General features: G+C 40.4%; 94 protein-coding genes, 11 tRNA genes, 4 rRNA genes, 1 pseudogene and 2 other annotated features (2 of these 112 only partly in view). Of the genes and pseudogenes, 13 read left to right on the top strand and 97 right to left on the bottom strand.

The window, feature by feature from the left end; translation table 11 throughout:
• The 4 genes from NSU02_RS01010 to NSU02_RS00995 form a co-directional block, all read right to left on the bottom strand.
• Nucleotides 1–873: ribosomal RNA gene (locus NSU02_RS01010) — 23S ribosomal RNA — on the bottom strand (it extends 2,060 nt beyond the left edge of the window).
• A gap of 177 nt (nucleotides 874–1,050) precedes the next feature.
• Nucleotides 1,051–1,126 (bottom strand) — tRNA-Ala (locus NSU02_RS01005).
• Between the two features lie 16 nt (nucleotides 1,127–1,142).
• A tRNA-Ile gene (locus tag NSU02_RS01000) sits at nucleotides 1,143–1,219 on the bottom strand.
• 136 nt (nucleotides 1,220–1,355) lie between these two features.
• Nucleotides 1,356–2,909, bottom strand: a 16S ribosomal RNA gene (locus tag NSU02_RS00995).
• The 16S and 23S rRNA genes sit together here with 2 tRNA genes alongside, the layout of an rRNA operon.
• 346 nt (nucleotides 2,910–3,255) lie before the next feature.
• Here NSU02_RS00995 and pdaB point away from each other — a divergent pair.
• A complete protein-coding gene (gene pdaB, locus NSU02_RS00990) occupies nucleotides 3,256–4,026 on the top strand; it encodes a polysaccharide deacetylase family sporulation protein PdaB (RefSeq protein ID WP_066247916.1) in 771 nt (256 codons plus the stop codon).
• An 87-nt stretch (nucleotides 4,027–4,113) separates the two neighbouring features.
• Here pdaB and NSU02_RS00985 read toward each other — a convergent pair whose 3' ends face one another.
• Complete coding sequence (locus NSU02_RS00985; RefSeq protein ID WP_063387198.1) at nucleotides 4,114–4,731, bottom strand: KinB-signaling pathway activation protein; 618 nt, start codon at nucleotides 4,729–4,731, stop codon at nucleotides 4,114–4,116.
• A gap of 148 nt (nucleotides 4,732–4,879) precedes the next feature.
• Here NSU02_RS00985 and gerD point away from each other — a divergent pair, with 148 nt between their 5' ends.
• Nucleotides 4,880–5,482 carry a spore germination lipoprotein GerD gene (gene gerD / locus NSU02_RS00980; protein ID WP_094244893.1) on the top strand — a complete coding sequence of 201 codons (603 nt, stop codon included), beginning with the start codon at nucleotides 4,880–4,882 and terminating at the stop codon, nucleotides 5,480–5,482.
• Between the two features lie 17 nt (nucleotides 5,483–5,499).
• On the opposite strand, the gene NSU02_RS00975 is transcribed toward gerD, so the two are convergent.
• The 74 genes and pseudogenes from NSU02_RS00975 to NSU02_RS00610 all read right to left on the bottom strand — a co-directional run bounded on the left by NSU02_RS00975 (nucleotide 5,500) and on the right by NSU02_RS00610 (nucleotide 66,883).
• A complete protein-coding gene (locus NSU02_RS00975) occupies nucleotides 5,500–6,543 on the bottom strand; it encodes an Mrp/NBP35 family ATP-binding protein (RefSeq protein WP_063387196.1) in 1,044 nt (347 codons plus the stop codon).
• A gap of 99 nt (nucleotides 6,544–6,642) precedes the next feature.
• On the bottom strand, nucleotides 6,643–7,356 hold the full coding sequence (gene cwlD / locus NSU02_RS00970; protein ID WP_063387195.1) for an N-acetylmuramoyl-L-alanine amidase CwlD: 714 nt from the start codon (nucleotides 7,354–7,356) through the stop codon (nucleotides 6,643–6,645).
• 461 nt (nucleotides 7,357–7,817) lie between these two features.
• A complete protein-coding gene (locus tag NSU02_RS00965; RefSeq protein ID WP_339193842.1) occupies nucleotides 7,818–10,163 on the bottom strand; it encodes an Ig-like domain-containing protein in 2,346 nt (781 codons plus the stop codon).
• A gap of 621 nt (nucleotides 10,164–10,784) precedes the next feature.
• Nucleotides 10,785–11,222, bottom strand: a complete 438-nt coding sequence (locus tag NSU02_RS00960; RefSeq protein ID WP_063387192.1) for a DUF2521 family protein — start codon at nucleotides 11,220–11,222, stop codon at nucleotides 10,785–10,787.
• 114 nt (nucleotides 11,223–11,336) lie between these two features.
• A complete protein-coding gene (gene rpsI, locus NSU02_RS00955; RefSeq protein WP_063387191.1) occupies nucleotides 11,337–11,729 on the bottom strand; it encodes a 30S ribosomal protein S9 in 393 nt (130 codons plus the stop codon).
• Nucleotides 11,730–11,750: 21 nt separating this feature from the next.
• A complete protein-coding gene (gene rplM / locus NSU02_RS00950; protein WP_063387190.1) occupies nucleotides 11,751–12,188 on the bottom strand; it encodes a 50S ribosomal protein L13 in 438 nt (145 codons plus the stop codon).
• A gap of 145 nt (nucleotides 12,189–12,333) precedes the next feature.
• The gene (gene truA, locus NSU02_RS00945; RefSeq protein ID WP_327857013.1) at nucleotides 12,334–13,074 is read right to left on the bottom strand and encodes a tRNA pseudouridine(38-40) synthase TruA; all 741 of its coding nucleotides are present in this window, start codon (nucleotides 13,072–13,074) and stop codon (nucleotides 12,334–12,336) included.
• A gap of 11 nt (nucleotides 13,075–13,085) precedes the next feature.
• Entirely contained in the window at nucleotides 13,086–13,883 is a 798-nt protein-coding gene (locus NSU02_RS00940; RefSeq protein ID WP_063387188.1) for an energy-coupling factor transporter transmembrane protein EcfT, read from the bottom strand.
• A complete protein-coding gene (locus tag NSU02_RS00935; RefSeq protein ID WP_117017135.1) occupies nucleotides 13,873–14,748 on the bottom strand; it encodes an energy-coupling factor ABC transporter ATP-binding protein in 876 nt (291 codons plus the stop codon). The genes NSU02_RS00940 and NSU02_RS00935 overlap by 11 nt, the downstream gene beginning before the upstream one ends.
• Nucleotides 14,724–15,566, bottom strand: a complete 843-nt coding sequence (locus NSU02_RS00930; RefSeq protein WP_094244885.1) for an energy-coupling factor ABC transporter ATP-binding protein — start codon at nucleotides 15,564–15,566, stop codon at nucleotides 14,724–14,726. The genes NSU02_RS00935 and NSU02_RS00930 overlap by 25 nt, the downstream gene beginning before the upstream one ends.
• A 183-nt stretch (nucleotides 15,567–15,749) precedes the next feature.
• On the bottom strand, nucleotides 15,750–16,145 hold the full coding sequence (gene rplQ, locus NSU02_RS00925) for a 50S ribosomal protein L17 (RefSeq protein ID WP_063387185.1): 396 nt from the start codon (nucleotides 16,143–16,145) through the stop codon (nucleotides 15,750–15,752).
• Between the two features lie 53 nt (nucleotides 16,146–16,198).
• Nucleotides 16,199–17,143, bottom strand: a complete 945-nt coding sequence (locus tag NSU02_RS00920) for a DNA-directed RNA polymerase subunit alpha (RefSeq protein ID WP_063387184.1) — start codon at nucleotides 17,141–17,143, stop codon at nucleotides 16,199–16,201.
• A gap of 183 nt (nucleotides 17,144–17,326) precedes the next feature.
• A complete protein-coding gene (gene rpsK, locus NSU02_RS00915; protein WP_063387183.1) occupies nucleotides 17,327–17,716 on the bottom strand; it encodes a 30S ribosomal protein S11 in 390 nt (129 codons plus the stop codon).
• A gap of 20 nt (nucleotides 17,717–17,736) precedes the next feature.
• Complete coding sequence (rpsM, locus tag NSU02_RS00910) at nucleotides 17,737–18,102, bottom strand: 30S ribosomal protein S13 (RefSeq protein ID WP_063387182.1); 366 nt, start codon at nucleotides 18,100–18,102, stop codon at nucleotides 17,737–17,739.
• A 23-nt stretch (nucleotides 18,103–18,125) separates the two neighbouring features.
• Complete coding sequence (gene rpmJ, locus NSU02_RS00905; RefSeq protein WP_003156543.1) at nucleotides 18,126–18,239, bottom strand: 50S ribosomal protein L36; 114 nt, start codon at nucleotides 18,237–18,239, stop codon at nucleotides 18,126–18,128.
• A 35-nt stretch (nucleotides 18,240–18,274) separates the two neighbouring features.
• Nucleotides 18,275–18,493 carry a translation initiation factor IF-1 gene (infA, locus tag NSU02_RS00900; protein WP_003178377.1) on the bottom strand — a complete coding sequence of 73 codons (219 nt, stop codon included), beginning with the start codon at nucleotides 18,491–18,493 and terminating at the stop codon, nucleotides 18,275–18,277.
• A pseudogene (locus NSU02_RS00895) lies at nucleotides 18,471–18,805 on the bottom strand (KOW domain-containing RNA-binding protein). Before NSU02_RS00895 ends, infA begins: the two are co-directional and overlap by 23 nt.
• 15 nt (nucleotides 18,806–18,820) lie before the next feature.
• Nucleotides 18,821–19,567 (bottom strand): type I methionyl aminopeptidase, encoded by a 747-nt coding sequence (map, locus tag NSU02_RS00890; protein ID WP_117017136.1) that lies wholly within the window; start codon nucleotides 19,565–19,567, stop codon nucleotides 18,821–18,823.
• Nucleotides 19,564–20,217: an adenylate kinase gene (locus tag NSU02_RS00885; RefSeq protein WP_117017137.1), complete on the bottom strand. Its 654-nt coding sequence runs from the start codon at nucleotides 20,215–20,217 to the stop codon at nucleotides 19,564–19,566. Before NSU02_RS00885 ends, map begins: the two co-directional genes overlap by 4 nt.
• A 58-nt stretch (nucleotides 20,218–20,275) precedes the next feature.
• Complete coding sequence (gene secY / locus NSU02_RS00880) at nucleotides 20,276–21,568, bottom strand: preprotein translocase subunit SecY (protein ID WP_063387178.1); 1,293 nt, start codon at nucleotides 21,566–21,568, stop codon at nucleotides 20,276–20,278.
• Nucleotides 21,568–22,008 (bottom strand): 50S ribosomal protein L15, encoded by a 441-nt coding sequence (rplO, locus tag NSU02_RS00875; protein ID WP_063387177.1) that lies wholly within the window; start codon nucleotides 22,006–22,008, stop codon nucleotides 21,568–21,570. The genes secY and rplO overlap by 1 nt, the downstream gene beginning before the upstream one ends.
• 23 nt (nucleotides 22,009–22,031) lie before the next feature.
• On the bottom strand, nucleotides 22,032–22,214 hold the full coding sequence (gene rpmD / locus NSU02_RS00870; RefSeq protein ID WP_063387176.1) for a 50S ribosomal protein L30: 183 nt from the start codon (nucleotides 22,212–22,214) through the stop codon (nucleotides 22,032–22,034).
• A 13-nt stretch (nucleotides 22,215–22,227) separates the two neighbouring features.
• Nucleotides 22,228–22,728, bottom strand: coding sequence for a 30S ribosomal protein S5 (gene rpsE / locus NSU02_RS00865; protein WP_063387175.1), 501 nt, complete (start codon nucleotides 22,726–22,728; stop codon nucleotides 22,228–22,230).
• Between the two features lie 21 nt (nucleotides 22,729–22,749).
• Nucleotides 22,750–23,112, bottom strand: coding sequence for a 50S ribosomal protein L18 (rplR, locus tag NSU02_RS00860; RefSeq protein ID WP_063387174.1), 363 nt, complete (start codon nucleotides 23,110–23,112; stop codon nucleotides 22,750–22,752).
• A 31-nt stretch (nucleotides 23,113–23,143) separates the two neighbouring features.
• Nucleotides 23,144–23,680, bottom strand: a complete 537-nt coding sequence (gene rplF / locus NSU02_RS00855; protein ID WP_063387173.1) for a 50S ribosomal protein L6 — start codon at nucleotides 23,678–23,680, stop codon at nucleotides 23,144–23,146.
• A gap of 29 nt (nucleotides 23,681–23,709) precedes the next feature.
• A complete protein-coding gene (gene rpsH, locus NSU02_RS00850) occupies nucleotides 23,710–24,108 on the bottom strand; it encodes a 30S ribosomal protein S8 (protein WP_063387172.1) in 399 nt (132 codons plus the stop codon).
• A gap of 30 nt (nucleotides 24,109–24,138) precedes the next feature.
• Nucleotides 24,139–24,324, bottom strand: coding sequence for a type Z 30S ribosomal protein S14 (locus tag NSU02_RS00845; protein ID WP_063387171.1), 186 nt, complete (start codon nucleotides 24,322–24,324; stop codon nucleotides 24,139–24,141).
• Nucleotides 24,325–24,344: 20 nt separating this feature from the next.
• On the bottom strand, nucleotides 24,345–24,890 hold the full coding sequence (gene rplE / locus NSU02_RS00840) for a 50S ribosomal protein L5 (protein WP_063387170.1): 546 nt from the start codon (nucleotides 24,888–24,890) through the stop codon (nucleotides 24,345–24,347).
• Nucleotides 24,891–24,910: 20 nt separating this feature from the next.
• Nucleotides 24,911–25,222, bottom strand: coding sequence for a 50S ribosomal protein L24 (rplX, locus tag NSU02_RS00835; RefSeq protein WP_339193834.1), 312 nt, complete (start codon nucleotides 25,220–25,222; stop codon nucleotides 24,911–24,913).
• Nucleotides 25,223–25,257: 35 nt separating this feature from the next.
• A complete protein-coding gene (rplN, locus tag NSU02_RS00830; RefSeq protein WP_063387168.1) occupies nucleotides 25,258–25,626 on the bottom strand; it encodes a 50S ribosomal protein L14 in 369 nt (122 codons plus the stop codon).
• Nucleotides 25,627–25,667: 41 nt separating this feature from the next.
• On the bottom strand, nucleotides 25,668–25,931 hold the full coding sequence (gene rpsQ / locus NSU02_RS00825) for a 30S ribosomal protein S17 (protein WP_063387167.1): 264 nt from the start codon (nucleotides 25,929–25,931) through the stop codon (nucleotides 25,668–25,670).
• Between the two features lie 21 nt (nucleotides 25,932–25,952).
• On the bottom strand, nucleotides 25,953–26,153 hold the full coding sequence (gene rpmC, locus NSU02_RS00820; RefSeq protein WP_063387166.1) for a 50S ribosomal protein L29: 201 nt from the start codon (nucleotides 26,151–26,153) through the stop codon (nucleotides 25,953–25,955).
• Nucleotides 26,143–26,577 carry a 50S ribosomal protein L16 gene (gene rplP, locus NSU02_RS00815; protein ID WP_063387165.1) on the bottom strand — a complete coding sequence of 145 codons (435 nt, stop codon included), beginning with the start codon at nucleotides 26,575–26,577 and terminating at the stop codon, nucleotides 26,143–26,145. Before rplP ends, rpmC begins: the two co-directional genes overlap by 11 nt.
• Before the next feature lie 2 nt (nucleotides 26,578–26,579).
• Complete coding sequence (rpsC, locus tag NSU02_RS00810) at nucleotides 26,580–27,236, bottom strand: 30S ribosomal protein S3 (protein WP_063387164.1); 657 nt, start codon at nucleotides 27,234–27,236, stop codon at nucleotides 26,580–26,582.
• Between the two features lie 3 nt (nucleotides 27,237–27,239).
• Complete coding sequence (gene rplV / locus NSU02_RS00805) at nucleotides 27,240–27,581, bottom strand: 50S ribosomal protein L22 (protein ID WP_063387163.1); 342 nt, start codon at nucleotides 27,579–27,581, stop codon at nucleotides 27,240–27,242.
• A 20-nt stretch (nucleotides 27,582–27,601) separates the two neighbouring features.
• Nucleotides 27,602–27,880 (bottom strand): 30S ribosomal protein S19, encoded by a 279-nt coding sequence (gene rpsS / locus NSU02_RS00800; RefSeq protein ID WP_063387162.1) that lies wholly within the window; start codon nucleotides 27,878–27,880, stop codon nucleotides 27,602–27,604.
• A gap of 57 nt (nucleotides 27,881–27,937) precedes the next feature.
• Nucleotides 27,938–28,768 (bottom strand): 50S ribosomal protein L2, encoded by an 831-nt coding sequence (gene rplB / locus NSU02_RS00795; RefSeq protein ID WP_063387161.1) that lies wholly within the window; start codon nucleotides 28,766–28,768, stop codon nucleotides 27,938–27,940.
• 27 nt (nucleotides 28,769–28,795) lie between these two features.
• The gene (gene rplW, locus NSU02_RS00790; RefSeq protein ID WP_063387160.1) at nucleotides 28,796–29,083 is read right to left on the bottom strand and encodes a 50S ribosomal protein L23; all 288 of its coding nucleotides are present in this window, start codon (nucleotides 29,081–29,083) and stop codon (nucleotides 28,796–28,798) included.
• Nucleotides 29,083–29,706 carry a 50S ribosomal protein L4 gene (gene rplD / locus NSU02_RS00785; protein WP_063387159.1) on the bottom strand — a complete coding sequence of 208 codons (624 nt, stop codon included), beginning with the start codon at nucleotides 29,704–29,706 and terminating at the stop codon, nucleotides 29,083–29,085. The genes rplW and rplD overlap by 1 nt, the downstream gene beginning before the upstream one ends.
• A gap of 28 nt (nucleotides 29,707–29,734) precedes the next feature.
• Nucleotides 29,735–30,364, bottom strand: coding sequence for a 50S ribosomal protein L3 (gene rplC, locus NSU02_RS00780; protein ID WP_063387158.1), 630 nt, complete (start codon nucleotides 30,362–30,364; stop codon nucleotides 29,735–29,737).
• Between the two features lie 39 nt (nucleotides 30,365–30,403).
• Complete coding sequence (gene rpsJ, locus NSU02_RS00775; RefSeq protein ID WP_063387157.1) at nucleotides 30,404–30,712, bottom strand: 30S ribosomal protein S10; 309 nt, start codon at nucleotides 30,710–30,712, stop codon at nucleotides 30,404–30,406.
• Nucleotides 30,713–30,984: 272 nt separating this feature from the next.
• On the bottom strand, nucleotides 30,985–32,172 hold the full coding sequence (gene tuf / locus NSU02_RS00770; protein WP_063387156.1) for an elongation factor Tu: 1,188 nt from the start codon (nucleotides 32,170–32,172) through the stop codon (nucleotides 30,985–30,987).
• A 131-nt stretch (nucleotides 32,173–32,303) separates the two neighbouring features.
• Nucleotides 32,304–34,382, bottom strand: a complete 2,079-nt coding sequence (gene fusA, locus NSU02_RS00765; RefSeq protein WP_063387155.1) for an elongation factor G — start codon at nucleotides 34,380–34,382, stop codon at nucleotides 32,304–32,306.
• A gap of 47 nt (nucleotides 34,383–34,429) precedes the next feature.
• Complete coding sequence (gene rpsG / locus NSU02_RS00760; protein WP_063387154.1) at nucleotides 34,430–34,900, bottom strand: 30S ribosomal protein S7; 471 nt, start codon at nucleotides 34,898–34,900, stop codon at nucleotides 34,430–34,432.
• Between the two features lie 42 nt (nucleotides 34,901–34,942).
• Nucleotides 34,943–35,356 carry a 30S ribosomal protein S12 gene (gene rpsL, locus NSU02_RS00755; protein ID WP_063387153.1) on the bottom strand — a complete coding sequence of 138 codons (414 nt, stop codon included), beginning with the start codon at nucleotides 35,354–35,356 and terminating at the stop codon, nucleotides 34,943–34,945.
• A gap of 101 nt (nucleotides 35,357–35,457) precedes the next feature.
• The gene (locus tag NSU02_RS00750; protein WP_063387152.1) at nucleotides 35,458–35,706 is read right to left on the bottom strand and encodes a 50S ribosomal protein L7ae-like protein; all 249 of its coding nucleotides are present in this window, start codon (nucleotides 35,704–35,706) and stop codon (nucleotides 35,458–35,460) included.
• A 111-nt stretch (nucleotides 35,707–35,817) separates the two neighbouring features.
• Complete coding sequence (rpoC, locus tag NSU02_RS00745) at nucleotides 35,818–39,420, bottom strand: DNA-directed RNA polymerase subunit beta' (RefSeq protein WP_117017138.1); 3,603 nt, start codon at nucleotides 39,418–39,420, stop codon at nucleotides 35,818–35,820.
• Between the two features lie 42 nt (nucleotides 39,421–39,462).
• Entirely contained in the window at nucleotides 39,463–43,041 is a 3,579-nt protein-coding gene (gene rpoB / locus NSU02_RS00740; protein WP_339193827.1) for a DNA-directed RNA polymerase subunit beta, read from the bottom strand.
• 254 nt (nucleotides 43,042–43,295) lie between these two features.
• Nucleotides 43,296–43,898: a class I SAM-dependent methyltransferase gene (locus NSU02_RS00735; RefSeq protein WP_063387149.1), complete on the bottom strand. Its 603-nt coding sequence runs from the start codon at nucleotides 43,896–43,898 to the stop codon at nucleotides 43,296–43,298.
• A gap of 104 nt (nucleotides 43,899–44,002) precedes the next feature.
• Nucleotides 44,003–44,368, bottom strand: coding sequence for a 50S ribosomal protein L7/L12 (gene rplL, locus NSU02_RS00730; RefSeq protein ID WP_063387148.1), 366 nt, complete (start codon nucleotides 44,366–44,368; stop codon nucleotides 44,003–44,005).
• A gap of 53 nt (nucleotides 44,369–44,421) precedes the next feature.
• Nucleotides 44,422–44,922 carry a 50S ribosomal protein L10 gene (rplJ, locus tag NSU02_RS00725; protein ID WP_063387147.1) on the bottom strand — a complete coding sequence of 167 codons (501 nt, stop codon included), beginning with the start codon at nucleotides 44,920–44,922 and terminating at the stop codon, nucleotides 44,422–44,424.
• 43 nt (nucleotides 44,923–44,965) lie between these two features.
• Nucleotides 44,966–45,108, bottom strand: a sequence feature (ribosomal protein L10 leader region).
• Between the two features lie 55 nt (nucleotides 45,109–45,163).
• On the bottom strand, nucleotides 45,164–45,862 hold the full coding sequence (gene rplA, locus NSU02_RS00720; RefSeq protein ID WP_063387146.1) for a 50S ribosomal protein L1: 699 nt from the start codon (nucleotides 45,860–45,862) through the stop codon (nucleotides 45,164–45,166).
• A 103-nt stretch (nucleotides 45,863–45,965) separates the two neighbouring features.
• Entirely contained in the window at nucleotides 45,966–46,391 is a 426-nt protein-coding gene (gene rplK / locus NSU02_RS00715) for a 50S ribosomal protein L11 (RefSeq protein WP_063387145.1), read from the bottom strand.
• A gap of 180 nt (nucleotides 46,392–46,571) precedes the next feature.
• Complete coding sequence (gene nusG, locus NSU02_RS00710) at nucleotides 46,572–47,105, bottom strand: transcription termination/antitermination protein NusG (RefSeq protein ID WP_063387144.1); 534 nt, start codon at nucleotides 47,103–47,105, stop codon at nucleotides 46,572–46,574.
• A gap of 116 nt (nucleotides 47,106–47,221) precedes the next feature.
• Nucleotides 47,222–47,404: a preprotein translocase subunit SecE gene (secE, locus tag NSU02_RS00705; protein WP_063387143.1), complete on the bottom strand. Its 183-nt coding sequence runs from the start codon at nucleotides 47,402–47,404 to the stop codon at nucleotides 47,222–47,224.
• A 34-nt stretch (nucleotides 47,405–47,438) separates the two neighbouring features.
• Complete coding sequence (rpmG, locus tag NSU02_RS00700) at nucleotides 47,439–47,582, bottom strand: 50S ribosomal protein L33 (protein WP_082829425.1); 144 nt, start codon at nucleotides 47,580–47,582, stop codon at nucleotides 47,439–47,441.
• A gap of 63 nt (nucleotides 47,583–47,645) precedes the next feature.
• Entirely contained in the window at nucleotides 47,646–48,299 is a 654-nt protein-coding gene (sigH, locus tag NSU02_RS00695) for an RNA polymerase sporulation sigma factor SigH (protein ID WP_063387142.1), read from the bottom strand.
• Between the two features lie 79 nt (nucleotides 48,300–48,378).
• A complete protein-coding gene (locus NSU02_RS00690; protein WP_063387141.1) occupies nucleotides 48,379–48,894 on the bottom strand; it encodes an NYN domain-containing protein in 516 nt (171 codons plus the stop codon).
• Nucleotides 48,895–48,897: 3 nt separating this feature from the next.
• Nucleotides 48,898–49,683, bottom strand: coding sequence for a 23S rRNA (guanosine(2251)-2'-O)-methyltransferase RlmB (rlmB, locus tag NSU02_RS00685; protein WP_063387140.1), 786 nt, complete (start codon nucleotides 49,681–49,683; stop codon nucleotides 48,898–48,900).
• Complete coding sequence (locus NSU02_RS00680) at nucleotides 49,631–50,059, bottom strand: Mini-ribonuclease 3 (protein ID WP_066247904.1); 429 nt, start codon at nucleotides 50,057–50,059, stop codon at nucleotides 49,631–49,633. The genes rlmB and NSU02_RS00680 overlap by 53 nt, the downstream gene beginning before the upstream one ends.
• Before the next feature lie 2 nt (nucleotides 50,060–50,061).
• A complete protein-coding gene (gene cysS / locus NSU02_RS00675) occupies nucleotides 50,062–51,459 on the bottom strand; it encodes a cysteine--tRNA ligase (protein ID WP_066247902.1) in 1,398 nt (465 codons plus the stop codon).
• On the bottom strand, nucleotides 51,440–52,105 hold the full coding sequence (gene cysE / locus NSU02_RS00670) for a serine O-acetyltransferase (RefSeq protein WP_339193820.1): 666 nt from the start codon (nucleotides 52,103–52,105) through the stop codon (nucleotides 51,440–51,442). Before cysE ends, cysS begins: the two co-directional genes overlap by 20 nt.
• Nucleotides 52,106–52,170: 65 nt before the next feature.
• Nucleotides 52,171–52,404, bottom strand: a binding site (T-box leader).
• A 42-nt stretch (nucleotides 52,405–52,446) separates the two neighbouring features.
• Nucleotides 52,447–53,907: a glutamate--tRNA ligase gene (gltX, locus tag NSU02_RS00665; protein WP_063387136.1), complete on the bottom strand. Its 1,461-nt coding sequence runs from the start codon at nucleotides 53,905–53,907 to the stop codon at nucleotides 52,447–52,449.
• A 71-nt stretch (nucleotides 53,908–53,978) separates the two neighbouring features.
• Nucleotides 53,979–54,458 (bottom strand): 2-C-methyl-D-erythritol 2,4-cyclodiphosphate synthase, encoded by a 480-nt coding sequence (ispF, locus tag NSU02_RS00660; RefSeq protein WP_339193817.1) that lies wholly within the window; start codon nucleotides 54,456–54,458, stop codon nucleotides 53,979–53,981.
• Nucleotides 54,455–55,147, bottom strand: coding sequence for a 2-C-methyl-D-erythritol 4-phosphate cytidylyltransferase (gene ispD, locus NSU02_RS00655; protein ID WP_063387134.1), 693 nt, complete (start codon nucleotides 55,145–55,147; stop codon nucleotides 54,455–54,457). Before ispD ends, ispF begins: the two co-directional genes overlap by 4 nt.
• Before the next feature lie 15 nt (nucleotides 55,148–55,162).
• The gene (locus tag NSU02_RS00650; RefSeq protein WP_063387133.1) at nucleotides 55,163–56,257 is read right to left on the bottom strand and encodes a PIN/TRAM domain-containing protein; all 1,095 of its coding nucleotides are present in this window, start codon (nucleotides 56,255–56,257) and stop codon (nucleotides 55,163–55,165) included.
• A gap of 99 nt (nucleotides 56,258–56,356) precedes the next feature.
• Nucleotides 56,357–57,418, bottom strand: a complete 1,062-nt coding sequence (gene disA, locus NSU02_RS00645; protein ID WP_339193814.1) for a DNA integrity scanning diadenylate cyclase DisA — start codon at nucleotides 57,416–57,418, stop codon at nucleotides 56,357–56,359.
• Nucleotides 57,419–57,421: 3 nt separating this feature from the next.
• Nucleotides 57,422–58,798 carry a DNA repair protein RadA gene (radA, locus tag NSU02_RS00640; RefSeq protein ID WP_339193812.1) on the bottom strand — a complete coding sequence of 459 codons (1,377 nt, stop codon included), beginning with the start codon at nucleotides 58,796–58,798 and terminating at the stop codon, nucleotides 57,422–57,424.
• A gap of 83 nt (nucleotides 58,799–58,881) precedes the next feature.
• Nucleotides 58,882–61,317 (bottom strand): ATP-dependent protease ATP-binding subunit ClpC, encoded by a 2,436-nt coding sequence (clpC, locus tag NSU02_RS00635; protein WP_063387130.1) that lies wholly within the window; start codon nucleotides 61,315–61,317, stop codon nucleotides 58,882–58,884.
• Nucleotides 61,314–62,402 carry a protein arginine kinase gene (locus NSU02_RS00630; RefSeq protein ID WP_339193809.1) on the bottom strand — a complete coding sequence of 363 codons (1,089 nt, stop codon included), beginning with the start codon at nucleotides 62,400–62,402 and terminating at the stop codon, nucleotides 61,314–61,316. The genes clpC and NSU02_RS00630 overlap by 4 nt, the downstream gene beginning before the upstream one ends.
• A gap of 1 nt (nucleotide 62,403) precedes the next feature.
• Nucleotides 62,404–62,952 (bottom strand): UvrB/UvrC motif-containing protein, encoded by a 549-nt coding sequence (locus NSU02_RS00625; protein WP_063387128.1) that lies wholly within the window; start codon nucleotides 62,950–62,952, stop codon nucleotides 62,404–62,406.
• 14 nt (nucleotides 62,953–62,966) lie between these two features.
• Nucleotides 62,967–63,428, bottom strand: coding sequence for a CtsR family transcriptional regulator (locus NSU02_RS00620; RefSeq protein ID WP_339193807.1), 462 nt, complete (start codon nucleotides 63,426–63,428; stop codon nucleotides 62,967–62,969).
• 241 nt (nucleotides 63,429–63,669) lie between these two features.
• The gene (locus tag NSU02_RS00615; protein ID WP_242513753.1) at nucleotides 63,670–64,344 is read right to left on the bottom strand and encodes an MgtC/SapB family protein; all 675 of its coding nucleotides are present in this window, start codon (nucleotides 64,342–64,344) and stop codon (nucleotides 63,670–63,672) included.
• 781 nt (nucleotides 64,345–65,125) lie between these two features.
• Nucleotides 65,126–66,883, bottom strand: coding sequence for a hypothetical protein (locus NSU02_RS00610; protein WP_339193804.1), 1,758 nt, complete (start codon nucleotides 66,881–66,883; stop codon nucleotides 65,126–65,128).
• Between the two features lie 433 nt (nucleotides 66,884–67,316).
• On the opposite strand from NSU02_RS00610, the gene NSU02_RS00605 reads away from it, so the two are divergent.
• Complete coding sequence (locus NSU02_RS00605) at nucleotides 67,317–68,546, top strand: IS110 family transposase (protein WP_027725928.1); 1,230 nt, start codon at nucleotides 67,317–67,319, stop codon at nucleotides 68,544–68,546.
• Nucleotides 68,547–68,686: 140 nt separating this feature from the next.
• Here the strand turns inward: NSU02_RS00605 and NSU02_RS00600 are convergent, their stop codons facing one another.
• Both NSU02_RS00600 and NSU02_RS00595 read right to left on the bottom strand, forming a co-directional pair.
• Nucleotides 68,687–69,190, bottom strand: coding sequence for a hypothetical protein (locus NSU02_RS00600; protein ID WP_339193802.1), 504 nt, complete (start codon nucleotides 69,188–69,190; stop codon nucleotides 68,687–68,689).
• A complete protein-coding gene (locus NSU02_RS00595; protein WP_339193800.1) occupies nucleotides 69,183–69,650 on the bottom strand; it encodes a prepilin-type N-terminal cleavage/methylation domain-containing protein in 468 nt (155 codons plus the stop codon). The genes NSU02_RS00600 and NSU02_RS00595 overlap by 8 nt, the downstream gene beginning before the upstream one ends.
• 675 nt (nucleotides 69,651–70,325) lie before the next feature.
• Between NSU02_RS00595 and NSU02_RS00590 the strand changes: the two genes are divergently transcribed.
• The 10 genes from NSU02_RS00590 (at nucleotide 70,326) to NSU02_RS00545 (ending at nucleotide 81,418) form a co-directional block, all read left to right on the top strand.
• Complete coding sequence (locus NSU02_RS00590; protein WP_339193798.1) at nucleotides 70,326–71,717, top strand: G5 domain-containing protein; 1,392 nt, start codon at nucleotides 70,326–70,328, stop codon at nucleotides 71,715–71,717.
• Nucleotides 71,718–71,789: 72 nt separating this feature from the next.
• A complete protein-coding gene (locus NSU02_RS00585; protein WP_339193797.1) occupies nucleotides 71,790–73,445 on the top strand; it encodes a GspE/PulE family protein in 1,656 nt (551 codons plus the stop codon).
• A 12-nt stretch (nucleotides 73,446–73,457) separates the two neighbouring features.
• On the top strand, nucleotides 73,458–74,510 hold the full coding sequence (locus NSU02_RS00580) for a type IV pilus twitching motility protein PilT (protein WP_063387121.1): 1,053 nt from the start codon (nucleotides 73,458–73,460) through the stop codon (nucleotides 74,508–74,510).
• Nucleotides 74,497–75,702: a type II secretion system F family protein gene (locus tag NSU02_RS00575; protein ID WP_327873329.1), complete on the top strand. Its 1,206-nt coding sequence runs from the start codon at nucleotides 74,497–74,499 to the stop codon at nucleotides 75,700–75,702. The genes NSU02_RS00580 and NSU02_RS00575 overlap by 14 nt, the downstream gene beginning before the upstream one ends.
• Nucleotides 75,703–75,917: 215 nt before the next feature.
• A complete protein-coding gene (locus NSU02_RS00570) occupies nucleotides 75,918–76,331 on the top strand; it encodes a prepilin-type N-terminal cleavage/methylation domain-containing protein (protein ID WP_339193796.1) in 414 nt (137 codons plus the stop codon).
• Nucleotides 76,332–76,447: 116 nt separating this feature from the next.
• Nucleotides 76,448–77,443, top strand: a complete 996-nt coding sequence (gene pilM, locus NSU02_RS00565; protein WP_339193795.1) for a pilus assembly protein PilM — start codon at nucleotides 76,448–76,450, stop codon at nucleotides 77,441–77,443.
• A complete protein-coding gene (locus NSU02_RS00560) occupies nucleotides 77,444–78,046 on the top strand; it encodes a PilN domain-containing protein (protein WP_339193794.1) in 603 nt (200 codons plus the stop codon).
• Nucleotides 78,039–78,962 carry a hypothetical protein gene (locus NSU02_RS00555; RefSeq protein WP_339193792.1) on the top strand — a complete coding sequence of 308 codons (924 nt, stop codon included), beginning with the start codon at nucleotides 78,039–78,041 and terminating at the stop codon, nucleotides 78,960–78,962. The genes NSU02_RS00560 and NSU02_RS00555 overlap by 8 nt, the downstream gene beginning before the upstream one ends.
• A 219-nt stretch (nucleotides 78,963–79,181) precedes the next feature.
• Nucleotides 79,182–80,411 (top strand): IS110 family transposase, encoded by a 1,230-nt coding sequence (locus NSU02_RS00550; protein WP_027725928.1) that lies wholly within the window; start codon nucleotides 79,182–79,184, stop codon nucleotides 80,409–80,411.
• Nucleotides 80,412–80,665: 254 nt separating this feature from the next.
• Nucleotides 80,666–81,418: a prepilin peptidase gene (locus NSU02_RS00545; RefSeq protein WP_339193789.1), complete on the top strand. Its 753-nt coding sequence runs from the start codon at nucleotides 80,666–80,668 to the stop codon at nucleotides 81,416–81,418.
• A 434-nt stretch (nucleotides 81,419–81,852) separates the two neighbouring features.
• On the opposite strand, the gene NSU02_RS00540 is transcribed toward NSU02_RS00545, so the two are convergent.
• The 16 genes from NSU02_RS00540 to NSU02_RS00465 form a co-directional block, all read right to left on the bottom strand.
• Nucleotides 81,853–82,305 (bottom strand): hypothetical protein, encoded by a 453-nt coding sequence (locus tag NSU02_RS00540; RefSeq protein ID WP_339193787.1) that lies wholly within the window; start codon nucleotides 82,303–82,305, stop codon nucleotides 81,853–81,855.
• 64 nt (nucleotides 82,306–82,369) lie between these two features.
• The gene (locus NSU02_RS00535) at nucleotides 82,370–82,897 is read right to left on the bottom strand and encodes a hypothetical protein (protein WP_063387112.1); all 528 of its coding nucleotides are present in this window, start codon (nucleotides 82,895–82,897) and stop codon (nucleotides 82,370–82,372) included.
• Nucleotides 82,885–83,367 (bottom strand): stage II sporulation protein M, encoded by a 483-nt coding sequence (locus NSU02_RS00530; protein ID WP_339193784.1) that lies wholly within the window; start codon nucleotides 83,365–83,367, stop codon nucleotides 82,885–82,887. The genes NSU02_RS00535 and NSU02_RS00530 overlap by 13 nt, the downstream gene beginning before the upstream one ends.
• A 32-nt stretch (nucleotides 83,368–83,399) precedes the next feature.
• Entirely contained in the window at nucleotides 83,400–84,083 is a 684-nt protein-coding gene (locus NSU02_RS00525; RefSeq protein ID WP_339193782.1) for an ABC transporter ATP-binding protein, read from the bottom strand.
• Between the two features lie 12 nt (nucleotides 84,084–84,095).
• Nucleotides 84,096–85,451 (bottom strand): hypothetical protein, encoded by a 1,356-nt coding sequence (locus NSU02_RS00520; protein WP_339193780.1) that lies wholly within the window; start codon nucleotides 85,449–85,451, stop codon nucleotides 84,096–84,098.
• 490 nt (nucleotides 85,452–85,941) lie between these two features.
• Nucleotides 85,942–86,014 (bottom strand) — tRNA-Ala (locus tag NSU02_RS00515).
• Between the two features lie 10 nt (nucleotides 86,015–86,024).
• Nucleotides 86,025–86,101: transfer RNA gene (locus NSU02_RS00510), tRNA-Pro, on the bottom strand.
• A 3-nt stretch (nucleotides 86,102–86,104) separates the two neighbouring features.
• A tRNA-Arg gene (locus NSU02_RS00505) sits at nucleotides 86,105–86,181 on the bottom strand.
• 5 nt (nucleotides 86,182–86,186) lie between these two features.
• Nucleotides 86,187–86,275 (bottom strand) — tRNA-Leu (locus NSU02_RS00500).
• 7 nt (nucleotides 86,276–86,282) lie between these two features.
• Nucleotides 86,283–86,354 (bottom strand) — tRNA-Gly (locus NSU02_RS00495).
• Nucleotides 86,355–86,360: 6 nt separating this feature from the next.
• A tRNA-Leu gene (locus NSU02_RS00490) sits at nucleotides 86,361–86,443 on the bottom strand.
• 7 nt (nucleotides 86,444–86,450) lie between these two features.
• Nucleotides 86,451–86,526, bottom strand: a tRNA-Lys gene (locus NSU02_RS00485).
• 156 nt (nucleotides 86,527–86,682) lie between these two features.
• Nucleotides 86,683–86,755 (bottom strand) — tRNA-Thr (locus tag NSU02_RS00480).
• 154 nt (nucleotides 86,756–86,909) lie between these two features.
• Nucleotides 86,910–86,985: transfer RNA gene (locus NSU02_RS00475), tRNA-Val, on the bottom strand.
• 22 nt (nucleotides 86,986–87,007) lie between these two features.
• Nucleotides 87,008–87,123: ribosomal RNA gene (gene rrf, locus NSU02_RS00470) — 5S ribosomal RNA — on the bottom strand.
• A gap of 95 nt (nucleotides 87,124–87,218) precedes the next feature.
• Nucleotides 87,219–87,500 (bottom strand): 23S ribosomal RNA (locus NSU02_RS00465); it runs 2,651 nt beyond the window's last position.

Here is an 87,500-nt window from a genome sequence, read left to right as displayed (position 1 = left end):
AAAGCTATTTCGGAGAGAACCAGCTATCTCCAAGTTCGATTGGCATTTCACCCCTACCCACACCTCATCCCCGCACTTTTCAACGTGCGTGGGTTCGGGCCTCCAGCAAGTGTTACCTTGCCTTCACCCTGGACATGGGTAGATCACCTGGTTTCGGGTCTGCGACCTCGTACTATTTCGCCCTCTTCAGACTCGCTTTCGCTGCGGCTCCGCCTTTCGGCTTAACCTTGCACGAAATCGCAACTCGCCGGTTCATTCTACAAAAGGCACGCCATCACCCGTTAACGGGCTCTGACTACTTGTAGGCACACGGTTTCAGGTTCTCTTTCACTCCCCTCCCGGGGTGCTTTTCACCTTTCCCTCACGGTACTGGTTCACTATCGGTCACTAGGGAGTATTTAGCCTTGGGAGATGGTCCTCCCTGCTTCCGACGGGATTTCACGTGTCCCGCCGTACTCAGGATCCACTCGGGAGGGAACGGAGTTTCGACTACAGGGTTGTTACCTTCTCTGACGGGCCTTTCCAGACCTCTTCGTCTACCCCGTTCCTTTGTCACTCCTTAATCGAGTGTCCTACAACCCCAAGAGGCACGCCTCTTGGTTTGGGCTGTTCCCGTTTCGCTCGCCGCTACTCAGGGAATCGCTGTTGCTTTCTCTTCCTCCGGGTACTTAGATGTTTCAGTTCCCCGGGTTGCCCTCCATACCCTATGGATTCAGGTATGGATACTGCCCCATTACGGACAGTGGGTTCCCCCATTCGGACATCTCCGGATCGACGCTTACTTACAGCTCCCCGAAGCATTTCGGTGTTTGTCCCGTCCTTCATCGGCTCCTAGTGCCAAGGCATCCACCGTGCGCCCTTTCTAACTTAACCGTTTCTTCCTAACATGAGCGATCTATTCGTGAATGTCTTTCCGTTATCCAGTTTTCAAAGAACAATGCTTTTTCTTTCAATGAGCTCCCTTGCTGCTTGAGTTGCTTCGAGCCGAACATCCGATCCTTCGAATGGGCTCTCGCATAGGAGCAATGCTTCCAATATTCATCAAACTTATGGTGGAGCCTAGCGGGATCGAACCGCTGACCTCCTGCGTGCAAAGCAGGCGCTCTCCCAGCTGAGCTAAGGCCCCAGGATGGTCTTATTTATGGTGGGCCTGAGTGGACTTGAACCACCGACCTCACGCTTATCAGGCGTGCGCTCTAACCGGCTGAGCTACAGGCCCATCCTGTATTTTTTTATTCAGCTTCTATTCGCTGGGAAATCGACTTTGCGAATTCACCAGCAAACGGGGAAGGATGTGATCCTTCAAAACTAAACAAAACGGAAAAGCGTACCTTTTTCAATGTATATATCCTTAGAAAGGAGGTGATCCAGCCGCACCTTCCGATACGGCTACCTTGTTACGACTTCACCCCAATCATTTGTCCCACCTTCGGCGGCTGGCTCCCGTAAGGGTTACCCCACCGACTTCGGGTGTTACAAACTCTCGTGGTGTGACGGGCGGTGTGTACAAGACCCGGGAACGTATTCACCGCGGCATGCTGATCCGCGATTACTAGCGATTCCGGCTTCATGCAGGCGAGTTGCAGCCTGCAATCCGAACTGAGAGTGGTTTTTTGGGATTCGCTCCACCTCGCGGTTTCGCTGCCCTTTGTACCACCCATTGTAGCACGTGTGTAGCCCAGGTCATAAGGGGCATGATGATTTGACGTCATCCCCACCTTCCTCCGACTTTTAGCCGGCAGTCACCTTAGAGTGCCCAACTGAATGCTGGCAACTAAGGTCAAGGGTTGCGCTCGTTGCGGGACTTAACCCAACATCTCACGACACGAGCTGACGACAACCATGCACCACCTGTCACCCTGTCCCCGAAAGGGGAACGCCCTATCTCTAGGGTTGTCAGGGGATGTCAAGACCTGGTAAGGTTCTTCGCGTTGCTTCGAATTAAACCACATGCTCCACCGCTTGTGCGGGTCCCCGTCAATTCCTTTGAGTTTCAGCCTTGCGGCCGTACTCCCCAGGCGGAGTGCTTAATGCGTTTGCTGCAGCACTAAAGGGTGGATACCCTCTAACACTTAGCACTCATCGTTTACGGCGTGGACTACCAGGGTATCTAATCCTGTTCGCTCCCCACGCTTTCGCGCCTCAGCGTCAGTTACAGGCCAGAGAGCCGCCTTCGCCACTGGTGTTCCTCCACATCTCTACGCATTTCACCGCTACACGTGGAATTCCGCTCCCCTCTCCTGCACTCAAGTTCCCCAGTTTCCAATGGCCGCTCGCGGTTGAGCCGCGAGATTTCACATCAGACTTAAGGAACCGCCTGCGCGCGCTTTACGCCCAATAATTCCGGACAACGCTTGCCACCTACGTATTACCGCGGCTGCTGGCACGTAGTTAGCCGTGGCTTCCTCGTCAGGTACCGTCAAGGTACCGCCCTGTTCGAACGGTACTTGTTCTTCCCTGACAACAGAGCTTTACGATCCGAAGACCTTCTTCGCTCACGCGGCGTTGCTCCGTCAGACTTTCGTCCATTGCGGAAGATTCCCTACTGCTGCCTCCCGTAGGAGTCTGGGCCGTGTCTCAGTCCCAGTGTGGCCGGTCACCCTCTCAGGTCGGCTACGCATCGTCGCCTTGGTGAGCCGTTACCTCACCAACTAGCTAATGCGCCGCGGGCCCATCCTGCAGTGACAGCTAAAAGCCGCCTTTCAACCGAAAACCATGCGGTTTTCGGTGTTATCCGGTATTAGCTCCGGTTTCCCGAAGTTATCCCAGTCTGCAGGGCAGGTTGCCCACGTGTTACTCACCCGTCCGCCGCTAACCTAAAGGAGCAAGCTCCCTTCGGTCCGCTCGACTTGCATGTATTAGGCACGCCGCCAGCGTTCGTCCTGAGCCAGGATCAAACTCTCCAAAAAAAGTTTGTCACCAAATGCTCTTGTCAGAATCAACAGGCACGCTTTTCGTTTTGTTCAGTTTTCAAGGATCATATAACTACTTCGACGAAATAACATTATAACAAAACAATTATGTCCAGTCAATGCTTTTTATTTTTTCACAATGACTTTCATAATATATCATGGCGTCAAAATGTTTGTCAATACATTTTTTAAAACACTTAACAAACAGCGACGATTAATAATATATCAACTTTAAACTATTTCGTCAACACCTTTTTAAAATTATTTTTAATTCTCCATCCTTATTCATAATTAAAAGTTCAATTCATACAATTTTACAAGATAAGGACAAGGAGGAGCATCAATGAACCGTTTTTACATCATCCATATTAAAAAAATCAAACAATTACTTTTTTTAATCATAATCGCTTTTTTTACTGCTGTCTTTATGTACTTTCAAACAATACCAAATATCCCGGTTTTCACTACAAAGAACGGGCCGAAAGCAATTTATAAAGGAGACGGAAGCGGTAAGAAAATTGCCTTGACATTTGATATTAGCTGGGGAGATGAAAAAGCAATTCCAATTTTAAATACTTTGAAAAAATATGGACTAACCAATGCAACATTTTTTGTATCCGCCTCATGGGCCGAACGCCATCCTGAAGTAGTCAAAAGAATTATCGATGACGGTCATCAGCTCGGCAGCAAAGGATATGCTTATAAAAACTATACTGAGTTGGACACTAACGAAATTAAGCGTGATTTATCTTTAGCCCAGCATACATTTCAAAAGCTTGGTATCAAGGATATAAAATTGCTGCGGCCCCCAACCTGCCAATTCGATCAAAACGTTTTAAATATTGCTGAACAATATGGATTAACTGTCGTCCATTACAGTGTAAATTCAAATGACTGGCAAAACCCGGGAGTCAACAAGATTATCCAAAATGTTACGAAACACTTAAAACCAGGTGATATTATCCTGCTTCACGCATCAGATTCAGTTAAACAAACTAACCAAGCGTTGCCGGCGATTATTCAACATTTGAAACAAAACGGCCTTAAAAATGTAACCGTACAAGAATTAATTGAAAACAGCAATGCAAGAACGAAAGAACTATCATTCAAATGAAAAGAACTTTGGAAGTAAATTCAAACCAATCGTTTTCAATATTTTGGAAATCAATAAGCATTTTAAAGAGCTATAAGGAAAACTCCTTCAGCTCTTTTTTGCTTTTGGCGAGTCATTTGTCATTTTCGGCAAAATCAACAATTGGTAAGCATTGCAAATTAAAATTGGAAACAGCATTAAATACAGCCAATCTCTATCATTGACACGAAGGGCCGGCATCCACTCAATCACTGAAACAACAACCATAAAAAACAATGCAGGGACAAACGCATCTTTATTCGTCTGTTTTTGCTTAAAATAAGCAATTACAGCAGAAAACAACAAAATGACAACAGCTACTAAAATATACGGGACAATGGAATCTCCAGTTTGCGCAAAAAATTGATATCGAAAATAAACTAAATCAAACAACACAAAAATGATTAACAAGATTTGAACAGAGTTCCATAACGAAACTGAGCGAAAAATGCCTAGGCCAAACCTGTGCACAGTCAAATAAGCGAAAAAGCCCATTTGGCTGATGATGCTGAAAATAAAACCTACTCCGATCAACCAAAACAATACTGCAACAATTTCAACAATATTAAAAGACAAAAACAACTTTTCATACTCGCTCCATCTTAAGATAAAACCAACAATACTTGTCGCAACTCCACCTACAATGAGAGTAGAAAGGAAAAATCGTACCCAATTTCGGCTTTTCACTGCCAACCCCTCCATATTTCGTAAAATATCATATGATTTTATCAATCCAACTTGTATATTACCATATGGCAAAACTTTTTTCGCATAAAAAACAGTTGGTTTCTCAACATAATGGTAGAAGTTATTATTGAAAGGAGCTAAATGAAATATGAGAGGTAGAAATTGTTCGCTCCTCATCATGATGCTTATATGGATGATCGTTGCAGGATGTGCGGATCGGCAGCAAAGTGAACCAATGAATTATGATGAAACAAAAAAAATGGTTGTAGACATATTAAAATCTGACGAAGGAAAAAAAGCCGTTCAAGAAATTATGAAAGATGAAGAAGTTCAACGAAACCTCATTTTAGATCAAAAAACCGTCAATAATACGATTGAAAAAGCGTTAACATCAGAAAAAGGGAAGGAATTTTGGAAAAATACATTTGAAGATACAAAATTTGCGGAAGGATTTGCGAAAACATTGCAAACAGAACATGAAAAAGTGATCAAACGTTTAATGAAAGATCCGGAATATCAAGGAATGCTTATGGATGTGCTGAAAAATCCTCAAATGGAAGAAGAACTATTGAAGGTTTTAAAAAGCAAAGAATACCGCCAATATTTACAGCAGCAAATTACAGATGTTCTATCAAGTCCGCTCTTTCAACCGAAAATTGAGGAGGCGCTATTGAAGGCTGCTCAGCAAGCTCAAAGTAAACAACAAGGCGGGGGCAGCTCCGGAAACGAAGGCGGGGGCGGAGGCCAATAGACCTCCTCTCCCTTCCTTTACTTTTCTGTTATCTCAATCACTTTTCTTGCTATATCTAAATAAATTTTCCCTATTGGATGGTTTTCATTATAAACAGACGGAGCAAAGTCCTCTTCATCCCAGTCCGGCTGCTCAAGCGGAATTTGCCCTAATAGAGGGACCTGCAAATCCTCTGCAAGCTTCTGACCTCCGCCTTTCCCAAATACATACTCTTTTTGGCCTGTTAATTTACTTTCAAAATAGGACATATTTTCAATAACTCCTAAAATTTCGTGCTCCGTTTTAATGGCCATTGCACCAGCCCTTGCAGCAACAAATGCAGCTGTTGGATGAGGCGTAGTTACAATGATTTCTTTACTAGTTGGAAGCAATGTATGCACATCTAATGCAACATCACCTGTACCAGGAGGCAAATCAAGGAGTAAGTAGTCCAACGATCCCCACTCAACTTCTTGGAAAAAGTTATTCAGCATTTTTCCGAGCATCGGACCTCTCCAAACAACAGGCGCATTATCTTCAACAAAAAAAGCCATTGATATGACTTGCACACCAAACCGCTCAACTGGAATAATTTTATCCCCGCGAACGATCGGCCGGTTCATGATCCCCATCATATCAGGAACGCTAAAGCCGTAAATATCTGCATCAATAAGACCAACTTTTTTTCCTAGACGAGCAAGGGACACAGCCAAGTTGACAGATACGGTTGATTTGCCGACCCCGCCTTTTCCGCTTGCTATTGCAATAAAGGTTGTTTTTTCATTCGATAAAATGGAAGGGCTTGTACTATCAGAATAATACTTTTGGACAATTTCCTTTGGAAGCTCCGAAAAACGCAGCCCAACAGTCTCGGCACCCGCTTGTTTAAGCTTTGCAACAATTTGCTGCTGGAGTGTTAACTGCTCGCTTGTTCCCGTTTTGGCAATTGCTATTTTTAAACTAATATGTTTTTTTTCGGGCTTGATTTTTATTTCTTCAATCGCATTCAATTCTTTTAAAGATTTATGTAAAAATGGATCTTCCAACTGTTCGACAATGGACCTTACATCTTCTTCCCGCATCGTATCCACAACCACCTTTTTTCCATAAGACTTTTAATAGTATATAGTATAACACATTTCCAACAGTCCATTGAAAATAGATGCCTGAGAAGAATCCATTTATTCCGGTATTTGCTGTTCATTGGAAAAATAACGCAAAACCCCGTTGTAAATGGCGGCTGCCACTTTTTTCTGATATTCTTCAGAAGCAAGAAGCTCTTCCTCAGAAGGATTGGATAAAAATCCTACCTCCACAAGCGCACCCGGTTTTTTTGCATGCTTTAGTAAATAGACACCGCTTATTGGCTTTGCTTTTCGATCTGTATTTCTTAAATTTTTCCTTAATTCATCTTGGATAAATTTCGCAATAGCTTCATTCTCCTGATATTTTCCGTCATAAAATGTTTGCGCTCCCCTCCATTTTGGAGATGGAATAGCATTTAAATGGATGCTCAAAAACAAATCGGCGTCTGATTCATCAATTAGGCGAACGCGCTTTCGAATATCTTCTGATTTTCTCCGGCTATATCCGTGTGTATCGTCCGAAGCCAAATCTTCATCTTTTTCTCTTGTCAATAACACTAACGCTCCCTGCTCTTGTAAATAATCTCGAGCAATATTGGCAATTTTTAAAGTTATATCTTTTTCCAGCAGTTTTTTTCCTACTGCTCCTCCATCGGGACCTCCGTGACCGGGGTCTAAGTAAATGATTTTTCCTGATAACGGAAGATTCCATGATTTCCATGAATTGAAAAGGGAGAATTGATATTGAATGATAAATACGAGAATCAGAAACCCAGCAATAAACAGCGCCCATTTCAGCTTTTTTTTCACTCCGCATCCCTCCTGCTCGTCCCTTCAATTCAATATATGGAAAAGCATAAGGATTTATGATTACTGCAATTTTAATTTATATCTCTTTTTTCCAGCCAATTCCCACCAGAAAATTGGCGCATTCAAAATTTAACTAATCTGCTCAAACTCGTCATTCTCCCCAACAGATAATATAGCTGTAGAAGCCGTCAACTTTCTGTCATACAGCTGTTTGTGCTTTAATGATAATCGCCTTACACTTTTCGGTCCTAGATATGAAGTTTAAATTGGGGGCAATTGGGGATAATGGAATGCTTCACTTGAAAATAAAATTGTATTTCTGATTCAGTTTTTATACAGCGCTTTTTTTCAAAAAGAAACATTTTAAGAGTCATAAAAAAAGCTCCCGCAAATATGGGAGCTAAGATGAATGTTGCGTTTCAGTTATAACGAGACCGATCAGGCTGGCACGGTCAATTTTATTATTTGTATTTGACGGTAACTTTCGTGCTTTTTCCTACATTTCCAACCTTATCTTTTGCATACACTAGGAGAACTGTTCCGGCTTTTTGTTTTTTGATTGAAACGGAGAAATTTCCGTTTTTATTCGCTTTGCCCGAACCGATTACTTTCTTTCCTGCTTTGACATACACCGTTGAATACGCCTCTGCTTTTCCTGTCACCGAGGAAGATTTTCTTGTCACTTTGTTCACTTTAGGAGCACCCGGCGGTATTTTATCGAGTACCGTCACTTTTCGCGCCGGGCTCACATTCCCCGCTTTATCCGTCGCTGTTACGTAAAGAATTGTTCCGGCTTTTTGAGCCGTTTTTAACGAAATTGCGAATTTCCCATTTTTATCTGTCGTGCCGGTGCTCAATACTTTGCTGCCGGCCTTTATTGTTATTTTTGATCCTGCCTCCGCTGTCCCTCTGACCGTTTTATCTTTATTGCTGACCGAATTTACACTCGGAGTACGCGGCGGTGTTTTATCAATTACCGTCACTTTTCGCGCCGGGCTCACATTCCCCGCTTTATCCGTCGCTGTTACGTAAAGAACTGTTCCAGCTTTTTGAGCTGTTTTTAACGAAATCGTGAATTTCCCATTTTTATCTGTCGTGCCGGTGCTCAATACTTTGCTGCCGGCCTTTATTGTTATTTTTGATCCTGCCTCCGCTGTCCCTCTGACCGTTTTATCTTTATCGCTGACCAGGTTTACGCTTGGAATGCTAGGAGGCGTTTTATCAAGCACCGTTATTTGAACCGACTCGCTTTTATTTCCTTCCTGACTCTTGGCGTATACGCTTAAGACAGTTCCAGCTTTTTGTTTACTGATGGAAATGCGGAAGGATCCATTACGATCAGCTGCTGCAGAGTTCAATATCTTTGAACCAAGCTGGACATAAACAGTAGTTCCTGGATCAGACAGCCCATTTATAAATGTATCCCTATCACTTACCGGGTTTACTATCGGTTTGCTTGGAGGAGTGGAAGGCTTATTTTCCTCTACATCAAAAAAAGTATAAGTGATGTCATCTCCTTTAGATGCAGGAACAGTTTCATTACCAACAGCCCGTTTTACTATGGCTCCGCCGCCCCGCAAGCTGGCGGATTCTCCCGAAAATATTTTTGGAATTAATGAATCAAAGCCCTCTTCACCATTAAAACCATATATTCCCGTATTTTTCTTCAGTAAAAGGGCGGCGCGGAAGTTCGTCATCAATTTTCCAAATGTAAGGGTAGGGTCGATATAATTTTTCGCTACATTCTCTACTGCTTTATAATCATTATGAGTATCTGTTAAAATCTCTTTGAAAATCTTGTTTCCTTGATTCGCTTGAATTCTGACATATTGTCCAAAAAGATAGGACAAGGAATAGTTAGACAAAGTGTCGCCATTATCATCCCAATACAATAATGAATGACCATTTGTAATGGAGGTAGAAATATTGTAGTAATAAATGTAATTCGTTAAAGGTTTTCCCGTATATATATGTTCAGCTGCCATTGACAAAGCTTCATCTAGCCATGTATCCATTTGGGAGCCATTTTCTATAAATACATTTTGGTTAAAATTCACCATATGTTGAAATTCATGTGCCAATGTTTCGTATGCAGCACTTACATCCTTTTCCGTCCCTGTTCCCATTAAAGGATACGTATCAATATAAAAAATCTCTGATTTGTTGGAGTATGGAATATCATGCAAATCTCCTCCATAAAAGTAACCAGCAATATACCCCCCGAATCCTGCAAAACCATCTTGTATATCATAACAAAGAATGTGAATTTTCCCGTTTCCGTCCACATCGGATTCGCTGGCAAAATTTTGTGTGATGAGCCGATAAATTTCTTGATCAAATTCTTGCCCTAGCTTTTGCGCATCAGCTTCTGTAATTTGATTATCATAAACCCATACGTTCGTTTTTGTACCTGAATACAGCAGCTTGGCGCTAATTTGTTTATCTTCATTGGTCGTAAAATCATGCACCCAAAATGTCTTAGTATCGCCAACTTTATTGAGAAACTTTTTGGAGAGAGATTTTTGTTGAAGTTTCTTGTCTTCATGTTTCTCCGTATCAAACGGTCTAATTACATCCAGTTTATAAGCATTCAATCCTATTTTTTTGTTTATCGTATATTGATCATTATTAATCTTGAACGCTCCAGTGTCTTGAGTATTATTCACGTCTACGGACTCGTTGCTGATTAATATGTATTTATTTCCTCCAGATGCTGTGTCTGAACTTCTTTCCTGTGCAAAACCGCTAGCTGGCACCAATAATAAAAAAATAAGAACAAGGCATAACGACTTTTTCAACCAACCCATTTCTCCACCTCTTTATTTATAAAAAATTGATAGAAATATTATAATGGATGATTTTGTATAAGGCACTAAAATTTTTTGAACAGTCACAAAAGTTTTAAGCCTATTCGCCTAAATGAAAAGTGCTAATAAAATCTTTGTGGTAAAGAGAAAAGAAACGTGTGTCAAAGCTCAGCAAAAAAAGCCAAATAAAAAATAAAAGCCGATTTCCTCACCTGCGTTACACAATTGGAGGTTTGCTCGGCAAATGATAAAAGCTTTTTCTATCTTCGAAAATCTGGAATCGTTGAAAAGACATTCATATCGAGATGAACATTTTGAAAACCGCAATTTTTTGTTTTTTAAAAGTTTTCATAACATAGCCACAGTGCATGGATGTCGCCCAAATTGTCCTTACGAGTAATATTTCACACAGGAAATAAAAAACCATTTTGCTTCATTCTTCCTTGCAAAAAATAAGCAGCACTGTCAATAACTCCTGAACTTTTCCTTTTTGAAATAAAAAAGCCAATCAAAAGGCGAATTCAGCAATGGCCCCCGTCAAATCATTTTTTCACAAGCCGTTTTTAGGCATAAAAAAAGCCCGTTCCAACGAAGTTGAAATGAGCCATGCATGAACTGCTTTTAAAGCTTTAGTTTGTATCTCTTTTTTCCAGCTAAAAACCCTTCTTCCCACCAATAATGAATAAAGTGCTGGCATGTCAAATAGATGGATTCCATAACAAAATCATCATTTGATTCCCTTGCCAAATAAAGAATATTGTCAAATAAATTGTTAATAAGCTCTTGTTCTTCCTGTATACAACGTGTATTGGCCTGCTCCATCGATTCCCCGTAATATCCGAACCGGCTGTAGGCCGCTCCCAGCAAAAAAGATTCAATGGCCGAGTGGACACACTCTTCTTCCATTGCAGTTTTATGGAAGCGTTTTTGAAAAAAAGGATTAAACCATTCATCAATCATATTTTTCAATTTGCGAATTGGGAGATCTTTTAACATTTTTCGCTCAGTGAGAAGCTTTTTTTCCTGCCGTCTTTCATTAAAGTCTGTAATTACATTCATCAAAATCTCCTCCTTGTTTTTATTTTTTTCAGTTCACGCTGTTCCATTCAACCACTCCTTTCCAATTGCAAATAAAAAACCACAACAATTTGTTGTGGTTTAAGGTTCGAATCATTAACGTTTTGAAAATTGCGGTGCACGGCGTGCTCCTTTAAGACCGTATTTCTTACGCTCTTTTACGCGAGCATCTCGAGTTAATAAGCCTGCACGCTTTAACGTTCCGCGATATTCTGGATCAGCTTGTAAAAGTGCACGAGCAATTCCGTGGCGAATAGCGCCTGCTTGACCAGTGAAACCGCCGCCTCTAACATTTACTAGTACATCATAATTGCCAACTGTCTCTGTTAAAACAAGCGGTTGTTTAATATCTTCAATCAAAGCTTTTGTTGGAATGTAATCTTCAATGTTCCGTTTATTAATTACGATACGGCCTTCACCAGGAACTAACCGAACACGGGCAACAGAGCTTTTGCGACGACCGGTACCGTAGTATTGAACCTGTGCCAAAATGATAACCTCCTTATTAAATTATCCGCGAAGTTCATAAACTTCTGGTTTCTGTGCTTGATGAGGATGTTCGCTTCCTCTGTAAACATGCAATTTTTTAAACATTTGGCGTCCAAGGGAACCTTTTGGAAGCATTCCGCGAATAGCAAGTTCCAGCATTTTTTCAGGATAGTTGTTTCGCATTTCTAATGCAGTTCTTGATTTTAAACCACCAGGATGCTGGCTGTGGCGATAATAAATTTTGTCTGTTAATTTTTTTCCAGTTAATTCGATTTTTTCAGCATTAATAATAATTACGTGGTCACCTGTATCTACATGCGGTGTAAACGTTGGTTTGTGTTTTCCGCGTAAGATAGATGCAACTTCGCTTGCTAGACGTCCTAAAGTTTTGCCAGCTGCATCAACAACATACCATTTGCGCTCAACTTCATGCGGCTTTGCCATAAACGTTGTACGCATTGTTTTCCCTCCTTAATCGTTCATGTCGAAAAGTCTATTTCAAAAACACGATTATTTTCCGGGGCTAATCGTGGGGCTTGAAATACATACCATATGTTATCTTATCTTTTTAAGATATGAATGTCAAGAAAATGTTACACCTGGATTAGTTGTCATAATAAACTTTCCAAAGATATAGACCGCATCCAGAAACTGTTTTCCCGGCTCTTGATCTATCTTTGGCTGCGATAATTTGTTTTATTTCTTCCGGCTTGCGCTTCCCTTCTCCTACTTCAATCAATGTTCCGACTAAAATGCGAACCATATTGTAAAGGAAGCCGCTTCCGACAAAACGGAACGTAATTTCATCTCCTTCTTCCCATATATCCGCTTCATAAATAGTTCTCACTTTATTTTCCGTTTCTGTTTTAGAAGAGCAAAAGCTTGTAAAATCATGTGTTCCAATAATGAAACGGGAGGCAGTTCGAATCGTTTCAATATTTAACGGATTTGGAAAATGGTATGCATAATGACGCCGGAACACATCTCGTTGAAAACTGCGATACAAACGGTAGCGGTATTCTTTCTTCTTTGCAGAAAATCTAGCATGAAAATCTTGATCGGCAAGCTCTGCATTTTGAATGGAAATATCTTGAGGAAGCAGCGTATTCAAAGCAATCGGCCATTTTTCCATCGGAATTTTGAGGCTTGTATCAAAATGAAATACTTGGCCAACAGCATGCACGCCGACGTCTGTTCTGCCGGAAGCAGTAATTTTTATCCGCTCCCCTTTGTGGATTTTCATTAATGCTTCCTCAATCTCTCCTTGTACTGTCCGGTGGCCGGGCTGGCGCTGATAACCGCTAAATCCTGATCCATCATACGAAACTGTGCATTTAATCCTCATTTTTAAAACTCCTAGGCACGCAATAGTAATAAAATAATTGATAACAGCAGGATAGAGGCCATCATAATGGAATCAATCGCTCCCCATTTCAGCTGCCTGATTTTCGTACGTCCTTCACTTCCGCGATACCCCCTGGCTTCCATAGCGGTAGCAAGCTCTTCCGCCCGCTTAAAAGCGCTTATGAAAAGTGGTACAAGCAAAGGAACGATTGCTTTTATTCGCTCTTTTACAGGCCCTGATGTAAAATCTACCCCTCTTGCCATTTGCGCCTTTAAAATTTTTTCTGTTTCCTCCAGCAGAGTCGGTATAAAGCGAAGAGAAATAGACATCATTAATGCTAGTTCATGGACAGGAAGTTTAAATTTTTTAAAAGGCTTTAACAGACTTTCCATTCCATCCGTTATTTCGATAGGCGTTGTTGTTAAGGTCAATGTCGTTGTCATAAAAATTAAGAAAATGAACCGAAGAGAGATAAAAAACCCTTGCCGCAAGCCTTCTTCATAAATGGAAAAAAAGCCGAAGCGGAACAGCATGTCCCCTTCTTTTGTTACTAAAATGTGCAGCAAAAATGTAAACCCAACGATCCATATAACAGGTTTTAAACCGTTCCATAAGAAAGAGAACGGAAGCTTCGTCAGCAAAATAATGATGAACGTAAATAATCCTAATAAAAAGTAAGTGATTCCGTTATTGGCAAAAAAGACGATAAAAACATATAAAAAAATCGTTAGCAGTTTTGCACGGGGATCCATTCGATGAATGACTGTGCTACCAGGAACATATTTTCCGATGATGATATTATCGATCATATACGACACCTTCTTTTAAAAGGGCTTCAATGAAATCGGCCGTTTCCTCTAAAGTCAATGGCTTGTCTTCAACCGTTAAAGAAAATTTTTCTTCAAGCTTCATGACAAATTTAATTGATTCCGGCAAATCGAGCCCAAGCTGCTCCAGTTCCCCAGTCAACCGGAATATTTCCTTTGGCGACCCTTTCATCTTTAATTCCCCTTGGTGCAAAACGGCAATTTCATCAGCGTACTTTGCTGCGTCTTCCATGCTATGCGTTACTAATATTGTTGTTAATTTTTTTTCTTTATGGAGACGATAAAAAAGCTCCATGATCTCATTTCGGCCTTTTGGATCCAATCCTGCAGTCGGTTCATCTAAAACGAGCACCTCCGGCTCCATCGCTAAAACACCTGCAATCGCCACTCTTCGCATTTGCCCCCCGCTTAGCTCAAACGGGGATTGATGAAGGATTTCTTCTCCTAGACCGACAAGCGGCAGCACTTCTTTTACCTTTTTTTTCGCTTCTTCAAACGATGCGCCAAAATTCATTGGACCGAATGCTATATCTTTTTCGACGGTTTCTTCGAATAATTGATGCTCTGGGAATTGAAAGACAATTCCGACCTTTTTTCGGATAGATTTCAAGTTTTTCTGTTTTTCTCCTGCCTTAATCAGCCGGTCTCCAAGTTGAATAGAGCCTTTCGTTGGCAAAAGCAGGCCGTTTAAATGCTGCAAAATCGTTGATTTTCCCGACCCGGTATGCCCAATCACGGCCAAATATGTTCCTTCATGGATATCCATATTGATATCACACAAAGCGAGCCGTTCAAAAGGAGTGTTCATTTGGTAACGATGTTCTAATTGTCGGATTTTAATGTCCATAATTCGTCCACCAGGCTTTCTACATTAAGGTGTCGCGTCGCTAAAGGCACTCCTTTTTCAAGAAGCCGTTTGCTCAGCTTGTAAGAAAACGGAAGATCTAAACCGATGCTTACCAGCTCCTCTTCCAAGCGAAACACTTCTTTCGGAGTTCCCTCCACAAATTTTTTGCCTCCATTCATTACAATCATCCGATCTGCTTTGGCCGCCTCTTCCAAATCATGGGTGATGGAAATGACCGTCACAAGCCCTTTTTCTTTCAATGACCAAATGGTTTCAATTACTTCCCGGCGTCCAATTGGATCAAGCATTGAAGTCGCTTCATCTAAAACAATAATGCTTGGTTGAACAGCCAAAACGCCTGCAATCGCGACCCGCTGCTTTTGTCCGCCGGAAAGATGATGAGGCTCCCGTTCTAAAAATTCATTCATTTTTACAATTTTCGTCGCCCATTCGATTCGTTTTACCATCTCTTCTCTCGGTATACCTATGTTTTCCATACCAAAAGCGACATCGTCTCGTACAGTGGCGCCGACAAATTGATTATCTGGATTTTGAAACACCATTCCAATCCGTTTTCGAATATCCCAAATGGTTTTTTCTGATAATGTGATTCCTGATACAGTAACGGTTCCTTCGTCAGGCAGCAGCAGACCGTTTAGCATCCGGGCCAATGTTGATTTCCCTGATCCATTGTGTCCGACGATGGCCAGCCATTCCCCTTCATACACATCAAAGGAAACATCCGTTAGTGCAGGCTTTTCACTTTCTTTATTATAGCGGTATGTTACATGTTGAACTTGAATGATCGACCGTTCCACAGATGCCCTCCTCCTGCCTCAAGTACAGATGAAGTAAACGCGAATATCATGTCTATAAATATGAGATGCAGAGGCTGCCAAAAGAAAATCAATCCGCTTTGTAAAGTACTTGAAGATAAATAAAAAAGGGCATAGATGCAGTCATTACAACTGTCCCGCCCTTGAAGTTCATTTATATCTAAATTACACGAATTCAATGATAACCATTGGTGCTCCGTCACCACGGCGAGGACCCATTTTCAAAATTCGTGTGTAGCCGCCTTGACGATCTTGGTAACGTGGTGCCACTTCATCAAATAATTTTTGCAATGCATAGAAAGGTTTTTCTTTTTCCTTTCCGTCTTGGCCTGAAACTGTCACAGTTTTCGCAACCTCATTGCGAATAAACTGTGCTGCTTGGCGACGAGCATGCAAATCACCACGTTTACCTAAAGTAACCAGCTTCTCTACAACAGCACGAAGCTCCTTTGCACGGGCTTCAGTCGTTTCAATTCGTTCGTTAATAATTAAGTCCGTTGCTAAGTCACGGAGCATTGCTTTACGCTGCGCACTAGTACGTCCTAATTTTCTATAAGACATGTGATGTTCCCTCCTTTGTTGGAAGTTGATCTATATAGACTTTGAAAAATCAGTTAATCGTCTTTTCGTAAACTCAAACCAAGGTCTTCTAATTTTTGTTTTACTTCTTCTAGCGATTTGCGTCCTAAATTACGCACCTTCATCATGTCCTCTTCTGTTTTGTTTGCAAGTTCTTGAACTGTGTTAATACCTGCACGTTTCAAACAGTTATAAGAACGAACAGAGAGGTCAAGTTCCTCAATCGTCATTTCAAGCACTTTTTCTTTTTGGTCCTCTTCTTTTTCAACCATGATTTCAACATTTTGCGCTTCATCTGTTAAGCTAACGAAAATGTTTAAGTGCTCCATCAAAATTTTAGAGCCAAGTGCGATAGCTTCCTTTGGACCGATGCTTCCATCTGTCCAGACATCAATTGTCAGCTTATCATAATCTGTCACTTGACCAACCCGTGTATTTTCCACTTGATAAGAAACTCTAGAAACGGGTGTGTAAATCGAATCGATTGGGATGACACCTATTGGTTGATCTTCCCGTTTATTTTCTTCAGCCGGGCTGTATCCTCTCCCGCGCTTCGCCGTCATTCTCAGCCGCAAATGAGCATCTTTCGCAAGAGTTGCAATATGAAGATCAGGATTTAATATTTCAACATCGCTATCGTGAGTTATATCTGCTGCCGTAATGGGCCCTTCACCTTGTACGTCAATTTCTAGCGTCTTCTCTTCTTCTGAATAAATTTTCAGAGCAAGCTTTTTTAAATTTAAAATAATCGTTGTAACATCTTCGACGACACCATCAATTGTAGAAAATTCATGGAGGACGCCGTCAATTTGAACAGATGTTACAGCGGCACCAGGGAGTGAGGATAATAGGATACGACGTAAGGAGTTACCCAAAGTTGTACCATATCCACGCTCAAGTGGCTCGACAACGAATTTCCCATATTTCGCGTCATCACTGATTTCAACCGTTTCGATTTTTGGTTTTTCAATTTCAATCATTCTAAATAAAACCCTCCTTCAAAACGTCGAAACCCCGGCTAGACAAAGAAGAGAAAACGCGTCTAACCGAAATTCCCCAATCATAAAGTCCCGAATGTGCACAAACAACATCTTATAAATGCTAGAATCTATAACTGTATCATAACCCATTATTGACAGGGTTACAAAATATATACAGATAAATTACACACGACGACGTTTTGGCGGACGGCATCCATTATGTGGAACAGGTGTGACGTCTTTAATAGATGTCACTTCAAGACCTGCTGCTTGAAGAGCACGAATCGCAGCTTCGCGGCCTGCGCCAGGTCCTTTTACAGAAACCTCTAATGATTTCATTCCGTGCTCCATAGAAGCTTTAGCAGCTGCTTCAGCTGCCATCTGTGCAGCAAACGGAGTTGACTTACGAGAACCTTTAAATCCTAATGCACCGGCACTTGACCAAGCAATTGCATTGCCGTGCACATCTGTAATAGTGACAATCGTGTTGTTAAAGGTTGATCGAATATGTGCGATGCCTGTCTCAATATTCTTTTTTACGCGGCGTTTGCGAGTATTTGTTTTACGAGCCATTTACAGTTAACCTCCTTTACTTATTTTTTCTTGTTAGCAACCGTACGGCGCGGTCCTTTACGAGTACGTGCGTTGTTTTTCGTATTTTGGCCTCGAACAGGCAAACCACGGCGATGGCGGATACCACGGTAGCAGCCAATTTCAATGAGACGCTTAATGTTTAGAGAAACTTCCCGTCGAAGATCTCCTTCCACTTTATAAGTGTCGACAATGTCACGGATTCTTCCTAATTCTTCTTCTGTTAAATCACGAACACGAGTATCTTCGGAAACTCCAGCTTCAGCTAATATTTTTTGAGCTGTTGAACGACCGATTCCGTAAATATAAGTTAAAGAAATGACAATGCGTTTATCGCGTGGAATATCTACACCAGCAATACGCGCCATAATATGAGCACCTCCTTCAAAAATTAACCTTGTTTTTGTTTATGTTTTGGATTTTCGCAAATAACCATAACTTTTCCTTTTCTGCGAATGACTTTACATTTTTCGCATATAGGTTTCACTGATGGTCTTACTTTCATGTTTATCCAACCTCCTTAATAATCCGGAGTGCAAATTATTTATATCGATACGTAATTCTTCCGCGGGTTAAATCATATGGTGATAATTCAACCGTTACTTTATCACCCGGCAAAATACGAATAAAATGCATTCTAATTTTTCCAGAAACATGAGCCAGCACGGTATGACCATTTTCCAACTCTACTTTAAACATCGCGTTAGGCAACGTCTCAACAACGGTACCCTCTACTTCAATGACATCGTCTTTCGCCATTCAATTGTCTCCCTTCCTCAAATCAGTAACTTGTTCATTGACAAATCGGCTTATTGCATATCGAAGTTTGCCATTTGTCACACGGCCAGTTTCCAATATACTGTTCTGAACTTCCGGAGATACGCAATCAAAAAATTCAAGATGATGGATGTTTTTTTTCTTTGGAGAATGAAACTTTCGCTTTTCTCCATCGGCAATCAATACGAATCGATCATCGAGAATTTTCACGACAATCGCATATTTGCCAGCTTCTCTCCCTTTCGTAATCAAGACAAACTGACCTATTTGCGGACTCGACTCAGGATCACTCACGCACATCACCTTCACTTAGGGTGTTGTTAAAATTTCATAACCTGTATCAGTAATAGCAATTGTATGTTCAAAATGAGCACACATTTTGCCATCTACAGTCACGACAGTCCAATTATCAGCTAACGTTCTGACATAACGGCTTCCCGCATTGACCATAGGCTCAATCGCTAAAACCATACCGGGCTTCAGCCTTGGCCCTTTGTTCGGTGGACCATAATGCGGAATTTGAGGATCCTCATGCAAGTCTTGCCCTACGCCATGACCTACGTATTCACGAACAATGGAAAAACCGTGAGATTCGACGTAAACTTGAATGGCATGAGAAATGTTCGAAAGTCTTCCCCCTGGTTTTGCTTCTTCTAATCCTTTATATAAAGATTCTTTTGTAACATCAAGCAATTTCTGTGTTTCTTCGGAAATTGTACCGACAGGATAAGTCCATGCAGAGTCCCCGTGATAGCCGTTGTATTTCGCACCAATGTCAATACTAATAATATCTCCATCACGCAATACACGGTCTCCAGGTATTCCGTGAACAAGCTCTTCATTCACGGAAGTGCAAATACTGCCGCGAAAACCATTATACCCTTTAAATGAGGGGATTGCATCATGTTCACGTATAAACTTTTCAGCAATACTGTCCAGTTCTTTTGTTGTAATACCAGGCTGAATATATTTCTGGAGTTCTTGGTGAGTTAAAGCAACAATCCGTCCAGCCTCGCGCATAATTTCAATTTCGCGCTTTGTTTTGCAAATAATCATTCACCCAAGCCTCCAAGCAAGTTGCAAATATCTTCAAATACTTTGTTAATCTCTTGCTGACCGTCAATATTTTTCAAATAGCCTTTAGATTTATAGAAATCAAGCAGCGGTTTCGACTGCTTCAAATTCACTTCCAAACGGTTTCCAACGGTTTCAGCGTTATCATCAGCTCGTTGATATAAATTTCCTCCGCACTTATCACAAATTCCTTCTTCTTTTGGCGGATTGAATACAAGATGGTACGTTGCACCGCAATTTTTGCAAATTCTTCGTCCTGTTAGCCGTTCCATTAAAATTTCTTGGTCAACATGAATGTTGATAACATAATCAATTTCTTTATTAAGCTCTTTTAAAATTTGCTCCAAAGCCTCCGCTTGAGCAACGGTGCGCGGAAAACCATCCAATAAAAAGCCTTTATCAGTATCATTCTTGCCTAATCTTTCCCGAACAATACCAATCGTAACTTCATCCGGCACTAATTCGCCTTTATCCATATAAGACTTCGCTTGTAACCCTAACTCGGTTCCATCTTTTATAGCTGCTCTGAACATATCTCCTGTTGATATATGCGGGATGTTGTATTTTTCAACAATTTTTTCAGCCTGTGTTCCTTTTCCTGCCCCAGGCAGCCCCATTAATACTAAATTCATGGACTCTCCCCCTCAAACGCTTTTCGAGGGAATGGGACATTCATCGCCCCACAACCTCTTATTTCATAAAACCTTTGTAATGACGTTTGACAAGCTGGCTCTCAAGCTGCTTCATAGTTTCCAAAGCGACACCGACAACGATCAAGAGACTTGTTCCACCTATTTGTGCTGAAGAAGGCAAGTCAGCAAATTTTATAAAAAAGACAGGAAGTATTGAGACAACTGCTAGAAAAATAGAACCGACAAATGTTAAACGGTATAAAATTTTCGTTACGTACTCTTGTGTACTTTTTCCTGGTCTTATACCCGGTATATAGCCGCCTTGCTTCTGCAAATTTTCAGCCATTTGCTCCGGGTTCACTTGAACAAATGTATAGAAATAAGCGAAAGCGATAATTAATGCAACGTAGATGATCATCCCGATAGGTTGCGTGTAATCAAATGTTTTTTGAATCCATCTTGTTACATCATTTGGTCCAAAGAACGATGCAATCGTAGTGGGGGTAACAATAAACGATACTGCAAAAATGACTGGAATGACTCCAGCAGAGTTAACCTTCAATGGGAGATGCGTTGAATGTCCCCCAACCGGACTTCTACCTGCAAGCCGCTTTGCATACTGAATCGGAATTTTTCGAAATGCTTGTTGAACGAAAATAACAGCTACAACAACTAATAAAACGGCAAGAACAAGCAAAACGACAGTTACAATTCTTAAAAATAGCTGATCGCCAACATCCGCAAATTGTTGAGCATAAATTTGGTTTACTGCCGTTGGAATGCCGGCAGCAATCCCAGCAAAGATAATAATAGAAATACCGTTCCCAACGCCTTTTGCGGTAATTTGCTCACCAAGCCACATTAAAAAGGCTGTTCCCGCAGTTAAAACAAGTGCGATCAACAAATAGTTTCCAATGCCAGGGTTTATGATTAACAGACCGCCGGCCATATTATTAAAGCCATATGACATTGCCAGCGCTTGAATAAATCCTAAAATAATTGTTAAATAACGCGTGAATTGGGCAAGCTTTCTGCGGCCTACTTCACCCTGCTTCGACCACTCTGTAAATTTCGGTACAACGTCCATTTGCAGAAGCTGAACAATGATTGAAGCAGTAATGTAAGGCATAATCCCCATTGCTAAAATGGAGAAGTTTTGCAATGCCCCGCCTCCAAAAATGTTCAAAACGCCAAATACGTTCAATTGGTCTTGTGCTTTTAGTACGTCTGCGTTCACACCCGGGACAGGGATAAAAGTGCCGATCCGGAAAATTACCAGCATAAGAAGGGTGAACAAGATTCGATTGCGAATGTCACCCACGCGCATAAAATTGGAGATTGCCTTGAACATTAAATCACCTCAGCAGAACCGCCGGCGGCTTCAATTGCCTCTTTTGCTGAAGCAGAAAATTTGTGTGCTTTAACCGTTAATTTTTTCTCTAATTTACCGTCTCCAAGCACTTTAATACCTGCTTTCAGTTTGCTTACAACACCTGTTTCCAAAAGAAGCTCTGGAGTAATTTCCGTACCGTCTTCAAAACGATTCAATTTGTCCAAGTTCACAACTTGATATTCTTTGCGGTTAATGTTTGTAAACCCACGTTTTGGCAAACGACGGAATAGAGGAGTTTGACCGCCTTCAAATCCAGGGCGAACTCCACCGCCAGATCGGGCATTTTGTCCTTTTTGACCACGTCCAGCAGTTTTTCCATTACCTGAACCAATACCGCGACCAACACGATTCCGCTCTTTACGAGAACCTTCTGCCGGTTTTAATTCATGAAGCTTCATAACCTTGGCACCTCCTTATTTGATTATTGTTCTTCCACTTTCACGAGATGTGACACTTTATTGATCATTCCGCGAATTGCCGGATTGTCATTATGAACAACTGTTTGATGCAATTTCCGCAAGCCTAATGTTTTAACGGTTATTCTTTGGTCTTCAGGACGACCAATTACACTCTTTTTGAGGGTAATCGCCAATTTTTTTGCCATTGTCTTTCCCTCCTTATCCTAACAGTTCTTCAACCGTTTTTCCACGAAGTTTAGCAACATCTTCTACACGCTTCAGCTGCTTTAACCCGTCAACTGTTGCCCGAACCATATTAATCGGTGTATTGGAGCCTAAAGATTTAGATAAGATATCGTGAACACCTGCTAATTCAAGTACTGCACGGACAGGTCCTCCAGCGATAACCCCCGTACCTTCAACAGCAGGTTTCAAGAGAATCTTTCCTGCACCGAATTTACCGATTACTTCGTGTGGAATGGACGTACCTACAATTGGTACTTCAATTAAGTTTTTCTTTGCATCTTCAATTGCTTTGCGGATAGCATCAGGAACTTCTTGCGCTTTACCAGTTCCGAAACCTACATGACCGTTTTTGTCCCCGACAACAACAAGGGCAGCAAAACGGAAACGACGGCCACCTTTTACTACTTTTGCAACACGGTTTACGGTAACAACACGTTCTTCAAGTTCAAGTTTGCTTGGATCAATACGACGCATCACTTTTCCCTCCTTTGTCGATTAAAATTCAAGGCCAACTTCGCGAGCTGCATCAGCTAAAGCCTTCACACGTCCATGATATAAATATCCACCACGGTCAAACACAACAGATTTAATACCTTTTTCAAGCGCACGTTTTGCAACAAGTTCGCCGACCTTTTGAGCAGCTTCTACATTCCCAGTTGATTCCAAGTTAAGCTCTTTATCCAAAGTAGAAGCACTCACAAGCGTTTGGTGATTTGTATCATCAATCACTTGAGCATAAATGTGCTTGTTGGAGCGGTATACGTTTAAACGCGGGCGAGCGGCTGTACCGGAAACCTTTGAACGCACGCGTGCATGTCTAGTTTTGCGAACCGCATTTTTACTAGGTTTTGTAATCATCTACGTCACTCCTTTCTTTCTTTATGCGGCATTACTTAGCAGTCTTACCTTCTTTGCGGCGCACATATTCTCCTTCATAGCGGATGCCTTTTCCTTTATATGGTTCAGGCGGACGAACCGCACGAATGTTTGCAGCGACTGCGCCAACACGCTCTTTATCTGTACCTTTAACGACGATTTTTGTTTGAGAAGGAACGTCGATTTCAATGCCTTGTTCAGGTTCATATTCGACTGGATGAGAGTATCCGACATTCAATACTAGTTTCTTTCCTGATTTTGATGCACGGTATCCGACCCCGATCAGTTCTAAACTTTTTTCAAAGCCTTTGGAAACACCTTCAACCATATTGGCAAGAAGGCTGCGAGTCGTCCCGTGAAGAGCACGGTGCTCTTTATTGTCAGATGGACGAGTAACAGTTAATACTTGATCTTCAACTTTTATATCCATATCTGGATGAAATGTACGGGTTAATTCTCCTTTTGGTCCTTTTACTGTTACTGTATTTCCATTAATCGTAACAGTGACACCTGAAGGAATTTCAAGCGGTTTTTTCCCTACACGTGACATGAATGACACCTCCATTTCGTGTTAAAAAATTACCAAACGTATGCGAGCACTTCTCCGCCTGTTTGCTTCGCGCGCGCTTCTTTATCAGTTAAAACGCCTTGAGAAGTCGAAACGATTGCTATTCCTAATCCATTCAACACACGTGGCACTTCATTAGCTTTTGCATAAACGCGCAAGCCTGGTTTGCTGATTCGTTTAAGGCCAGTTATAACACGTTCGTTGTTAGGCCCGTACTTTAAGAAAATGCGCAAAATACCTTGTTTATTATCTTCAATATATTCATAATCGCGAATAAACCCTTCACGCTTTAAAATTTCAGCAATTTCCCGTTTAATTTTGGAAGCAGGAACTTCCAGTTTTTCATGACGAACCATGTTCGCATTGCGAATGCGAGTAAGCATATCTGCAATAGGATCTGTCATCACCATTATAAATAACCTCCTTCCCATTTATCGATACTACCAACTAGCTTTTTTCACGCCAGGGATCTGACCTTTGTAAGCAAGTTCACGGAAACAAATACGGCAAAGCTTAAATTTGCGGATGACTGCATGCGGACGGCCGCAGCGTTCACAGCGTGTGTATTCACGCACTTTAAATTTTTGCTTGCGTTTTTGTTTCGCAATCATTGACTTTTTAGCCACATTTTCGCCTCCAATCTAAATTAGCGATTATTTTGGAACGGCATGCCGAACAGAGTTAATAGCTCGCGAGCCTCTTCATCGGTTTTTGCTGTTGTAACGATTACGATATCCATACCTCTTACTTTATTTACTTTATCGTAATCAATTTCTGGGAAAATAAGTTGTTCTCTAATACCAAGCGTATAATTGCCGCGGCCATCAAATGATTTTTTAGATACACCACGGAAGTCGCGCACACGTGGTAAAGAAACGGAAATCAATTTGTCAAAGAAATCGTACATACGCTCTCCACGAAGCGTAACTTTGCAGCCGATCGGCATTCCTTCACGAAGCCGGAAGCCGGCAATGGATTTTTTCGCACGAGTCACTACAGGTTTTTGACCAGAAATGAGAGTTAATTCTTCAACAGCACTGTCCAGCGCTTTCGCATTTTGGACTGCATCACCGACGCCCATATTGATGACAATTTTTTCGATTTTAGGAACTTGCATAACAGATTTATAGTTAAACTTGTTCATTAGTGCAGGTATGATTTCTTTTACGTATTTTTCTTTAAGGCGGTTCATAAATAGACCTCCCTTCCAAATTATTTATCTAAAATTTCACCTGATTTTTTTGCTACACGCACCTTTTTGCCGTCCACAATTTTATAACCGACACGAGTCGGTTCACCTGTTTTTGGATCTAATGGCATTACATTTGATACATGAATAGGCGCTTCTTTACTGATAATTCCGCCTTGTGTATTATCTTGAGAAGGCTTCGCATGTTTTTTCACGATGTTCACGCCTTCCACAAGCACGCGGTTCTTTTTCGGATATGCTGCAAGGATCACGCCTTGTTTTCCTTTATCTTTTCCGGCGATCACCATTACTTTGTCACCCTTCTTAACATGCATCGATTACACACCTCCTTGGTAAGCCAAACTCATAATTAAAGTACTTCTGGAGCAAGAGAAACGATTTTCATAAAGTTTTTATCGCGAAGTTCACGCGCAACCGGTCCAAAAATACGAGTACCTCTCGGGCTTTTGTCTTCGCGGATGATGACGCATGCGTTTTCGTCAAAACGAATGTACGAACCGTCAGGACGGCGCACACCACGTTTTGTACGCACAACAACAGCTTTTACTACATCACCTTTTTTAACAACGCCTCCTGGTGTTGCTTGTTTAACCGTACCGACAATAATATCACCGATATTTGCTGTTTTACGACCAGATCCGCCAAGAACTTTAATTGTTAACAATTCACGTGCACCAGAGTTATCAGCAACTTTTAAACGAGATTCTTGTTGAATCATGTTCGTGACCTCCCTTCGGAATTTTTTTCATCCGAACCAAATTAAATAATAACTGCTTCTTCTACAATTTCAACTAAACGGAAACGTTTTGTTGCAGATAGCGGGCGAGTTTCCATAATGCGAACGATATCGCCGACTTTCGCTTTGTTTTGCTCATCATGAGCTTTGAACTTTTTAGAATATTTCACGCGTTTTCCGTAAAGCGGGTGTTTTTTATAAGTTTCAACAAGAACAGTGATGGTCTTATCCATTTTATCCGACACGACGCGTCCAGTATAAACTTTGCGCTTGTTGCGTTCACTCATTTGGCAAACCTCCTCTCACGATTATTTGTTTGCAGCAATTTCTCTTTCGCGAATAATAGTTTTCATTCTAGCAATCGTTTTGCGTACTTCACGGATGCGGGCAGTATTTTCAAGCTGACCAGTCGCAAGCTGGAAGCGCAAGTTAAACAATTCTTCTTTTAAAGATTTCACTTTTTGTTCAATTTCGGCAGTGGTTAGATCACGAATTTCTTTAGCTTTCATTTGATTCACCACCAATTTCTTCACGTTTTACAAATTTTGTTTTGATCGGTAATTTATGAGATGCAAGACGCAGTGCTTCACGTGCAACTTCTTCAGAAACACCCGCAACCTCGAACAATACTTTACCCGGCTTCACTACGGCAACCCAGCCTTCAGGTGCCCCTTTACCGGAACCCATCCGTACTTCTAAAGGTTTAGCCGTGTATGGTTTAGACGGGAAAATTTTAATCCAAACTTTTCCGCCACGTCTCATATAACGCGTCATCGCGATACGTGCTGCTTCAATTTGTCTGTTGGTGATCCAAGCAGGCTCAAGAGCTTGAATGCCATATTCACCGAAATGAACTTCAGTGCCGCCTTTTGCACGTCCGCGCATTTTCCCGCGATGTTCTCTACGATATTTTACGCGTTTAGGCATTAACATAATTATTTGCCTCCTTCCTCATTGTTCTTTTTAGCTGGAAGAACTTCTCCACGATAAATCCAAACTTTTACGCCCAATTTTCCGTACGTTGTATCCGCTTCTGCAGTTCCGTAATCGATGTCTGCACGAAGAGTATGAAGCGGTACCGTTCCTTCACTGTAATGTTCAGAACGTGCGATATCTGCACCACCAAGACGGCCGGATACCATTGTTTTAATACCTAATGCACCTGCGCGCATTGCACGTTGGATCGCTTGTTTTTGAACACGACGGAACGAAGCGCGGTTTTCTAGCTGACGTGCAATATTTTCCGCAACAAGTTTTGCATCTAAATCAGCTTTTTTAATTTCTAAAATATTAATGTGCACACGTTTGCCAGTTAGTTGGTTCAAAGCCTTTCTTAAAGCTTCGACCTCTGTACCACCTTTACCGATAACCATTCCTGGCTTAGCTGTGTGGATAGTGATATTTAAACGGTTTGCCGCACGTTCAATTTCAATGCGGGAAACGGATGCATCGCTTAAACGTTTATTAATGTATTCACGAATTTTGAGGTCTTCATGTAACAGGTCTGCATAATCTTTTTCTGCATACCATTTCGATTCCCAATCACGAATGATGCCAATTCGAAGACCGACTGGATTTACCTTTTGACCCACTAATTATCCCTCCTTTTTTTCCGAAACAATGATCGTAATATGGCTTGTGCGTTTGTTGATTTGGCTCGCTCTACCTTGTGCACGTGGTCTAAAGCGTTTCAAAGTTGGTCCTTCATCAACATAAGCCTTTTCAATATATAAATTGTTTCCGTCCATGTCATAGTTATGCTCTGCATTTGCAACAGCCGATTTTAACACTTTTTCAATAATTGGTGAAGCAGCTTTAGGTGTATGGCGAAGAATGGCAATTGCCTCACCAACTTGCTTTCCTCGGATTAAGTCAATAACTAAACGAGCTTTACGAGGAGCAATTCGTACTGTTCTCGCAACAGCTTTAGCCTGCATCCTAAAATCCTCCTCTCATATTAGCGTTTTGTCTTCTTGTCATCGCCGGCATGGCCTCTGTAAGTACGAGTTGGAGCAAACTCTCCAAGCTTATGTCCTACCATGTCTTCAGTAATGTATACCGGAACATGTTTTCTTCCATCATAGACCGCAATGGTATGACCGATGAAAGATGGGAAAATAGTTGAACGGCGAGACCAAGTTTTGATGACTTGTTTGCTTCCAGTTTCATTTAATTTTTCGATTTTTTTCATTAAATGATCATCGCAGAATGGTCCTTTTTTTAAGCTACGACCCATAATGTTACCTCCCTTCGTGATTGCGCTACGGTTCTGATGAACCGTAGAACAACCCCGTTATTTTTTACGACGGCGAACGATAAATTTATCGGATTTGTTTTTCTTTTTGCGAGTTTTAAACCCAAGAGTCGGTTTACCCCAAGGCGTCATAGGAGATTTACGACCAATAGGTGCTTTTCCTTCTCCCCCACCGTGCGGGTGATCGCTAGGGTTCATAACAGATCCGCGAACTGTTGGACGTTTGCCTAACCAGCGGGAACGTCCTGCTTTACCAATATTAATTAATTCATGCTGCTCATTCCCTACTTGGCCGACAGTGGCACGGCAAGTTGCCAAAATCATGCGGACCTCACCAGAAGCTAAACGAACTAATACATATTTTCCTTCTTTACCAAGCACTTGAGCTGAAGTACCTGCAGAACGAACCAATTGTCCGCCTTTTCCTGGTTTTAATTCGATGTTATGAATGACAGTACCTACTGGGATATTTTGAAGAGGAAGTGCGTTTCCAACTTTAATATCAGCTGTAGGTCCTGACATTACTTCCATTCCTACTTTTAAGTTTTTAGGAGCCAGAATATAGCGTTTTTCTCCGTCAACATAGTTAATTAATGCAATGTTTGCGGAGCGGTTTGGATCGTACTCAATAGTAGCAACGCGTCCTGGTATTCCATCTTTATCGCGCTTAAAATCAATAATACGATATTGACGTTTATGGCCTCCGCCTTGATGACGAACAGTTAGCTTACCTTGGTTGTTGCGTCCTGCTTTTTTATGAAGCGGAGCAAGCAACGACTTTTCCGGCTTGTCAGTAGTGATTTCAGCAAAATCAGATACTGTCATGCCGCGGCGACCGTTAGAGGTTGGTTTATATTTTTTAATCGCCATCTCAGTTTCCCTCCTTCACTTTCAAAATTATGCTTCGAACAATTCGATTTCTTTGCTGTCTGCCGTTAATTTCACGATTGCTTTTTTACGGCGATTTGTCAAACCGCTGAACCGGCCAACACGTTTAAGTTTTCCTTTGTAATTCATAATGTTGACTTTTTCAACTTTGACATCGAAAATTTTTTCAATAGCGTCCTTCACTTCTGTTTTGTTTGCTTTCACATCTACTTCAAATGTATATTTTTTGTCAGCTACTAGATCCATTGAACGTTCAGTGATGATGGGGCGCTTAATAATATCTCGAGGATCCTTCATTATCCAAGCACCTCCTCTACTTTTTCCACCGCTGCTTTTGTAATAACAAGTTTATCATGGCTCAACACATCCAACACGTTGATTCCATTAGCCGTAACAACTGTTACACCTGGAATATTGCGTGCAGACAGGATTACATTTTCGTTTTCGTCTCCTGTTACAATCAGCGCTTTTCTGTCAACGGAAAGCCCTTTGAGAATTCCAGCCATTTCTTTCGTTTTTGGAGCTTCCAACACTAAATCTTCTAATACAACAATATTGTTCTCTTGAACTTTAGAAGATAAAGCTGATTTGATTGCTAAGCGGCGGACTTTTTTCGGTAATTTGTATGCATATGTGCGAGGTGTTGGTCCAAATACTGTCCCACCTCCGCGCCATTGAGGTGAACGGATGGATCCCTGACGTGCGCGTCCTGTACCTTTTTGACGCCATGGCTTACGGCCACCGCCACTAACTTCAGAACGGTTTTTTACTTTATGAGTGCCTTGTCTTTGAGAAGCTCTTTGCATAATGACAGCTTCAAATAATACGTGTTTATTCGGCTCAATACCAAAAACAGAATCATTTAATTCGATTTCGCCAACTGCTGATCCGTTTTGGTTATATAACGTAACTTTCGGCATTTTTCCGTTTCCTCCTTTCCTGTTGAAATTACTTCGCTTTTACTGCAGATTTAATAATAACTAATGATTTTTTCGGTCCCGGAACATTCCCTTTGATTAAAAGAAGATTGCGTTCAGCATCTACTTTTACAACTTCAAGATTTTGAACGGTTACGCGTTCACCGCCCATTCTTCCAGGAAGTTCTTTTGATTTAAAAACACGGTTTGGTGCAATGGCTCCCATTGAACCAGGACGACGGTGGTACCGTGAACCGTGAGACATTGGGCCACGTGATTGTCCGTGACGTTTAATCGCACCTTGAAATCCTTTCCCTTTAGAAATACCTGTCACATCAACAAGTTCCCCAGCAGAAAAAATGTCTACTTTAACCTCTTGACCAATTTCATACTCGTCTACATTAGCACCTCTAACTTCACGAATGAAGCGCTTAGGAGCAGTATTTGCTTTTGCAGCGTGACCTTTTTCCGGCTTGTTTGCAAGCTTTTCACGCTTGTCTTCAAAACCTAGTTGAATCGCATCGTAGCCGTCTGTTTCAACAGTCTTCTTTTGAAGAACGACGTTTGGGGATGCTTCAACTACAGTAACAGGAATTAATTCACCGTTTTCTGCAAATACTTGCGTCATTCCAATTTTTCTTCCTAAGATTCCTTTGGTCATGAGTCACACCTCCTAAATTTCAAATGTTTTAATCTATCGTTACAGTTTAATTTCAATGTCTACACCAGAAGGCAAATCTAAACGCATTAACGCATCAACCGTTTGCGGTGTAGGGTTGACAATATCGATTAAACGTTTATGTGTACGCATTTCAAATTGTTCACGAGAATCTTTATATTTGTGCACTGCTCGAAGAATTGTATAAACTGTTTTTTCAGTCGGTAGCGGAATTGGACCAGAAACATTTGCTCCCGAACGTTTTGCAGTTTCCACAATTTTTTCGGCAGATTGATCAAGGATTCTGTGATCATACGCTTTTAATCGAATTCGAATTTTTTGTTTTGCCATTATTTTCCCTCCTTTTCGCCTACTTTCCATAGACAATTCTCCACGAGAATTTCCTGTACGCCCGCCATGGCAAAGCGGCCGGGTGTATCAGCAACCTCCCGCTTCATCGCAGTCAAAGACCAACGTTATACATTATATAAAAAACAGGTGTCTAATGCAAGAAAAAATCAGGATTTCCTATAAAATTTAGTGTTGTTTCTTTAAAAGTTAAAGCGTTGCAGACTTCATATTTATAATAAAAAAAGCGAGCCTATTCGACTCGCTTTTTTCAATTAGTCAAGGATAGCTGAAACAGATCCTGCACCTACAGTACGACCGCCTTCGCGGATAGAGAATTTCGTACCGTCTTCAATCGCAACTGGAGAAATGAGTTCAACAGTCATTTCAACGTTATCTCCAGGCATTACCATTTCTACGCCTTCTGGAAGAGTGATAATTCCAGTTACGTCTGTAGTACGGAAATAGAATTGTGGACGGTAGTTAGAGAAGAATGGAGTATGACGTCCACCTTCTTCTTTAGAAAGAACGTAAACTTGTGCTTTGAATTTTTTGTGCGGTGTGATAGAACCAGGTTTTGCTAAAACTTGACCGCGTTCTACTTCGTCACGTGCGATACCGCGAAGTAAAGCACCGATGTTGTCTCCAGCTTCAGCTTGATCAAGAAGCTTACGGAACATTTCAACACCAGTAACAGTTGTTTTCTTAGATTCTTCAGCTAAACCAACGATTTCTACTTCGTCACCAACTTTTACAACGCCGCGTTCTACACGACCAGTTGCAACTGTACCGCGACCAGTGATAGAGAATACGTCTTCAACAGGCATCATGAAAGGTTTTTCTGTATCGCGTTCTGGAGTTGGGATGTATTCGTCAACTGCGTTCATTAATTCAATGATTTTTTCTTCCCATTCAGCATCTCCTTCAAGTGCTTTAAGCGCAGAACCTTTGATAACAGGTACATCGTCGCCAGGGAAGTCATATTCAGAAAGAAGGTCACGAACTTCCATTTCAACTAGTTCTAATAATTCTTCGTCGTCTACCATGTCGCATTTGTTTAAGAATACAACGATGTAAGGCACACCTACTTGGCGAGATAAAAGAATGTGCTCACGAGTTTGCGGCATAGGACCGTCAGCAGCAGAAACAACTAGGATAGCGCCGTCCATTTGAGCAGCACCAGTGATCATGTTTTTAACATAGTCTGCGTGTCCAGGGCAGTCAACGTGTGCATAGTGGCGGTTGTCAGTTTCGTATTCTACGTGTGCAGTTGAAATCGTGATTCCGCGTTCACGCTCTTCTGGAGCACCGTCAATTTGATCATATGCACGAGCTTCAGCTTTACCTTGTTTTGCAAGAACAGTAGTAATAGCTGCAGTCAAAGTAGTTTTACCATGGTCAACGTGGCCGATTGTACCAATGTTAACATGTGGTTTAGAGCGTTCATATTTCGCTTTAGCCATAAGTAATTTTTCCTCCTTAAAAAAATATGTTTCATTTTAAATAAATATATAGAATACTTGGAGGCGGCGCAAGTGCATCCGCATCCAAGGGCTACATAAGTATTTATACTTGAACAATGGTTGAAAATCAATTATTCGCCTTTATTTTTTTTGATAATTTCTTCTGCAATGTTTTTAGGCACCTCTTCGTAATGATCGAAGTGCATCGTAAATGTACCGCGTCCTTGTGTATTGGAACGAAGTGCGGTTGCATAACCAAACATTTCAGCGAGTGGAACCATTGCTTTTACAACTTGTGCATTTCCACGTGCTTCCATTCCTTCCACACGTCCACGGCGTGAAGTGATATCACCCATGATGTCTCCCATGTACTCTTCAGGTACAATTACTTCAACTTTCATAATTGGCTCAAGGAGTACCGGGTTACATTTTTGAGCAGCATTTTTAAGGGCAAGTGAAGCGGCAATTTTAAACGCCATCTCACTTGAGTCAACATCGTGGTAAGACCCATCAAAAAGTTTAGCTTTAATGTCAATTAACGGATAGCCTGCAAGCACACCGTTTTGCATAGCATCTTCCAAACCAGCCTGAACCGCTGGGATGTACTCGCGTGGAACGACACCACCGACAATTGCGTTTTCGAATTCAAATCCTTTTCCTTCTTCATTTGGACTGAATTCGATCCAAACGTGACCGTATTGTCCGCGTCCGCCTGATTGACGTACGAATTTACCTTCAACTTGTGCGGATGAGCGGAATGTTTCGCGATACGCAACTTGTGGCGCACCTACATTACATTCAACTTTAAATTCACGTTTCATACGGTCAACGATAATGTCAAGGTGAAGTTCGCCCATACCGGCAATAATTGTTTGGCCAGTTTCCGGATCCGTATGCGATTTGAATGTTGGGTCTTCTTCAGATAGTTTTTGCAATGCTGTTGACATTTTGTCTTGGTCTGCTTTTGATTTAGGTTCAATCGCAACTCTGATAACAGGCTCTGGAAACTCCATCGATTCTAAAATAACCGGATGATTTTCATCACATAGAGTATCTCCAGTTGTTGTATCTTTTAAACCAACTGCAGCAGCAATATCACCTGCATATACCATTGGAATTTCTTCGCGGTGATTCGCGTGCATTTGTAGAATACGTCCAATCCGTTCACGTTTACCTTTTGTGGAATTGGATACGTATGAACCGGAACTTAATGTTCCTGAATATACGCGGAAGAAAGTTAATTTTCCTACATATGGGTCTGTCATTACTTTAAACGCCAATGCAGCAAATGGTTCATCGTCGCTTGATTTGCGAACTGTTTCTTCCTCTGTATCAGGGATGACGCCTTTTATCGGTGGCACATCAATTGGCGATGGCAAGTAATCAATTACCGCATCCAGCATTAGCTGCACGCCTTTGTTTTTAAAAGCTGAGCCGCATAAAACAGGATAAAACTCAACGTTACAAGTACCTTTACGGATAGCTGCTTTAAGCTCGTCAACGGAAATTTCCTCTCCTTCAAGGTACTTCATCATCAATTCTTCATCAAGCTCTGCAACTGCTTCAATCAATCGAGTGTGCAGCTCTTCTGCTTGTTCTTTATACTCGTCTGGAATTTCACGAGCTTCCGAACGCGTACCTAGATCATCCAGATAGTAATATGCTTTCATTTCCACAAGGTCAATGATACCTTCAAATTGATCTTCTGCTCCAATCGGGAGCTGAATAGGGTGTGCGTTAGCCTCTAAGCGATCGTGAAGTGTTTTGACAGAGTATAAAAAGTCTGCGCCGATTTTATCCATTTTGTTAACAAATACAATGCGCGGCACTCCGTATGTTGTTGCTTGGCGCCAAACTGTTTCCGTTTGCGGCTCAACACCAGACTGAGCATCAAGAACTGCAACTGCTCCGTCTAGGACTCTCAAAGAACGTTCAACTTCAACCGTGAAGTCTACGTGCCCTGGCGTATCAATAATATTGATCCGATGTCCCTTCCATTGAGCTGTTGTAGCGGCAGATGTAATGGTAATACCGCGTTCTTGTTCTTGCTCCATCCAGTCCATTTGGGAAGCTCCTTCGTGAGTCTCCCCGATTTTGTGAATGCGGCCTGTATAGAACAAAATTCTCTCAGTTGTTGTCGTCTTACCAGCATCAATGTGCGCCATAATACCGATATTGCGAGTTTTTTCTAAGGAGAACTCTCTTGGCATCGGGTAATTTCTCCTTCCTTCATGGGTATTGATAAATATTATGTTTATTACCAGCGATAATGTGCAAATGCTCTATTCGCTTCAGCCATTTTATGTGTATCTTCACGCTTTTTCACTGCCGCACCTGTGTTGTTTGCTGCGTCAATGATTTCAGCCGCAAGACGTTCTTCCATCGTTCTTTCACCACGAAGGCGGGCATAGTTTACTAACCAGCGAAGACCCAAAGTTGTGCGGCGTTCAGGACGAACCTCTACAGGTACTTGGTAGTTTGCGCCCCCTACACGGCGTGCACGAACTTCTAATACTGGCATAATATTTTTCAATGCTTGTTCAAACACTTCCATTGGATCTTTGCCAGTTCGTTCTCTCACGATATCAAATGCATTGTAAAGAATTTTTTGCGCTTTGCTTTTTTTACCGTCAATCATGATTTTATTAATCAGACGAGTTACTAATTTTGAATTGTAAATTGGATCTGGTAGTACGTCACGTTTTGGTACAGGTCCTTTACGTGGCATCACTAAATTCCTCCCTTCATTCTGTATTTATTATATTATCTTTTAGTTTTTAGGACGTTTCGTTCCATATTTGGAACGGCCTTGCTTACGGTTTTCAACTCCAGCTGTGTCAAGAGCTCCGCGTACGATATGATAGCGGACACCAGGCAAGTCTTTTACACGTCCGCCGCGGATTAGCACAACGCTGTGCTCTTGCAGGTTATGTCCGATCCCCGGAATATAAGCTGTTACTTCAATTCCGTTTGACAAGCGGACACGTGCATATTTACGAAGAGCTGAGTTTGGTTTTTTAGGTGTCATTGTTCCAACACGTGTACATACTCCTCGTTTTTGCGGCGAAGATAAATTTGTTTGTTCTTTTTTGAAGCTGTTGTATCCTTTGTTTAACGCAGGAGATTTTGATTTTACTACTTTGCGCGTGCGGCCTTTTCGCACTAATTGGTTAATTGTAGGCATATACATTTCCTCCCTTCAAACGTTTTTTCAAACCCACACATCCAGGCGGTTCATAATTTGGTAAAAACAATTGTTTTTGCAGAAATCTACAAAAACAATGTTTATTTTATAATTGCAACAGCTGCCGCTCCAACTTCTATTCCGCAAGCTTTTCCGAGCTTCTTCATAGAATCGACCTTAATTAAAGGAACTTCTTTCTCTTCAGCCAGCTGAACCACTTTGTTTGTCACTTTCGGGTCAGCATCCACTGCAATGATAACTTCCTTTACAGTGTCATTTTTCAGAGCTTTCACTGTTTGCTTTGTACCAATAATAATCTTTTCAGCCTGTGCTACTTTTTCATAAGACATATTTCATATCCTCCAAAGTGACAGGTGATATTTACACACCTTGATAATATTAACATTGGAAAAGATGGATGTCAACTGTGCATTTTACGGCATCCATCTTTTCCCCGACAATTATTCAACCGAAATCGTTTCGTCAACGGATTTTTTATTCATGACCGGTTTTATTTTTCTATAGAGCTGCATTCCTGTTCCAGCCGGAACAAGCTTACCGATAATAACATTTTCCTTCAAGCCTAACAGTTCATCCCGTTTTCCTTTAATGGCCGCATCCGTTAATACGCGTGTTGTCTCTTGGAATGATGCGGCAGACAAGAAGGACTCCGTTTCAAGCGATGCCTTTGTAATACCGAGCAATACCGGCCGTCCTGTTGCAGGGCGTTTTCCTTCCAAAAGCACCTTTTTATTCGCTTCTGTAAATTGATGAACGTCAAGGAGTGTTCCCGGCAGAACATCCGTATCGCCGGAATCGATGACACGGACTTTCCGCAGCATTTGCCGCACCATTACTTCAATATGCTTATCGCCGATTTCCACACCTTGCATTCTGTACACTTTTTGCACTTCACGAAGCAAATATTCTTGAACGGCTAAAATGTCTTTTACTTTCAACAATTCTTTTGGATCTATTGAACCTTCCGTAATTTCTTGGCCGCGTTCTACACGGTCCCCCACAGCTACTTTTAAGCGGGCGTTAAATGGCGCCGTGTATGTGCGTGTTTCCACTTCACCGCGGACGACAATTTCTTGCTGCTTATCTCTCACTTCATTAATTTCAGCAACTACCCCGTCAATTTCTGAAATAACCGCTTGCCCTTTTGGATTACGGGCTTCAAACAATTCTTGAACACGCGGCAAACCTTGGGTAATATCGTCGCCGGCAACCCCACCGGTGTGGAAAGTACGCATCGTCAGCTGTGTACCCGGCTCTCCGATCGATTGAGCAGCGATAATTCCTACCGCTTCGCCTACTTCGACATCAGTGCCGGTAGCCAAGTTCCGTCCATAACATTTTTTACATACACCATGTCTTGTATTACATGTGAATGCAGAGCGAATCCAAACTTCTTCTATCCCTGCATTGACAATTTGAGCTGCTATGTCTTCGGTAATCATTTCATTTTCCCTGACAAGCACTTCGCCCGTTTCAGGATGAATAACCGATCTTCTTGCATATCGTCCGATAATCCGTTCCTCGAGTTTTTCGATAACTTCTGAACCGTCTTTCAGCGCTCTCGCTAAAATTCCTCTGTCTGTTCCGCAGTCTTCCTCACGAATAATCACATCTTGCGCAACATCTACAAGGCGGCGTGTTAAATAACCGGAGTCAGCAGTTTTTAATGCTGTATCTGCCAGACCTTTTCTGGCACCATGGGTCGAGATGAAGTATTCTAACACTGTCAAACCTTCTCTAAAACTCGATTTAATCGGAAGCTCAATAATTCGTCCAGCAGGGTTAGCCATCAGTCCGCGCATTCCCGCAAGCTGCGTGAAGTTAGATGCATTTCCGCGAGCTCCTGAATCGCTCATCATGAAAATCGGATTCCGCTTATCTAATGAATTCATCAGCTTGCTTTGAATGGTGTCTTTAGCAGCACTCCAAATAGAGATAACACGATCGTACCGCTCATCTTCAGTGATTAATCCGCGTCTGAATTGCTTCAAGACATTGTCAACTTTAGCTTGCGCCTCTTTTAAAATTGCTTCTTTTTCCGCCAACACAACAATATCAGAAACACCGATTGTAATTCCGGCTTTAGTCGAATATTTAAAGCCTAAATCTTTTAAGCGGTCAAGCATCTTCGATGTTTCAGTAATATGGAATCTCTTAAAGACTTCGGCAATAATTTTTCCTAAAATTCCTTTTTTAAATGGAGGAATGATTTCTTGGTTTTTAATGTGCTCCCGCACATCTACCTGTGCCGGATCAACAAAATATTTATCAGGCGTGCATTCTTGAATGTTCTTAGTTGACGGCTCATTAATATACGGGAACGAATTCGGCAGTATTTCGTTGAATATTAATTTTCCTACCGTTGTGATCAGAAGCTTTTTATTTTGTTCTTCTGTAAATGTTTCGTTCTTTAAGGAACCGGCATGTACTGCAATTCGTGTATGCAAATGTACATGGCCGTTTTGATAGGCAATGAGCGCCTCATCAGGATCTTTGAAAATTTTCCCTTCTCCGATCGCTCCTTCACGTTCCATTGTTAAGTAATAGTTCCCCAACACCATATCTTGTGAAGGCGTAACAACCGGTTTTCCGTCTTTCGGATTTAAAATGTTTTGAGCCGCAAGCATTAACAGCCTTGCTTCTGCTTGTGCTTCTGCCGATAACGGAACGTGAACAGCCATTTGGTCACCGTCGAAGTCAGCATTATAGGCTGTACATACCAACGGATGTAGACGAATGGCACGCCCTTCGACTAACGTCGGTTCGAACGCTTGGATTCCTAATCTGTGCAAAGTCGGTGCCCGGTTAAGCAGAACCGGATGTTCTTTAATGACTTCCTCCAACACATCCCAAACTTCAGGATGGACGCGTTCAATTTTCCGTTTGGCGCTTTTAATGTTATGTGCCAGCCCTTTTTCAACAAGCTCCTTCATGACAAAAGGCTTAAAGAGCTCAAGCGCCATTTCCTTTGGCAAACCGCATTGATACATTTTCAGATTTGGGCCGACAACGATAACGGATCGTCCAGAGTAGTCAACCCGTTTTCCTAACAGGTTTTGACGGAAGCGTCCTTGCTTTCCTTTCAGCATATGAGAGAGTGACTTCAGTGGACGATTTCCCGGTCCAGTAACTGGACGACCACGGCGTCCATTGTCAATAAGTGCGTCAACAGCCTCTTGAAGCATCCGTTTCTCATTTTGCACGATGATACTTGGCGCTCCAAGATCCAACAGTCTTTTTAAACGATTGTTTCGGTTAATAACACGGCGATACAAATCGTTCAAATCGGAAGTTGCAAAGCGTCCGCCATCCAATTGAACCATCGGCCGCAATTCAGGCGGAATGACAGGAAGTACATCCAACACCATCCATGAAGGGTCATTTCCGGAATTTCTGAATGCCTCCATCACTTCAAGGCGTTTAATCGCTCTTGTGCGCCGCTGGCCTTGAGAAGATTTAAGCTCTTCTTTTAACGCTTCTACTTCTTTATCAAGATTGATATCTTGCAATAATTTTTTAATTGCTTCCGCACCCATTGATGCTTGGAAGGCATTTCCGTATTTCTCGCGGTATGTGCGATACTCTTTTTCAGATAAAAGCTGTTTCTTTTCAAGTGGTGTGTCCCCAGGATCTGTCACGACGTAAGAGGCAAAATAAATAACTTCTTCCAATGCTCGAGGTGACATGTCAAGAACTAGTCCCATACGGCTTGGAATCCCTTTGAAATACCAAATATGAGAGACAGGGGCAGCAAGTTCGATATGCCCCATTCTCTCCCGACGCACTTTTGCTCGCGTAACCTCAACACCGCATCGATCGCATACTACGCCTTTATAGCGAACCCGTTTATATTTTCCGCAGTGGCATTCCCAATCTTTTGTCGGACCGAATATACGTTCACAAAACAAACCGTCTTTTTCAGGCTTTAAAGTACGATAGTTGATCGTTTCTGGTTTTTTCACTTCACCATATGACCATGAACGAATTTTATCAGGTGAAGCAAGACCGATGTGCATATACTCAAAATTATTTACATCCAGCAAGGGGCCTACCTCCCTTTTTATCTTCCGTAGCAAAAAATTCCTTTACTCTTTGGCAACTGCATCTTTTTCTTCTTTATCAACAACTTCCTCTTCGATTGTATCAGTCGTTAAAGAGAGGCCATCTGACTGGGTGGAATTTACCTCATCTTCCAATTCTCTCATTTCGATTTCTTGTTCATCGCTTGAGAGAATTTTAACATCCAGTCCTAAGCTTTGAAGCTCCTTAATTAATACTTTGAAAGATTCAGGAACTCCAGGTTCAGGCACATTTTCGCCTTTTACGATTGCCTCGTATGTTTTTACACGACCGACAACATCGTCTGATTTTACAGTAAGGATTTCTTGCAATGTATATGCTGCTCCATAGGCTTCTAAAGCCCAAACCTCCATTTCTCCGAACCGCTGTCCACCGAACTGTGCTTTACCGCCGAGCGGTTGCTGTGTAACAAGCGAGTATGGACCTGTGGAACGAGCATGCAGTTTATCGTCAACCATGTGCGCCAGTTTGATCATATACATGATTCCGACAGACACGCGATTATCGAAAGGTTCCCCAGTGCGGCCGTCGTAAAGGACCGTTTTCGCATCACGGGCCATCCCAGCTTCTTCAATTGTTGACCATACATCTTCTTCTGTCGCACCATCGAATACCGGAGTTGCAACATGAATGCCCAACTTCTTAGCCGCCATTCCTAGGTGCAATTCCAATACTTGCCCGATGTTCATCCGGGAAGGTACTCCTAATGGATTTAACATGATGTCAACTGGTGTTCCATCCGGCAAAAACGGCATGTCCTCCTCAGGGAGAATTCGGGAAATAACCCCTTTGTTTCCATGGCGGCCTGCCATTTTATCTCCTTCAGAGATTTTACGCTTCTGTACAATGTATACACGCACCAGCTGGTTGACACCTGGAGGCAGTTCATCTCCGTCTTCACGGTTAAACACTTTTACATCAAGAACAATACCTCCGCCCCCATGCGGAACACGAAGTGATGTATCACGAACCTCACGTGCTTTTTCTCCAAAAATAGCGTGCAATAATCGTTCTTCAGCAGTCAGTTCTGTAACTCCTTTTGGCGTTACTTTCCCAACAAGCAAGTCGCCGTCTTTAACTTCTGCTCCAATGCGGACAATGCCTCGTTCATCCAAGTTGCGAAGAGCGTCTTCTCCGACATTTGGAATATCACGAGTGATTTCTTCCGGACCCAATTTTGTATCACGGGATTCAGACTCATATTCTTCAATATGGATGGAAGTATAGACGTCTTCTTTTACAAGACGCTCGCTCATGATGATGGCATCTTCATAGTTATATCCATCCCATGTCATAAAGGCGACAAGTACATTTCGGCCTAAAGCAAGCTCTCCCTTTTCCATGGAAGGACCGTCAGCTAAAATTTCGCCTTTCTCGACTTCGTCTCCAACAGATACAATTGGGCGCTGATTGTAGCACATTCCTTGGTTGGAACGGACGAATTTCAACAATTTGTACTCGTCGAGATCACCTTTAACCTTTTGGCCGTCCACTTCTTCATAACGGCGAACTAAAATTCTGTTGGCTTCAACTCGTTCGACAACGCCTGCGTGCTTGCAGATGACAGCTGCTCCAGAGTCTCTAGCCGATACATACTCCATTCCGGTACCAACAATAGGCGCTTCTGGTTGAAGCAAAGGAACAGCTTGGCGCTGCATGTTCGCACCCATTAATGCACGGTTGGAGTCATCGTTTTCCAAGAACGGGATACAAGCTGTTGCTGCTGATACAACTTGCTTAGGCGAAACGTCCATGTAGTCGACACGGTCTTTTTTCACCACTATGTTTTCCCCGCGGAAACGGGCAACAATATTATCTTCTAAAAACGTTCCATCCTCTGCTACTGGCACGTTAGCCTGAGCAACAACATAGTTATCTTCTTCGTCAGCTGTCAAATAGTCAATTCGGTCTGTTACCTTCCCTGTTTCAGGGTCAACTCTTCTATACGGCGTTTCAATAAAACCGAAACGGTTTACTTTTGCATATGTTGATAATGAGTTAATCAATCCGATATTTGGACCTTCAGGCGTTTCAATTGGACACATGCGTCCATAATGGGAATAATGGACGTCGCGAACTTCAAAGCCTGCTCGTTCACGTGTGAGTCCGCCAGGTCCCAATGCAGATAAACGGCGCTTATGCGTCAGTTCTGCAAGAGGATTGGTTTGATCCATGAATTGGGACAATTGGGAGCTGCCAAAAAATTCTTTAATGGCTGCAATTACTGGACGGATGTTGATTAATTGCTGCGGAGTAATCGTATTGGCATCCTGAATGGACATTCTTTCCCTCACAACACGCTCCATCCGTGAAAGTCCGATTCGGAACTGGTTTTGCAAAAGCTCCCCTACCGAACGAAGACGGCGGTTTCCTAGATGGTCAATATCATCTGTATTTCCTACTCCATATAGCAAATTAAAGAAGTAGCTGATGGACGCAATAATGTCTGCTGGCGTAATGTTTTTTACACTTTCATCAATGTTTGCGTTGCCAACAACGTTGAGAATTTTTTCTCCATCCGGATCGTTTGGAGCATAAATTTTAATAGATTGGTACGTGATGTCTTCATCAACTACTCCACCATCAGGAGTGAATTTTTTAAACCCTATTCCTTTTTCAAGGTAAGGCAAAATTTTATCCAGCGTTCTTCTATCAATAATAGTTCCTTTTTCAGCAATGATTTCTCCAGTTTCAGGGTCGACTAGAGTTTCTGCTAATCGTTGATTAAAGAGTCGGTTTTTGATATGAAGTTTCTTGTTAATTTTATATCTGCCGACACTTGCTAAATCATATCTTTTTGGATCAAAGAAACGGGAGATCAATAAGCTTTTTGCATTTTCAACTGTTGGCGGTTCACCAGGACGCAGGCGTTCGTAAATTTCAAGAAGCGCCTTTTCTGGGCTTTCGGTATTGTCTTTATCCAACGTATTTCTTAAATATTCATTTTCTCCGAACACATCGATGATTTCTTGATCAGAGCCAAACCCAAGGGCACGTAAAAGAACCGTAACTGGTAATTTGCGAGTGCGATCAATGCGGACATATATAACATCTTTTGCATCTGTTTCGTACTCTAACCAAGCGCCACGGTTTGGAATGACGGTAGCTGTAAAGCCCTTCTTACCGTTTTTATCAATTTTGTCGCTGTAGTAAACACTAGGTGAACGGACTAATTGGGAAACAATTACTCGTTCTGCGCCATTGATCACAAATGTGCCGGTTTCCGTCATAAGCGGAAAATCGCCCATAAATACATCTTGATCTTTCACTTCGCCTGTTTCTTTATTAATTAGGCGCACTTTTACCCGCAGCGGGGCAGAATAAGTAACATCGCGTTCTTTTGCTTCTTCAACGGAGTATTTCGGTTCACCTAAGCTGTAGTCAATAAACTCAAGCGAGAGGTTACCAGTGAAATCTTCGATAGGAGATATGTCTTGAAACATTTCACGAAGACCCTCATCAAGAAACCACTGATACGAAGAGGTTTGGATTTCAATAAGATTAGGTAATTCCAACACTTCTTTAATTCGCGCATAACTTCTGCGTTGGCGGTGTCGTCCGTACTGAACTAGTTGACTTGTCAACTGAGTCACCCCTCAAATCAGCATAATAATATCTTGTAAATAGCATTCCATGTTTTATATAATAAAATAAATACTATTACAAGTAAAAAGAAAAAGGATTTTCTTTATGAAAAAAGAAAACCACTGCGCAGAAATAGTTGATTTTATTATTTTTTCCTTAATGGATTGGTTCTATACATCCAAGAAAAAATTTAGCTACAAATGGAAATTAATATATTGGCATTTTATAATGTTAACATATCCTGGATTGCAGGTCAATCTTTTTTTGCTTTAAAAATATAATAGCCTTTTTTTCTCTCTGCCACTTCTACCGAACGAAACAGAGTCTCCAGCTTTTGTTTAGCGGAAGGAGCCCCCTGCTTTTTTTGGATAACGATCCAAAGCTCTCCATGGTCTTTTAAATGATCAAAGCTTTTTTCAAATATATGATGGACGACTTGTTTTCCAGCCCGAATGGGAGGGTTTGCTAAAATAGCAGCATACCATTTCCCTTCCAGCTTTTCAAACAAATTGCTTTGAAACACACGGACATTTTGAATGTTGTTTATTCGAGCATTCAGTTCTGCAAGTTCGACTGCCCTTTCATTTATATCGATCATATCAATCATTCTATCGGGTTCCGATTTTGCAATTGACAATCCGATCGGTCCGTATCCGCAGCCTACATCCAAAATATCTCCTGGAATTTCGGGAGCAGCGAAAGTTTCAATTAATAGCTGCGTTCCAAAATCAACCTCCCGTTTTGAAAAAACTCCGCGGTCGGTCATGAACGCAAATGGATGATTTCTCAACGTGCACTCAATTTTTCTCCTATTGCTTTCCACTTCCGGTTTTTCCGAAAAATAATGTTCGCTCATTTTCTGCACCCCTTTTTTAGGAGTATTTTCTACGGGCAGAAATTCATACATAAAAGAAAAGCCCGCCAATGAATCAGCGAGCTTTTCTATTTATTTAACAGCTTTTACTTAACTTCAACTTCTGCTCCAACTTCTTCAAGTTTTGCTTTAAGTTCTTCAGCTTCTTCTTTAGATACGCCTTCTTTTAATGGTTTTGGAGTGTTGTCAACTAATTCTTTTGCTTCTTTTAAGCCAAGGCCTGTGATTTCACGAACAACTTTGATAACTTTAATTTTTTGTGCACCTGCATTAGCAAGAATAACATCGAATTCAGTTTTTTCTGCAGCAGCTTCACCGCCGCCAGCGCCACCAACCACAGCAACAGGAGCAGCAGCAGTTACGCCAAATTCTTCTTCGATTGCTTTTACTAAGTCGTTAAGTTCAAGAACAGTCATTTCTTTTATCGCTTCAATAATTTGTTCTTTTGTCATTTGTTTTTCCTCCTTATGTTTTAAATTCTAATAGTTTAATACGAAAATTTGCTTTAAGCGCCTTGCTCTTCTTTTTGATCTGCAACTGCTTTTGTTGCAAGTGCAAAGTTGCGAATAGGAGCTTGCAGTACAGAAAGCAACATAGAAAGCAAGCCTTCGCGAGATGGAAGGTCAGCAATCGCTTTAATTTCATCAACTGTTGCAACATTGCCTTCGATGACGCCAGCTTTAATCTCAAGCGCTTCATGCTCTTTTGCAAAATCATTCAAAATTTTAGCAGGCGCCACGACATCTTCAGTGCTAAATGCGATAGCGTTTGGACCAGTCAGCACTTCTTCTAATCCAGAAATTTCTGCTTGTTCAACAGCACGGCGAGTTAACGTATTTTTGTAAACCTTGAACTCTATATTTGCTTCACGAAGTCTTTTGCGCAATTCCGTTACTTCCGCTACATTAAGACCGCGGTAATCTACGATAACAGTAGAGACGCTTTCACGGAATTTGGCTGCAATTTCTTCAACGATCTGTTTCTTCTTTTCAATTGCGCTGCTCATTTGTTTACACCTCCTGCAAATTGAAAATGAACACTTATACCGCCGGTGAAATGAAATACCTCCATGCCCGCAGACATGGAGGTATCGTACAAATAAGCAAACGTTCCGCTTAATCTATATCATACACCTCGGTAGGATATTAAGCCTTTCGGCACCTACTGTCTACGGTATAAATGAATTCTATTTAATTACACAACATTTTTATTTTACTAAAATATATCCTGCTTGTCAAACCGGTTTATTATTTCACGACAAAGCTGGAAGGATCTACTTTAATTCCAGGGCCCATTGTAGACGTTACAGAAACGTTTTTCATGTAAGTGCCTTTTGCCGCTGCCGGTTTTGCTTTTAATAGCGCATCGTAGATTGTTGTAAAGTTTTCAACTAATTTTTCACTGTCAAAAGAAGTTTTTCCGATTGGAACATGAACGTTCCCAGCTTTATCTACACGGTATTCAACTTTACCAGCTTTAATTTCTTTGACAGCTTTTTCAACTTCAAATGTTACCGTTCCTGTTTTAGGGTTCGGCATTAAACCTTTAGGACCTAAAATACGTCCAAGTTTACCGACTTCACCCATCATATCAGGGGTAGCCACAACAACATCGAAGTCAAACCAGCCTTGTTGAATTTTATTGATGTAGTCGCTGTCGCCGACATAATCCGCACCAGCAGCTTCCGCTTCTTTTGCTTTTTCCCCTTTAGCGAACACTAATACACGTTGTGTTTTACCTGTACCGTTCGGCAGCACAACAGCCCCGCGGATTTGCTGATCGTTTTTACGAGGATCAACGCCAAGGCGGAATGCAACTTCAACTGTCGCATCAAAGTTTGCGATATTCGTTTTCTTTACTAATTCAATTGCTTCTTTTACGTCATAAGCTTTTGAACGATCAACAAGCTTTGCAGCTTCTAAATATTTTTTACCTCTTTTTGCCATATCATTTTCCTCCTTATGTGGTTTTAGCGGAATAACCTCCCACGAATAAAGGTTGCGAACTTGAATAAACAAACTCGCAACCTACTACACCAATGCATATTGATTAGTCTTCGATCACAATGCCCATGCTTCGGGCTGTGCCTTCAACCATACGCATTGCTGCTTCAACGCTAGCTGCATTTAAGTCAGGCATTTTCGTTTCGGCAATTTCGCGAACTTTATCGCGTTTAATTGTTGCCACTTTATTACGATTCGGTTCACCAGAACCTGATTCAATTCCAGCTGCTTTTTTCAAAAGAACGGCAGCAGGCGGAGTTTTCGTAATAAATGTAAATGAACGGTCTTCAAATACCGTAATTTCAACAGGAATAATTAAGCCAGCTTGATCAGCCGTGCGAGCGTTGAACTCTTTACAGAATCCCATGATATTAACCCCAGCTTGACCGAGAGCAGGTCCTACTGGCGGCGCAGGATTAGCTTTACCTGCAGGAATCTGCAATTTCACGATTTTAATCACTTTTTTAGCCACGAGACACACCTCCTTAAGTCCGTGATGTGGTAATAGGGTAAAACCCTCCCACTCATGCAACATCCTTCTTTATATGAATGAGAGAAAGATTAATGCATCATTCAGTCTCTTTCAGAGACATATCGACTTAAGAAATATTACCATTTTTAATTAATGATTTCAAGTTTGTTTTTCTACATTTTACAATTTGGAAACTTGGGAAAAATCTAGTTCAACTGGTGTTTCACGCCCAAACATATTGACGAGAACTTTGACTTTTTTTCTATCTGTATCGATTTCTTCGATAACGCCTGTGAAATTAGCAAACGGGCCGTCATTTACTTTTACCGTTTCTTTTAATTCAAAATCAACTTCCACACGAGCCTCTTCTATTCCCATGCGTTTGAAAATTGCCTGTACTTCTTCCGGCAAAAGCGGAGTTGGTTTAGATCCAGACCCTGCAGAGCCGACGAATCCGGTAACTCCGGGAGTGTTGCGAACCACATACCATGAATCATCCGTCATGATGAGCTCTACTAAAACATACCCAGGGAAAACCTTTTTTTTCGTCACTTTTTTCTTTCCGCTTTTCATATCCATTTCTTCTTCTTCAGGGACGATCACACGAAAAATTTTGTCCTGCATGCCCATTGACTCTACGCGTTTTTCTAAATTCGCTTTTACTTTATTTTCATAGCCGGAATATGTATGCACAACATACCAGTTCTTTTCCATATCAGAGGACCTTGTCCTTCCCTCCCCATTTCATTTTTAGGCAATGAAAAAACCCGTTTACCGGGTTTACTGACGAACTTATGAATAATATCTATTATATCATGGATAAAAGGCTTTTATTCAAGAATAAGCCTTAATAACTCAGAAATTCCTAAGTCGACAATAGCAAAAAATATAGCAAAAAAGGCTACCGTTGTAATGACCGTAATCGTATAGCGAACCAATTCCTTTCTTTTCGGCCAGCTGACCTTTTTCATTTCTTTTACGACATCTCGAAAAAATCCAGTCAAGCGCTGCATTTGTTTACCTCCAGAAATCCAAGAATCGTGCAATTTACTTTGTTTCCCGATGAGTGGTATGAGCTTGGCACGTTTTACAAAACTTTTTGATTTCCAACCGTTCTTCGGTCGCCTTTTTCATCGTTGAATAATTTCGGCTGCCGCATTGAGAACAAGCTAGAACTATTTTTTTCCTCATATTACACCTACCGATACTTACTCTATTAAACAGTAACATAATGGCAATTTTTATGTCAATGAGTTATGAAGTAAATTCCCTCAGCTCTAAGTATCTTTCTAGCTTTCTTTTCACCCGCTGCAAGGCATTGTCAATAGATTTTACATGCCTGTTTAATTCTTCTGAAATTTCTAAATAGGAACGACCTTCCAAATAAAGGGACAACACTTTCCGTTCAAGATCAGATAATATTTCCCCCATTTTCAATTCTATATCATCAAACTTTTCTTGGTTAATGATGAGTTCTTCTGGATCCATTACTTTTGCTCCAGATATTACATCCATCAGTGTGCGATCTGACTCTTCATCATAAATGGGTTTATCCAATGAAACATACGAGTTTAGAGGAATATGTTTTTGACGGGTAGCAGTTTTAATGGCAGTAATCATTTGGCGGGTAATGCACAACTCGGCAAATGCCTTAAAGGAGGTAAGCTTGTCCTCTTTAAAGTCACGAATCGCTTTATATAATCCAATCATCCCCTCTTGAATTATATCCTCACGATCCGCCCCGATGAGAAAGTAGGATCTTGCCTTGGCCCGCACAAAGTTCCGGTATTTTGTGATCAAGAAATCCAATGCAGCGCTGTCGCCTTTGTGGACGAGCTCTACAATTTGTTCATCTTCAAGCTTCTGCAATTTTTTTATTTTTTCCCCCTTGTTGTCTTGAACACTCATGCAAATCACCCCGACCGCGCATACAATTATTAGAAATATTATACTGCAAGATTTCCATAAACGTCAACTTATGTCAAAATTACGATAAATCTCCTCTTCTCCATTTTTCGAACCTTTCGGCAACTTCATAAGAAAGGCGAATCTTCGAAGCGGGGCGCTCGCCCTGAATTTGCTGAATTTTTTTTCGAATGCTTTCTTCAATAGACACCACTTCGTTATATAGCTCGCGCGCCGATTTTCTCAAAGCTCCCTGGGAAAAAATCGTCCATTGTTCTATATAGTCGGATGTTGCTACATAAATTTTCGTCTTAATATTTTTTAATGTTTTGGCCAGCTTTTCAATCCGTTCATCAGCGGTTTCATTTTCTCTCGTGAAAATAATTTCCACGCGATTATCTAAATATTTTTTTTCAATTCCTTTCACTAAATGAGCATCAAAAACGACAATCACCTTCATCCCCGTGTATGCTTGATATTCGGCCATCTTGTTGATCAGGATCTTCCTTGCATCCTCCAAATTGTTTTCATCTTTTAATTTTTGCAGATCAGGCCAAGCACCAATAATGTTGTATCCATCGACTAATAAAATATCCATTGGTTACTCTCCTGATGGCCGCCGTTTACGAAAAACTTCATACATTAATAGACTGGCAGCAACGGAGGCGTTCAAAGAAGTAACATGACCAACCATCGGGATTTTCACAAGGAAGTCGCACTTTTCTTTTACTAAGCGGCTGATTCCTTTCCCTTCACTGCCGATTACTAATGCAACGGGCAGTTTCCCGTCAATTGTCCGATAATCGTCTTCCCCTTTTGCATCAGTGCCGTAAATCCATATACCTCTGTTTTTCAGCTCGTCAATCGTGCGTGCCAAGTTTGTCACGCGGACTACGGGAACATATTCAATTGCTCCCGTTGACGTTTTTGCCACTACATTGGTTAAACCGACCGCCCGGTTCTTTGGAATAATAATGCCGTGTACTCCAGCAGCATCAGCTGTTCTCATAATCGAGCCGAGATTTGCCGGATTTTCAATTTCATCTAGAATCAGAAAAAAGGGCGCTTCCCCGCGTTCGTCAGACAATTTGAACAAATCTTCAAAATCCGTATACTTATATGCAGCAACTTGCGCAATGACTCCTTGGTGGCTGCCCGAAACGATCTGATCGAGCTTTTTCTTTGGAACGAATTGAACTGCTACCCCTTTATTTTTCGCCAGCATTATAATTTGCTGCGCTTGTTTAGTATATGAATTTTCCGCAATAAACACTTTGTTAATATCCCTGTTCGATTTCAATGCTTCGATAACCGAATTCTTCCCGTATATATATTCATCCGCCACGTTCAACTCCCCCTTTCTCGTATGTTGCAGCGATTGCAGCATCTATGACGTTGTTTAGCCGATCTTGATCACCTGTTAAAAAAAGATAGCCGATTAAAGATTCGAAAGCCGTGCTGTATCGGTATGTTTGTACATCGGTATTTTTCGGCACCGTGTTTGATTTGGCATTTCGCCCTCTTTTCATTATTTCCAGCTCTTCTTCATTGAAAAAGCCGTTGTCAGTTAATGTTTTTAAAATCGCTGCCTGCGCTTTGGCTGAAACAAACGACTTCGCCAATTTATGAAGCTGGCCCGGTTTGACAGTTCCTTTTGATAACAGATGATGCCTGACAAATACTTCATATACAGCATCGCCCATATATGCTAAAACAAGACCGTTAAGCTGCCGTGCTTCTTTTATTTTTTCAAGCTCAATCATATTTATCCTCTTTTCCACCTTGTTCCTTGAGGCGTATCTTCCAATATAATGTTCATTTCCTTGAGCTGATCTCGAATTTTGTCGGCTAAAGCAAAATTTCTTTCTTTTCTAGCTTGATTTCGCTCGTTTATCAGCCTTTCAATGTCTTCGTCCAGCAGCTCTTGAACATCAAATGTCAAACCTAATACATCGCCAAATTCATTAAATAGCTGCAAAAATGCCTTAATTACTTTTTCGGAGGTGTTTTTTCTTTCCAAATAATAGTTTGCATTTTTCACTAAATCGAAAATGACAGATATAGCATTCGCCGTATTGAAATCGTCGTCCATTTCATGAATAAATTCCTTCTTTAGCCGGCTGATTTCTTCCAGCCATTTTTCATCATCATCAGTGAGATTCGCACTACTTTCCAGCCGATGCTTTAAATTGATATATGAGGTGCGGATTCTTTCCAATCCGTTTTTTGTACTATCCAAAAGTTCTTTCGAATAATTGATAGGATGTCGGTAGTGTACAGACAGCATAAAAAATCGAAATACTTGTGGGTCATACTGCTTTAAAACGTCTTGAACAAGAATAAAATTTCCGAGTGATTTAGACATCTTCTCATTGTTGATATTAATATAACCGTTATGCATCCAATATTTCGCAAAAGGTTTGCCGGTAAGCGCTTCGGATTGTGCGATCTCATTTTCATGATGCGGAAAAGTTAAATCTTGGCCGCCTGCATGAATATCAATTGTATCCCCTAAATATTTTCTTGCCATTGCGGAGCATTCAATATGCCAGCCAGGACGTCCTTTTCCCCAAGGGCTATCCCATGAAATTTCCCCTTCTTTTGCTGCTTTCCAAAGTGCAAAATCAAGCGGATCTCTCTTTTTTTCGCCAATTTGTATTCTGGCACCGGCATGAAGCTCATCTATTGATTGATGCGAAAGCTTTCCGTATTCCTTAAAATACCGTGTTTTATAATACACATCTCCGTCGACTTCATAGGCATAATTTTTGTCAATGAGAGCTTGGATGAATTCAATGATTGTCTCCATATTTTCCGTTACACGAGGATGAACATCCGCTCTTTTGCATCCCAGTGCATCAATATCAGAAAAATAGGCCTTAATAAATCGTTCTGCAATTTCCGGAACCGTTTCGCCCAAATCATTTGCAGCTTTAATCAATTTATCATCCACATCGGTAAAATTCGACACATATTTCACATCGTACCCTCTGTACTCCAAATATCGACGAACTGTATCATATACAATGGCTGGTCTAGCATTTCCGATGTGAATATAGTTGTAAACGGTAGGACCGCAAACATACATCTTTACCTTGTTGTCCTCTAAAGGAATAAATTCTTCCTTTTTCCTGGATAATGTATTATAAATTTTGATACTCATTGAACACCCTCCTTTTTTTCAGATTATCTAATTCTGCCTTTAATTTTCCTATTTCTTTTTCAAGCTCTTTTAATTTATCTGAAATAGGATCCGGCAAATCTCTATGATTTAAATCTTTTCTCACCTTTTTCCCGTTTTGCACAACAACTCTCCCCGGAATGCCTACAACAGTCGAATTATCCGGAACATCGCGCAAAACGACGGAACCTGCGCCAATTTTCGAGTTTTCTCCAATCGTAATAGATCCTAATACCTTCGCGCCAGCTGCAATGAGAACATTATTTTTGATGGTAGGATGCCGTTTCCCCTTTTCTTTACCTGTTCCGCCTAATGTAACTCCTTGATATACAGTAACATTATCGCCAATTTCACAAGTCTCGCCAATAACGACACCCATGCCATGATCGATGAAAAAACGACGACCGATTTTGGCACCAGGGTGGATTTCAATTCCCGTGAAAAAGCGGCTTATTTGCGAAATGACCCTGGCGATAAAGTATAATTTCCGTTTGTAAAACGCATGCGCCAACCGATGAGCCCATATGGCGTGAAGGCCTGAATAAGTTAAGATCACTTCTAAATAAGATCTCGCAGCAGGGTCTTGGTCAAAAACGACTTCCACATCTTCTTTTAATATTTTCCACATATTTTTCTCCCTCCCATAAAAAGTAATCATAATACCCTACTGAAAAAGAAATGCGCCTCTGTAGATACAGAGACGCAAATAAGCGCGGTTCCACTCTGTTTAGGGAAAAGTATAGCTTTTCTTTTCCCTCAACTTTAACTCTTATAACGGTGAGTCTCCGCTTTTGTCTACTCCCGCTGGTTTCGACAAAAGACTCGAAGGGGCATTTCAGAAAGCGCGTGCTTAAACCTCTTTCAGCCAAAGGAGGTTCTCTCTGAAAAGCCGTTTGCTTTCTTACTTCTCCTTCTCAACGTTTTTCCGTCATCTGTTCATACATACTATATTACAATTTTTTTAAAAAGTTAATCTAGTGCTTTTTCCAGCCTTGTGATAATCTTTTCTTTTCCTAAGAGCTCAAGGGCAAGCGGCAGCTCAGGACCGTGTGTCTGCCCGGTCGTCGCAACGCGAATCGGCATGAACAATTTTTTCCCCTTTTGACCTGTCGCTTTTTGAACTGACTTAATCGCTTTTTTGATTTCATCTGCTTTGAAATCTTGAATTGCTTTCACTTCTTCCAAAAATGCGCTTAACACGGAAGGAACTTGTTCTTCTTGAAGCACAAGTTTTCCTTCTTCATCGATCTCTATCTCTTCCTTAAAAAACATTTCGCTTAATTCGACAATTTCTGCACCGTAGCTCATTTGCTCTTGATACAGGGAAATGAGACGTTGCACCCAATCTCTTTCATCTTCTGACATATTTTCACTGATGCGCCCGGCTTTTACAAGGTGGGGCAGCGAAAGGTCGACTACTTTTTCGAGATCAAGCTTTTTCATGTACTGATTGTTCATCCATTTTAATTTCAGTGTATCGAAAACAGCAGGTGATTTTGATAATCGGTTTGGATCAAAAATTTTAATAAACTCTTCTTTGCTGAAAATCTCTTCTTCCCCAACAGGAGACCATCCTAACAAACCGATAAAATTAAAGAGCGCTTCAGGCAGATACCCTAATTCAGCATATTGTTCAATAAATTGAATGATGCTCTCATCACGCTTGCTTAATTTTTTTCTGTTTTCATTGACGATTAACGTCATATGACCAAAAACAGGCGGCTCCCATCCAAAAGCTTCATAAATCATCATTTGCTTCGGTGTATTGGAGATATGGTCTTCTCCGCGCAACACATGACTGATTTCCATTAAATGATCGTCGACGGCGACGGCAAAATTATAAGTCGGTGTTCCGTCTTTTTTCACGATGACAAAATCCCCAAAATCATCGGACTCAAAAGAAATATCTCCTTTTACGATATCGTTCCATTTATATATTTTTCCTTTTGGAACCCGGAAACGAATGCTTGGTTTCCGTCCTTCTTTTTCGAGTGCCTCTTGCTGTTCTTTAGAAAGGTGCGCGCATTTCCCTGAATATCTTGGCATTTCACCGCGATCGATTTGCGCTTGACGCTCGTTTTCAAGCTCCTCTTCCGTACAATAACATTTATACGCCAAGTCTCTTTCCAAGAGCTCTTCATAATATTTTTTATAAATGCTTGTCCGCTCCGATTGTCGATAAGGACCGTAATCTCCGCCCTTGTCTATGCTTTCGTCCCAATCAATTCCAAGCCATTTTAAATAAAAAAGCTGGCTTTGTTCTCCTCCTTCGATATTCCGCTTTTGATCGGTATCTTCAATTCGGATAATAAATTTCCCATTTTGGCTTCTAGCGAACAAATAATTAAATAATGCAGTGCGTGCGTTTCCAATATGTAAATGCCCCGTCGGACTCGGTGCATAGCGAACCCGTATTCCGTTGTCAGCCATATTTTGTCCCTCCAATAATCAAACCGTAATTCTTTAAAATATTGTACCACCAAACCATTGATGTTCAAAGATTACTTTTTCTTTTGCAATAAAACGATTGACTGTGCAGCGATTCCTTCCCCGCGTCCTGTAAACCCAAGCTCCTCCGTCGTCGTTGCTTTAACATTCACTTGGTCAAGTTCAGCCTCCAAGAGCTCCGCAATTCTAGTACGCATTTGATGGATGTAAGGCGCCATTTTTGGTTTTTGAGCAATAATTGTACAATCCGCATTGCCTAATATATAGCCTTTCTCCTTTACCAAGTTCCATACCTCTTGAAGCAATTTCGCCGAGTCAATATCTTTATATGCAGGATCCGTATCAGGAAAATGCTTGCCGATATCTCCTCCTCCAATCGCTCCCAAGCAGGCATCTGTCAATGCATGAAGAAGAACATCAGCATCAGAATGTCCAAGCAATCCTTTTTCATAAGGAATGTTGACTCCACCGATCACAAGCGGTTTTCCTTCCACAAGCTGATGAACATCAAAACCTTGTCCAATCCGAATCATTCCCTTTCCCCTCTTTCACTCTCTAAAATCGCACGGGCAAAAATCAAATCTTCAGGGGTTGTAAGCTTTATATTTGAATAATCCCCATGTACAATACAAACTTTTTCGCCAATTCTTTCTACAAGACTTGCATCGTCTGTTCCTACAAATTGATCCCTATTGGCCGCTTCATGAGCTTTTAATACGATGGAAAGACGAAAAGCTTGTGGCGTTTGAACTGCCCACAAGCTAGAACGTTCAACAGTATCAATGACTTCCATATTGCGAACCCTTTTCACAGTATCCTTTACAGGAACGGCTACGACCGCTGCGCCCTCTAAATGAGCCTTTTCAACAAGCTGATGAATGGTTTCCCTGCGAATGAAAGGCCTTGCACCGTCGTGAATTAATATTATACCATCTTCTTCAACAGCTTTTAACCCGTTGTAAACACTATATTGGCGTTCCTGTCCTCCGGGAACTAGTTTTTGCACTTTTTTTATTTTATATTTTTTCAGTAAAGAAAGAAATTCTTCACGCTCTTTCTCGTTTATGACTAGAACAATTTCGGTGCATTGAGGATCTTTTTCAAACACCATTAAAGTATGAACAATCACAGGTAAAGAATTAAGTTTGATAAACTGTTTATTTTTTCCTGCCCTCATTCTTTTCCCTTGCCCTGCAGCTGGTATGACAACCCGATATTCCATCTTCTTTCTCCCTTATTACAATGCTTTTTCCAGCAGCTTTGGCTTTGCAAAAATCATTCGTCCGGCAGATGTTTGAAGAACGCTTGTAACGAGAATATCAATATTTTTCCCGATATAGTCCCTTCCGTCCTCGACAACAATCATCGTGCCATCATCAAGATAAGCAACACCTTGGTTATGCTCTTTTCCATCCTTAATTACTTGGACATTTAACTCTTCCCCTGGTAGTACAATCGGTTTTACCGCATTGGCTAAATCGTTGATGTTCAAAACAGAGACGTTTTGGAGCTCACATACTTTATTTAAATTGAAATCGTTTGTGACCACAACGCCTTGAATGATTTTTGCCAGTTTTACAAGCTTGCTGTCGACTTCTTGTATATCTTCGAAGTCGCCTTCCCATATTTCCACTTTAATGTCCAGCTCTTTTTGGATTTTATTTAAAATATCCAGACCTCTTCTTCCTCGATTTCTTTTTAGCACATCTGAAGAATCCGCTATATGCTGAAGTTCCTCCAACACAAATTGAGGAATAATAATGGTCCCTTCTAAAAAACCTGTTTGACAAATATCTGCAATCCTGCCATCTATAATAACACTTGTATCTAATATTTTTAAGCTTTTCTTTTCAACATTTTCCTCTTCTTCTTGAGAGGCTTTCTTCTTGCTGATTCTTGCTGTAATCGAAAACAAGTTCAACAGTTCGTCGCGCTTTTTATATCCGATTTGAAAACCTAAATATCCTAAAATTATGGTTAAAAAGATCGGAACAATGTTATTGATAATTGGGTATGGAAGTTCAGATAATGAAATTCCAATCAAATAAGCAATAATCAGACCAAAAATTAATCCTAAACTGCCAAATAATACATCCGTAACCGGAGCTTTCACTAATTTCTCTTCTATAAATTTTATCCAATTCACCACATAATCCACTAGCCAGAAGGAGGTTATATAAAATAAAATTGCACCTAATATCGCCAATGTATATGGTGTCATCAGAAATGGAACATCATCAAGATTTAAGAGAAATAATAATTCCGGTATAAACAAAACACCTAACGTTCCGCCAACAAAAAAGAAAAATATTTGAACAATTCGTTTTAACATACCTCCACCTCCTTTATTTCATTATATACACTTTCAAACCTTTCAAACATCTAAAAACAAGGATTGTAAAAATATTGATAAATTACTGTAAAGGATGTGTTAGAGCTCCCTTGCAATGTTATACTGATCTTGGAGGCGCCTTAATCCTTCCTTAATTTTCCTCGCCCTAACTTCACCTATTCCTTCCACTTCATCAAGCTTTTCTACGGTAGCATTTGCAATTTGTTTCAAATTTTCAAAGGTTGTCACTAAATTTTCAATAATAACGGAAGGAAGCTTTGGTATTTTATGCAAAAACCGGTAACCTCGAGGAACAACAGGTTCATTCATATTGGTAAAATGGGGATATCCGAGCAGCTTCAATAAAACCGCATCATCTAATAATGCTGAGCTGGACAATTCTTGCAGCTGCTTTAATACAGGAATAGGATCATTCAGCCGCTCCATGCTGTAATCTTTGATAAGCAGAGCCGCTTCTTTTTCAATATCTGCTAAAAGCTCGGTCATCTGAAGCTGAATCAGCTGCCCTTCTGTACCGAGTTCGTAAATATAATTAATAATTTCACTCTTAATTCGCAGCACCATTTCTATTCTATGTAAAACTTGGATCACTTCATCGATCGTGACTAAATCTTCAAACTCTAAAGATCCTAAATTATTAATGGATTGGTCAGTGGCAGATTTATACTTTTCCAACGTCCGCAAAGCTTGATTGGCCTTCGTCAAAATGACGCCGATATCCCTCAAAGCATAGCGGAAATTGCCAAAATATAATGTGACGACATTTCTTCTTTCAGAAATAGCAATTACGAGATTTCCTGTTTGCTTTGCTACTCGTTCAGCTGTTCTATGCCTCATGCCTGTTTCTCTTACCTCTATGCTCGTATCCGGAACGAGCTGTGCGTTTGCGTATAAAATTTTTTGCCCTGAGTCGCTTAAAATAATGGCTCCATCCATTTTAGCTAGTTCATATAAATAGGCGGGGGAAAAAGGGCAATTGATATAAAATCCCCCGTCTACAATTTGTTTGATTTTTTCGTTATATCCTACAACAATTAGCCCCCCGGTCTTTGCGCGCAGCACGTTTTCAATTCCTTCCCGGATTGGTGTGCCTGGGGCTACAAATTGCAAGATTTCCTTAAGCGATTTTTCTTGTTTCATAGCTTATCCCCCTATTGCAAGTTCGAGCGCTTCTGAAATGTTTTGCACACCGACAATTTCTATATCTTCCGGCCATTTCCAACCGCCCAGATTGGCTTTCGGTAAAAAAATCCGCTTAAATCCCAGTTTGGCAGCTTCTTGTACACGCTGTTCAATTCGTGAAACCCTTCTAATTTCTCCTGTTAAACCAACCTCACCTACAAAAACATCATAAATGTTCGTCGGAACATCTTTAAAGCTTGAAGCTATACTGATGCAAATTGCCAAGTCAATTGAAGGCTCGTCTAATTTCACCCCGCCGGCAACTTTTAAGTAGGCATCTTGGTTTTGGAGCAATAAACCAACACGTTTTTCCAATACCGCCATCAACAAAGAAACACGATTATGATCAATCCCATTTGCCATCCTTCTGGGGTTTCCAAAGCTTGTCGGGGTGATTAAAGCTTGTATTTCGACTAGAACAGGTCTTGTCCCTTCCATGGAAGCGACTACTGTTGAACCAGATGCCCCTTTTGCACGCTCTTCTAAAAACACTTCTGACGGGTTGAGCACTTCTTTAAGACCTGCTTCCTTCATTTCAAAAATTCCTATTTCGTTAGTGGATCCGAACCTGTTTTTAACTGCCCGTAAAATTCGGTACGTATGGTGTCGATCACCTTCAAAATACAATACAGTATCAACCATATGTTCTAAAATGCGCGGCCCTGCAATTGTGCCGTCTTTTGTTACATGACCGACAATAAAAATCGGAATTCCTTTTGTCTTTGCCAATCTCATTAATTCAGCCGTACATTCTCGAACCTGAGATACGCTTCCAGGAGCAGAAGCAATTTCACTGTTATAAATCGTTTGAATGGAATCAATGATGACAAAAGCCGGTTCAGTTTCCATTATGGATTGAATGATGATTTCTAAGTCCGTTTCAGAAAGCACGAAAAGTCTTTCGCCTTTTACCCCGAGTCGGTCGGAGCGAAGTTTTGTCTGTTTTAAAGATTCTTCTCCCGAAATGTATAAAACATCGTTCCCTCTCTCTGCCAGCTGTGAGGAGACTTGCAATAAGAGAGTGGATTTTCCAATTCCAGGATCCCCTCCAATTAAAACGAGAGATCCTTTTACAATTCCGCCTCCCAATACGCGGTTAAACTCATGAAGTCCTGTAAGCATTCTAGGTTCTTGCGCAGCTTGGATTTGATGAATTGGAGAAGGTTTGCTGACAGTGGATGATTCGGAATGACTAAAAGCAATGCGGTGTTTTCCCTTTGGCTTGATAACTTCTTCAACCATTGAATTCCATTCGCCGCACCCTGGACATTTTCCCATCCATTTCTGCGATTCATATCCGCACGATTGACAAATAAATTTTGATTTGATCTTTGACATTCGGTTATTCCCCACTTTGTTCAATCGATAAACGACAATATAATGAAAGAGAGGGGCATACGTGAAGCAGTATGCCCATTGGATTATTGAACCTTTTCTGCAGTTTTTACGACAAATTCATTATTTTGCACGTCCAATACAACTTTTTGACCTTGCGAGATCGTGCCTTTCAATAATTCCTCTGATAAGCGATCTTCGACATATTTTTGAATCGCTCTCCGCAACGGACGCGCTCCATATTCTAAGTCAAAGCCCTCTTCAGCCAGCTTTTCTTTTGCACGATCCGTTAATTCGAGTTCTATATCCTGTTCTTTTAATCGTTTTGTCAGCTGATCCGCCATCAGCGAAACAATTTCTTTCAAATGTTTTTTCTCTAAAGAGTGGAACACAATAATTTCGTCAATCCGGTTCAAAAATTCAGGACGAAATGCTTTTTTCAGTTCATCCATCACTTTGTTTTTCATATCTTTATAATTTTCATTTTCGTCTTGAACATTAAAGCCGACATATTTATTCCGTTTTAATTCGCTTGCCCCTACATTTGAAGTCATAATTAAAATCGTATTTCGAAAATCAACGGTACGCCCTTTTGAGTCTGTGAGTCTTCCGTCTTCAAGCACCTGCAGCAAAATGTTAAACACATCTGGATGAGCTTTTTCAATTTCATCCAATAATACGACTGAGTATGGCTTGCGGCGCACTTTTTCCGTCAATTGTCCTCCCTCTTCATAGCCTACATATCCAGGAGGCGAACCAACGAGCCTTGACGTAGAATGCTTCTCCATATATTCTGACATATCGATTCGAATCATAGCATCTTCGTCACCAAACATTGCTTCAGCTAATGCACGGGCTAATTCCGTTTTCCCTACACCTGTCGGTCCTAAGAAGATAAATGAACCGATCGGACGCTTCGGATCTTTTAAGCCTGCACGTGCCCGTCTGACAGCTTTTGCGACTGCAGTGACAGCTTCTTCTTGACCAATAACGCGCGAGTGTAAAATTTCTTCGAGATTCAAAAGCCGCTCTGATTCTGTTTGGGCAAGTTTAACAACCGGAATTCCCGTCCAGCTTGAAACAACCATTGCAATATCCTCTACGGTCACTTCAGAATTTTCTTGACCTTGTTTTTCCTTCCATGATTTTTTCGTTTCCTCTAATTCCTCTCTGAGCCGCTGCTCTGTATCTCTTAATGAAGCTGCTTTTTCAAATTCTTGGCTTTGGACTGCAGCTTCTTTTTCTTTTCGCACTTCTTCTAATTTTTGCTCCAATTCCTTTAAATTCGGAGGTGTTGCAAATGAACGAAGACGGACTTTGGAGCCTGCTTCATCAATCAAGTCAATCGCTTTATCAGGCAGGAACCGATCGGAAATATACCGATCTGAAAGTTTAACAGCAGCTTCAATCGCCTCATCGGAAATGGATACCCGGTGGTGTGCTTCATATCGGTCTCTTAAGCCTCTTAAAATTTGAATGCTCTCTTCAATGGACGGTTCGTCGACTTGGATTGGCTGGAAGCGCCGTTCAAGTGCAGCATCCTTTTCAATATATTTACGGTATTCATCCAAAGTTGTTGCCCCAATACATTGCAATTCTCCCCGAGCCAAAGCAGGTTTTAAAATGTTGGAAGCATCAATTGCACCTTCCGCCCCGCCTGCGCCGATCAGTGTATGAAGCTCGTCAATAAATAAAATGATGTTTCCTGCTTGGCGAATTTCATCCATTACCTTTTTAAGGCGGTCCTCAAATTCCCCTCTATATTTTGTGCCAGCTACAACTGTTCCCATATCAAGGGTCATAACGCGCTTATCTCTCAAAATTTCAGGAACCTCATTATTCACAATTTGCTGAGCAAGTCCCTCTGCTATGGCAGTTTTCCCAACACCAGGTTCACCTATTAAAACAGGATTATTTTTTGTTCTTCGGCTCAAAACCTCGATGACACGCTGAATTTCTTTGCTTCGGCCGATGACTGGATCAAGTCCGCCCTCCCGTGCAACAGCCGTTAAGTCCCGCGCAAGACTATCAAGCGTCGGAGTATTTGCGTTTGTCATCGAACTTCCTTGATGGCTTGAGGATACTTCATTGCTGCCTAACAACTGTAAAACTTGCTGACGCGCTTTGTTCAAGCTTACTCCGAGATTGTTTAAAACACGCGCAGCAACTCCCTCGCCTTCTCGAATTAATCCCAATAGAATATGTTCTGTTCCGACATAAGAATGTCCTAATTTTCTTGCTTCATCCATTGACAGTTCAATGACTTTCTTTGCTCTCGGTGTGTAATGGATCGTTTGCGAAATTTCTTGTCCCCGTCCTATCAGGCTTTCCACTTCATTTTGGATTTTTTCTGGACTTAATCCTAGAGCGTGAAGCGCTTTAGCGGCAATTCCTTCTCCTTCGCGCACGAGCCCAAGCAATATGTGCTCTGTGCCGATATTGTTATGTCCGAGGCGTACAGCTTCTTCCTGCGCTAAAGCAAGCACTTTTTGCGCCCGTTCCGTAAATCTCCCAAACATCATTGTTCATCATCCTCCCTTTGCTTCCTTTCTAATTGAAGCCTTTCACGAATTAATGTTGCCCTGCGAATATCCCGTTCATTCGGCCGTAGAACTCCTCCTGAATATTGTTGCAGAAATCCGGGCTGAATTAAAATCATAAGCTCATTTAAAACACTGCGTGAAACATTTTGAATAATTCCCAGGTCAATTCCTAAGCGCACATCTGATAAACATTGAATTGCTTCTTTCGATGGAATAATTCTGCTGTATTTGAGAGTGCCGTAAGAACGATATACACGGTCTTCTAGATGATGCGGATTCGTTTTATATAAAGCATCTCTTGCAGCCCGTTCTTGAGCAATTAATTGCCCGACAACACCTATTAAATCATCGACAATATCATCTTCTGATTTGCCTAGCGTAATTTGGTTCGAAATTTGGAATATATTACCTATCGCTTCACTTCCTTCTCCGTACCGACCTCTCACAACCAATCCTAATTGATTGATAGCAGGTATAATTTGGTTAATCTGCTGTGTTAAGACAAGTCCTGGAAGGTGCATCATCACGGAAGCCCGCAAGCCGGTACCGACATTTGTTGGACAGCTAGTTAAGTAGCCCCTATGTTCATCAAATGCATAATCAACTTTTTCCTCAATCCAGTCGTCAAGATTCATTGCCATTTTCAACGCTTCTTTTAGCTGAAGGCCCGGGAACAAACATTGAATTCTAATATGATCCTCCTCGTTTATCATGATGCTCACTTCTTCGTTTTCAGATAAAAGGCACCCTCCAAGTGCTGATTCTTCCATTAAATAAGGACTAATCAAATGCTTCTCTACAAGTACGCGTTTTTGAATAGGCTGAAGTTCATTCATTTTCAGCAGCACGAATGTCCCTAAACCGTCAAACACTCTTTGTGAAAATGATTCTTCAAATGTATTTAAAACAGCCAAGGCTTCTTCATTCGACATAATGGTAGGGAAGCTGATATTTTCTATATTTCGCGCCAATCTGACTCGGCTGCTCAGCACAATATCGGAATCAGGTCCTTCTTGATTCATCCAAGGGCTCATGGCTGAACGAATAAATTTTTGAAAGGACATGTCATACTCCCCTTTCGTTCCGTCCATTTATCTTCGCTTCAATGGACCGAATTTCATCCCGAACTTGAGCTGCTCTTTCGAATTCCTCTTTCGCAATTAATTCTTGCAGTTCCTGTTTAAGCATTTTCAGGCGCTTTTTCAAATGAATACTTCCACCGGTCCGTTTCGGTACTTTACCGCCGTGAGTTGTATTCCCGCCATGAACACGTTTTAAAATCGGGGTAATTTGGTGATAAAACGTTTTGTAACAATGGGAGCACCCGAATTTACCAATTTTCGTAAATTGATCAAACGTCATATTACATTTCTCACATTGAATGACCTGATTTTTCTTGAAAACATTTTGCCCTTGGCTGCTAATGGCGCTGTCCATATTTAATAATCCGGACAATAAGTTGTTTATAGAAAAGCCTGGATTCATATTGAATATGAATACATCACTTTTTTCCTGTGCACATTTTTCACATATATGCACTTCAGTCTTTTCGCCGTTGATAATTTTTGTAAAGTGGAAAGTAGCGGGCCTTTCATGACATTCTTGACAAATCATCGTCCATCACATCCTCACTTGTATTTTAACGAGGTGAGCATCGCCTTCATCATCCTTGCCCTCAATTCGTCTCGATCAGGCAAATCAATATATAAAACAGACCGATCAATTACGCTCAACATAATTTTCGCTTCTCTTTCTGAAATAACCTCTTCATCAGCCAATCTCAAAACAATATCCTCCGCCGACGATTGTGACAGCCTTTTACCAATGGCATTTAAAATTTGATTGATCAGCTGGATACGGTCATTGATTCGAATTTTCATAATTCGGATATAACCGCCTCCACCCCTTTTACTTTCGACAATGTAACCCCGTTCAATTGTAAAACGAGTGTTGATCACGTAATTGATTTGCGATGGAACACATTGAAATTTATCCGCAATTTCACTTCTTTTAATTTCAACAATTTCTTTTCCGCTTGAATCTAATACATGCTTTAAATATTGCTCGATAATATCAGATATATTCCGCACCTCGAAAAACACCTCCTTCAACTTTTTGATTGGAATTGCAAAACACTCAAGAAATGTGCAATATCCTTGAGGGATAGGAGGCAAGATGTTTACGTAATGCTTATTTCCTAAACGATAACAACTAGTCACTTGACTTTGACTATATTTGACCTTAATTATAATATAAATTTTTTTTTGTGTCATTTCAACAAAAAAGCTCACTAATAATATTGCCATTTACAATATGGAAAAAACCCGCTCTTTAAAAAACTTTTTTAACTTCTTGAAATTTCAATAATTCGTTTATGATTTCAGGCATTTCATCTTTTGGAAGGCCAATTTCAAGTAAATATGAACGCTTCGCATGTTTAGTTTCTTTTGGCTTTGACAATGTAAAATGAATTTTATAAACAGAAATATTTAATTGTTCAAGTTTCCGAGTAAATTCCACCAAATCATCTTCTGGAAGATTAACTTGTATCCATTTTTTGCTTGACTTCTCAGCAAAAAAAGCCTCCACCTTATTGAGAAAGATCAAACTTAACAATACAATCAAGGTAGAAAAAATCGCCAACGGATACATTCCTGCCCCAACAACAAGGCCAAGTCCTGCAACAACCCAAATCGAGGCTGCCGTCGTTAATCCTCTTACCGTAACCCCTCTCACTAATATCGTTCCAGCACCTAAAAAACCAATGCCGCTAATGACATAAGAAGGAATTCTTGCTGGGTCAAAACGAATATTTTCATAACGATCCATATATTCTTCAAAGCCATAAAGAGACAGCAGCATCATCATGCAGGAGCCGACACCAACTAACAAATGCGTGCGAAAGCCTGCTGGATGCCGTTTAAATTCTCGTTCAAGGCCAATAAATCCACTTAAAATGACTGCTAAAACAATGCGAATCAACATAATTTGCCATTCCTCAGGCATTATCATTCCTCCTTACCATCCAAATGACTTTTTCTGTTTTGGCCATATATGAATTTTGAAATGATACAGTATTATACTTTCCCATTATATGCGATGAACAGTGCTCAATATTCAATCGTTCTTGAGTATGAGCCTAAGAGCGATATGAAACAAAAAAGCACATTTAGAGCTGGCTTTTAAATCAAACGAAGCTTTCACTGCTCATATGCTTCAAGAATGGAACAGTTTATGTTTCTAAAGTAGCGATCAATTAATTATACTCCGATTGAAGGTTTTAAAGAAAGCGAGCTTGATTGCAATAGCTGTGGAGGATCTTCAGAAGAAGCGAGCTCTTAGTTGTTCGTAAATTTGTCGTTTTTGTTCGTTCTGTTTTAAGCTGTTTCTTCTGTTTGTTGTATATTTCCATTTACAAGAGGATAAAAGAGGCTTGAGCTTCTCAAACCGCATTGCAGCGAATAATTGTTTCGTCCATACTTTTTTACAAGGATAAGCAAATCTCGCCTCCATCGCTTTTCTCAGATTAATTAAAACGGTTTGCATCATTCAAATCAATTAAAGATGTTTTTGTAATAGCAAAAATATCCATTTCGGCTTTCGACAATTTTCTCGAAAAATTGGCTTTTAGACTGTCACTTCTTAATTTTTCATTTTATGATCATAACGGAAAGTATTGCAACGGAAAAACATCACAAAAAGCTAAAAAAGAAGCCGATTCCTCCACCGCCTTCGCTATACACTAGAGGCGGCGGTCATTTCGGCAAAAAAATAAGATGAAAGGTATTTATTCTATGTCACGATTAATAATTTTAGGCGGATCCAGGCTTTTAATAACGGGCTCTCTAGACTTTATATCTGCATACGTATTGATAATTTCCGGATCATAAATAATTTGCAGCCTAGAAAGCTTGCCTATTTGGTTTTGTGCACCTTCAAAATAATCGTTATTCGTAATCCTTTGTGCTCCCTCAAAATATCGATTACTAGCACGCCCTCTTATCGCATTTAAAACAATGCGCCTCGCTGATATTCCTCCCTCTATACGAATATTTGAACCAACTCCAAACATTTCTAATGCTTGTTCTGAATAGAAAAACCCTTTAATATTACTAGGTTCATCCTGGTTAACGCTATTATTTCTAATGTTTATATTTCCATTTGCAAAAATAATTAACGAACCGTTTTGGCCTAATCCATTGATGCGCGAATATTCAATCGTCACATCCCCCATTACATACATAATAGAATTAAATTCCGCATCAGCCCCTCTAATCGTCAGATCACCGTTCACAAATATGGGGCCGTCCACCCGAATTTTGTCATAATTATTTGGGTTGTACGAATCAGACCCGTTGCCAATTGTTAAATCTTTCTCTATATAGGCCCCCTCCTTAAAGGTGGTCTGTCTGAATTGATTATTTGAATTGCGAATTGTTAATGAACCTGCAGTGGCAAAGCTTTTAAAAAGATTATTCCCAGTAAATGTGTAATTTCCATCGTATTTCTCATTACACCATATAAAAAAACATTCATCATGACTCGCATAAACTTTGTCATTAGGGCGATTTTGGTTTGAGATTATTCTATTATTAGCTTTTATGATCGTTACACCGGGAGAATTATGTTTATAATAAAAAACCGATTTTTGTGCAGGAATTTGAATGTCATCACGGATCGGCTGCCTTTTTACAATAACCGGGGCTTGCCGATTGTAAAAAGCATCATCAATACGATCTGTTAGCTTTGTATAAGAACTTCCAAAATTAGAAGTTGTAATATGTTGTTCATATGGAGGGGTATGATTAAAGGTAAAAATATTTCCACCAAGTAGTAAGTTTGCGTTTGCTTTTCCTTGTGTTGGTAAAATGCTCGGGTAAACGGACGCAATCCATTTCTCACCACTTAAATATGCATATCCGCGGTTTGTTATGATTAAATTCCCGTCTACCTTCATATCCCCTGTGATCGAAACTCCGCCGTGCAAAAACATATTTCCTTCACCAGGTATACAGGCATTTGGAGTTTTACATAATTTGTTGGCACCGAGCGCATAATGTAATGTCTCCAAAACAGATTGTGCACCAATTTCAACTTCTGAAATAACCGTTTTTTCCTTGCCATCAACAAATCCTCTGCTTAAAAAGGTTATCTTCTTCTTTAGCGGGTTTTCTTCACCATTTTCTATTACATTTTCTATATTTCGTATATATACTCGATATTCACCAGTTGCGCCAGTATTGTGAACACTATTTATCACGTCTTTATAGCGATTTAAAATCGTATTTAATTTCGTTATAAACTCGCTGCGGGTGATTCCTTCTTCTCCTAGTTCATTTTTCAAATCGCTTTGAATCTGATTCGTAATATGTTCAATTCCTTTATTGGCTAATTCACGAGCTTGAACATAATCCTCGCTTGTTTGATTTCTTTTCACTCCAGATAAAGCAACTGTCAAAACGGAAACAGACAAGACTGTAAATAGTAAAAAGATCAACATGGTTAAGATCAAGGAGTATCCTTTCTCATTCATTAAGATTTTCATTATTTTGCACTCCTCGTATACTAAGTTTCAGAAAGTTTTTTTATCGAATTTCCAGTCCGATACGCTCCTTGACAATCGCATATCTTGGGTGGTTGCCTTTGTGGGAGGGGCGCGCCCCTCCCACAAAGGGTTCAGCGTACCGGGGTTGGACTTTTCGCAATGTTCCTGGATAATGGTCTTAGGATCATCGGGGATACTCTTCTCACTCCTGTAGCTTTGACTACTTGTAAAGTCTGTCTCCTCGGCCCCTGTTTGGACGTCTAACCCGCAGGCTGTTCCCGTTGGTTTTCCCCATGCTGGAAGGAGCAGCTTCCAGGGCAGCCCATGGTCCAACGTGAGTTCTCATATGCGAGGGTGACTGGTCAACAGGCGCGATCCGGGGGCATCCCGAAGAGTCCTACCCCTCGATCCTACAACAATAGGAGGTGATCTCATGAAACTCTACGTCGGGATCGACGTGAGCTCACGCGACTTAGCCACCTGCATTATGGATCATGAAGGAAATACGTGCGCACGCTTCAAAGTGGATAATCATCTTCTGGGCGCCACCTTCCTTCGGGATCAAATCCTCCTGTGGGCTAACAAGCGAAAGCCAACCGAAATTCTGATCGGGATGGAAGCCACCTCGGTCTACAGTTGGCATCCAGCTATGTTTTTCCACCAGCAGGAGGCCTTGCAGGCTTGGAACGTCAAGGTGTTTACGATCAATCCAAAGCTCATTCGCAAGTTTAAAGAAGCCTATGTCGACTTGGAGAAAACGGATGACATCGATGCTTGGATCATTGCGGATCGGCTTCGCTTCGGCCGTCTGAAGATGACGGCTGTCCTCAAGGAGCAGTTTCTCGCGCTTCAGCGACTGACACGCATGCGATATCATCTCGTCCACCAGTTAACCCGTGAGAAACAGTATTTTCTCCAGCACTTGTTTTACAAATGCAGTTCCTTTACCCAAGAGGTGGACAGTTCGATCTTCGGACATGCCATTCTCGAACTGCTGCTTGAGTCGTGGAGCCTCGATGACATCTGCCAAATGGATGTCAAGCAGTTGGCCGACTTCCTGCGCCAAAAAGGGCGCAATCGCTTTGCCGATCCGGAATGCATCGCCAAGTCGATTCAAAAGGCGGCCCGTTCGTCGTATCGGTTGTCCAAGTGTGTCGAGGATTCCATCGACTTGCTGTTAGGGCTGTCGATTCAATCAATCCGCAGCCTGCAATCGCAGCTCAAAGAGCTCGATAAAGCCATTACCCGCCATCTTGAAGGCATTCCGAACACACTGCAAACCATCCCAGGCATCGGACCGGTTTATACCGCAGGCATCCTGGCCGAAATCGGGCAAATCGAGCGGTTTCACAACCAGGCCGCCTTGGCAAAATATGCCGGCTTGACATGGTCCAAGCACCAATCGGGCCGTTTTCAAGCCGAGGACACCTCCCTCATTCGTTCCGGCAATCGCTATCTCCGTTACTACCTAGTGGAGGCTGCCAACTCGGTGCAACGGCATGATGCGACGTTTCGTGCGTACTACCGGAAGAAGTATGAGGAAGTGCCCAAACACCAACATAAACGAGCCCTCGTCCTCACCGCTAGAAAACTCGTGCGTGTGATCGATGCGCTGCTACGCAACGGTCAAATCTACACGCCAAGAAAGGGGGAAGATCGATAAGAGGATCGATCTGGTATACCAATATCAACCTTTAGACCCAGTTTATTACATGTACCAATACTGGGTTTCTTCAGTATTGCCTTTTTTCGGATCATCGGACAAGGGAATTTCCAATTTCTATGATTTTTCACCTTGACATATTACCGCAGGACTTTTCGATCATTAATAATGCTCACAATACTTTTCAGTTTCATTGTTTGCTGCGTTTTAGCAGATTGTAAAACTAACAAAATTTCAAACACATCTTCTCGTTCAGTTTCTATCAATTTTGATTCGCGAGAAAGCACGATATTTCCGTTTGTTAACGACAATTCTTTGTTATTAATCACTACACGTGAATGTTCATGATCAAAACCAATTTTGCTGCCGTCATTTTTGATCAAAAAGTAATTCCCGCTTGGATCCGGCAATTTCTGCTCCTTAATCTCACTAACCTTTAACACAAACAGCTCATCAATTAAATGGGCGAGTATATAATCTGCTTCATCGCGCAATGCTGCTTCTTCCATCGCACGGTCATATGTTTTTAATCCGCTAAAAAGAACAGAGTAAGCGATCAGTCCGATAACAGAACCCAATAAAACCACTGAAAGAACTTCTACTAACGTAATTCCTTTACTAGAGGATATGATTTTTTTACTCATAGCTCACATACCCTTCAACCTTTGAAGTAATGGGTGTTTTTGAATTTTGTAAATTCACTTCAACAAGTACATTCATTAATCGAATCGCTTTTTCATTAGCAGTTTGACTGACCGTTACTTGAACTGCATACGTTTTATTATTTATAAGTGGAGAAAACAAAAGTTCACATTCATCGGGATCTGGACGGTTCGAGCAGCTGTCAGCAGTATAAACTTGCGGCTGATTAAAGCGATCATTATCTGGTTCATCAATATAAGAAAAAGGATTCATCTTAATTCTTTCCATTGTTGATTTCGCCAGATGAATTGCCACTAATTGATCATTGTTTACTACAGTTGTTTTATTTGTAAAAACAAAAAGATTAAGAAATGCCAAAATAATGATGGAAAGAATGACGAGAGAAATTAGTATCTCCACAAGTGTAAACCCGTCCATTTTCTTCACAATCTTCATTCTCATAGAATATTCACCCATTTTTTTAAATATTAAGTAATAGTCGCAATGGCTGTAGTGAATTGGAACTATATCCTCTTAAATTGGACTTTTTGACTAAAAAACCATTGTCTTAAACGAATCATAATAATAGAATGTAAGTATATGGAACATTTTTACTAAATCCGTAAAAATTTCTCTCTCCTAAATTTGCTATAATTATACAAAAATATATTATTTATTACTTTTATTTTACTTCAAAATAAGGTCTTTTAGACTAAAAAAATAATATTTTTACTATTTATTCAATTTTTTTACATTTTATTGTGGATGAATTGCTGTAATTTTGCTATTATTATACAAAATATTTCATCTTCGTTGCTTTCATTTTACTCCAAAATAGGTCTTTTTAACTAAATGAAACTGTATTTTTTACCTATTTTGTAAAATTTTATATTTTTACAGACTGGATCAGACAAATCAATTGTACTTCTTCTTTTACCCATACGATGAAGAAACAAGCTCTAAGGAACTGGAGCCTTGCGCAATCAACCGCGCTTCTAAAAGATCCCGAATATTGGCATTGAAATGAAAAGTCAACCTTAGTAATATATATTTATTTGCCGGTTTCAGCCTTCTAAGCTTGATCAGACAAATGATACATAGAAAGGCAGGTTCTTTATGAGCAGGATGAAAAGGTTAATGGCTTTGTTTTTTTCTTTCATAATCGCTATATCAGCTGCGACCATTAGTTTCGGAACTCCCCATATCGCAAACGCTGCCTTTACAATTCCTGATGGTTCTACAGTCGGAGGAATTGATGTCGGTGGAATGACTGTTGATGAAGCTAAAGACATTTTATCAGATAAGATCAATGAGTGGAAAAATCAAAGTGATATGACGATTGAATCACCCACGGAAATATTAACCATTCCATCTGAAGATATTCAGTATGACCTGAATCAAACGATGGATCAATTGCTCGAAAAAACAAAAACACCGTGGTATGCCTTCTTTATTAAAAAAAAATCAGTTGATCTGCCGTTGGTTGTAAAAGTGAATATAACGGATGAAGAACTTTCAGAATGGCCGAACCATATTGATAAAGTCAAAACGATAGACAACATTGAAACAACGGCCTCTTATTTAGGAGAACATAACATTCAAGCGGTTTTAACAGATGCAAACGAACAAAATGATGTAATTGCTGAAGCAAGCTGGAAAATTCCGAAAGACTATATCTTTTTAGATGAGTTAGTAGAAGAATTAAATGGAAAAAAGATAACACCTGGAAATTCATTTTCGTTTTTGCAGCAAGTGGCAAATGAGGTGAGTTATTTTAGGGAGGATGATGGAAATTTCGTCGTTTCTATGCTGTATTCTTTGCTCCTGCAAACAAATGTAGAGATTATTGAGCGCCATTCGCAGCGAGTAATTCCGACCTATTCAAAAGCAGGGATTGAAGTAAAAGTCAGTCAAACAGATGATAAAGATTTCGTCATTTCAAATCCTGGACCTTATATATACACAATTCAAGCTGAAAAAAACGGATCAAAATTGAAAATGGCGATCTTGTCCGCACCTCAAAAAACAAAATATCAATACAAAATTGAAAATAAAGAAGAGATTCATTATCGCACCATCTATCGTTATAAAAAGGATTTACAGCCATGCTGCAAGCGCGTTATACAAAACGGTGTAAATGGTCAGCGAGTGGAAGTATACCGAGTGTCAGTAGCCGAAAACGGCGCGGAGCTTTCCCGTGAGTTGATTAGCACTGACTTTTACTTGCCTGTACCTGAAATCATTTTATTAGCATTACCTTCTTCTGAAAATCAAAATAATAATGCGAATAACGAAAATGACCAAACGAATTCGGACGATACAAATACGAATAGTAGCCAAGCGGATCCTAGTAATGCAAATGCTGATCATTCAACAAATACGGACCAAACGAAGCAAAAGGATATAAATACGGACAATGGTACCGACGGGACTGAAAGCATGGGGCAAGACCGTTTTCAAAGCGAAGAGGAATACGAAAAGCAATTAATGGAGGAAAGTGTGGAGGAAGAGCCGGAATATGTGAAATAAAGGCAACGCCGTTAGAGAAAAGGAAATCTGAATGAATATGATAAAGCCAGCATCTTTGGAGGTGAACGGAAATTGTCTAGAAAGCGTTTAGGAGACTTGCTTTTAGAAGCTGGACTCATTACAAATGAACAATTAAACCAAACATTAAAAAATAAGTCACCGGATGAAAAATTAGGGGATGCCCTGCTGAGAGAAGGTTTTATTACCGAGCAGCAGCTGATTGAAGTATTGGAGTTCCAATTAGGAATACCGCATATTAATATTTATCAATATCCAATTGATCAGGATGTTCTTCAATTAATTCCAAAAGAGCTGGCAAAAAGGCATTATGTGATGCCAATCCGAAAAGATAAAAATAAACTTTTTGTTGCAATGGCGGATCCGATGGACTATTTTGCTATAGAAGAACTGAGAATGGCAACAGGATGCCATATTGAACCCGCTATTGCGACAAAAGATGAATTATATCGAACGATCACAAAATATTATGATCTTCAAGAATCGATGGAAGAGATCATGAGTGATCTTTCACCAAAGGATTCAATGGATGAAGCAAAAGTAACGGATGAAGATTCTCCTGTTGTTCGTCTTGTCAACCAAATCATTGCCAACGGTCTTGCCCAGCGTGCCAGTGATATCCACTTTGACCCGCAAGAAACAGACGTAAAGGTCCGCTACCGGGTCGACGGCATTTTACGTTTAGAGCGGTCACTGCCAAAACATATGCAAAATGTCATCATTGCCCGGATTAAAATTATGGCAAACTTAAATATTACAGAAAATAGATTGCCGCAGGACGGCCGAATTAAAACAACGATCAGTTTTAAACCGGTGGATATTCGTGTCGCCACGCTGCCGACAATTTTTGGCGAAAAAGTCGTGATGCGGATTCTTGATTTAAGCAATGTATTAAACAGTGTGGAAAAAATCGGTTTTACAGATGAAAATTTGGAAAAATTTATTACTATGCTAAATCAGCCAAATGGAATAATATTAATCACTGGACCTACAGGATCCGGAAAGTCGTCGACATTGTATGCTGCTTTAAATCAGTTAAATTCAGAGGATGTAAATATCATCACGGTTGAAGATCCTGTCGAATACCAGATCGAAGGAGTCAATCAAATTCAAGTAAATGAAGATATCGGCCTGACATTCGCCAATGGGCTTCGCTCGATTTTGCGCCAGGATCCGGATATTATTATGATCGGCGAAATTCGTGATACAGAAACAGCACAAATTGCCATTCGGGCGTCACTTACAGGTCATTTAGTATTAAGTACTCTACATACGAATAGTGCAGTTGCTGCTTTAACGAGATTAATCGATATGGGCATTGAACCATATCTCATATCGTCTTCAATCATTGGCATTGTAGCCCAGCGTTTAGTTCGACGAGTGTGCCGGGATTGCCGCGAAATCGTCCGCCCGACTGAAAGAGAAAAAGAAATTTTTGCCAATCGAGGCCTTGAAATCGAGACGGTTGCAAAAGGCAAAGGCTGTCCGAGCTGCAACATGACCGGCTACCGCGGGCGCCTAGCCATTCAAGAGGTATTGCCGATCGATGCGGAGATTCGTGAACTCATCATGAATAATACGTCAACTTCTTATTTGCAAAATTTTGTACGGGAAAAAGGATTAAAATTTTTAATCGATGACGGTTTGCTGAAAGTAAAAGAGGGATTAACGACAACAGAAGAAATTTTACGCGTCGCTGTCCTCGAGTAGGAGGTGGGCTTCATGTCATACAATATATCAGATTTACTTAAAAAAGCTTTTACGGATCATGCTTCAGACCTCCATTTAATTGTCGACTCTCCTCCGGTTTTTCGCATAAACGGCGAGCTAAAGCCTTACGGAGACCATTCATTGTCTAAAAACGACACGGAAAGAATGGCAAAAGAGCTTATTCCGGAGACGATGTGGGATACGTTCGAGCAGCAGGGCGAGCTTGATTTTAACTATGAATTAGAGGGAATTTCACGGTTTCGATTAAACGCTTTTCGCCAACGCAATCATATAAGTGTCGCGATCCGAATTATACCGACGAAGATCCCAACGATCGCAGAGCTTAAAATACCTTCCATTGTCGAGAAATTGATGGAAAAGCCCCAAGGGTTAATTCTCGTCACGGGACCAACCGGTTCAGGTAAGTCAACGACATTGGCAGCGATGATCGATTATATTAATCGAAACTATTCCAAACATATTATTACATTAGAAGATCCAATCGAATATATTCATTCCCATAAGCGATCCATTATCAATCAGCGGGAAATTGGTTCAGATACAAAAAGCTTTGCAAACGGACTGCGCGCATCCTTAAGGCAAGACCCGGATATTATTTTAGTGGGGGAAATGCGGGATCTTGAGACGATATCGACAGCTATTACTGCTGCTGAAACAGGCCATTTAGTGCTGGCCACATTGCACACAAGCAGTGCAGCTCAGACGATCGACCGGATCATAGATGTGTTCCCGCCCCATCAGCAAAGGCAAATCCGCCTTCAAGTAGCAAACGTTTTGCAAGGAATCATTTCACAGCGCCTTTTCCCGCTAAAGGACGGATCCGGGCGAACGGTTGCAACGGAGATTTTAATTAATAATCCTTCCATTTCAAACTTGATTCGCAATGAAAAAATTCATCAAATCCACAATGTTTTGCAAACGAATAGAGCTCAAGGAATGCATACATTGGAAATGTCCGTTCAAAGCTTATTAAGCTCAGGAAAAATTTCTTACGAAAGCGCCATGCCATATATCAATAAAGGTGATGAAAATGGCTATCTATAAATATGTCGGTCGTACGAAAACAGGACAGCTAAAGAAAGGTACGATTGATGCACTAAATAAAACAAATGCGATCGCAAAATTAAGAGAACAAGGAATAAGCCCCCGTGAGATCAATGAAGCAAAAGGCTTGATCTATAAGGAAGTATCGATTGGCAGACCTGTGAAAAACCAGCATTTTGTCATTTATTGCCGGCAATTTGCAACACTGATCCGTGCAGGAGTTTCTATTGTAGATTCAACGAATATTTTATCAAAGCAGACGGAAAGCAAAGCATTGGCCAAAGTATTGGCTGAGATTGAAACGGAATTGCGGACAGGAAATGCTTTTTCAGATGCGGTGAGCAAATATCCGAAAATTTTTCCGGCCATTTTTGTCAATATGGTTCGCGCCGGGGAAGCCAGCGGGAGTTTGGACGAAACATTGGACAGGCTGGCGGCTTATTTTGAAAAGCAATACGATTTGAAGAAAAAAATTCAATCAACCCTTGCTTATCCAATCACATTAATCATTATCATTATTGCAGTTGTTGTATTTCTGATGCTAACGATTGTGCCTAAATTCACCGAAATTTTTGCCCAATTTGACAGCGAACTGCCTGCCATTACGAAATTCGTAGTTGGCGCAAGCCATGTAGTTCAAAACTTTTGGTGGATTGTACTTCTCGTCTTATTAGCAGCGATTCTTGCTTTCAGCTTGTTGATGAAAAGCAATAAAGCCTTTTATTACGCTGTCCATGTTATTTTGTTAAAAATGCCTGTTTTCGGCAAATTGCTGCAAAAATCAGCTATTGCAAGAATGACGCGGACATTATCATCCCTTTTTTCTAGTTCAGTGCCAATTTTACAAGCTTTAACTATTGTCGAGCGGGTTGTCAACAATCCAGTCATTGGAAAAGTCGTGTTGGACGCACGTGATAGTTTAGAAAAAGGAGACCGCTTATCCGAACCGTTTAGAAAAAGCTGGGTAATCCCGCCGCTCGTCACCCATATGACGGCGATCGGCGAAGAGACTGGTTCATTAGATTTCATGTTAACCAAAATAGCTGATTTCTATGAAGCGGAAGTTGACCGCAGCGTTGAAATTTTGAAATCGCTGATCGAACCAATTATGATCGTCATTTTAGCCTTTGTCATTGGGACAATTGTTCTTGCCATTATGATTCCTATGTTTAGCATTTATCAGCAAATGTAAATAGATGACGAAGCTTGCAGCATTTTCGTATATAAAGCACCTAAAAGAAACGTATTGTACTAGATTCCAAAAAATCCCTTTAGGAGGTGGTCAAGAAATCGAGTTAATAAAGTTTGCGGGAACATGACAAGCGCTTGCCGTTTTGCCTTATGAAAGTAAATTTAGGAAAACTAAAAACAAATTTAGGAAAACTAAAAACAAAGGAGGAACATGAAATGAGAAAACATGTAAAACTTCTCAAAAAAGAAAAAGGGATGACATTAATTGAGCTATTGGCTGTTATTATCATCATTGCAATCATACTAGCTATTGTAATCCCGATTATCGCAAATGTCATTGGCCAGTCTAGAGACCGGGCTGCTGTATCAGAGGCATTAAATATTATTTCAGCTGCCAAACTAAAATATGCACAAGACGGCAGTCAAGAAGATGCTGCTAAATATGGTGCCAATGAACTTAAAGATTATATTGATTTTAAAACAGAAGATAATAATTTTACAGTTTCATTTGACGGCACTACTTGGTCAATTTCTGGTCATCCTGCAAATCGTGTAAAGGATGTTGGTGATCCTGCTAACGAAGGAAATTTACGCACTTTCTTAAATAAAGTAAGTAAAAAAAATAATTAAAAATCTTTTTCGTTTTAACTTGGAACATGTAAACATAATAATTTGCCTGTTACTTTTTATCAAAAGCTGGAGTATTTCTCTTTGCAAAAATATTTTGGTCACAGGAGGGTTCGCCTATGCTCACTTTTCTTTCGGCTAAAAAAACCATCAACTTAGTCATCGATGATTATGCGCTTCGGATGGTGGATCATTCCGGCGGCGATTTATCAAATATTAAACATTTCAAAGAAAAGTCTATACCGAACGGCCTGCTAGAGCATGGGCGAATTCTTGATGAGATGGAGTTTTATCATTTTATGAAGGAGACCGTCAAAGAGTGGGGAATCAAAAGGCGGAATGTCCAGTTTTATGCGCCTGATTCCCTTGTCATTATGAGAAAGGTAAAGTTTCCTGCTCATTTAAAAGATAAAGAAATCAACGGCCACTTTATTATGGAATTAGGACATACACTTTATCTTCCATTTGACAATCCAATCTTTGATGTATCACCATTGCCTGGAAAAGCTGATACACAAGAACGGGAAGGGCTTCTTTTTGCTGTTCCAGAAGATGAAATGAGAAAATATACGGAGATTTTGATTGATGCAGGACTAAAGCCTGTCGCTGCTGATATTCGTTCAATTGGCGTATATCGGTATTTCCAATATACATATATGACAAAAAATACAGTTGAAGCATATTTATTTTTGGAGTTGAATTTAAACTCAATCATGATCAGTATTTTTTCGGAGAACCAGCCTGAATTCTTAAGATTTCAAGATTTAGATATTCAAATGAACGATTGGACAAGCTACCAATACGATGATGATCTGCTCACCTGGACGTATAATGGAGATGAAGCGCAATTTTTAGGTTTAATTGATGATCAAATAATGGAATTGGAGCGGATGATGAATTTTTACCGCTACTCCATTCATAAAGGTCAGAAAGCTGTATCGAAAATTATGCTGTTAGGAGATTTTCCAAACTTAGATTTGATTAGAAAAAAAATAGAAAGTCAATTTCAAATTCCCGTTACGATTTTAGATGCTTACCTTTCTCCTGAAAAAATGGATAAAGTTCCTCGTCATTTTATACCTGCTTTAGGGCTTGCCTTGAAAGGGGGAAGTTAAGTGATCCCTGAAATAAATTTATTGCCGAAATCCGAAAGACAAAGTTCGACGGTTTTGATTATTTTTATCTCTTTTCTTGTTATTTGGCTAATCTGTTTATCGATCCTTGTTTATCAATATATTCATACGAAAAATGAGAAAGAACTGGCCGATACGAGAATTGAAAATTTAAAAATGGATAAGGAAATTTTAGAAACTCAAGTAGAAAATCAAAAAAATGGTCAATCAGGCAGCTTAGAAGAAGCGGTCGCTAAAGCAGAGGAATTGACCGCACCTACCTCACATTTCATTGAAGAATTGCTGGAATTGCTGCCAAATCATAGCTATTTAAGCCATTATGAATATGAAAATAAACAATTGACGATCCAAACCCAATTCGAATCATTGGATGTTGCCGCATCTTATGTTTCAAAGCTCGTCTCTTCCCCTCTTTTTACAAATGTAAGGATCAAAGAAATTAAAACCTTCACATTTGAAGAAGCTTCAGAGGAACAAGTGGATGAAGAAATGTTCAAGGAGATTCCGAGATATGATGTGAATATTATTCTTGAGACTCATTCTTCGGCGTTAGAGGACGAAAACGGGGGTGAAGAAGATGAGTGATTTCCTCCAAGAAAGGAAAATCTTTTTTTATTGTTTAATCGTTTTACTGTTTTTGCTTATTGGCGTTGTGTATATGTATACGGTAAAGCCTTTGAAAGACGATGTTGCGCTTGCACAGTTAGATGCCAATCAGCTTGAAGTGGAAATGAAGCAATTGGAAGCACAATTGAATAAAAGTAAAACGGATAAGGAAGAAAATACTGCTCAATTAGAGAAAAAAATGCCGTTAAGCCGCAATATGGACCAGCTGCTGCTTGATTTACAGGAAGCGGAATACGTCAGCGGCAGCCAAATCCAGAACATTTCCTTTCAGGATGAGCAAACGCTGTCTGAATCGGAATTATTATCGGAAAACAATAAAACAGATACGAACAATACGAACGAAAATAAGGAGCAAAATGAATCAACCGAAATGGAGTCTGCAACTAATCAATCTGAAAATGAAAGTGCGGATGCTCCGTCTAATCAAAGCGAAAACCAATCAGCTTCGAACGAATCGACAGAGAAAGAAAAATATAAAAACGTGAAACTAATTACCTTTAATCTGTCGGTTGTTTCACCAGATTTCAAGCATTTTTTACAATTCCTACAAGAAATAGAAAAATTGGAGCGAATCACCCGAGTGGACGTCCTTTCGTTCACGAAACCGGGGGAAAAGGAGCTTTTAGAGGACGAAACGAATCAAACCATTACGATGGAAATTCAATTAACTACCTCGTATACTAAGTTTCAGAAAGTTTTTTTATCGAATTTCCAGTCCGATACGCTCCTTGACAATCGCATATCTTGGGTGGTTGCCTTTGTGGGAGGGGCGCGCCCCTCCCACAAAGGGTTCAGCGTACCGGGGTTGGACTTTTCGCAATGTTCCTGGATAATGGTCTTAGGATCATCGGGGATACTCTTCTCACTCCTGTAGCTTTGACTACTTGTAAAGTCTGTCTCCTCGGCCCCTGTTTGGACGTCTAACCCGCAGGCTGTTCCCGTTGGTTTTCCCCATGCTGGAAGGAGCAGCTTCCAGGGCAGCCCATGGTCCAACGTGAGTTCTCATATGCGAGGGTGACTGGTCAACAGGCGCGATCCGGGGGCATCCCGAAGAGTCCTACCCCTCGATCCTACAACAATAGGAGGTGATCTCATGAAACTCTACGTCGGGATCGACGTGAGCTCACGCGACTTAGCCACCTGCATTATGGATCATGAAGGAAATACGTGCGCACGCTTCAAAGTGGATAATCATCTTCTGGGCGCCACCTTCCTTCGGGATCAAATCCTCCTGTGGGCTAACAAGCGAAAGCCAACCGAAATTCTGATCGGGATGGAAGCCACCTCGGTCTACAGTTGGCATCCAGCTATGTTTTTCCACCAGCAGGAGGCCTTGCAGGCTTGGAACGTCAAGGTGTTTACGATCAATCCAAAGCTCATTCGCAAGTTTAAAGAAGCCTATGTCGACTTGGAGAAAACGGATGACATCGATGCTTGGATCATTGCGGATCGGCTTCGCTTCGGCCGTCTGAAGATGACGGCTGTCCTCAAGGAGCAGTTTCTCGCGCTTCAGCGACTGACACGCATGCGATATCATCTCGTCCACCAGTTAACCCGTGAGAAACAGTATTTTCTCCAGCACTTGTTTTACAAATGCAGTTCCTTTACCCAAGAGGTGGACAGTTCGATCTTCGGACATGCCATTCTCGAACTGCTGCTTGAGTCGTGGAGCCTCGATGACATCTGCCAAATGGATGTCAAGCAGTTGGCCGACTTCCTGCGCCAAAAAGGGCGCAATCGCTTTGCCGATCCGGAATGCATCGCCAAGTCGATTCAAAAGGCGGCCCGTTCGTCGTATCGGTTGTCCAAGTGTGTCGAGGATTCCATCGACTTGCTGTTAGGGCTGTCGATTCAATCAATCCGCAGCCTGCAATCGCAGCTCAAAGAGCTCGATAAAGCCATTACCCGCCATCTTGAAGGCATTCCGAACACACTGCAAACCATCCCAGGCATCGGACCGGTTTATACCGCAGGCATCCTGGCCGAAATCGGGCAAATCGAGCGGTTTCACAACCAGGCCGCCTTGGCAAAATATGCCGGCTTGACATGGTCCAAGCACCAATCGGGCCGTTTTCAAGCCGAGGACACCTCCCTCATTCGTTCCGGCAATCGCTATCTCCGTTACTACCTAGTGGAGGCTGCCAACTCGGTGCAACGGCATGATGCGACGTTTCGTGCGTACTACCGGAAGAAGTATGAGGAAGTGCCCAAACACCAACATAAACGAGCCCTCGTCCTCACCGCTAGAAAACTCGTGCGTGTGATCGATGCGCTGCTACGCAACGGTCAAATCTACACGCCAAGAAAGGGGGAAGATCGATAAGAGGATCGATCTGGTATACCAATATCAACCTTTAGACCCAGTTTATTACATGTACCAATACTGGGTTTCTTCAGTATTGCCTTTTTTCGGATCATCGGACAAGGGAATTTCCAATTTCTATGATTTTTCACCTTGACATATTACCGCAGGACTTTTATTTTGATTCAGCAGATAAAAATCATTCATCAGAAACAAATAAGGAATCACAAAATGGTAAAAACAGCCCTAAATACTAATGTATGAGGAGTTTGGCAATGGTTTTCGTTTACCTTTTTTTCTTTGCTATCGGAATCATTTTCGGGTCTTTTTTTAATGTTGTCGGTCTTCGCATCCCGAAAAAACGCTCAATCGTTCAGCCGAGGTCGCACTGCCCGCATTGTGGCCATTTCTTATCCTGGTATGAATTAATACCCATCTTTTCATATGTGCTTCAGAAAGGAAAATGCCGCAGCTGCCGTGTTCCGATTTCGGCTATTTACCCAGTGATGGAGCTGTTTACAGGTTTACTATTTGTTTTTAGTTTCTACAAAATTGGATTTAACGAGGAGCTTTTAGTAGCACTACCCTTTGTTTCACTCCTGATCATTATTACGGTGAGTGATTTATCTTACAAATTGATTCCGAATCGAATTTTAATCTTTTTCTTCGTTCTATTTGTTCTCCTGCGGACCTGGATTCCGCTTCATCCTTGGTATGATTCGATAATTGGAATGACTGTCGGTTTTGTCCTTCTTTATATCATTGCCATTGTAAGCAATGGCGGAATGGGAGGCGGAGATATTAAACTATTTGCTGTTTTAGGATATGCTTTAGGTCTTAAAGGAGTTTTATTAGCTTTTTTCCTGTCTACCTTAATTGGTGCATTATTCGGTCTATTTGGCATCATCACGAAACAATTAAGCCGTAAATCAGCGATACCATTCGGACCTTTCATAAGTATTGGAGCCGTGCTTTCATATTTTTATGAAACGGAAATTTTCCATTGGTATATTCAGTTAATCATATAATGGACAAAAGAGAACAGGTCTGACTTTTCTTTTCTTTTGATATGAAGCAAAAGTATTTTTAACAGCTAGCCTAGCGAGCTAAACGGCCTTTTCAAAATCTTTACAATGGTGATAATGCCATCCATAATAACGATAAATGTTAATTAATCGGTTACACGCTCTCTTTTCTTGTTGAATATATAAACACTCAAAGCTTGCAGAAGGAATATATACGCTAAATATATGGCAATGGAAAATAATATGTTATATCCCTTATCAATTCCCGAAGACGGCAAATGGAAATAAGAGGAAATATCTAAATGATTGAATATAACGTAATCAAAAACAGCAAATTTACGCAGAAATGCAAAAACCGCAATTTTTGCAATCTCCACAACAAAAAGCATGGAAAAAATAAACATATACTTTTTGAATAGAACAGCCAAAAACATAGATCATGTTACATAAAAAATTGCGGTATAGGACTTCGCAATAAGTAATAACAATGCATGATAAAAAATATCATGATGAAATCCATAAAGTATGATAACGATTATGCTAGTCAATAATACAATGATTCCGTTGCAAATAAATACGAACAAATAAGAAGCGTATATTTTATGTAAAATCATTTTACGGGTGCTTTTATTTTTTTCAAAAACTCCATCTTTCATGATTGAAGCAGCAGAGCAAAAAATATAATATAGCAAGGCAATGAGGGCAATGATATCGACAGAGAAGTTTTGGAAAATCAATGACTCCGATTCTTCCGATAAAGCATCCTGTACAGACTTCATATTCTCATTGCTAAGTATGAAATATTGCAGTCCGCATCCTATCATGATTGCAGCAAGTATAACATAAATTGGTTTGTGACGAGAAAAATACATTTTTATTTCATTAACCATTTTCCTATCCTCTCATATATTCAAGAATGAAGAAAATTTTATCCAAGTTCCTCTGAATCGTTTTTTATAGTGAATTGAAATTAATGAATAAAACTAGAGCATTTATTACGATTAAAAACATACACAATAATAGCGCCTTTTTGGAATCGATGATATTTTTTTTAACAATGATGAATATATATATTACGTTTACAATAATCGTTATGAAAATTTTTGCGTATATATTCGTTGAAATATTGTAAACATACTCTTGATGAATAAAGTTTGTGATAATGATCGTAATGGAAAATGGCAAATATCCAATCATTAAATAAAAAAAGCTTGAAAATATGGATGGATATTTCTGCGGTTTAAATAATAGTATGATAAATCGATAGATAAAAGCTTGAAAGAAAAGAAAAACAATCGAAAAGATCATTATGACAAAATTTAGGAATACAAACATGATTTCTTTCGTTTTAAAAATGTTCTTTTCATAGATTACACTGCCTTGATTCATGATCATGTATTGACTGATAAATTGTATGGATAATAAATACCAAAGCGTAAACAGTATTAATAATATTTTTTCATTTGCTTTTAATTTAACCATTTATGTCCCCCCAGAAATTCAAAAGCATAATATTCCACTATGGCTGCAACAAAGTAAACAGCTATCATTGTCAGCAATAACATACAAACAGCCTTGACATTTTCTTTGTTTATTTCTTTTTTTAACACAGTTTTATAAAAATCTTTCATTCTTTTAGAAGCGATGATACATATGATCCATCCTACTATTTCTATCGGCGTATGGAAAATTAAAGTCATGAAAGTTTTATATACGCCAAAGAGCTCTATGCCAAAATATATGTTTAACCCTAAAAAAAATGAATTATATAAAATAATCGGATAAGATATGAAACTTGTTAGCAGAACTAACATAATGCCGATTGAGGCGTTATTGAAAAAAATATCAATAAAATTTAGATCGAGAGCTTCCCTTTTTAAATCGACTTCTAATAATGCGCCAAAGAAGAATCCTGCCAATAAAAAACCAAATATAAGCAGAGGAATTTTCATGAACTCTTCCCTTTTTATGACGAACTGACGATTCATCTATACTGCTCCTGTTCTAAACCTAAATACTGAAATATATTTTTTTTATAACTTTGAGTATTTACGTTTGCAATCTGCTTAATCGTTTTGCTATCTTCCATCACAATGCACTGCTTAGTGTACCTTTCGATATCATGAAAATTATGGGTAGTGATGATAATTGTGAAATTAAACTTATTTTTTCTGAGCAGCTCTTTAAAATTCATTTCAGATTTATAATCTAAACCGTTAAATGGCTCATCAAATATTAAAATATCTGCATTGGACATAAATCCCATTAATATAATCAATTTTTGCTTTTGCCCTAAAGAAAGACCTTTTAACTTGTTCGGTAAAAATTCTTTAATATTCAATACTTCAAATTCGTTTAATAGCTCTTCAAGCTCTTCTTTATTTTTATTATGAATTCGTGAATGTAACTCGAGAAACTCTTGTGCTGTCAATTCATCAAAAACTAAATATTCAATATCCAAGTAAACGATTTTCTTATTACGATTTAGGCTCTTAACAGAAGCATTTTCCGTTTTGATTATATTCGACAATATTTGCACGGTTGTAGTTTTGCCCACGCCATTTGGCCCGACAATGGCTGTCACTTCATTTTCAGGTATTGAAAAAGATATATGATCTAAAATTTTTTTCTCCCCTATGCTATACGTTAAATTTTTAATTTCTAACATTTATTTTTTACCTCACTTATGTAATTCGTCAAAAAAGCTCTTCCTCCAATAATGCGCCAATATTGACACACAAAATAGTATGACGGAAACGAGCAGCAACATCGTTGTAGCTAAGCTGGAGCTCTTTATGCTGCTACTGTTTACAAGAATGCTAATAATGGCAATGGGAACAAACGCTATTAATAATACGTTGGATAAACCTTTTTTTGTGTGTATAAACAAATTAGGCAATTCACTTTTCTTCAATATTTTTCTCGTGATTAACATGATTAGTTCATCTGCCTTAATGTCTAATATGTATACAAGCATCAGCAGGAAAGCATAAATATATTGCTGATTTAAAATGAGATAACAGAGGTGAAATAGTAAAACGGGCAATAATAAGAAGAAATTATTTAAGTTAATATTCATCATAAACTCAGATTGAATTTTTTTGTCTAAAGACTTTAAATAAAACAAATAATAACCATAAGTTTCCACAGTTAAAAAATCAATAAATTTGATTTTAACAAAAAGAGATGAAATTAAATAGGACATGATTATCAGTGATTCTTCGATATTGCTGATGAAAACAAACAAGCTGGATGTGATCTGTATCAAAGTCAAAAATATGAAGGGTATAAAAAATAGTTTGAAATAATGGATTAATTGTTTTTCCTGGAAAATTCGTGTAGTAGCTTTAATATATCTTAATAAAAAATAGTTAGATATTAACAGAATTAATAGAAAAGCCACCCATAAAAATAATAAAACCTCGATTTTATTGGTTGCACTCGCGAAGCTAAAACCTGCTTTTTGCGATACTTCTTGAATGATTTGATAACTTAACAATATTACAAACATGAGACGAGCCATTTTTAAAATATTTAATATGTATTGAAATTCTGATATTTTAGCAAACAAAGAAAGATAAATGATTATACAGCTTAAAATCAATAAGATCAAAAAAAGTTGTTTATCTAAAAATGCATAATATATAAACTGTATCAGTATCCATGTATAAACGTTTTTAAAATTAGCAGTGATTACATAAAAAATAGACGGTATTAATCCATAAACTTTTTTAAATCCTTTTGGAACTTCAAATCTTAACAAATTTATAATGACAAATAATTCCATTAAATATTTTGCGATTAAAATTTCCCATTTATAGTCATTTAATATACGATGAATATGTACATTTTGAGAAGGGTCTAGTAAAAGAATAATCCCTAATAATAAAATATTTGACGCTGCATAAAAGTATATATAATATTTCGCCAGATACTTAAATTCAGGTAAAATTTTTTCAAATTTTTCATACAAATTGCTTTGATATGCTCTTAAAGCATTGATTGCAATAAGAAAAAAAATTCTTACATATGACATAGTCTGCACCTCATCAATAAAACCATAAAACGAAATTTAGAAACAATGTTCATTACGCGATGTTTATCTATTTTCTTAAATTTTTCCTAAAAAATAATGAAGCTGCTGAGCCATTGTATAGCTGAACTCATATTTAAACTCTCACTTTCTCTTCATCTGATCAATTAAATAATATTACCAAATATACCATTGATCAACCATATTTAGCGATTTATTAGAAATTCTCCCATTTTTTATGTTTCGATCGATATCGATAATTTTGTTTGCCCCCATCGCTATACACTTTTCGGATCATACTAACGGCTTCAAAGCACTATGTTAAGCAACACAAATAATTGCTTGACAACTGTTTCGAATATGTTAGCAGCTATTGATAATTTTTTCGCATCCATACGTCCATGTCCATTTTTCATGGGCAATAAAAAAACCTTAGGAATCTCCCTAAGGTTCAGTGGATTATTGGAATTGGTTGTATGAATAAATATTTAGATGGAGCCTAGCGGGATCGAACCGCTGACCTCCTGCGTGCAAAGCAGGCGCTCTCCCAGCTGAGCTAAGGCCCCTTTAAATTCCTGGTCGGGAAGACAGGATTCGAACCTGCGACCCCATGGTCCCAAACCATGTGCTCTACCAAGCTGAGCTACTTCCCGATATGGCGCGCCCGAGAGGAGTCGAACCCCTAACCTTTTGATCCGTAGTCAAACGCTCTATCCAATTGAGCTACGGGCGCAAATATGGTGCCGAGGACCGGACTTGAACCGGTACGGTAGTCACCTACCGCAGGATTTTAAGTCCTGTGCGTCTGCCAATTCCGCCACCCCGGCAGAGAAAAGCGGAAGACGGGATTCGAACCCGCGACCCCCACCTTGGCAAGGTGGTGTTCTACCACTGAACTACTTCCGCATATGATGCGGGTGGAGGGACTTGAACCCCCACGCCATAAAGGCGCTAGATCCTGATTCTAGTGCGTCTGCCAATTCCGCCACACCCGCGTCAAAATGGTGAGCCATGGAGGATTCGAACCTCCGACCCTCTGATTAAAAGTCAGATGCTCTACCGACTGAGCTAATGGCTCATGATCAAAAATATTTTTTCAGCTGTCTCTTCTGTCTTAACTATTGGGAAGACGATCAATGACATCAGGGCAAAACAACCTGCCACAAATTTGATGAAGCATTGCTTGTCTGACAACTGATTGAAAGACATATTCATAATAAAACAACTAAAATGATGCCGGCGAGAGGAATCGAACCCCCAACCTACTGATTACAAGTCAGTTGCTCTGCCAATTGAGCTACACCGGCATAATAACAACTTCAATACTCAGTTTTTGCCTTTGCTTAAATTGTTATTCCAATGAAAGTAAGCTTGCTTAAGAAGAATCTCAATGTAGTACGCTGAAGTATAATCAAAGAAGACAGAACATGCTCTCCAATTGATCTTCACGAGCATGCAAGATGGTGGAGGATGACGGGATCGAACCGCCGACCCCTTGCTTGTAAGGCAAGTGCTCTCCCAGCTGAGCTAATCCTCCTAAAAACAATTAAATAAAGGCAGCCTGGCAGCGTCCTACTCTCACAAGGGACAAACCCTCACTACCATCGGCGCTGAAGAGCTTAACTTCCGTGTTCGGGATGGGAACGGGTGTGACCTCTTCGCCATTGCCACCAAGCAGCCTTTTCTGTTTTCCTTCCTGTTGTCAAATGACATCGGAATGTCATTCTTTCAAAACTAGATAACGTTTCTTTCACGAATAGATGCTCTTACTTGGTTAAGTCCTCGATCGATTAGTATCCGTCAGCTCCACGTGTCACCACGCTTCCACCTCGGACCTATCTACCTCGTCATCTTCAAGGGATCTTACTCGCGTTTAGCGATGGGAAATCTCATCTTGAGGGGGGCTTCACGCTTAGATGCTTTCAGCGCTTATCCCTTCCGCACATAGCTACCCAGCGGTGCCCCTGGCGGGACAACTGGTACACCAGCGGTGCGTCCATCCCGGTCCTCTCGTACTAAGGACAGCTCCTCTCAAATTTCCTGCGCCCGCGA

The sequence above is a fragment of the Aeribacillus sp. FSL W8-0870 genome (assembly GCF_037963755.1).
GTDB lineage: Bacteria > Bacillota > Bacilli > Bacillales > Aeribacillaceae > Aeribacillus > Aeribacillus composti.
Note: the sequence above shows the minus strand (reverse complement) of the source record. Positions and strands in the feature narration are given on the sequence as shown.

Bases quoted from the DNA above. Each gene is read 5' to 3' on its own strand.
- rpsH (WP_063387172.1), bottom strand. From the start codon at position 24,108: ATGGTGATGACAGATCCTATTGCAGATATGCTTACTCGCATTCGCAAT.
- disA (WP_339193814.1), bottom strand. From the start codon at position 57,418: ATGAAACAAGAAAAATCGCTTAAGGAAATCTTGCAATTTGTAGCCCCA.
- NSU02_RS00570 (WP_339193796.1), top strand. From the start codon at position 75,918: ATGAGAAAACATGTAAAACTTCTCAAAAAAGAAAAAGGGATGACATTA.
- NSU02_RS00600 (WP_339193802.1), bottom strand. From the start codon at position 69,190: ATGAGTAAAAAAATCATATCCTCTAGTAAAGGAATTACGTTAGTAGAA.
- secE (WP_063387143.1), bottom strand. From the start codon at position 47,404: ATGCAGCGCTTGACTGGATTTTTTCGAGATGTCGTAAAAGAAATGAAA.
- rplR (WP_063387174.1), bottom strand. From the start codon at position 23,112: ATGATTACAAAACCTAGTAAAAATGCGGTTCGCAAAACTAGACATGCA.
- pdaB (WP_066247916.1), top strand. From the start codon at position 3,256: ATGAACCGTTTTTACATCATCCATATTAAAAAAATCAAACAATTACTT.
- rplQ (WP_063387185.1), bottom strand. From the start codon at position 16,145: ATGTCTTATAGAAAATTAGGACGTACTAGTGCGCAGCGTAAAGCAATG.
- truA (WP_327857013.1), bottom strand. From the start codon at position 13,074: ATGAGGATTAAATGCACAGTTTCGTATGATGGATCAGGATTTAGCGGT.
- NSU02_RS00595 (WP_339193800.1), bottom strand. From the start codon at position 69,650: ATGAGAATGAAGATTGTGAAGAAAATGGACGGGTTTACACTTGTGGAG.
- NSU02_RS00650 (WP_063387133.1), bottom strand. From the start codon at position 56,257: ATGTTAAAACGAATTGTTCAAATATTTTTCTTTTTTGTTGGCGGAACG.
- rplB (WP_063387161.1), bottom strand. From the start codon at position 28,768: ATGGCGATTAAAAAATATAAACCAACCTCTAACGGTCGCCGCGGCATG.
- NSU02_RS00960 (WP_063387192.1), bottom strand. From the start codon at position 11,222: ATGAATGTAATTACAGACTTTAATGAAAGACGGCAGGAAAAAAAGCTT.
- NSU02_RS00520 (WP_339193780.1), bottom strand. From the start codon at position 85,451: ATGTCATATGTAAGAATTTTTTTTCTTATTGCAATCAATGCTTTAAGA.
- NSU02_RS00975 (WP_063387196.1), bottom strand. From the start codon at position 6,543: ATGCGGGAAGAAGATGTAAGGTCCATTGTCGAACAGTTGGAAGATCCA.
- rpsE (WP_063387175.1), bottom strand. From the start codon at position 22,728: ATGCGTCGTATTGATCCAAGCAAACTTGAACTTGAAGAACGTGTTGTT.
- rplF (WP_063387173.1), bottom strand. From the start codon at position 23,680: ATGTCACGTGTAGGGAAAAAACCGCTTGAAATTCCTTCAGGTGTCACT.
- NSU02_RS00580 (WP_063387121.1), top strand. From the start codon at position 73,458: ATGTCATACAATATATCAGATTTACTTAAAAAAGCTTTTACGGATCAT.
- clpC (WP_063387130.1), bottom strand. From the start codon at position 61,317: ATGATGTTTGGGAGATTTACGGAACGGGCGCAAAAAGTGCTTGCTTTA.
- rpmJ (WP_003156543.1), bottom strand. From the start codon at position 18,239: ATGAAAGTAAGACCATCAGTGAAACCTATATGCGAAAAATGTAAAGTC.
- fusA (WP_063387155.1), bottom strand. From the start codon at position 34,382: ATGCCAAGAGAGTTCTCCTTAGAAAAAACTCGCAATATCGGTATTATG.
- NSU02_RS00625 (WP_063387128.1), bottom strand. From the start codon at position 62,952: ATGATTTGTCAAGAATGTCATGAAAGGCCCGCTACTTTCCACTTTACA.
- rplO (WP_063387177.1), bottom strand. From the start codon at position 22,008: ATGAAGCTTCATGAATTAAAACCGGCAGAAGGTTCTCGTAAAGAGCGG.
- NSU02_RS00545 (WP_339193789.1), top strand. From the start codon at position 80,666: ATGGTTTTCGTTTACCTTTTTTTCTTTGCTATCGGAATCATTTTCGGG.
- NSU02_RS00615 (WP_242513753.1), bottom strand. From the start codon at position 64,344: ATGCCTGAGGAATGGCAAATTATGTTGATTCGCATTGTTTTAGCAGTC.
- rpsQ (WP_063387167.1), bottom strand. From the start codon at position 25,931: ATGAGTGAACGCAACAAGCGCAAAGTTTATACTGGACGCGTCGTGTCG.
- rplC (WP_063387158.1), bottom strand. From the start codon at position 30,364: ATGACCAAAGGAATCTTAGGAAGAAAAATTGGAATGACGCAAGTATTT.
- pilM (WP_339193795.1), top strand. From the start codon at position 76,448: ATGCTCACTTTTCTTTCGGCTAAAAAAACCATCAACTTAGTCATCGAT.
- rpmD (WP_063387176.1), bottom strand. From the start codon at position 22,214: ATGGCAAAAAAATTGGCGATTACCCTCAAAAAGAGTGTAATTGGTCGT.
- NSU02_RS00750 (WP_063387152.1), bottom strand. From the start codon at position 35,706: ATGTCTTATGAAAAAGTAGCACAGGCTGAAAAGATTATTATTGGTACA.
- infA (WP_003178377.1), bottom strand. From the start codon at position 18,493: ATGGCGAAAGACGATGTCATTGAAGTAGAGGGTACCGTTGTTGAGACG.
- NSU02_RS00525 (WP_339193782.1), bottom strand. From the start codon at position 84,083: ATGTTAGAAATTAAAAATTTAACGTATAGCATAGGGGAGAAAAAAATT.
- rpsS (WP_063387162.1), bottom strand. From the start codon at position 27,880: ATGGGTCGTAGCTTAAAAAAAGGACCATTCTGCGATGATCATTTAATG.
- radA (WP_339193812.1), bottom strand. From the start codon at position 58,798: ATGTCAAAGATCAAATCAAAATTTATTTGTCAATCGTGCGGATATGAA.
- gerD (WP_094244893.1), top strand. From the start codon at position 4,880: ATGAGAGGTAGAAATTGTTCGCTCCTCATCATGATGCTTATATGGATG.
- rplE (WP_063387170.1), bottom strand. From the start codon at position 24,890: ATGAACCGCCTTAAAGAAAAATACGTAAAAGAAATCATACCTGCACTA.
- cysE (WP_339193820.1), bottom strand. From the start codon at position 52,105: ATGTGGAAAATATTAAAAGAAGATGTGGAAGTCGTTTTTGACCAAGAC.
- gltX (WP_063387136.1), bottom strand. From the start codon at position 53,907: ATGGCTGACAACGGAATACGGGTTCGCTATGCACCGAGTCCGACGGGG.
- NSU02_RS00550 (WP_027725928.1), top strand. From the start codon at position 79,182: ATGAAACTCTACGTCGGGATCGACGTGAGCTCACGCGACTTAGCCACC.
- rpsG (WP_063387154.1), bottom strand. From the start codon at position 34,900: ATGCCACGTAAAGGACCTGTACCAAAACGTGACGTACTACCAGATCCA.
- rpmC (WP_063387166.1), bottom strand. From the start codon at position 26,153: ATGAAAGCTAAAGAAATTCGTGATCTAACCACTGCCGAAATTGAACAA.
- NSU02_RS00555 (WP_339193792.1), top strand. From the start codon at position 78,039: ATGAGTGATTTCCTCCAAGAAAGGAAAATCTTTTTTTATTGTTTAATC.
- NSU02_RS00630 (WP_339193809.1), bottom strand. From the start codon at position 62,402: ATGTCCTTTCAAAAATTTATTCGTTCAGCCATGAGCCCTTGGATGAAT.
- NSU02_RS00540 (WP_339193787.1), bottom strand. From the start codon at position 82,305: ATGGTTAATGAAATAAAAATGTATTTTTCTCGTCACAAACCAATTTAT.
- rplA (WP_063387146.1), bottom strand. From the start codon at position 45,862: ATGGCAAAAAGAGGTAAAAAATATTTAGAAGCTGCAAAGCTTGTTGAT.
- ispD (WP_063387134.1), bottom strand. From the start codon at position 55,147: ATGGAATATCGGGTTGTCATACCAGCTGCAGGGCAAGGGAAAAGAATG.
- rplP (WP_063387165.1), bottom strand. From the start codon at position 26,577: ATGTTAATGCCTAAACGCGTAAAATATCGTAGAGAACATCGCGGGAAA.
- NSU02_RS00535 (WP_063387112.1), bottom strand. From the start codon at position 82,897: ATGGTTAAATTAAAAGCAAATGAAAAAATATTATTAATACTGTTTACG.
- NSU02_RS00610 (WP_339193804.1), bottom strand. From the start codon at position 66,883: ATGAAAATCTTAATGAATGAGAAAGGATACTCCTTGATCTTAACCATG.
- NSU02_RS00590 (WP_339193798.1), top strand. From the start codon at position 70,326: ATGGCTTTGTTTTTTTCTTTCATAATCGCTATATCAGCTGCGACCATT.
- NSU02_RS00920 (WP_063387184.1), bottom strand. From the start codon at position 17,143: ATGATTGAAATTGAAAAACCAAAAATCGAAACGGTTGAAATCAGTGAT.
- nusG (WP_063387144.1), bottom strand. From the start codon at position 47,105: ATGGAAAAGAACTGGTATGTTGTGCATACATATTCCGGCTATGAAAAT.
- rplW (WP_063387160.1), bottom strand. From the start codon at position 29,083: ATGAAGGATCCTCGAGATATTATTAAGCGCCCCATCATCACTGAACGT.
- rpmG (WP_082829425.1), bottom strand. From the start codon at position 47,582: ATGAGGAAAAAAATAGTTCTAGCTTGTTCTCAATGCGGCAGCCGAAAT.
- rplV (WP_063387163.1), bottom strand. From the start codon at position 27,581: ATGCAGGCTAAAGCTGTTGCGAGAACAGTACGAATTGCTCCTCGTAAA.
- NSU02_RS00605 (WP_027725928.1), top strand. From the start codon at position 67,317: ATGAAACTCTACGTCGGGATCGACGTGAGCTCACGCGACTTAGCCACC.
- rplL (WP_063387148.1), bottom strand. From the start codon at position 44,368: ATGACAAAAGAACAAATTATTGAAGCGATAAAAGAAATGACTGTTCTT.
- rpsJ (WP_063387157.1), bottom strand. From the start codon at position 30,712: ATGGCAAAACAAAAAATTCGAATTCGATTAAAAGCGTATGATCACAGA.
- NSU02_RS00735 (WP_063387149.1), bottom strand. From the start codon at position 43,898: ATGAGCGAACATTATTTTTCGGAAAAACCGGAAGTGGAAAGCAATAGG.
- rplM (WP_063387190.1), bottom strand. From the start codon at position 12,188: ATGCGTACAACGTTTATGGCAAAGCCGCATGAAGTTGAGCGCAAATGG.
- sigH (WP_063387142.1), bottom strand. From the start codon at position 48,299: ATGAGTGTTCAAGACAACAAGGGGGAAAAAATAAAAAAATTGCAGAAG.
- rpsK (WP_063387183.1), bottom strand. From the start codon at position 17,716: ATGGCTCGTAAAACAAATACTCGCAAACGCCGCGTAAAAAAGAATATT.
- rplN (WP_063387168.1), bottom strand. From the start codon at position 25,626: ATGATTCAACAAGAATCTCGTTTAAAAGTTGCTGATAACTCTGGTGCA.
- ispF (WP_339193817.1), bottom strand. From the start codon at position 54,458: ATGATTCGGATTGGACAAGGTTTTGATGTTCATCAGCTTGTGGAAGGA.
- NSU02_RS00530 (WP_339193784.1), bottom strand. From the start codon at position 83,367: ATGAAAATTCCTCTGCTTATATTTGGTTTTTTATTGGCAGGATTCTTC.
- secY (WP_063387178.1), bottom strand. From the start codon at position 21,568: ATGTTCAAGGCAATCTCCAATTTTATGCGCGTGGGTGACATTCGCAAT.
- rpsL (WP_063387153.1), bottom strand. From the start codon at position 35,356: ATGCCTACAATTAACCAATTAGTGCGAAAAGGCCGCACGCGCAAAGTA.
- rlmB (WP_063387140.1), bottom strand. From the start codon at position 49,683: ATGCTGCAATCGCTGCAACATACGAGAAAGGGGGAGTTGAACGTGGCG.
- tuf (WP_063387156.1), bottom strand. From the start codon at position 32,172: ATGGCTAAAGCGAAATATGAACGCTCTAAACCACATGTTAACATTGGT.
- NSU02_RS00965 (WP_339193842.1), bottom strand. From the start codon at position 10,163: ATGGGTTGGTTGAAAAAGTCGTTATGCCTTGTTCTTATTTTTTTATTA.
- NSU02_RS00680 (WP_066247904.1), bottom strand. From the start codon at position 50,059: ATGATTGAGCTTGAAAAAATAAAAGAAGCACGGCAGCTTAACGGTCTT.
- NSU02_RS00885 (WP_117017137.1), bottom strand. From the start codon at position 20,217: ATGAATTTAGTATTAATGGGGCTGCCTGGGGCAGGAAAAGGAACACAG.
- rplX (WP_339193834.1), bottom strand. From the start codon at position 25,222: ATGCATGTTAAGAAGGGTGACAAAGTAATGGTGATCGCCGGAAAAGAT.
- rplD (WP_063387159.1), bottom strand. From the start codon at position 29,706: ATGCCGAAAGTTACGTTATATAACCAAAACGGATCAGCAGTTGGCGAA.
- cysS (WP_066247902.1), bottom strand. From the start codon at position 51,459: ATGAGTATCAAAATTTATAATACATTATCCAGGAAAAAGGAAGAATTT.
- rplJ (WP_063387147.1), bottom strand. From the start codon at position 44,922: ATGAGCAGCGCAATTGAAAAGAAGAAACAGATCGTTGAAGAAATTGCA.
- NSU02_RS00690 (WP_063387141.1), bottom strand. From the start codon at position 48,894: ATGGATATTTTATTAGTCGATGGATACAACATTATTGGTGCTTGGCCT.
- NSU02_RS00935 (WP_117017135.1), bottom strand. From the start codon at position 14,748: ATGGACATTAAAATCCGACAATTAGAACATCGTTACCAAATGAACACT.
- rpsM (WP_063387182.1), bottom strand. From the start codon at position 18,102: ATGGCGCGTATTGCTGGTGTAGATATTCCACGCGATAAACGCATTGTC.
- map (WP_117017136.1), bottom strand. From the start codon at position 19,567: ATGATTATTTGCAAAACAAAGCGCGAAATTGAAATTATGCGCGAGGCT.
- NSU02_RS00575 (WP_327873329.1), top strand. From the start codon at position 74,497: ATGGCTATCTATAAATATGTCGGTCGTACGAAAACAGGACAGCTAAAG.
- NSU02_RS00940 (WP_063387188.1), bottom strand. From the start codon at position 13,883: ATGATCGATAATATCATCATCGGAAAATATGTTCCTGGTAGCACAGTC.